The following is a 114,443-nucleotide window of genomic DNA, read 5'->3' as shown; positions in this document are numbered from 1 at the left end:
AGCCTGGAGCCGAGGGAGGTGGACCTGGGCCTCATGGTGGGGCAGCTCGCGGAGTCCTTCGGCGACGAGTTCCGGCGGCTGGGCGCCAGCATCACCGTGCAGGGCCCCGAGGAGCCGCTGGTGGGGGTGTGGGACCCGCTGCGGGTGGAGCAGGTGGTGGTGAACCTGCTGAGCAACGCCGTGCGCTACGGCGGCGGCAAGCCGGTGGAGGTGAGGCTCTGGCGGGAGGGGACGATGGCCGTGGTGTCGGTGAAGGACCAGGGCATCGGCATCTCCCAGGAGGACCTGTCGCGCATCTTCGGCAAGTTCGAGCGCGCCGTGTCGGAGCGGCACTACGGCGGGCTCGGGCTGGGGCTCTACATCAGCCGGCAGCTCCTCGACGCGATGGAGGGCTCCATCCAGGCTGAGTCCACGCCGGGCCAGGGCTCCACCTTCACGGTGCGCCTGCCCCTGACACGAACGTCCGGCGGAGCCGTCACGTCAGGCTGACACCCCGCGGCGTCCGGGCCACCCTCGCGCGGTGGCGCTCGCGACCGCGCCAGTCGATGTAGACGAGCTCGGCCGTGCCGTCGTGCAAGAGGCGCAGCTTGCACCAGCCGTTGTTGCCCATGTCCTCGCGCAGGGGGCCTCCACCCGCGGCCTTCCAGCCGGAGAAGCGGTGCTCGTACTCGGCCCAGCGCACCGGCGCGGCGCTCTTCGGCGCGTCCGCCGGATTGAGCGTGTAATACGGGTAGCCCGCGTGGCCGATGCAGCTCGCGACGAACGGGCCCCACCGCGAGGGCTCGTAGAGCGCGGCGTGGTGCACGTTCCCCCAGAACCAGAGGTCCACCAGGCCGCCGTCGGCGATGCCGCGCAGGTCCTCGCTCAACAGCTCCGTCGTCTTGCCGCCGCCGAAGTCCCAGCCGTGCTCGGAGGTGAGCAGGATGTTCATGCGCTCCCCGCGGCCCTCGCGCAGCCACCCGCGCACCAGCTCGAGCACCTCCGGGTCCACCCGCCCGTACTTCCACCAGGCGGTGTCCATGCCCACAATCTGGAAGCGCTCCGAGACGAGCCGGAAGCTCGCGCCCTCCTGCTTCTGCCGCTCCGGGTAGCGTGCGCGCTTCTGGTCCAGGTACGCGTGGAACGTCGTGCCCCGGCTGTACATCTCGTGGTTGCCGGCGAGCATGAACAACTCCGTGTCCGCGAGCAGGGGCTCCAGCGGCCCGGCGAAGTACTCCTCGAACTCCTTGCGCCTGCCGGCGTAGTACACGTCTCCCAGGTGGATGGCGTACGGGTGCCCGATGAGCTGCCGCGCGATGTAGCGCGCATGGGCCAGCCCGTTGCCGAAGTCGGAGAACAGCGCGACCTCCACCGGCGCCTGGGCCGTCGGCGAGGCCAGCGGATAGGTGAACCGCGAGTAGAACGCGCCGTTGCGCCGGACCGGGTCCAGCTCGAGCAGGCGGGTGTGGTACAGCCCTCCGGTGAAGACGACGTAGGAGAGCCAGTCCGCCTTCGTCTCGAACCGGGTGTCGGCCGGGTCGATGGGGATGGCCTCCGGGTCATACCCCTCGAACGTGAAGTCCTCCGGCAGCCGGACGGGGGGAGCGGCCTTCATCGCCGGTGCCGCGACAGCCTCCAGCACCAGGGCTCCCTCGGGTGTCACGGCGCGCGCCCGCAGCTCCGAGACTGTCTTTCGCGCCAGCTCGGCGGCCTCGTCGTCGGTGGGGGCCGCGCCGGCATCGATGCGCGCGTAGAGAATCCGGCCCACCCCGACGGGGTCGCGCTCCGCCTCGCGCACCAGCTCCTCCACCTCGGCGGGGCCCATGGGAGCGACACCCTCGTCCTCCATCTCCACGGGCGGCATCACCCGCGCCCGCGAGCGCGCCTCGCCCAGCGTGGGCGCGACGGCGGACGCGGCGGCGAAGGGCGACAGCTCCAGCACCACCCGCGGCTCCGCGGGGGCGGCCTCCAGCTCCGGCGCGCGCTCAATCACCACGTCCGGGGCCTGGAAGGGCGCCGGTGGGCGGGGAACGGCGACGATGGACAGCCCCTCCAGCGGTACGTCGAGCTCGAAGCGCGCCTGCCACACGCGGCGCTCCTCACCGAGGAGGGGCTCGTCCAGCAGCCGCACCTCCACCGGAGCCAGGCGGTAGACCTCCTCGGGCTGCCCGCTGGCGCGCAGCTCGAGCTGGACCTGGAGCGCGTCCTCCGGCGCATGCGCCGCGGGCCAGGCCCACCAGGCGAAGACACCGCGCCCGTCCCGGTGGCCTCCCGAAGCGAGGGCCGCGCCCGGGTCCACGGGGGCTGGCGCGCGCATCGCCCTCAGGGTGGCGGGCGCCTCCGGGCGCTCCGCCGCCTCCAGTGCAAAGGCGGCGGCCTCCCGGCCCCGCGCGGCGAAGGGCGCACCCCGCGCGAGCCGCGCCAGCCGGGCCGCGAGGTGGTTGACGCTCTCCGAGCCATAGAGGGTGGAGGCGCCCTCGTAGTGCTGGAGGAGGAACTCCGGCCGCGTGGTGAAGTAGCCCGCGTAGTCCCCCGCGTAGCCCAGCACCGACGCGGTCGCCACGCCGGGCAACCGGAGCATGGCGGACTCGAGCTGGAAGGCGGCGCAGGCGGTGGGCTCGCCCGGCACGGTGGCGAAGACATGGTCCGCCACCTGCACCACATGCAGCGCGTGGCCAGGCGAGGGGCTGAGGTCGGCCAGGTTCTTCAGGAGCGAGCCGACCACGCCGAGCGCGGGCACCTTGGGGAACTGCGGGCTGACGGGAGAGAACGTCCCGCCCCGCATCCCCTCGCGGACCAGCCCCGGGTAGAGAAGGGAGCGGCCGTCCTCGGCACCCGCGAGCGCGGGCGCGCCCAGCTCCCACTTCGCCAGCCGCGTCGCCGGCACGCCCGTGACGTTGGAGCCCGCCCGGGGCACCCAGTCCTCGTACCAGCTCTTGAGGGTGATGGGCACCAGCCGAGGAGGCCGGGCATGTGCCGCGAGAATGGTGCGCGCCACCCTCGCGCCGACGAAGCGCGCCAGGTCCACGCCCTGCTTCTTCGGGCCCTCGTGGTGGGACGCATCATCGCCGGGAGGCGTCGGCGAGGCGTCACCGGCGCCCGACAGTCCGACGAGGGTGATGGGAGCGCCATACCGCGCGTCCTGCTCCACGAGCGACGCGGCGATGCCCGTCCAGTCCGGCGCGTAGTACTTCTGGTCCATGCCCAGCGCCGTGTTGTGACAGCCGAAGGTGGCGAACGTGCCGATGCGGCGCCCTTCGTCGTCGTACGCGGACAGGATGACCACGCGAGGGTCCACCGCGAGCTGCTCGGCGGAGAGGGGGCCGCCGCCGGGCCGGTAGCCGGGGAACGCGGAGTCCGTGTTCCAGTGCATCACCTCGGGATTCTCCCGGAACGGCGCGAGGCTCCGGTTGCGGCTCACGCCCCAGAGGACTTCCGTCTGGAGGGAGATGCTCGCCGGGCGGGCCGTCCGCCACGCCTCCTCGATGGCGTCGGCGATGGCCCGCGCGAGGTCATCCGCGAGCCGGCGCTGGAAGCCCGGCGCGCTCTGGGCGATGGTGTCGTAGAGGCTGTTGCCGTAGAAGCCGCCGGGCGCGGTGTGCGTGTGCGTGCCCATCAGCACAATCTGGTGCACGTCCAGTCCGGAGGCGCCCTGCCGAGTCAGCGCCGCGGCGCGCTCGTGGAGGTAGCGCGAGGCCGACATCAGGTCCGCCGTCACGAACGCCACCACGTGCCCCGCGTCGTCCTCCAGCACCATGGCCCGCGCGCACAGCTCCCACGCCGCCCGCCTTCCGACCTTGCCCATCAGCGAGTAGCCCGCCATGGCAATGCCGTCCGGCAACAGGAAGGGCACCGCGGCGACGCCGCACCGCGCCCTCTGCCCGGGCCGGGGCTCCCGCTTGAATGGGGCTGACGCTCCGGTGACTTCCGACATGTGGACTCCCCCCCTGCTCGGCCCTGGAGTGGGTGCTCTAACAAGCCACGCCGACATGCCGCAATCGCCGGACTGGGATTGAGCCCGGCGTGGGCCCGCTACCGGACGGAAGAGGAGCAGGCGCGGAAACCTCGAAGGTGTTAGAGGAAGCGCCGCCATGTCCACCCCCGCCCTCGAGCTCCAGGGACTCACCAAGCGCTACGGCGACTTCACCGCGCTTCACTCGCTGGACCTCACCATCCGTCCGGGTGAAATCTTCGCCCTGCTGGGTCCCAACGGCGCCGGCAAGACGACGATGATTGGCAGCGTGTGCGGCCTGGTGAAGAAGACCGCCGGCACCATCCGCGTCTTCGGGCAGGACCTGGACAAGGACCCGGTGTCCCCCCGCTACGAAATCGGGCTGGTGCCGCAGGAAATCAACTTCGACCCGTTCTTCTCCGTGGCCGAGTCCCTGCGCATCCAGCTCGGCTTCTACGGCCGCCGCCGGGACGATGCGCGCATCGACGAGGTGCTCACCGCGCTCAACCTCCAGGCGAAGAAGGACGCCATGACGCGCGCCCTGTCCGGCGGCATGAAGCGCCGGCTCCTCATCGCCAAGGCGCTGGTGCACAAGCCCCGCCTCGTCTTCCTGGACGAGCCCACCGCCGGCGTGGACGTGGAGCTGCGCCGCGACTTGTGGACCTACGTGCGCAAGCTGGCCGCGGAGGGCACCACCATCGTCCTCACGACGCACTACCTGGAGGAGGCCGAGGAGCTGGCGGACCGCGTGGGCATCATCAACGAGGGCCGCCTCCTCATGGTGGAGGACAAGGCCACCCTGCTTCGCCGCTTCGGCGAGCGCCGCGTCGTCGTCACCTTCGAGCACCCGCAGGCCGCCATGCCCGAGGCCGGCCGCCGCTTCTCCGCACGCCTCTCCGAGGACGGCCGCACCCTCACCTACGTCGAGCGCGAGGGCTGCGCGCCCTCCGGCGAGCTGCTCCGCGCGCTGTACGCGGAAGGGCAGCCCATCGCCGACGTGGAGACGCGCCACTCGCGGCTGGAGGACGTGCTCATCGAAATCCTGCGGGGCCGCCCACAGGCCGCCTGACCCACCCGCTCCCGCCCTACCTGCCCATCATGAACATCCTCGGGATGCAGACGCTGTTCGCGAAGGAGGTCCGGCGCTTCATGCGGGTGCCGGGCCAGACGGTCCTCTCGCCCCTCATCAGCACCACGCTGTACTTCATCGTCTTCGGCTACTCCCTCTCCAGCCGCGTCCAGACGGTGGAGGGCACGCCCTACCTGCACTTCATCGTGCCCGGGCTCGTCTTCCTCGGCATCGCCAACAACGCCTTCCTCAACAGCTCCTCGTCCCTCTTCATCACCAAGATTCAGGGCACGGTGGTGGACCTGCTGGTGTCACCGCTGGGGCCCGGGGAGCTGATGGCCGGCTTCATTGGCGGCGCCATGGTGCGCGGCCTCATCGTGGGCGGCCTCACCTGGGCCGTGGCCGGCATGTTCACCGGCTTCAGCCTGGAGCACGCCTGGGTGGCCGCCTGGTTCCTGCTGCTCTCCTCCTACGTCTTCAGCGTGCTGGGCATGCTCGCGGCCATCTGGGCGGAGAAGTTCGAGCAGATCAACTTCTTCCCCACCTTCGTCATGCTGCCCCTCACCTTCCTGGGCGGCGTCTTCTATTCGGTGCGGGAGCTGCCCTCGCCCTGGAACGCCATCAGCCTCTTCAACCCCATGGTCTACATGGTGGAGGGGCTGCGCTACGGCATGCTCGGCCGCAGCAGCTTCCCCCCGCTCACGGGCGCGGCCATCCTGGCCGGCGTCGCCGTGGTGGCGACCGCCCTCACCTACGGAGTGTTGCGTTCCGGTTACAAGATGAAGGCCTGACTCCCACCTTCACGGAGCTTCTGCCCTCGGGGGAGGGGTTTTTGTGGGGTCGTGGAGGAGTCGGTATTTCCCATGCGGTGAGAAACAGGGATATTCTCACTGCACATCATGGCTGTGCCATTCGGTAAGTATGAGCTGTTGCGGAAGATTGCCTCCGGAGGGATGGGGCAGGTCTTCCTCGCCCGCGAGCACGGGACGGGTTTCGAGCGGCTGGTCGTCCTCAAGCTCATCCTCCCCCACCTCGCCGAGGACGATGAGTTCCTCACGATGTTCCTGGAGGAGGCGGGGCTGGTGGCGCGTCTGACGCACCCCAACCTCATCACCATCCTCGACCTGTCGGAGATTGAGGGCCGGCACTGCCTGGCCATGGAGTACGTCCAGGGTGACGACGTGCGTCGTCTGGACAAGTTCTCGCGGGCGCAGGGCAAGCCGCTGCCGGTGGGCTTGATTCTCCGCATCATCGCGGACGCGGCGGCGGGGCTGGACTACGCGCACCAGGCGCGTGACGCACAGGGCCGTCCGCTGCGGCTGGTGCACCGCGACGTGTCGCCGCAGAACATCCTCGTCGGCTTCGACGGCGGGGTGAAGGTCATCGACTTCGGCGTGGCCAAGGCGGCCACCAGCAGCCAGAACACGGCCACCGGCGTGCTCAAGGGGAAGTACCCCTACATGTCGCCGGAGCAGGCCAACGGGCAGGCCATCGACGCGCGCAGCGACTTGTTCGCGCTGGGCGTGGTGATGTGGGAGCTGCTCACGGGCAAGCGCCTCTTCAAGGGCGACTCGGACATGATGACGCTGCGGCTGGTGAAGGACTGCCAGGTGCCGCGGCCGTCGCAGCTCAACCCCAAGCTGCCGCCGGGGCTGGACGAGATTCTGCTCAAGGCGCTGGCCCCCACGCCGGACGCGCGCTTCCGGGACTGCGGCGCCTTCCGGCTGGCGCTGGAGGACTACGCGCTCAACCTGCGGCTGCCCTCCAGCAGCGCGCACCTGGCCGCGTACCTGAGAGACGTGTACGCCGAGCGCATCGCGACGGAGGCGGACCCGGCGAAGCTGGACCAGCTCGCGGAGGACGCGGACCTGGACTCGCGCTCCAACTCCTCGCTGAGCGGCGTGGCCGGCGCACCGCGCTCGGCGTCCCGCGCCGTCGGCCGCTCGCCGCTGGGCGCCGCTTCGTCCACGCGCTCGCGCCAGGCGCAGGCCGAGCCGGCCTCGCGGGAGAAGACGCGGGGCACCGCGCCGCTGGCCCGGCCCTCCGAGCCCCGGCGCATTCCCTGGGTGCCGGTGGCGGCGGCGGGCGCGGGCCTGCTCATCGCGGGCGCGGCGCTCGGCTTCCTGCGCCAGCCGGAGACGGAAAGCCCGGTGCAGCCGCTTCCTCCGCGGACCGCGACGGCCCAGCCGTCCTCCACGCAGGAGCCCGTGCAGCCCAGGGCCGAGCCGCCGGCCGTGCGCGTGGAGCTCCCGGTCATCACCGAGCCGCCCGGGGCCCGGGTGAGCGTCAACGGCGAGGAGCGCGGCGAGACGCCGCTGCGGCTGGAGCTGTCTCCGGACGCCGCGCCGGTGTCGGTGACGCTCGCGCTCAACGGGTACGAGCCGGTGACGCGGCAGGTGTCCGCCAAGGACGACGAGCTGCGGCTGGAGCTGCGGCGCGTGGCGGCAAAGCCGAGCGGCGGCACGAGCACGAAGAAGGTGAGCGGTACCCAGGGCGGAAACCTGGGCATCAAGACGGGGCGTTGAGCCCCGCTGCACCGCCCGTGCGGCGGTGCCGTCCGGGCGCGGGCGCGTGGCGACTGCCCCCCCGATTCGGAGCGTCACGAATCGCCAGCCCCGGACGCCGGGAGCCTCACGCTCCAGCGCCCGCGGCTCCTCCTCGCGCCGCGCGCACGTCGCGACACTCCCCCCCTCGCGGGCGTACTTCTCCACCAGGGCCCGGCCCACGCCATGCGTGCCGCCGGTAATCAGCACCACCTTCGCAGCCTCGAGCATCCCGGACATGCGTCCTCCTGATGCTCGAGGTTGTAGGCCCCGCCCTCCCGGGCTCATCAACCCGGGTTGACGCGCTCAGCCCAGCTTCAGGCCGTTGGGGCGCGCCAGCACGCGGTCCACGTAGGCGTCAATCGAGGGACGGCCAGTCCGCTTCCCCTGGATGCGCATCCAGATGAACATCGAGCCAACCATCACGTCCGCCGCCGTGAACCAGTCGCCGAAGAGGTAGGGCCCATTGCCCAGCTCGCGCTCGACGGCGTCCAGGGCGGTCTTGAAGTCCGTCCAGCCGCGCTGGGGCGCCGTCTCCAGGTTCATCAGGAAGTCGCCCATGGACGGCTCGAGCTGCGACGTCGAGTAGACCATCAGCGACAGGTAGCGCCCGCGCCGCGGGTCTCCCAGCTTCGGCGCGAGGTTCGCCTCGGGGAACTTGTCAGCGAGGTACAGGCAGATGGCCGCGTTCTCGAACATCCGCGTCTCGCCATCCACCAGCGCGGGCAGCTTTCCGGCGGGGTTGATGGCCAGGAACTCCGGCGACTTGTGCTCACGCTTCTGCAGGTCGATGTGCACCAGGTCGTACTTCGCGCCGCACTCATCGAGCATCCACTTCGCGATGACCGCGCGGCTCCTGGGATTGAAGTAGAGATTCATCATGGCTCCTCCGGGATGACAGACGCAGGGAACGGCGGACGTTCTGTAGCAGACCGGCAGGGAGCCCAGGAGCCGGTGAGCGCGGCGTCCCGAGGAGTCAACAAAGGCCGCCCCGCTCCCACCGAGGGGAGCGGGGACGGGGGCCGCCTATCGCCTGAAGTGGTCGGCGATGACGCTGGCCACGCAGCAGGTGAGCTTCTTGCCGGTGGGGACGTGCAGGAACTCGTTGGGCCCGTGCGCGTTGCTGCCCGGCCCGAGCAGGCCGGTGATGAGGAACTGCGCCTCCGGGAAGCGCTCGCCCAGCATGCCCATGAAGGGGATGGTGCCGCCCTCGCCCATGGCCATGGCCGGCCGGCCGAAGTACGTGTTGGACGCGGACTCCACCGCGCTCGACAGCCAGGGCGCCAGCGGGGGCGCGTCCCAGCCGACGCTGGTCTTCTCGGGCTCGAACGTCACCTTCGCGCCGTACGGCGGGTCCTTCTCCAGCGCCTCCTTCAGCGCCTTCATGCCCGCCTTCGGGTCCAGCCGCGGGGGGATGCGCATGGACAGCTTGAAGGTGGTGAAGGGCCGCAGCACGTTGCCCGCGTTGTTCAAGGGCGGCATGCCGTCCACGCCCGTCACCGCCAGCGCCGGCCGCCAGGTGCGGTTGAGCACCAGCTCCGCGCCGTCGCCGGACACCGGGCGGGAGCCGGGCACCCAGGGGAACTTGGTGAAGACCTCCTTCTCCAGCACCTTCGCCGCCTCGCGCGCCTGCTGGCGCCGGGCCTCGGGGATTTCGACGTGCAGCCCGTCCACCTTGATGTGGCCCGTGGACTCGTCCTCCACGCGCGACAGCACCTGACGGAGGATGCGGAAGGACGACGGCACGATGCCCGTCGCGTCACCCGAGTGCACACCCTCGGTGAGGATGTCCACGCGCAGGTTGCCGCCGACGATGCCGCGCAGCGACGTGGTCATCCAGAGCTGGTCATAGTTGGCGCAGCCCGAGTCCAGGCACACCACCAGCGACGGCTTGCCGATGCGCGGCGCCAGCGCCTCGATGTAGGCCGGCAAGTCGTAGCTGCCGCTCTCCTCGCACGCCTCGATGAGCACCACGCAGCGCGCGTGCGGCAGGCCCTGCTCCTTCAGCAGGCGGATGGCCGCCAGCGAGGCGAAGGCGGAGTAGCCGTCATCCGCGCCGCCGCGGCCGTAGAGCTTGTCGCCCTCGCGCACCGGCGCCCACGGCGTCAGGCCCTCGCGCCAGCCCGTCATCTCCGGCTGCTTGTCGAGGTGGCCGTACAGCAGCACCGTGTCGTCGCCCTTCGTCCCCGGCACCTCCATGTAGATGACCGGGGTGCGCGGGTGGCCCTTCTCGTCCTCGAGGCGGATGACCTCCAGCTCCAGGCCGGGCAGGTGCTGGGCCTGCGCGCGGCACCAGTCCGAGATGAGCTGCACCGCGGCTTCCATGTGGCCGGACTTCACCCAGTCCGGGTCGAAGGCGGGCGACTTGTTGGGGATGCGGATGTAGCGCTCGAGCGCCGGGAGGATTTCCTTCTCCCAGATGCGGTCGGACGAGGCGGTGGCGGTCTGGTTGTTCATGGCCATGGCGGGCGAATGCAGAGCATGGATGAGGGCGGGTGTCGACTGCGGGAATCCCCGTGTAGGTCCGGGAAGCCCTCGCCTCCCAGCCTACCCCGCCGCCCGGGCTGATGGGGGCCATTGGAAGCCCTGACGCGAAAAGGGCGCGAGGAGACAAAGCTCCCCGCGCCCCTCGCGAGTGAATCAGGTCAGCGAGCCGTGATTACGGCTGGATTTCGCGGACGGACAGCCACTTGAAGTCCACGTCGCTGGCGCTGTCCCAGCGGAACGTGGCGATGGGGCCGCCCCACGTAATCGGCATGGCCGGCACGGCGCCGCCGCAGTGCTGGGCGTCGCCGCCCCACGAGCCGGAGTCCACCATGTCGTAGACCTTCTTCCAGGTGACCTTGTCGGCGTTCTCGTTGAGGTACATCTCGAGGCGCACGGCCTCCTTGCCGTTGACGAGCGTGTTGCGCATCACCGACTTGAAGCCCACCCAGCGGCCCTTGAGCGCCGAGGTGCCGGGCTTGTAGGCCGCCTGCTCGTAGGAGACGTGCCACGTCTCCTTCTGCCAGCGGACGCGGCCGTCATAGTGGAGGGAGCCCTTGTAGCTACTGCCCTCACAGCCCGAGTTGTTGTCGTTGTGCTTGCCGCCGCGCGTGTACCAGGCGAAGTTGTCCGACGCGTCGGAGACGGCGTTGACCTTCACGAAGCCCGTCATCTCCACATTCTTCCAGTCGTTCGGCGCCTGCATGTAGCCGCGGCTGGCGAGCACGTCCCGGTCGTACGTGGGAATCTTCGAGGAGCTATAGCCCGTGGACGTGAAGACGTTCATGCGGACCTTGCTGCTCTTCATCTTCCAGGAGCCGTCCGCGTTGCGGGTGATGGTCTGCTGCGGGTCGAAGCGGCTGTCGGACGTCGCGCTGTCCGCCAGGGCCCACTGTTCACCGCCGACCTTCGTCGGGTAGAGCATGGTGACGCCGAACTTGTCCTTGCCCGTGGTCGGCTCGGGCGTGGGGGTCGGCTCGGGCTCCGGGGTCGGCGTGGTCGTGGTGCCGGAGATGGCCGCCATCTCCGAGATGCTCGCCCAGGTGTTGAGGGTGTTGCCGTTGACGGTGACGCGCACATAGCGGGCGTTCACCGTGGGGAACGAGTAGCGCTCGAAGGACGCGGTGCGCCCGGACGAGGTGCCGGAGAACACCTGCGTGTACGTGGTGCCGTCCGTCGAGGTGGCGATGACGAACCTGCTGGCGCGCTCGTTGCCACGGAACCAGGCGATGTCCAGCGCGTTCAGCGCCTTCACCGCGCCCAGGTCGCCGCGAATCCACTGCCCCACGCCGTTGCTGGACCAGCGCGTGGCCAGGTTGCCGTCAACGGCGTTGGCCGGCACGTTGCCGTCGTTCCCGCTGGCGGTGGCGGAGGTGAAACCACCGGCGGCCAGCGCGGGCGTCGCGAACGCGAAGGCGGCCAGCGAGAGCGCGCAAGCGGACGTGCGGAGGCGCTTCCATCCCCCGCGGGACGGAGTCATGTGCTGTCGATTCAAGTCACTACCTCAGGTGAGGCCGCGTGGTGCCACGACTCGCCGGAACGGACGGGGCCGGACCGGAGCGCCGCGTTCCCCCCACGGCGCGTTGGCTTCCATTCGCGGGCCCGCGACTCGAAGGCGCCCACGTCCGGTGCGTGAGGCTCTCTCCAGCCAGGGGCCAGCGGCGTTGTCTACTCAACGTTCAGACTGCGGGCGAAAATACCCTTTGGACCGATATGGAATTCCCACCGCGTTTGTGAATCGAGGCCTGCTCCCCTGGCAGCATTGCACCCGCGCGGGGGAGCGGCTTCCGCCGTGCTCAGTCCCACGAAGGGAAGCGCACGAGGGCGGCGGCGGGGCCCTGGAGCCGCAGGAGGCCGTCGCGCAGCGGAGGCGTCTCGACGGTGCCACCGAAGCGCGGCGACTCGCTCCACAGCACCAGCTCCGCGCCGGCGGGCACGCGGTGCTCCAGCGTGCCGCGGATGGAGACGAGCACCTGCATGCCCTGCCCTTCCGCGCGCCGCTCCAGCAGCAGCGCGTCCGGACCCAGCGCGCGGGCATCGTACGTGCCCCGGCGGAGGGCCTTCAGCGCGGGCGCCGACGCACGCAGGTGGAGCAGCTCGCGGTAGAGGGCGCGCACACCGGCGTGTGGCGGCTTCTCCGCCTCGCTCCAGTCCAGCCGCGAGCGCTTGAAGGTCTCGAGGGCCTGCGGGTCCGGAACCTCGGCGCCGGCGAAGCGCGCGAAGCCGGCGAACTCCTTGCGGCGCCCTTCCGTGACGAGCCGGCCCAGCTCCGCGTGGTGGTCGGTGAAGTAGAGGAAGGGCGTGCTCGCGTTCCACTCCTGCCCCATGAAGAGCAGCGGAATGCAGGGCGACAGCAGCAGCAGCGTGCTCATGGCCCGGAAGGCGGCGGCAGACACGTCATGCCCCAGCCGCTCCCCGAAGGGGCGGTTGCCCACCTGGTCATGGTTCTGGATGCAGAAGACGAAGCGCCACGGCTCCAGCCCCTCGGCCTTCGTACCGCGCGCGTGGCCCAGGTTCTTCGACACCTGTCCCTCGTAGAACCAGCCCTGGCGCAGCGTGCGCGCCAGGTCCTCCGTGCTGCCCGTGTAGTCCTGGTAGTAGCCCTCGCTGTCCCCCGCGAAGGCGCGCCGCATCTGGTGGTGGAAGTCGTCCGCCCAGACGCCGTCCAGCCCGTATCCCTCGGGCGGCGGGCGCAGCAGCTTGCGCTCGTTGCGCTCGTCCTCGGCGATGACCAGCACCCGCCGCCCCGGCGCGGCGGCCCGGGCGCGCTCGGTGATTTCGGTGAGCAGGTGGGGCGTGCCCTCGTCCACAATCGCGTGCGCGGCGTCCAGGCGCAGGCCGTCCGCGTGGTAGTCGCGAATCCACATCTCCACGTTGGAGAGCACCAGCGAGCGCACGTACGCGCTGCCCTCGCTGTCGTAGTTCACCGCGTCGCCCCACGGCGTGTGGTGGCGGCCGGTGAAGTAGTGCGGCGAGTAGACGCGCAGGTAGTTCCCGTCCGGCCCGAAGTGGTTGTAGACGGCGTCGATGAGCACCGCGAGGCCGCGCGCGTGCGCGGCGTCAATCAGCCGGCGCAGCCCCTCCGGGCCGCCGTACGCGTGCAGGGGCGCGAAGAGGTCCACGCCGTCGTAGCCCCAGTTGCGCGCGCCGGGAAAGGCGGCCACCGGCATGATTTCCAGCGCGGTGACGCCCAACTCCCTGAGCCCGGGCAGCCGGGGGATGAGCGCCTCGAAGGTCCCCTCGGGCGTGGCGGTGCCCACGTGCACCTCGTAGAGGACGAGCGACTCGGGCTCCACGCCCTTCCAGGCCGCGTCCGTCCACTCGAAGTCCGGCACCACCACTTCCGAGGGCCCGTGTACGCCCAGCGGCTGCGAGCGGGACCACGGGTCCGGAAAGGGGCCCTCGCCGTCCACGCGCAGCTTGTAGAGGGTACCGGCGCCGTGCCCTTCCAGCACCGCGCCGAAGCAGCCGCCCGGCTCCGGCGCCAGGAGGACGATGCGCCCGGGCTGCCCCCGCGCGTCGTGAATCACCACCTCCAGGCGCTGGTGACCGGGCGCCCAGACGCGCCAACGCACCCTCGGTCCCTCTTCCACCCACGCCCCCAGCCGGGGCACCGCCGTCCGTGTCATCCGAGAATCGTCCGAGGGAGCCATGTGGCTCTTCCTGTAATGCGCGAACCTGCCCGAGAGGAGCATTCCGCGCATCCCCGTGCCCCGGCCCCGGGCGAGATGTTCACGGTTGGGCAGGCCGCCCGGCAACCGTAGAACGGTTGCCCATCCCTCCAGCCAGCGCCCGGCGTGGCCGGCTCAGGGAGGAGCGCCCTGGGCCACCCAGTCGATGAGCGCCTGCTTCTCCGCCGCGGAGAGCGGCTGTCCCTTGGGCATGGGCGCGCCGGAGCACGCGGGGTTGCTGTTCGTGGCCAGCACCTTGTCGATGAGCACGCTCTGGGAGCGCAGGGGGCCGCATTCCTTGACCAGCAACGTGGAGGTGCAGGCGCCGCTGGGCTGCCCCACCAGCTCCGCGTAGGAGCGGCCCAAGGTGAGATTGACGGGCGTGGAGGGGCTGGAGTGGCAGCCGGAGTTGCAGTTCCGGTCGAAGATGGGTTGCACGTGCGTGGCCAGGGTGACGGCGCGGGTGGCCAGCCCGAACCAGGCGGGCGCGGAGGCACCGCCGCCGGGCGCCGGGTTGGTGACGACGACGGAGACGGCGCCGGTGGAGGGGGCCGTGGCAACGAGCCCGGCGGGCACCGTCACCGTGAGGCGCGTGGCGCTCTGGCTGGACACATTCACGGCCGTGCCGTTGAAGGTGACGCTCGCCCCGGAGACGAAGTCCTGCCCCTCCAGCGTGAGGGTGAAGCCGGCGCCTCCGGCCACCCTGCCGCAGGGCGAGAGCGTGTCGACCCGGGGCGGCGGGTTGGGGCGCACCACCGCGAAGTCGAGCGTGTTGCTGGTGCCGCCCCCGGGCGCGGGGCTCACCACGGTGACGGGGAAGCTGCCCGCCACGGCCAGGTCGGAGGACGCGAGCGTGGCGCTGAGCGCGCCCGCGCCCTGCACGCGCGTGGGCCGGGCGGCGCCGTTGAAGTGCAGCGTGGTGCCGGAGACGAAGCCCGTGCCCGTGACGCCGAGCGTGAGCGCCGTACCGCCCTGGGCCGCTTCGGAGGGAGTGAGGCTGGCGAGCGTGGGCACGGGGTTGGGGGCCACGAGCTGGAGCGTCGCCGTGGCGCTCAGCTCGCCGTCGGGGTTGCGCACCTGGACGGAGGAGCCACCGGCGGCGGTGGCGGGCACGTCCACCTCCAGCCGGGTGGCGGAGCAGGTGGCGGGCGTGAGCGCCGCGCCGTTGAACAGCACACTGGCGCGGGTGGGCGTGCAGTCATAGCCGGAGCCGGTGACGCTCAGGCGGAAGGCCTTGTCAGCCTCGCCGGGTGACGGGCTCAGGCCGGTGATGGTGGGGCCGGTGATGACGGCGACGGTGAGCGTGCGCGCCGCGCTGGTGCCACCGCCGGGCGCCGGAGTGCGCACGCTGACCTGGTGGGCGCCGGGCGTGGAGAAGGTCGGCATCCGCGCGCGCAGGGACGTGCCGCTCACCCACGACGTGTCCACCGCGGCGCCGTCCAGCAGCACGACGGAGCTGGCGGTGAAGCCGCCGCCCCCGAGCATCAGGTCGAAGGGCGCGCCGTCCGCGGCCACCGTGTCCGGAGTGATGACCTCCAGCACGGGCGCGGGGTTGAGCACCCGGTAGGCGCGCTCCTCGCTGACACCCCCGTCCGGAGGGTTGACCACGCGCACGCGGTGCTCCGCGGCCTGGGCGTTGACGGCCGCGCTCACGGTGGCCGTGAGGCGGCTGGTGCTGACGAAGCGAGAGGACAGCGGCGCGCCATTCAACTCCACGCGGCTGCCGGACTCGAAGCGCGCGCCATCCAGCTGGAGCGTCACCTCCGCGCTGCCCACCTGCACCGCGTCCGGAGAGACGCTGGCGAGCGCCGGGCCGCCCGGCACCGGCTCCACCACGCCCGCGTCGGAGGGCTCGGGAGCGCCGGCGCAAATCCACGCCGCCACGGCCGCGAGCGCCCCGTCATCGAGATAGGGCCCGCCCTCCGGCATCCGGTTGGGCGCGCCCGGCAGCAGCTTCGTGTAGAGCACGCTCTGCTCGGGCGCACCGGGCACCACCAGCGTGCGCGAGCCATCCGCGGCGGGGCGGTTGACCGTCGCCGCCCGGAGCTGCGAGGCGTTGGTGAAGGTCAGCCCACCCGCGCCCGTGCCATGGCAGCCCGCGCTCGCGCACCCGGTGGCGGCGCTGGCCGCGAAGTGCTGGGCATACACCTCGTCCAGCGAGGCGCTGGCCCCCTGCGCGCACAGGGGGGAGCCGGTCTCGACGACCCGCGCCTCGCGCTGCTCCGTGCAGCCCGCGAGCACACCCAGTGCGAGGGCCAGCGCCGTCCAGCGCCACGGCATGGTTGGGAGGGGACCGGGGGAGCAGGCGGAGTCGAAAGCGGGACGCGACATGTCGAGAAGAAAGACTCCTTGGGAAGGTCCAAGGCCACTCGCCACGCGCCGGGTGGAGGCGGACCTCTGGTGGCCGTTCCCGGTACGGGCAGGTCTTCCGCACGACACACACGGGGGGCCAGGCCGGTGCCCGCCCCGTTCCTCCCGGAGTTTTTCTCCATGAAGACTCGACGCAATCTGGTCTCCTCGATGCTGCTCGCCGTGAGCATGCTCGCCCTCGCCGCCTGTGGTGACGACACCTCCCGCGTCACGGTGAAGCTGACGGACGCGCCGGGCGACGACTTCGAGAAGGCCGTCGTCACCATCGAGAAGGTGTACCTCAAGGGCGGTGGCGCGGAGGCCTCCGGCGAGGTGGTGCTGCGCGACGAGCCCATCACCACGGACCTGCTCACCCTGGCCAACGACACCGCGGACCTGGTGAAGGACGCGGAAGTACCGCAGGGCACCTACCGCGAGCTGCGCTTCGTCATCTCCGGCGCGTACGTCCAGGTGAAGGAGGACGGCGTCAGCCGCGTCTACGCCACGGCCAACTATGACGGCGTGCCCGACGGCGTCGCGGTGGACGGCGAGCTGCAGATGCCCAGCTACTCCACGTCCGGCCTCAAGGTGAAGTTCGCCAACGACGCGGACGTGACGGTCTCCAGCGAGCAGACGCAGAAGGTCATCCTCGTGGACTTCGACGTGGCGCAGAGCTTCGGCCGCGCGGCCGGCGGCTCGGGCCGCTGGGTGATGAGCCCGGTCATCAAGGGCGCGGACCTGGAGTTCTCCTCCAACGTCCTGGTGACGCTGCAGACGGGCACCGGCGTGCAGCTCCCGGTGGTGGACGACGTGCAGGTGACCCTCTCCGCCTTCACCGCCGTGCTCGTCAACGCCGAGGGCAGCCGCGAGCCGCTGGCCTTCTCCGACGCCAACGGCGACGGCACCTTCGAGGCCAACTTCAAGTTCCTCATCCCCGGCACCTTCCAGGTGGAGATTGAGGGCCCCGCGGGCATCAGCTTCGCCACCACCCCCGGCATTCCGGCGAGCGTCACCGCGACCGGCGGCGCCCAGGCCGACGTGGCCTTCACCATCACCGCCGCCGCCGCGCTCTGACGCGCCGGTTGGACCGCCGGCCGCCAGCCAGGAAGGCGCGCCGGCGGTCGGGGTGAGGGGCGCGCGCTCCTCGCGCCTTGTGGATGCGCCGTCCCGCCAGGATGATGCGGCCCCCCGCCCGGCTGTACCGGGCTCGGGCCTTCCCTGGAGCCCCCCGAGATGAGCATCACCCGCCCTGGCCTGGAGCCGCGGCCCGTTCCCCATGGCGACGACGTGCGCGAGCGCGTCGCCGCCATCGAGGTCCTCTCCCCGCGCGAAATCGACGCGCGCCTGACGGACCTGGGCTACCGCGGACAGGAGGAGGCGCGGCGCGCGGCCTCGGTGCTGGCCTACCGCCACCTGCGCCGCATCCGCCGCCTCCACCTGGAGGGACTCGCCCCCGAGCCCGGCATGCGGGAGAACTGCCTGTTCCTGGGGCCCACCGGCTCCGGCAAGACGTTCCTCGTGGAGTTGCTGTTCCGCGAAATCCTCGCGGTGCCCACCGTGCTGGCGGATGCCACCCAGTTCTCCGAGACGGGCTACGTGGGCGATGACGTCAACACCCTGCTGTCTCGCCTGTACGAGGTGGCGGACAAGGACACGGAGTGGGCGGCCTGCGGCGTCATCTGCCTGGACGAGTTCGACAAGCTCGCCACCAGCCGCTCCGACAGCCGCTTCGCCGGGCAGCAGACCACCAAGGACGTCAGCGGCTTCGGCGTGCAGCGCAGCCTGCTGCACCTCTTGTCCGCCGCCCACGCGGACTTCCCGGCGGACTTCGGCTTCACCAGCCGCCTGCGGCCGGAGAACATGGACCTGGCCTGCATCACCTTCATCGCCTGCGGCGCGTTCAGCGGGCTGCGCTCCACCGCGGAGGGCTTGGCGCGCGAGGAGCGGCTGGGCTTCGGCCGGGAGCCGCGCGCCGTCCAGCAGGAGGCCATCGCCGCGGGCGTCACCCAGGAGCAGCTGGAGCAGACCACGGCCTTCGCCCGCTACGGCTTCATCCCGGAGCTCATCGGCCGCTTCAACCGGCTGGTGTCCTTCACGCCGCTGGACGCCGCGACGCTGGGCGACATCCTCCAGCACAACGTGCTGCGCGCGTACGAGCGCGAGTTCGAGCAGGAGGGCCTGCGCCTGGTGGTGGAGCCCGCCGTGCGCGAGCACGTGGTGGCCCGCGCCCTCAAGCGCGAGACGGGGGCCCGCGGCCTGCGCACCACCCTGTCCCCCCTGCTGGAGGGCGCCGCGTACGAACACTTCGGCCGGCAGGGCACCCCCTCCACCGTGCGCCTGACCATGGAGGGCGACGCGGTGCGGGTGCTCGCGGAATAATCCCGGCGGGGTGCCGGCCGGCGTGGCGAGGGCACGGTGGCGGCGCCCCTATCACACCGGGAGGGCAGGCCCGCCGCCCATCCTTCGCGTGCTTACGGTTTCCACGAGGGCCTGGAAGCCGGAGGGCAGCACACATGCACCACACGCGAGAGATTCCCCGAGAGGGCTGGGCGGACTACCTCGCCCTGCTGAGCAACCTGGAGAAGGACCACTGGGTCCGCATCGAGACGGAGAGCCCCGACCTGGGCGACCAGCCGCTCGCCGACCGCCTGCCGCTCATCGAGATTGCCCTCGAGGAGAAGGGCAGCAACCGGGGCGCCGTCGAAATCATCGTCGGCCGGCCGGGCGACGAAATCACCCACCGCATCAAGGCGCCGGACCGCATCTACGCGGACGAGAGCGAGAGCGGCGAGCTGGAGTGCCTCGACATCGAGGACTCGGAGCACGTCAAGACGCTCATCTTCTTCGAGCAACCGGGCGCCAGCGAAGAGCTCCCCTCCAGCGCGCCCATGTGAGCCAGGGCGCTGGAAACGACAAGGCCGGAAGGCGTGCCTCGGGGGAGACAGGCGCACCTTCCGGCCCGGGCCACGCGGGCCCGCCGCGGCTCAGGCCGTGGCGGGTGCGTCAGCCATGTGCCGCGAGATTACGGGTACAGCGCGCGGGCGCCGGACTTGTCCAGGCTGGTGAGGACCAGGTCGCCCGTCTGCGTGCCGTTGCACTGGGGGTAGTGCATGACGGACGAGCGGTCGTACGAGGTCAGCGCGCGCCAGTTGGCGTCCTCGTAGCAGCCGCTCGCCGTGGAGCGGGTGTGCTCGTGACGGAAGCCCAGCGTGTGGCCCAGCTCGTGGCGCAGGATGCCCGTCAGCGTCCAGGGCGAGATGTTGCCGAAGGCGCTGGTGGAGATGAGGATGTTGCGGCCCGAGCGGCTGGAGTTCGGGAAGAACGCGCGCGCCAGGTAGGACGTGACGCTGGTCTGACGCACGTCGAACAGCACGCCCGTCTGGGACGCGGTGCAGTTGCTGTCGTAGCTGGAGCTGTGGATGAAGTTGATGCCCGCGGTGGCCTCCCAGGCCGCCGTGGCGCTGTTCATCGCGCTGACCACGGTGGAGTAGCGGCTGCCGAAGCTGCTGCTGCTCACGCAGTAGGTCAGGTTCTGGCGCTGGGTGGTGCTCCACTTCACGTCGGCGCCGCTCAGATAGTACACGGCCAGGCCGCCCTGGGCGCTGCCCGTCTCGGCGGCGACGTTCTCGTCGAAGAACGCCTTCAGCTCCTCCTGGGAGTCAAAGGCCAGGTCGCCGTCGATGATGAACTTGCCCTCGGCGTCCTGATAGGCGTTCGCGCGGAACTCCTCCCACGACATCGCGGGGGCCTGCGTCTCGGAGGCCTCGGGGCCGCCGCACGCGGAACCGAGAAGGGCAACACCAGCCATCAGCGCAATGGAGCGAAACTTGAGCATCGGGGGTTTCCTCTGACACCTACTGCGGGGGACGCGCCGTCCGCCTGGCTCTCACCAGCCGCGACCAGCGCACCACGCCGTTGAGCAAGGGCCGGGCCAGAGGGCCTTCCAGAGGGAAGAAAACAGAATTAACAGCAATACCTGGACTATCCGCACTCCCTGTTTGAGCTCAAACGGTGTAAACCGGCGTGACACCCCTGACGCCAACCGCGCGACAACACAGGGCATTTTCTCCACACAGGAGGGCGTGCCAGAAACGAACAGGGGGTGTCTTCCAATCAGTCACCGGCCCTGGGGTCGCAGACACCCTGGAATTGACGGGAGTGCGACGCGCCCGGACGCGCGGTGCGGGCCAGCCAGGGTATGAGCCGAGGCAGACTGCGTCAATCCCGCGACGCGGTGCGAACAGGACTCTTCGAGTGTTGAACCGGCCACACGTGGCGCGAAGACGTCCCCGCTGGCGCTGAACGCTCCATGGCGGCGGAGGGAGGAGTGGGGCTCACCGCGCCCGCTTGCGTGATAGGCGGAAGGGGCCCTCTTCCCATGGACCTGTTCGACCTGCCCGCATGGCTGGAAGCAGCCTGGCCGCACGTGGCGGCCGTGCTGACGGTGCTCGTCAGCGTGCTGGCCAGCGCGCATGCGGTGCTGCACAAGCGGGACGTGCGGGCGGCGGTGGGCTGGGTCGGGCTGGCGTGGCTGGTGCCGGTGCTGGGCGCGGTGCTGTACCTGCTGCTGGGCATCAACCGCATCCGCCGCCGGGCGCGCTCGCTGACGCTGCGCCAGGAGCATGGCCGCTTCCCTCCGTCCCCGGGCGTGCCACCGGCGGGCGCGGACGCGCTGGGCGGCACCTGGCCGGTGGCCGCGCACCTGGCTCCGATGGTGCGGCTGGGGGACGCGGTGGTGCACCGTCCCCTGCTGCCCGGCAACCACGTGACGGTGCTGGAGTCCCGCACCAACGCGTACCCCAGCATGCTGGAGGCCATCGAGGGCGCACGCGTCTCGCTGTCGCTGTGCAGCTACATCTTCGACAACGACGCGGTGGGCCGGCGCTTCGTGGAGGCGCTGGGCGCGGCGGTGAAGCGCGGCGTGGAGGTGCGGGTGCTGGTGGACGCGGTGGGCGCGCGCTACACGTGGCCCCCCATCATCGGCCGGCTGCGGCGCGCGGGCGTGCGGGCCGCGCGCTTCCTCCCCTCGCTGATGCCGTACCGGCTGCCGTTCGCCAACCTGCGCAACCACCGCAAAATCATGGTGGTGGACGGGCGGGTGGGCTTCACGGGGGGCATGAACATCCGCGAGCACTTCGCGCCCGGCGAGCACGCCGCGAGGGATTTGCACTTCCGGCTGGAGGGCCCGGTGGTGGGACAGCTCCAGGAGACGTTCGCCGAGGACTGGGCCTTCGCCACGCGCGAGCGGCTGTCCGGCGAGGCGTGGTTCCCGGAGCTGGCCCCCGCCGGCCCGGCGCTGGCGCGGGGAATCGCGGAAGGGCCGGACGAGGACCTCGACCCGCTGCGCACGGTGCTGATGGGCGCGCTGGCCACGGCGCGCACGTCGGTGCGCATCATCACCCCGTACTTCCTGCCGGACGCGGCGCTCATCAACGCGCTCGCCGTGGCGGCGCTGCGCGGGGTGCGCGTGGAGGTGCTGCTGCCGGAGAAGGGCAACCTGCCGGTGGTGCAGTGGGCCAGCACCGCGCAGCTCTGGCAGGTGCTGCGGCCCGGCTGCCGCGTCTTCCTCACCGCGCCCCCGTTCGACCACACCAAGCTGCTGGTGGTGGACGGGGCATGGTCGTTCTTCGGCTCGTCCAACTGGGACCCGCGCTCGCTGCGGCTCAACTTCGAGTTCGACGTGGAGTGCTACGACGCGGAGCTGGCCCGGCGCCTGGAGGCCGTGGTGGACGAGCGCCTGACGCACGCACGCCCCCTCACCCTGGAGGAGGCGGACGCGCGCTCACTGCCCATCCGCCTGAGGGACGGGCTGGCCCGGCTGCTGTCTCCGTACCTCTGAGCCCTACAGCAGCGCGCGGCGCACCTTCCAGAAGGTCTCCTTCGCGGCGCGGAAGGCGGCCGAGTCCGCCGGCAGCAGCGTGCGCAGCAGCTCCGCGGACTGCGTCTGCAAGGGCCGCACGCAGTGCGCCTCCACCCTGGCGCGCAGGAAGCCCACCGGGTCCCGGTTGCGGTAGTCGGCGAAGTACGTCTTCAGCTCGTTGCGCGTGCGCGCCCGGCCGTTGTCCGCGTACTTGGCCACGTAGGGGCTGAAGTCCGGGTACAGCTTCCCCTCGCCGAAGTCGCCGTGCAGCGTGGTCTTCATGAAGTTGCCAATGAGCAGGTCGTCGAAGACCTGGTAGCGCACGGCCGTCATCAGCGAGTTGCGCGGCGCCTCGAAGGTGATGCCCCGGCGGAAGCGGCGCGGGTGGAACTCGATGACGTGGTCCTGCCCGCCCACGCGGAAGCGGAGGAAGTCCAGCACCGTGCCCAGGTGCTCGATGGCGGAGAAGTACTCGCGCAGGGCCTTCGCCTCGTCGGCCTCCAGCAGCTCGCTCCAGTCGTCGCCGAACTCCGTCGGGTCCACCGGCACGAGGGCGCGCTCCTTCGGGCGGATGGGCGTGGTGGCGTCCTTGATGAAGTCCTGCTGGATGAAGGCGGGCAGCAGCGCGCACGTCTGCGACTCGAAGCCTCGGGCGTAGTCCTCCAGGGTGGTGGTGTACTCGGAGGCCCAGACACTGTCGGCGCGCTGGTACTTGTGCATGGAGCTGAAGGGCACGAAGTAGCGGGCCCCGTAGAACTCCGCCTGGCGGGCGATGGTGCGGCCCACCGGGTTCTTCGCCGCGGCGTACGGGGGAATGCGCTGCCCGTCCTCGGTGAAGTAGTTGATCATGTCCGCGTCGCCGTACCCGGACAGGGCCAGCAGGTACGACTCCTCGTAGCCGCGGACGATGTTGCGCACGAAGCGGCCCCAGCCCCGGTCGCCCGCGTCATTGAGGTTGATGAGCAGGCGCCCGCCCACGTCCACCAGCAGCACCGCGTCCTGGTTCATGTCCGGCAGGCACATGACGCGGATGCGCGGCGACAGTTGCGTCCACACCCGGTCCACCAGCACGTGGACGTCGAAGCCCTGCCCGCGCAGGTCGTCGCGGATGCGGTTGCCGAAGTGGTTGGGCACCAGCAGCGTGCGCTCGCGCAGCTTCTCCAGCGACTCCATGCTGAGGTGGTCCGGATGGCCGTGGGACAGCCACACGTACTGGCACCGCTGGATGGCGTCGCGCTGCGCCTCGGGAACCTCGTGCGACAGCGTCCAGCTTCCGAAGTACGCCCCTCCGTCCGTCCACGGGTCCGTCACCAGGACTGGACCGTTGTCGTGGCAGATGAGTGTGGCGTTCCCAATGGTCTCGAAACCCAGTTCCATCTCGCGCTCCCCCTTGCCCGCGCCTGCTCCCCTTGCGCTGGATGGGCCGAAAGGTGGCGAGGACCCACACGGGGGAACAGTGCCTCGCCGGGCAGCGAAAAGGATTTCCCGCCCGGCTGGCCGCTCCTCGCGCTTGCGGCCGTGCCTATTCGACGACGGTGAGCCTGCCGACGCCGTGCTCGTAGTCGCGGTGGACGGTGCAGTAGAAGGGCACCATCGAGCCGGGAACGGCGTCCGCGGGGATGGTGAAGGAGCGCTCCTCGCCGAGGAACTCCCCCGTGTCGAAGGAGATGCCGTCCGACTCGCCCGGGACGAGGCGGCCGGGGTGCGGAGCGCTCGTCGCGGAGTGCGGCGCCGTGTCCAGGTTGAGCACCCATACCGTCTCGCCAGGCCTCACCCGGAGGTGCGTCGGCGTGTAGTGCCAGTCGAAGATGAGGACGCGCACCCCGTCCGTCTCGATGGGGCCGCAGCCCGCCAGCAGCAGGGCCCCCACCAGGCTCAGCCACGTCCCGTACCGGGCTCCGCGCATCCGACACCTCCCGCTTCATGGCCAGCAGCTCAGGTGGGCATGGCGATACTACACGGGGAGTGCGAGCCGCACAGGAAGGCCGGGACGTGTCCGGGAAGCGACGAGGGAGGACTGGGAGCCGGTATCAGGCCGTTGGCACGCGCCTCCGCCCGAGCACACGGCCAGACAACCCGCCCGCCTGGAGGGAGCAGGCTCCCTCATCGTGGAGAACCGGACGGGCCGCGCCCCTCCCGGACGAGTGTCCACCTCCTGAAACGAAATCACCTTCCCCCGGCAACAAGGCAAAGGAGGCGAGGGCATGGTTTTTCGTGGAGGGGCCTTGATACGGCTCCTGGGAATCAGCTGCCTGCTGCTGGCAGGCAGCGCACAGGCTTTTGACGACGCGACCGCGAATCGTGTGCTGCTCTTCGCGCGGCAGCAGGCGCTCAGGACGGATGCGGCGGTTCCGCAAGGTTCGTATCCCCAGAGCACCCAGAACGGCACGTGGCGCACCTTCGCCGCGGGCCACCTGACCGGCTGGACGCAGGGGTTCTTCCCCGGAGAGCTCTGGTACCTGGCCGAGGACTCGGGCGACGCCAACCTCCGCTCGAAGGCGGACACCCGGACGCGGCCGCTGGAGGTGCAGAAGACCAACTCGACGACACATGACACGGGCTTCAAGCTGATGACGAGCTTCGGCAACGCGTACCGCATGACGGGAAACGAAGCCCAGCGGCAGGTGCTGCTGACAGGGGCCGGCTCGCTGGCCAGGCGCTACAACTCCGAGCTGGGCTACGTCGTGTGTTGCGACTGGAACCGGCCCACGTGGCTGGCGCCGCTCGTGGTGGACACGATGATGGACATCGAGCTGCTCCTCTGGGGCGCCGCGCATGGGGGGCAGGCCGCCTGGAAGGACATGGCCATCAGCCACGCGCTCAAGACGCGGGATCTGCTCGTGCGCGCCGACGGGAGCTCCTACCACGTGGTGGACTTCGACCCGAACACGGGCGCCATGCGCCTGCGCGGCACGTACCAGGGCGCTGGGGACGAAACCACCTGGGCGCGCGGGCAGACGTGGCTCATGTACGGCTACACCATGGCGTACCGCTACACGCGCGACGCACGCATGCTGGCGGTAGCCGAGAAGACGTCCGACTGGTACGTGAACCACCTGCCCGCGGACTCCGTCCCGCTCTGGGACTTCAACGCCCCGCCCGACAAGCAGTACAAGGACACCTCCGCGGCCGCCATCGCCGCCTCGGCGCTGCTGGAGCTGAGCGGCTACACCGCGGACCCGGCCCGCAAGCAGCGCTACCAGGAGGTGGCGCTGCGCACGCTCGACGCACTGAGCTCTCCGGCCTACCTGGTGGCCAGCGGCACGCCCAAGACGAGCGTCCTCCAGCACGGCGTGGGCAACGCGCCCGCGAAGCAGGAAATCGACGTGGGCCTCATCTACGGCGACTACTACTTCGTCGAGGCGATGCTGCGCTTCAAGCGGCAGGCCCGCTTCGCGACGGGGTGGGGGGCGCGGCGCGACTTCACGGCGAGCGTCCACACGCTGGGGACGGGCAACACCGGCGTGGTCTCCGTCGAGTTCGACGTGACGCCACGGCGCTATCCCCTCGACGACGTCATCGGCTACGCGGGCTCGGCCACCCCCATCACGGGCTTCTCCAGCGCGGCCATGCAAATCCGCATGAACCCCAACGGCCGCTTCGACGTGCGCAACGGCGGGGCGTACGCCGCGCTCGCCGCGGTGCCCTACTCACCCGACACCACCTACCACTTGCGCATGGTGGCGGACCTCAACACCAAACGCTACAGCGTGTGGGTGCGGCCTCCGGGCGGAGCGGAAGTCCAGCTCGCCAGCAACTACGCCTTCCGCTCGGACGCACCCGTTCCGGCGGAGCTCGGCAAGGTATCGCTCGTCAGCACCGTCGCGGATGACGCGTACACGGTGAGCAACCACAGCGTGAAGGGCGGCCAGGAGGAGGTCTGGGCCTCGCGGGTCGACTTCGGGGCGAGCGTCCACTCACTGGGGACGGGCAACACCGGCGTGCGCACCGTCGAGTTCGACGTGACGCCGGCGCGCAACCTCTTTGATGGCGTCATCGGCTACGCCGACACGTCCACCAACGTCACGAGCTTCTCCAGCTCGGCCATGCTCATCCGCATGAACACCAACGGCCGCTTCGACGTGCGCAACGGTGGGGCGTACGCCGCGCTCACCGCGGTGCCCTACTCGGCTGGCAACACCTACCACGTGCGCATGGTGACGGACCTCAACACCAAACGCTACAGCGTGTGGGTCCGGCCTCCGGGGGGAGCGGAAATCCAGATTGCCAGCAACTACGCCTTCCGCTCGGACGCGCCTCCCACCGACGACCTCGGCAAGATATCGGTGTCGGGCACCACCGGGAATGACACGTACACGGTGGCCCACCACACCGTGAGGGCCGGGACGCTCGCCGTGCCGCCCCGGGCGCGCCGGGCGCCTTCGGACCGTTGACCCGCCGGAGGCCCAGGGGGCTGCGCCGCCACCGGCCCGCCTCCCTGCCCGAGAACCTCAGGGCAGGGAGGCGTGGGAGCTTCCCTCCCCTTCGCGCAGGAGTTCAGCTCCCCAGCCGACAAGCCGAGTGCGGACGGGAGCGCCGGGGGCCGATGACGAAGCGGCTGGCGGTGCTCTGCCCCCGTTCTTCGGCCCCCGACAGGGGAGCCGGGCACGACCAGCGCCTCAACCCCGGCGCGAGACGAGGGAGAGAATCTGCGCGCCGTAGCGCTCGGTGAGGGCGGGACCGACGCCGTGGATGGCCATCAACTCCCGGCCGTTCTCCGGCCGGGCCATGGCGATGGCGTCCAACACCTTGTCCGTGAGGATGCGGAACGCGGGCACCTTGCGCTTGCGCGCCTCCGCGAGCCGCCAGGCCTTGAGCGCCTCCACCAGCGCAGGCGACGCCTCCGCGCCGCCCGTCACCGCGCGCCGTCCCCGCCGCGAGCTGGGGGCCGGCTCGTCGTACTCCACGTCCGAGCGTCCACCGCGGGACGCGCTCCGCTCCCGGGACGCATTCCAGGAGGACCGGCCGCCCCCGGACTCCTCCGGGGCACTCGCGCGCCACTGCGCGGCGCCCGCGCCTCCGCCCGAGCGGGGAGCCCGCTTGCGAGCCGGGCGCTTCGACGCCTTCTTGCGCTTGGGGGCCTTCTCCAGCGGCAGCGGGAGCACCACCTGCTTCGGGTCCACCTCGCGCGTGCGCTGGCCCTCCGGCGTCAGGGAGATGCGCTGGAAGGTGATGACCTGGCCGTCCTTGTCGAACGAGTCCTCGTCCAGCCGCGCCAGCCCCGCGCGCACCAGGCCGCCCGCGAGCCGCTCGAAGTCCCGGCGCGGCAGGGACTCGCCGAACAGCTCGCGGTGGAGCCGGCCCATGGCCTGCCCGTCGCGCTCGCGCAGCGACTCCAGGATGCGCTCCAGCCAGTGCCGCTCCGCGGAGGTGGGCTCGGCGAAGCGCAGCGTGGCGCAGGACTCCGGCGCGCAGACGTCACACAGGCCACAGGGCTCGCCGGAGTCCTGCGTGTCACCGAAGTGCGACACCAGCTGCTTCATGCGGCAGCCGTGCGCCTCCGCGTAGCGCCCCATCTGCTCCAGGTGCAGCAGCTTGCGCTCGCGCTGCGAGGCGTACGAGGCCATCCACCCCGGCCGCCCGCGCGCCACCGTCTCCTCCGGCGTCATCACCACGCCGCCGTGAATCCACAACTGCTCCAGCGCCTTGTCGAACACCTCCGGGTCCCCGCGCACGCGGCCCTGGAGCACCACCTTCGGCTCCAACTGCGTCCCCGTGGACTGGAACAGCCGCTCCAGCACGTGGGGCTCGGGGTAGTCGCGGCGGTGGAAGAACTCGTGCGTGCGCCGGTCGATGTACGAGTGCAGCAGCACCGCGCGCGAGGGCTTCCCGTCGCGGCCCGCGCGGCCCAGCTCCTGGTAGTAGCCCTCCAGGCTCGCGGGCAGCGCGGCGTGGATGACGGTGCGCACGTCCGCCTTGTCGATGCCCATGCCGAACGCGGTGGTGGCGACGATGACCTCCAGCGCGCCCTTCAGGAACTCGGCCTGCACCCTGTCCCGCTCCGCGGGCTGGAGGCCCGCGTGGTACGCGGCGCAGGGGAAGTCGCCCGCGAGCATGTCCGCGAGCTGCTCGGCGTGCTTGCGCGTGGCCGCGTAGACGATGGCCGGCCGGTTCTCCTCGTCCTGGAGGAGGGAGTGGATGGCGTCGCCGCGCGCGCCGGGGTTCAGCTCGCGGACCTCGATGGCGATGTTGGTGCGACGGAAGCCGTGGATGAAGGTGCGCGCCCGGCCGCCGGGCCCTTGCAGCCCGAGCTGCTGGACGATGTCCCGCTGCACGTCCGGCGTGGCGGTGGCGGTGAGGGCCACCACGGGAGCGGGGCGCAGCAGCGGCAGCCGCGCGCCGAGCAGCCGGTAGTCCGGGCGGAAGTCATGGCCCCACTGGGAGATGCAGTGCGCCTCGTCGATGGCGATGAGCGCGGGGGTGCGGCGCGCGAGGAACTCCACGAAGCCGGGCACGCCGAGCCGCTCGGGGGCGATGAAGAGGAAGTCCAGCCGGCCCTCGAGGTAGTCCGCGCACACCTGCCGCGAGGTGGCCCTGTCGCGCCCGGAGTGGATGCGGTCCGCCGCGAAGCCGAGCGACTGGAGCCGCAGGACCTGGTCCTCCATGAGCGCGATGAGCGGGCTGACCACGAGCGTCGTGCCCGCGCGCGCCAGGCCCGGGAGCTGGTAGCAGAGCGACTTGCCCGCGCCTGTAGGCATCACCAGCAGCAGGTCCTCGCCCGCCGTGGCCGCGCGGCAGACGGCCTCCTGGTACGGCCGGAATTCGGAGAAGCCGAAGGCCTCCTTCAACAGCCCCCGGAGCTGGTCCGGCGGCGTGGGCGCGCGAGGCACCCGCTCCGGCCGCTGTCCGGCGGCTGGGGAGACGGCGCTCCGCCCCGCGCCTCGCGAGGAGGCACGGTCCGGTCCTCCCGCGTTCCATGAGGAGCTCCGCGGCGCTCCCGCGCCCGAGGGTTCCGGGTTGGCCCGGCCGTGGGACGGTGGGACGGAGCCGTAAGCAGGAGGAGCCTCGGAATTGGTGGCCCTGGGATTACCGGCGCGGCCCGGAGACATCACCACCGCGTCCGCGAAGGCGTTGGCGGAGGAGCGGCGCGGCCCTCCGTTGCCACCGTCATACGCGGGCGCGCGGAGCGAGGGCGCGTCGTAGGGGGAGCGCTGTGCTCCAGGCACGGGCGCGAAGGGCGGCTGCGCACCGTACGCGGACACGCGAGGTGATGAGCCTTCATGGGACGACGCCTGTGCGCCATGCGCGGGCGCCATCCCCTGAGCCCCCTCCCCCGCTCCCGCCTGGAAGGAGCGCGGCGGCGCAGTGACGGGCCCCGCCGGCCCCTGCCCCACCACCTCGATGACGTACTTCTCGATGCCCCGGAGGAACTCGTCGAGCTGGCCCTCGCCGCGCTCAATCCGCTGGAGCCACGCCTCCCACTGCCCCGTCATCGCCGGTGACTTCACATGCGGGTGCACCACCTGGATGAGGTGGATGCCCTTCTCCGTGGCCTCCATCACCTTGCCCCGGCGCCGCAGGTACTCACGGTCCAGGAGCACCTCGATGATGGCCGCGCGCGTGGCCGGTGTGCCCAGGCCCGTCTCGCGCATCGCGTCCGCCAGCTCCTTCTCGTCGAGCGCCTTGCCCGCGGTCTCCATGGCCGTCAGCAGCGACGCGTCCGTGAAGCGCGGCGGCGGGCGCGTACGCTTCTTCACCGCCTCCGCGTCCTCCACCGTCTGCGGCTGCCCGCGCTCCAGCCCCGTGGGCAGCGACTGCGGCTCGTCCTCCGGCTCGCGCTCCTCGTCCTCGCCCTTCTTCCCCTCCGCCTTCGGGCGCGGCGCCTTCTGTCCGCCGCCGATGTCCAGCACCTTCCAGCCCACCCGCTCCACCTGCGTGCCGGTGCTCTGGAAGCGGTCCACCACCGGCGCCGCCGCCGTGCCGGACGTCACCGCCGTCATCACCGTCGTGACGCGCCAGACGTGGTCCTCATGCCACGCCTGGAGCAGCCGCCGGCACACCAGGTCGTAGATGCGCTGCTCGTCCGGCGACAGGCGCACCCCTTGCGGCGACGTGGGCGTGGGGATGATGGCGTGGTGGTCCGTCACCTTCCCGTCATCCACGTAGCGCTTGCCGAGCGGCCGCGAGCCCGTGCCCGGCGCGAGGTCCTCCTCGAAGGGCGAGCGGATGGCGTTCACCACCTCCGGCAGCGTGTCCGCCACCGTGCGCGACAGGTGCCGGCTGGCGGTGCGCGGATAGCTCAAGAGCTTGTGCTTCTCGTAGAGCGCCTGCGCCACCTCCAGCGTGCGCTGCGCGCTGAAGCCGTAGAGGCGGTTGGCGTGCCGCTGCAGCTCCGTCAAATCGTAGAGGAGCGGAGGCGGCATCCGCTTCTCCTCCGCCTCCAGGGACTCGATGACCGCGCTCCCCCGCCGCACGCGGTCGATGATGGCCTGGGCCTCCACGCCGTCCGCGTCCAGCCGCCGGGCCTCGCGAGGGCTGTCCCCGGGCTTCACCACCGGCTTGCCGTCCGGCCCCGAGCGGAACCACGTGCCCTGGTAGCGCGCGCCCGCGGGCACGGCCTTCGAGCGGGGCGCGAAGGTGGCCACCACCTCCAGGTAGTCCCGGGGGACGAAGTCGCGGATGGCCAGCTCGCGCTCCACCAGCATGGCCAGCGTGGGCGTCTGTACCCGGCCCACGCTCAGCATCTCCCCGTGGCCCCCGTGCGCCAGCGTGTACAGGCGCGACAGGTTCATCCCCACCAGCCAGTCCGCCCGGCTGCGCCCCATGGCGGCGGCGGCCAGCGGCTCGTAGTCGCGCCCGTCCGCGAGCTTCTGGAAACCATCCCGGATGGCCCGCTCCGTCAGCGAGGACACCCACAGCCGCCGCACCGGCTTGCGGCACCCGGCCGCCTCGTAGATGTAACGGAAGATGAGCTCGCCCTCGCGGCCCGCGTCCGTGGCGCACACCACCGCGGACACCTCCGGCGCGTTGAGCACCCGCTTCACCACTTCGAACTGGGAGTGCGTCTCCTTCGAGACGACGAGCGGCCACGCCTCCGGCAGCATGGGCAGCAGCGCGCGGCTCCACTTCTTCCAGTCCGCGCGAATCTCGTGCGGCTGCGCCAGCCCCACCAGGTGGCCGATGGCCCACGTCACCACGTAGCCGTTGCCCCGGAGGAAGCCGTCGCCGCGCTCGGTGGCGCCCAACACCCGGGCGATGTCGCGCGCCACGGCCGGCTTCTCCGCGAGCACCGCCAGGACGGTCGCCCGCCCCGGGGCACGGCCCGCCGCGCCGTCCCTGCTCCCGAGCCTGTCCTCGCGGGGCGACTCGCCCATCTCATCCCACCTCATGAAGCCTGTCCCCTCCCGCCCGCTCCGCCCCCACGCCACGGGCAGAGCCCCTGGCGCGCGGCGGAACCACCTCACCTATCGCGTCAGGCTGACACGGCCGAGCCCCGCCTGTCCCTACCTGTCACGCCTGCCCGCTCCACGGCCGGCCGGGGGAAATCCGTTGACGGGCGCGTCACACCCGCCTCCGCGCGTCCCCAATGCCGTGGGTCGCGTTGATGGCGGGAGGAAGGCAGGAGCCTCCCGCGCCTGTCTGGCGGCCCCGCGCACGCTGGCGCCTTCGCGCAAGCATTTGGCGCGGCAGAAGAAAACTCATTCCGGCACCTGGGCCAGTATGCCCTCGTTGCCAGTCGCCAACAGCGGCTGACGACGGGGGGAAGCAACCGCACGCGAAGTGCGGAGGGGGACGTAGATGTCACACGTCGCGCATGAGTCGAGCCAGAGGGTTTCAGGGGGAAACACGAGGCACGGCGGTGTGTCGCGCGGAGACAAAGGGGCCACGACCTACAGACCAGGACGTCAGTCCTGGGTGGAGTGGCGAAAGGCGGTCGAGGGGGAATCAGGGGGAGTCGCTGTACCGGAGCTGGCCATCTTCGCGGGGGCGAAGCGGACGCAGCTGTCGGTCCTGGCGAAGTCGACCGTCACGGAGTCACTCCGTGAAGTGATGCAGGACGTAACGCGGGTGGCATCCATGCGCCCGCAGACCTTCGGACGGGCCCAGACGTTGGCACGGCTGCGGGCGCTCTCGCGCCCCGCGGTGCCCTGGGAGTCGTCCAGGGTCGACAAGGGGGAGCCGCGGCTCACCCGCGTGCCGGCGCTGGGGGTGCCGGACACGTACCGGGTGGGGCCGTAGCAGGCACCGGGGGGTGCCACGTTTTCGAGGATGTTTCTCTGGAGGGGTCCAAGGCCCTCCGGAAACCTCAGGGGCGGGTAGGAGGGCGGCGCCGCGGGGGCGGTGCCGTCTGCGGAAGGGGGACCCGGGGTCACGCTCGCCAGAGGGGGAGAGCGAGCCCGAGAAATGGGTCATTTCCGGGGGGTGCTCCGAGTCCATCGGGGCATCCCCCGTTGCTTTTGCGGGCTCGGCGGTGATCCACGGACCGGCGCCGGGCCCCGTGGGCCGTGGCGCCGGAGTACGCCGGTGCCCTACTCCACCCGCAGCGTCACGGTGCCGGTCAGCTCGCGGCCCACGGTCAGCCACAGTGCGTCACCGGCCTCGTCCACCGAGGCGAAGTAGTCCGCGTCCGCCGTGAGGGGCTGCCCGTCCAGTGAGACTTGAGAGGGGGGCGCCGAGGCGGTGTAGCCGCGGAGCACCACCACCGGGTGGGTGAGCGTGCGGGTGCCGGCCTCGAAGCGCAGCGTCGCGCGGTTGGACGCGGCCTGGGCCTCCCACGTCGCGTACACGGGGTTGTAGCCGGGCACGTCGTACGAGACGGCGTCGTCGCGCCCCACGCCGCCGGGGCCCCGGGTGCTCACGGTGCCCTCGGTGGCCGTCAGCCGCACACCCTCCCAGGCCGCCACCTCCGCCGCCTGCTTCAGCACCGGGTCCTCGCCGTGCGGGTCCAGCACCATGAACACGGAGTAGCTCTGGTACGGGTAGCCGGAGAGGTTGGCGTCGTCGCCGTAGCGGGGGTACTGCCGCTGTCCCACCGCGCCGTAGTTGCTGCCCCAGGCCAGCCGGTGCGAGCGGGTGGTGCCAGGCAGCTCGTACTGGTTGAGCTGGTACGTCCAGTTCCAGTCCTGGGGCATGGGGCCGTCCGCGTCGCGCTGGCCCCAGCTCGAATAGGACCAGTAGCCGCCCGCGGGCTTGCGTGCCCACGTCTGCGTCTGCACCACGCCCATCTCCGCGTCCGGCGACGCCGTCCACATGCGGGTGTAGGGGACGACGTTGGCCTCGCGGTAGTCCCAGCCGCTCGCCATCGTCACCGGGGAGGACAGCGTCACGAAGCGGTAGCGGTCTCCCCAGCCCAGGCCGGCGATTTCGGCGTTGGCGTTGCCGTCGAAGAGCAGGTCCCCGTAGGGCGAGCGCACGTCGGCGCTGAGCGCATCCGCCGGGATGCCCGAGGCGTCATGCGTAATCGCGTACAGCGGGTGGCTGCGGCCGGTGGCGAAGAGGTAGTGCACCGTCACGTTGACGGTATGGCCCTCGAGCACGAGCGGCCAGCGGAACTCGTGCAGCGCGTGGTGGCGGCCCGCGAAGACGGTGCGCCAGGTGCCTCGCACGTCCTTCGTCCAGTTGCCCCAGGAGGCGCCGTTGTGGACGTGGCACACCACCATGCCCCAGCCGGGGATGCCGGCCTCGGCGCCATCGCAGGTGCGCTGCGTGCCCTGCGCCTCGTAGGTGTAGCGGCGCAGGTAGCCGCCGTTCCAACCGGCGGGGTCCGCGGCATCGTTGCGCACCAGGGAGGCCGAGCGCGGGCGGCAGTGCGTGTCGCGCCACGTGAAGCGGTCCACGCGGAAGCCGTCGAGCTCCACGCCGCGCTCCAGCTGGAGCGGGGCACAGTCGCTGGTGCCTCCAGGACCGCCGGGCTTCACCTCCTTGCCACCACAGGCCGCCAGCGCCAGGGCCAGGGCCAGCAGCACGGCCGCGCGGCGCGCTCCGGGCAGAGGGGTGGGGCTCTTCATCTTGGACGTCATCGTCGCTCCCTCGCGGCGACGGGGGGCCACGGAGGAGGCGCCGTGCCGCTCCCTCCTCCTGCCAACCTGCCCGCTCGAGTGCAAGGGCAGGTGGGGTGAAGCGTGGGAGGGAGGAGCGTGCGGCCTCCTCCCGCCCGACAACGTCATCCGCGCCCGGGCAGACTCACTCCGCCTTCGCGGTGCCCTGCTGCTTCTCCTGGTGCCACGCGGCGAGCACTTCCTTCTCCCGCTCCGCGGCGATGCCGGCATCCAGCTTCGCCTGGCGCTCGGGCGGCAGCGTCTTGAACCACGCCAGCGTGTCGCGGAGGGTGTCCGCCGCCGGGCGGAAGGCAAGCCCCGCGGCCAGCGCCTTGTCGATGTTCACCTGCCCCAGCCCGCCCTCCTCACCGGTGCGCGGCATCCACGCCGGCATGTCCGTCCACGGCTCCACCTTCTGCTTCTTCAGGAACTCGACGTCCGCCCACGTGAAGCGCGCGTCGCTTCCGATGACCTGCTTGTTCAGCTCCAGGAAGTCCTTCATCAGCACGGGCTGGTTGGGGCCCGTGGCGTTGTAGACACCCGTGGTGCGGCGCTCGAGGTTGAGAATGATGAACCGCGCCAAATCCCTCGCGTCGATGAACTGGATGGGGTCCTGCCCGTCCCCCGGCGCGAGCACCTCGCCACCGCGCGCCACGCGCACCGGCCAGTAGGTGAAGCGGTCCGACGGGTCGTCCGGCCCGACGATGAGGCCGGGGCGCACGTTGAGGACGCGGCCGGGCATGGCCGTCTCCGCCGCCTTCTCACACAGCGCCTTCAGCGCGCCGTAGTGCTCCATCACCTTCTCCGTCGTCTCGTCCTCCACCGTGGCCACCGGCGACGACTCGGTGATGCCGGGCTTGGACAGGTCCTTGTAGACGGAGATGGAGGAGACGAAGACGTAGTGGTCCGTGTTGGGCGCCAGCAGCTCCGCGGAGGCCTTCACCATGCGGGGCACATAGCCGGAGGTGTCCACCACCGCGTCCCACTTGCGGCCCTCCAGCGCCTTCAGGCCGTTGTCCTTGTTCGGGTCGCGGTTGCCCTGCAGCTTCTCCACGTCGGGGAAGAGGCCGGGGTTCGTCTTCCCGCGGTTGAAGAGCGTCAGCGTGTGGCCGCGCGAGCGCGCGAACTCCACCAGCGCCGGGCCCAGGAAGCTGGTGCCTCCCAGGATGAGGATGTTCTGCGGCTTGCCCGGGGGCGGCAGCTTCGCGGCCTCGGCCTCGGAGCCGGTGGCGCTACCATTGCCGGACTTGCCGGACGTGGCACAGCCCATGGCCCAGAGCGAGCCAAGCGCGGCCGCTCCCTGAATCACTCCTCTGCGGGACAGCTTCATGCCGTGTTTCCTCCTGTTGCCTGGAAGGACTGCGTGCCGACCGCGGATGCTTCAGCGGACAGGGACATTATCGGGAACCGCGGGCGGCAGCGTGGCCGGAGTGCCCGGCGTCTGCCGCCGCTGGTGCCGCGCGAGGTACAGCGACACCGCGAGCCACAGCCCCGCCAGCGGCACCGCCGCCAGCGACAGGCCCGTCATCCCCAGGCCCAGCTTCGTGAGCCCGCCCTGCAGCCACGCGCTCACCGTGTCGCTGCCGCGGTACACCACCGTGTCGATGAAGCTCTTCGACTTGTAGCGGGCCTCGCGGTCCACCGTGGTGAAGAGGATTTCGCGAGAGGGCCGCTCCAGCGCGTAGTGGCTGGCCCCACGCACCGCCTTGAAGAGGATGAGCACCGCCAGCACCGGCGCCGCCGCCAGCCCCAGGAAGCCCAGCCCCGTGAGCACCGGCGCCACCGCCATGGCCGCGCCCAGGCCCAGCTTCGAGATGACGCGCCCGGTGACGAGCGCCTGCAAGGCCAGCGTCGCCAGCTGCACGTAGAAGTCGATGTCGCCGAAGATGGCCGTGCGGGAGGCGGCGTCCCTGCCCAGCTCGGCGACGAGCTTCACCTCCTGGAAGTAGAGGAACGTGGAGGTGGCCGCATAGAGGAGCACCTGGAGCCCCAGCGCGAGCAGGAAGGGCGACGTCACCAGCAGCTTCAACCCGTCCAGCATGCCACCGCCCACCGGCCCCTCCGCCGCGGGCGGCTGGTGCTGCACGTCATGGGCCCAGCCGCTCAGCCGGCGCACGCACTGCGCACTCACCTCCAGCAGCACCACGGAGAGGAGGATGAGGTTGACGGGCCCCAGGGGCTCGGCGAGGCGGCCCACCAGGAAGGGCCCCACCAGCATCCCCGTGGTGCCTCCCGCGGCGATGAAGCCGAAGAGGCGCTTGCCCTGCCCGCTGGCGAAGACGTCCGCCATGAAGCTCCAGAAGATGGAGACGACGAACAGGTTGTAGACGCTCAGCCAGACGTAGAAGACGCGCGCCACCGTCTCGCGGGCCACGCCCCACTTCAGCAGCGCGAAGAAGGCCACGAGGTTGAGGAGGAAGAAGCGGTAGACGCGGGGAATCACGATGCGCCGCGGCCAGCGCGCCACCAGCGCGGAGAAGGCCGGTACCGCCGCCAGCATCACCAGGAAGGTGGCGGTGAAGAGCCAGTCCAGCCCCTTCACGCTGCCCGCCGTCCCCATCTCGTTGCGGATGGGCCGGAGGATGGCGTAGCCGCACATGAGCGTGAAGAAGTAGAGGAACGACCAGAGGACCGCTCCCACCTCCTCGTCCCGGACATCCACGAATCGCTTGAGCATGGGTGAAGGCCGCGCGCGTTGAAGGAAGCCTGGATGCCTGGACCCCGGCCGGGCGCGTGCGCGGACCAACCGGGACCGGGGCAGTGTATTCCCGGCTTCCCCGTCCAGGGAGAGAACGTACGCCGCCGGCCCAGGTCGCACGCGCACGGGACGGAGGACGTGGCTCGCGGGCCACGTCCTCCCTCGTCCCCGGCTACTTCCCGGCGGCGAGCGCCTCGCGGAGGGTGGCCTCCACGCGGGGCAGCGCCTCCTCGATTTCCTTCACCGAGGTGGCGCCCACGGACAGGCGGAACCAGCCGGTGTCCTCGGGGAGGCCGAACGCCTGGAAGGGCACCACCGCGAAGCTCGCCTTCTCCAGCAGCAGCTTGCGGATGTCGTCGTTCGTCTTCAGGCCGCCCTTGCCAATCAGGTCGAACCGCACGGACAGGTAGATGGCGCCCTGCGGGGCGATGTGCTGCACCGGCAGCCCCGCCTCGCGCATCCGCGTGAAGCCGCGGTGGAGCGCCTCCAGCCGCTCGTCCACGCGCTGGCGCATCACCTCGAGGAAGGACTCCGTGGCCTTCGTGTCGTCGAGGTAGCGGGCCACCGCCACCTGCTCGGCCTTGGGAGCCCACGCGCCCACGTGGCCCAGCACGTCGCGCATGCGCGCGATGATGGTCGGCGGACCCACGCCCCAGCCCACGCGCACGCCCGTGGAGGCGAAGGCCTTGGAGATGCCGTCCACGAAGACGGTGTACGGCGCCACCTCGGGCACCAGCTCCACCGGCGTCACGTGCTTCACCGCGCCGAAGCTCAGCACCCAGTAGATCTGGTCGTACATGAGGATGAGCGGCTTCTGGCCGCGCTTCTCACGCTCGCGGTTCTCCGCGACGATGCGCTCGCAGATGGCGGCCAGCGCGTCCGGCGCAATCATGGTGCCGGTGGGGTTGAGCGGGCTGCACAGGCATAGCAACCGCGCGGAGGACAGGTGCGGAGCAAGTTGCTCCAGCGTGGGCATGAAGCCGTGCGCGGCGTCGGTGGGCACCACCACGCTCTTCGCGCCCAGCATGTACGCGTAGTGGTTGTTGTTCCACGAGGGCACCGGGTAGACGACCGTATCCCCCTCATCCAGCACGGCGCGGTAGGTGCCGTAGATGATGGGGCGGGCGCCGCCGGCGATGACGATGCCCTCCAGCGGGTACTTCAGGCCGAGCGCGCGCTCGTAGAAGCGCTGCACCGCCTGGCGCAGGTCCAGCACGCCGTCGGACGGCGGGTAGTTCGTCTCCCCGGCCTGGAGCGCGGTGGCGATGTTCGCCCGCAGCCCGTCCGGGATGGGGAACTCCTTCGGGGCGAAGTCGCCCACCGTCAGGTTGCACACCTTCTGGCCCTTGGCGACGAGCTCCCGGATTTGCGCGGCGATTCGCAGGATCTCGCTGCCGACGAGACCCCGCGCCATGGTGCCCACGGTGGTGTCATCCCGTGACGGGCGGGGAAGGGAGGTGAGGTCGATTGCCATGAGGTGTTGCTCTCCGGTTCGTTCGCGTTGAGGGGGGCCACGCGGACTGCGGCCGGGCGCGCACCATATCCGCGGCACGCCCCCCCGTGTCTCATGCATTTGCATGCGCTCGCGGGGGTGCCGCCGCTTCAATTTTCCGGGAGAGGGCTTCCGCCGGCCGGCCCGCCGAGCGCAGGGCACCCGGGCCCCCTGGGCTTCTCCGGACAGGTGGGATTTCCGCGTTCCCCGTCCCGCCTGTCCCACCCGTATTCCCGCGCGCTCCGGCCATCCGATATGCCTCCCGGCGGCGCGTCGTTGTTCATGGCGACAGCGCCGGGGACGGGCGGCACGGCTCCCGGCGCTTCAATCCCACACCCCTGAGGGCCACCCACGGCCACGCGGACCTCGCGCGCCGGACGGGAGCCCCTTGTCCCGAGGTAGACCATGAAGCTCCTCAAGCGCGGCCTGCTGGTCCTGTCGTCCCTCCTGGTGACGTCCTCCACCGCGGCCGCGGCGGACCGTCCCATCAACACGCGCATCTTCGGCACGCGCGCCGTCATCGCGTGCGACCCGGTGGAGCAGTCCTGCGGCATGGCCGTCATCTCGTTCCCCAGCGGTGTCAGCGGGCTGGTGCCCTATGGCCGCTCGGACCTCGCGGTGGCCACCATGGCGCTGCCCTCGGTGGATGACGCGAACGCCGTCATCGCGCGCATCGACTCGGGCGAGGCGCCGCAGGACGCCATCGACACCGTGCTCACGGCGGACCCGCTGGCCTCCATCCGCCAGCTCGCCGCAGTGAAGCTGAACCCGGACGGCACCGTGACGGTGGGCCAGCGCTCCGGCGCGGAGACGAGCCACTTCACCTGCTCCGTCAAGGGCAGCACCTTCGTGGTGCAGGCCAACAACATGAGCACCGGTGAGATGTGCGACGTCATGGCGGAGGCCTACCAGCAAGCCCGGGGCAGCCTGCCGCAGCGGCTGCTCGCCTCGCTCAAGGCCGGCGCGCGCGTGGGGGGTGACCGCAACGGCGAGCGCTCCGGCGTCATCCGCGTGTGGAACAGCACGAATCCCTCCGCCTTCTTCACGCACGTGCTCGCCGACGCCTCCGTGCACGCGAGCATGACGGCGCTGCGGGATTTGGAGGTGCAGCTCAACCGCCACCAGGGAGTCCTCGCTCCGACGTATGCGGCGGACCTCGTGACGCTGGACAAGGACACCGCCCGGTTCATGAAGCGCGCGCTGCGCAAGCTCGGGTACTACGACGGTCCGCTGGACGGCACCTGGCCCGCGGGCGCCGAGAAGGCCCTGGCTGACTTCACCTGGAACAACTGCTTCAACGACAAGCCCACCGTGGTGGAGGACGGCGTGCGGAAGATTGACGGCGTGCTCGTGCGCTTCCTGCGCAACACGGACCTCGACGCGCTCGCCCCGGCGACGCCTCCGGCGCAGTGAGGGTGTGAAGTTCCTGGAGGGCACTCCGTCCCCACGGCTTCCACATCGTGACGCTGGCACCCGGGCGCCGCTCGTGAGAGAGGGAGGCCGCCGGCCCTGACCGAGCGGGCCGCCAGGAGAGGACGATGAAGCGGTCTGGACGCGGGCTGACGTCGCTGTTGCTGGCTGGATGCATCGGAGTCGCCGGGTGCAAGAAGGAGGAGCCACCTCCGACGCACCCGGCCGCAGAGCTTCCCGCGCCGGATGACGCGCCCGCCCAACCCTCTCGTCCGCCCGAGGGCACCGTCCCCCGTGAAGGCGAGGCCGCCGCCAACCCGCCCGTGCATGTCGTCGTCCCCGCCGATGGTGGCACGGGGGCTCCCGTGCAGACGGGGGACGACGCTCCCGAGACGGCGCCCCAGGGATCCACGGGCGGCACGGCTCCGGCTCCGGCTCCCGTGCCGGCTCCGGCGAACGCGGCGAACCAGCCCCCAGAGGACCTGAAGAACCGCGAGTGGACCGCGGGCAACGTGGAGCTGAAGCGCCGTCCGGGGATGCCCGTGACGCTGCGCTCGGTGCGCGCGGGGCAGCACGCGGACTATGACCGCGTGGTGTTCGAGTTCGAGGGGACGCAGCTCCCCGGCTACGCGCTGGAGTACGTGGACACGCCCATCATCCAGTGCGGCTCGGGCGACCCGACGCCGGTGGCCGGCCAGGGTTGGCTGCAGGTGCGCTTCACGCCCGCGCGCGCTCACAATGACCAGGGTCAGGCAACCGTCGCCGAGCGGGAGATGAAGCCCAACCTCCCCATCCTCGTGGAGCTGGAGCGCACCTGTGACTTCGAGGGCGAGGTGACGTGGGTGCTCGGCAACAAGAAGCCCAACAAGTACCGGGTCATGGAGCTGCGCGAGCCGGCCCGGCTCGTGGTGGACGTGCAGCACTGAGGTGTCGCGGTTCTCGGCGCGGTCCGCGCGGGGCCGCGCTGGGGCTCGGCGTGCCGGCTGCGCCCGCGTGAGCCTACCTTCCGCCGCGGAGCTCCTCCGCCAGCCGGTCCAGCCCCGCGAGCAGTGTGGGGTACCGGTCGCGGGTCCCCGCGCCTCGTGCCCGCAGCGCCATGGCCAGCACCGCGGGCATGTTCAGCGCCGCGTCGCCCCGGAGCCGCTCGCGGTACACGCGCGCCCAGTCCTCCGGCACGCGCAGGGACCAGTTCCGCGGGTCCACCGTGCCGGGCGTGTTGTACGTCTCCGTCATCCCCAGCAGGTCCGTGAAGAACACCATGACGTTGCGCGCCCGGCTGGCGAACAGGTCCGCCAGCTTCGCCTGCGCGAGCTGTCCCGGGTCCTCCGCCAGTCTCCTCGCGAAGGCCTCGCGCCCTGCTTCTTCCGGACACAGGCGCCACGCGAGGTAGTCCGCCTGCGCCTTCAGCGTCCCGCGCCACTGCCACTCGCCCACCAGCCGCCACAGGGACTTGGTGTCGTGGTTGCCCACCATCACCCAGTCCTCGGGCGCCACGTTCTCACTGCGGTACACGTCCGCGGGGTTGTTGAGGTCGGCCTTCTGCGTCACCCGGAAGCGCCCCAGCCCGTACTGCGCCAGCACGCGCTCCAGCGGATACGGCAGCGTGCTCAGCACCTCGCTCAGCAGGTCGCCCAGGTCGCGCCCGTTGCGCCTTGCCGCACCCACCACCGTGTCGAAGAGGACGCTGTAGCGGCGCACCTGCTCCGGGGTGAGGGACTTCACCTCCCCATCCGCGTACCGGGGCACCGTGCGGTCCAGCTGCTCCGGGTGCACCAGCGCGTAGCGCGCCAGGTCCGGGTGGTCCGGCAGGTCCGGCGAGGAGAAGAGACGCGCCCCGTGCTGCACCGCCCACAGTGCGTCCGGCACGTCCGAGCGGTACACCCACGGACACACCAGCCCGTGCGGGTGGTCCAGCCGCAGCCCGTCGTACTCGCCGAGCATCTTGTCCATGCGCGCGTTCATGAAGCGCAGCACCGGCCCGGCCCGCTGCCCGGCGGCCACTCCGGCGTAGTCCGGCTCGAAGTACTGCTCCGGGTCCAGCACCGGGTAGTTCCACGGCTGGCCATCCGGGTTGGTGCGGCTGGGCGGCGCGCCCATGAGGTACTTGCGCAGGAACAGCCCCTGCCACGCCCATGTGTCTCGCGGTGAGAAGCCAATCTGCAGGTCGCCGTACAGCTTCAGCCCGCCGCCCACCACGCGCTCGCGCAGCGCCTGGTGCTGGACGTGCACGAGGAACTGGAAGAAGGCGTAGCGCTCCAGCGACTCCGCGTACCGGGCCTCCAGCTCGACGACGCGCGCGGCGGCCGAGGCTTCCTCCTCGCGGCGGGGGCTCCACAACCGCCCGTCCAGCGAGTCCGCCCAGCGACGCCAGTCCGGCTCATGCTTCTCCTCGCACAGCACGTCGAAGAGGGCGTCGCGGAGCAGCCACGCGTGGTGCTGCCGCCGGAAGGTGGCGAAGCGAGCGGCCAGCTCGCGGATGGCGGAGGAGGCATCCGGAGCCTCGCGCTGGCGGCGGAACGACTCCCACGCCTCGTGCAGCAACGCGAGCTGCGTGCGGAACGCGTGGCGGTAGCGCTCCCCCGGGCCGGAGCTCCTCGGGCGGCTGGCGGCGAGGCCGGCCACGCGCCCGCACGGCAGCAGGGCGCCCCAGGGCTCGGGCTCCTCCAGCACAGCGAGCGACACGTCGAGGACGTTGCGAGAGAAGAGCGTGGCGTCGTACGGCGAGGCGTTGAACTCGGTGGTCTGCCCCTGCGGGCCCAGCTGGATGCCGTTGAAGCCCAGCTCCCGCGCGAAGCCGAGGAAGCGCGCCGCTCCCTCCGAGTAGGGCGAGCCCCAGCCGAGGTCCTCCCCCGGGAGTTGCGGGAAGCTGGGGTCGTGGATGCTCAGCACCAGATTGCGGACGTCGAGCGCGGCCAGGGCCTCGGTGACGAGTCGGTGGTGGTCTTCGGGCAGCGGGGCAGGAGCCATGACGGGAGACAGCCGACCCTACGGGCCCCCGCGCGAGCCGCCAACCCTCCTGAAGGGCAGACGTTCAACATCCAGCGCCCTCGCTCACTCCTGACGAGCCTGAGGCATCGGCCGGGGCTCGCCACCGCCACCGTGGGGCTCGTGCTCCTGCGGGGGACGCATGTGGAAGAGCTTCCGCAGCTTGCGGGCCATCCACGTGCGGCCGTCCACCAGGATTTCGTACACCGTCGGAATCACCAGCAGCGTCAGCAGCGTGGACGTAATCACGCCGCCAATCACCGCGCGACCCAGCGGCGCGCGGAAGTCACCACCCTCGCCCGCGCCGATGGCCACCGGCACCATGCCGGCCACCAGCGCCAGCGTCGTCATGATGATGGGCCGCAGGCGGATACGTCCCGCCTCGATGAGCGCGTCTCGCAAGGGCAGGCCCTTCGCGTGAGACCACTTGGCGAAGTCGATGAGGAGGATGGCGTTCTTCGCGACGATGCCCATCAGCAGGATGACGCCGATGAGGCTCATGATGTTGAGCGTGTCACCCGTGACGAGCAGCGCCAGCACCACGCCGATGAGCGACAGCGGCAGTGACAGGAGGATGGCCAGCGGGTCCAGGAACGAGCCGAACTGGATGACCAGGATGAGATACATCAGCACCACCGCCACGCCGAGCGCGATGAATACCCGCATGAAGACCTCCGCCTGGTCCGCGGACTCGCCGCCCGTCGTCAGCGTGTAGCCCGCCGGGAGCTGCACCCGCGCCACCCGCTCCTGGATGTCCGTCATCACCTCCGTCAGCGAGCGCCCCTGCGTGTTCGCCTGGATGTTGATGACACGCTCGCGGTCCAGGTGCGTAATCTGCGCCGGCCCCAGCGTCTGCCGGATGTCCGCCACCTGTCCCAGCGGCACCAGCCGGGGCGTGCCACCCTGCCCCCCGGCCACGGCGATGGGGAGCTGTGCCAAATCACTCGGGCTGTCACGCGCCTCGGGCGCCAGGCGAAGCATCACGTCCCGCGTCTCGCCGATGGGGTCCACCCAGTCCCCCACGTCCAGGCCCGCGAAGGCCGGCCGCAGCACCTGGGCCACCTGCCCCACCGTCACGCCGAGCTGCCCCGCCAGCCCGCGGTTCAGCTCCACCTCCAGCTCCGGCTTCTGCCCGCGCGTGGACAGTCCCACGTCCACCGCGCCCGGCACCGCTTCCATCTCCTTCCGCACCTGCTCCGCGAGCTGCGTGAGCATCCGCTGGTCCGGGCCCCTCAACTCCAGCTGAATCTGCTTGAAGGCCCCGCCGAAGCCGGACGTGAAGACGGACACCTTCGCGCCGCCGATGACCCGCAGCTCATCGCGGAAGATGCGGCCCAGCGCGTCCTGACTCACGTCCCGGTCCCCCTTCGGCGTGAGCCGCACGTACACCAGCGCCTGGTCCACGCCCGGCGCGCTGAGCGGCAGCGGCACGCCGATGGTGCTGTACGTGTACGCCACCTCCGGGTGCGCCCGGGTGATGCGCACCACCTCCTCCACCTTGCGCCGCGTGTAGTCCAGGCTGGAGCCCGGCGGCGTCTCCACCAGCACCTCCACCTCCGCGCGGTCACTCACCGGCACGAAGCCCGCGCCTCCCACCGTGGCCTGCAAGCCCAGCGCGCCCACCAACGAGCCCACCGCCACCAGCACCATCGCCAGCCGGTGGTCCAGCGCCCAGGCGATGACGCGCTTGTAGCGCTGCGCCTGCCGGTCGAACCAGCGGTTGAAGCGCGTCAGCGCGCGGGAGATGAAGTCGCGCCGCGCTGCCTGCTCCACCTGCGGGTCCGGCCAGTACGCGCTCAGCATCGGGTCCAGCGAGAAGGAGACGAACAGCGACACCAGCACCGCGCACGCAATCGTCAGTGCGAAGGGCTTGAACCACTGCCCCGCCACCCCGTACATGAAGGCCACCGGCACGAACACCGCGACGATGGAGAAGGTGGTCGCCGACACCGCGAGCCCGATTTCGGACGTGCCCTCGCGCGACGCGGTGTAGTGGTCCTTCCCCATCTCGATGTGGCGGACGATGTTCTCGCGCACCACGATGGCGTCGTCGATGAGGATGCCGATGGCCAGCGTCAGGCCGAGCAGCGACATCGTGTTGAGCGTGAAGCCGAAGGCCCACACGCTGATGAACGCCGCGAGCACGCTCACCGGCAGCGCGAGGCCGGTGATGACGGTGGAGCGCCACGAGTTGAGGAAGACGAACACCACCAGCACCGTGAGCAGCGCGCCCTCCAGCAGCGCCGACTGCACGTTGTGCACCGCCTGCTCCACGCGGACGCCCGCGTCGCGGACGATGGCCAGCTTCACCCCGGCGGGCAGGCGCCTCTGCAATGCCTCCACGCGCTCGCGCACCGCGTCCGCCACCTCGGTGGTGCTGTAGCCCTTGGCCTTGAGCACGTCGATGCCCACCGCCTGCGCGCCGTCGAAGAGCGCCAGCGTGCGCGGCTCCTCGGCCCCCACGAAGACGTCCGCCACCTGCCCCAGGCGGATGACCTGCCCGCCTCGCGTGGCCACCACCATGTTCCGGAAGTCCTCCGCGCCCGCCAGCCGGCCCTTGAGCCGGATGGAGGACTCCGCCAGGGGCGCGTTGATGCGGCCCACGGGCGCCGCGAGGTTCTGCGCCTGCAGCGCCCCCACCACCTCCGCCACCGACAGGCCCGCCGCCTGGAGCGCCCCCGGCCGGACCTGCACCGTCATCTCCCGCTCCACCTCGCCCACCACGTCCGCCTGCGCCACGCCCGGCACCGAGCGCAATTCGCCCACCACCAGCGGGTCCGCCACGCGAGACAGCGCCGCCACGTCGAGCTGCTCCGAGGTGAGCGTCAGTGAGACGATGGGCTGGTCCGCCGGGTCGAACCGCGTGAGGATGGGCTCCTCCATCTCCTGCGGCAGGTCCGCCCGCTTGCTGGAGATGGCGTCGCGGATGTCCTGCGAGGCCTCCTGGATGTCCTTCTCGAAGTCGAAGAACACCGTGAAGGTGGCGAGGCCATCGGTGGCGCTGGACGTCGTCTCCTTCGGGTCCACCCCGCTGATGGCGAAGACGGCGTCCTCAATCGGCTCGACGATTTCACGCTCCACCGTGTCCGGTGACGCGCCCGGGTAGGCGATGGTGACGTTGATGACGGGCTGCTGGACGTCCGGGAACTCGTCCGTCTCGAGCTGCCAGAGGGCGACGAGGCCGAAGACGACCAGCGCCACCATCGCGGTGATGGTGACGATGGGGCGCTTGATGGCGAAGTCGGAAATGAACACGCGGTGACTCCCGGCGGAAAGCGATGGAACGCGAGCGGCCTCAGGGGGACTGCTGCCTCTGCGGCGCTTCCGAGCCGCCCACGCCCGGCCATTCGGACTCCACGGGCTTCGACTCGGGGCGCCGCGCCTCCACCTTCACGCGAGTGCCCTCGCCCACCGCGTCGCGCGCCGAGCCGAGCACCACCACGTCTCGCGCCCGCAGCCCGGAGCGGACCTCCACCTGCTGCGCGACGGCGTCCCGCAGCCCCAGCGTGACGGGCACGCGCTGCACGCGCCCGTCCTGGATGCGCAGCACCCCCGGCTCACCGTTGGACTCGACGACGGCGTCCAGCGGCACCGCGAGCGCCTGCTTCGCCTCCGAGGCCACGCGCCCCTCCGCGAAGAGGCCCGCCAGGAGGTGGAGGTCCGTGTTGGGAATGGCCACGTAGATGCGCACCTGGCCGGTGGCGGGGTCCACCACGGGGTTGATGCGCTCCACCTTGCCGCTGACGGTGTTGTCGGCATGACCGGTGACCTGGAACTCCACGGGCGTGCCCACCTTCACCTGCGCCAGCAGGGCCGCGGGCACGGAGGCCTCCAGCCGCAGGGTGCGCGGGTCCACGATGGTGAAGAGGGGCGCGCCGGGCTGCACGACGTCGCCCTCGCTCGCCTGGCGCTCGCTCACCACGCCGTCGAAGGGCGCGGTGATGCGCGCGCGGCCGAGCTGCTCTTGCGCCAGGGCCAGCCGCGAGCGGGCCTCCGCGAGCTGGGCCTCCGCCTGGGACACCGCGAGCTGGGCCCGCTCGAAGTCCCGCTGGGTGATGACGCCTTCCTTCGCCAGCTTCGCGCTGCGCTCCTCCTCGGCCCGGGCCACCTGCACCGCGCTGCTGGCCGTCCGAGTGGCCGTGCGGGCGGCGATGACCTGGTCCCGCAGGGTGGCATCCTCGATTCGCGCCAGCTCCTGGCCCTTCTTCACCACCTGCCCCTGCTCGGCCTTGATGCCGAGGATGGTGCCGCCCACCTCCGCGCGCACCGCGGCCGCCGTGCGCGCCTGCAGCGTGCCGGAGATGCCAGGGCCGGATTGCAGCTCACGCAGCTCCGCGCGGGCCACGTTCTCCTGCCCGAGCGTCACCACCGGCGCCTCGGGCCGCCGCGCCGCCGCGCCCTCCGGGCCCTTGTCGCAACCGGCCGCGGCACAGGCCACCGCCAGCAGCAGCCCGAGCCCCCGGCTTCGTGTCCTCCCGTTCACCTGCGCTCGTCTCACGGCGCGTCTCCCGTCGTCCGCCCGCCTGGCCCATACCCCCGGCGAGCCGGCTAACCATGATGTCGGCCCCCTGCCTCGGGTAGCCGCTCATTGGGTCCTCACACACCCGAATGTCACGCCCCGTCCGCTGCACGAAAGTGGAGCAGGCGTGCTGGCGAGCACTCATCGGGTGTGCCGGGCTCCCACGGAGCGCGGACGTCCGGGAGGCGACGGGCTACCGCGTGCGCGGCGGCACCTCGCTCATGAGGAGCGTGCCGGTGCGGAAGTGGACGCGCTGGCCGCAGCCCGGGAGCTGCGCCTTGCCGGGGCAGCTCACCGGCTCGGTGGCGCGCGTCGACGACGAGAAGCAGAGGGCCCCGTCGGCGTTCCACTCGGCCTCCAGCAGCCACGTCTCGGAGTCCGCCTGCAGGCCGAGCCCGTCATAGACGTTCACCCAGTTGCCGTCCTTCGTGTACGAGGTGCCGTCCCCGCAGAAGTCCGCCCGCACCATGCGCGTGCAGGCCTGGTGATGGTCCGCGAGGCTTCGGCCATCCGCCGTCGTCCCCCAGGGGCGGTAGCCGAAGCGCACGCACTTGGCGATGGCCGCGCCCTCGCACGCGAAGGTGAAGACGGTGACGTCGTCGACCCGCGCGCCGCCGCCGGTCACGCCCTGCTCGTGGTTCCAGCGTCCCAGGACGGGAATGGCGCCCAGCGCGGAGCCATCCGCGGCGGAGCACGCCGGCTTCCAGGTGCCGTCCGTCGTGTCGAGGTAGGAGACGCGATAGGACCACACGTCCTCGTCCCTGCCCCTACCGGGCCGGATGCCGTCCACCCGCAGGTCCACCTTGGTGCCGTCCGCGAGGTTGCCGACGAAGCGCGCGCCGAGGAAGTCCATGCCGGCCAGCGCGTGGGGCCCGTCGAAGCCGTGGAAGACGCTGCCTTGCAGCCACACCGCGCTCATCGGCTCATCCACCGAGCTCGCGCGCTGGACGCCCGCGAAGCTCACCGAGACGAGCGGCTGTCCCAGCTCCGTCCCGTTGAGATTGCGTCCGTTGAGATTACGCCCGTTGAGGTTCCGCCCGTTCGGCGAAGCCAGCTCCGCCACACGGGACTGGAGCGTGGACGCCTCGGGCTCCGCCACCCCACCCGCGCACCCCACCAGCCCCCAGGCGGCAACCACCGCCCCCACCACGCGTTTCGCACCCATGACCCGACCTCCCATCCCGACCCCGTCCTACGCCGTGCAAGATTTGCAGTGGCTCCAGGCCTCGCAAGCCGCACGCACGCCGGCGGACACTTGCATCGTCCACCGGCTGGCAACGCACTGGCATGGCAGGGCAGTCACGGGGTTCCACCGTCCGGTAGCATGCGGTGTCACGGTGTGTGCCCGGTGCATGCGAGCAGGCGGAGGGGCTCAGCGCCCTGGAGCCGGCGGGTCCGCGCACACGCGCAGGCCCACCGTCACGTCACGCAGCGAGGGCTCCGGCAGCTCCCGGTTGGTGGAGCGCGCCGAGGTGGCCGCGAAGGCGAAGCTGCCCCCGCGCGCCACCGCCTTGCCCGGCTCCAGCCACGAGCGCGTCCACTCCCAGACGTTGCCGGCGAGGTCGTCCACGCCGAAGGGGCTGCGCGACGCGGGGTGGCTGCCCACCTCGTCCGGGCCGAAGCCGCCGGGCTGCTTCCCATAGGTGGCGTCGATGTTGGCGTCGTCCGGGGCCAGCGTGTCGCCGTGCGGGTACTCGCGGCCATCCACGCCCCGGGCCGCGCGCTCCCACTCCAGCTCCGAGCACAGCCGCGCCCCGGGCACGCCGCCGGTGGAGGACAGCCAGGACGCATAGGCCTCCGCGTCCTCGAAGGTGATGCCGCTGACGGGGAAGCGCAGCCAGTCCTGCTCCTGGCGGCGCGCACGGCTGGCATAGCGCAGCTTCTCCCCGGCGCGCGCCACGTAGGGCTCGCCGCCGGGCTGGAAGCGAAGCCGCCAGGTGCCGTCGACCCGCTCCAGCGCGAGCAGCCCCGCGTACCCACCGGTGACCACGCGAGGCAGGCGCCGGGCGCGCTCCCCGGGAGGCAGCGCCTCCACGAAGCGCAGCCAGTCCGCGTACGTCACCTCGTGGCGGGCGATGAGGAAGCCCGGCACCTCCACGGCGTGCAGCGGCACCGCGTTGAAGAACTCGCGCACGCTGGCGTCGGCCGCGCTGCCGAAGCGAACCTCGCCCGGGGGCACGAAGACGAAGCCCTCCGGCACCGCGCCCGCGCGAGGCAGCGGCACGCCCAGCCGCCGCGACTCTCCCCGCCGGAGCAGCACGGGCTGCACCACCGGCTCGTGGCCCAGCGCGCGCAGGGAGAGCTGGTAGCGGCCCGGTGGCACCTGCAGGTCCACCCACGGCCCTCCGGCGAGCGTCAGCGGCTCTCCCGGCTCCTCACGGCCCTGGGTGTCGCGCTTCAGCGGCCGCAGCTCCACCTGGGCTCCGGAGGTGGGCGTCTCCAGCGTGAGGCGCGCGGGCGCATTCCACCGCTGCCAGCGCGCGCCCGCGGCGTCATACAGCCTCATGCGCTGCAGCAGCGTGGGCAGCGTCGCGGTGTCGCCGTCCTGCTCGGCCCACAGCGCCCGCTCGTAGAGGAAGTCCGCCAGCGCCTCGCGCACGTCGGGGCGGCCCGGCGCCAGGGCCAGCGCGCGCTCCAGCCTCCCGGCCACCGCGTCGTACTGGTGGCGCACCCGCGCCGCCTGCGCGCCCGCCCGGCCCCAGAGCTTGTCGGCGTCCGACTTGCGGCCGCTGGTGTAGAGGCGGAAGGCCTCGGCGCGCTCGGAGCCGAGCGACTCGCGCTCATGCCCCACCGCCCGCAGGGCGAGCGCGGCCTCCTGGAGCTCGGCGCGCACCTGCGTGTCCAGGCCCCAGCGCTCGCGCAACCGGAGGCCGCCGTAGACGAGCGCCAGCGACAGGACGAAGCCCGCCGCCAGCGCCTGCCGCATCCGCCGGCTGCGCACCACCGTGCGGCGGGAGGCCCGGAGGAAGTCCTGCTCGCGCCGCGTGAGCTCCGCCGGGTCCAACTGCTTCGTCTCCGCGAGCTGGCGGGGCCCCCACAGCGCCTCGCGGGCGTGGCCCAGCTTCTCCCAGTGCCCGGCGGCGGCCTCCAGCCGGGCCTGCACCTCGCGGCGCTCGGCCGCCTCCGCCAGCCAGCGCGCCAGCGTGCCCCAGCCGGAGAGCAGCGCCTCGTGGGCCAGCTCGTACGAGGTGCCCTCCTGGGCCTCGCGCGCCACCAGCAGGCGCGCGTGCACCAGGGCCTCCAGCGCGGCGCGGTGGCGCGTGTCGTCGCCCACCAGCTCCCGGTCCGTCTTGCGCGCGCGGGTGCCGTCCGCGGTGACGAGCCGCAGGAGCACGCCCCGCGCCGCCGCGCGCTGGTCCGGCAGGAGGCGTGCCACCGCGGCGTCCGCGTGCCGCGCCAGCGCTCCGGCCACGCCGCCCAGCGAGTCCAGCGCCGCCTGCGTAATCACCCGGGCCGTGGCGTCACGCGCCTCCCAGAGCTCCGCCAGCGCGAACTGGAGCAGCGGCAGCCCGCCGTCGGCGGCGGTGGTGGAGGCGACGAGCGCGTCCACCAGCGCCTCGGACTCGAAGCGCACGCCCTTCACCCGCGCGGGGCCCGTCACCGCCTCGCGCGTCTCCTCGGGCGACAGGGCGCGGAGGAGGTACAGCGCGCGCGGCACCTCCGCTCCGAGCCCCGGCACCGAGGTGAGGCGGGTGAGGAAGTCGCTCCGGCCGGTGGCCAGCAGGCGCACCCCGCTGGCCCCTTCCGCGAGGCTGCCCAGCGCCTGCCCCGCCAGCGCCGCCTCCACCGGGGAAGCCAGCGTCACCAGCTCCTCGAGCTGGTCCATATAAAGGAGGAGTCCCTCGTGGGCGCCCAGCCTCGCGCGCAGCCGGCGGACGAGGGACGTGGGCTCGTTGCGCAGCGCCTCGGCCAGGGGCTCCTCTTCCATCTGGAGCAGCGGGGCGAGCGCGGCGGCCAGCGCCGCCATGGGCCTGCGCCCCGGCACCAGCCCCGCGGTGTGCCAGCGGCGCCCGTCCTCCAGCGCGCCCTCCACCACCGAGGGGAGGAGGCCGGCGAGACACAGCGAGGACTTGCCCACGCCGGAGTCGCCGGTGATGAGCAGGAAGGACTCGGCGCGCAGCCGCTCCAGCACCGCGCGCTGCTCACGCCGGCGGCCGAAGAAGACGGCCCGGTGTTCCGCCTCGAAGGCCTGGAGGCCGCGGTAGGGGTTGCCCTCGGGCACGTCCGTGGGCGTCTCCTCGCGGGACAGGCCCTCCAGCGCGTCCAGGAGCTGCGCGGCGGAGGCGTAGCGCTCGGAGGGCTCGCGGCGCAGGCACCGGTCGATGATGCCCGCGAAGGCGGCGTCCACGCCGGGCGCGGCCTCTGCCAGCGGGCGCGCGTCGCGGGTGCGCACCACGCGGGGCAGCTCACGCCAGGGCACGTCCCGGAAGGGGCCCCGGCCCGCGCACAGCTCGTAGAGGACGATGCCCAGGGAGTACACGTCGCCGCGCGCCGTGAGCTCCTCGCCCGCCCAGGCCTCGGGGGACATGTAGTAGGGCGTGCCCACCAGCGCGCCGCTCGGCAGCGAGGGGAGGAAGACGCCGTCCAGCGAGCGGGCTCCGAGGTTGGGGCTGGCGTCCGGGTCCAGGTCGTCGGGCAGCTTCGGGGGCTCGGCGCCGGCGCGGGAGGCGGCCTCGGCCGGCTCGGCGGCCTCGTCCAGCAGCTTGGCGAGCCCGAAGTCGAGCAGCTTCACCTCGCCGCTCTCGGTGAGCACGGCGTTGCCGGGCTTGATGTCCCGGTGGAGCACCCCGCGCCGGTGCGCGGCGCTCAGGCCGCGGGCCAGGTCCCGACCCATGGCCAGCACCCGCTCCCACGGCTGGGGCTTGGAGAGCCGGTCCAGGCTGACGCCGCGGATGAACTCCGAGACGAGGTAGGGCTGCTCCTCCAGTTGTCCCACCCGGTAGAGGGTGACGACGTTGGGGTGCTGGATTCGGGCGGCGGCCCGGGCCTCCACGAGAAAGCGGGCCAGGGCGTTGGGCCCGAGCGCGGGGATGAACTTCACCGCCACCGGGCGCTCGAGCAGCGTGTCGTGGGCGAGGTACACCCGGCCCGTCCGCCCACGGCCGATGGGACGCACGAGGCGGTACTCGTCGAACTCCTCTGGAGGAGTCCACGTGTCCTTTGGCTGGGTGGAGGCGGCGGGGGTGCCCACAGGGGGTGCCTATGAATCCACCCGCGAGGGGTCAACCGGGCGGGGGCGGGGAACGATGCACAGCGGAACAGTGGCGCCCCGAGTGTCCGGTGGCGGGCAGTGGGAGTGTCTCCTGGCTCAGGTCCCCTGCCCGCCCTTCCCCCGGACCTTGCTGGGCTTGAGCATGTTGCGGATTTTGTTCTCCAGGTCCTGTGGCAGGCACGGCTTGGCGACGAACTCGTCTGCGCCGGCCTCCCTGGCATGCTCGGCGTTGCCGGCGAGCACGTGGCCGGTGAGCGCCATGACGGGGATGTCCCGCGTGCGCGCGTCCTGCTTGATGAGACGCGTGGCCTCCCAGCCGTCCATGACGGGCAGGGACAGGTCCATCAGGATGATGTCGGGCTCACCGCCCTGCGCCTTCTCCACCGCCTCCACGCCGTTGCGGGCGGTGTCCACCTCGAAGCCGACGAACTCCAGGTACTCCGCATACATCTCTCGCGCGTCATCGAAGTCGTCGACGACGAGGACGCGCTTCTTGTTGCCGGAGGGTGAGGGGAGCGCGTTGGCGGGGGCCTCGTCTTCCGGGGCTGGCATGGCCGTTCGCTTCATGGAACCGACGCCTCACGTGTAGGGAAAGGGCGGGTGGGAATCTATGCACGCCCTTTCCCCAGTGCCCACCCCACGCCCCGGATGGGACATGGGACGGAGGCGCCAGGGAGCGTTCGGTAGAAGACGCTCGGTGTCAGTTGTTGGGCCTGTAGACGTGGACCCGGCGTCTGCCGGGCTCGCTCTCGGACTGTTCAGAGCGTGCCACGATGGGCTGGTCAGAGGAGTCCAGCGCGAAGGAGACTTGAACCGGGATCAACCCAGGAGTCTTCCTCAACTGGCTTCCTACAGGCTCCCATGCTCCAGCGTTCCAACGTCGAACGTAGAGGACTTGGGGTCCATCCGCGACTTCCTCCTCCACAACCAGCGCCACCAATCTTCCCTGAGCGTCCAAGGTGAGTGCAGCCACTCCAGAATCGGTCGCCCCGGGGTAGAGGCTGATAGGGTCACCGAGGGTCTCCCAGTAAGCCCCATTCCACCTCTGGAGCTGAGCGCTGCGCGCGATTCCATCCCATGTGGGTACGTCCAGGACAGGGGCTCCTGACGCATCTGCACTTAGGACACCAGGATACGCCTGTGTTGGCAGGTTGATAATTTTCCAAGCAGTGCCAGTCCAATACTTCATGTAGGCCGCAACCCAACCTGAGGAGTCCCTCTCACCCCAAGCGACCACAGGATTTCCGTCAATTCCCATTGCCATTCGAAGGCCGGAAACAGCTGAGTCTGGATTGACATTGAGCGCCTCTCCCACCTTCCCCCAAGCACTGCCATCCCAACGCCAGACCGAAATGGGGCGGCCACCCTGAGTGAGTTCGCGAAACGCGAGTGCAAGTTGCCCCTTTCCATTCCCCTTGAAGACCACCAAATCGGCACTGACCTGGTTGCCGAGCGTGACCGCCTGAGTTCCCACCATCTCCCACGTCACGCCGTTCCAACGGCGAACGGGAAAACTCATCGTCCCCGACTGTGAATACTCATCCCAGACAACAACAGGTCGCTTATTTCCATCGATTTCGAGCGCGCAGAAGGTGCTGTAGTAACTACCGTAGATGCCACCAAGCACCCCTCCCAGTTGCTCCCATTTGCTGCCGGTCCACCTGTTGACGCGGACTCCGTAGGGAGCTGATGCGGTGCCATCCAACCATGCCACTACAGGCTGACCCGACCCATCGATTTGAAGAGAGGAACTCCGCACCTCAGAACTCTCGGTCGGACTGGCACTCAGCGGCTCTCCCAGAGGCAGGTATCCGGGAACGGTCCACGTCCAATCCTGCTGGAGGGGCTCCACGGGGTTGCCCGCCAGGTCCGTCACGGTGCCATCGAGACTCACCTGCAGGGTTGCGTCAATAGGTAGGAGAGAAGCGGGTAGTATCGTCAGCGAGGTCCCTTCGGGCGCCAATACGACGTTTGCAGCGACGCCCCCTGCATCCGACAGCAGCTTCACGGACTCCGTATTCACGGTGGTCGGTTCGAGAGGCTCGGAGAAGATCGCCAGGATGGTCTGGTGCACGGAGATGGCTTGAGAGCCCGCCAGCGGCGTCTGCGAAACCCACCGAGGCCGCGTTCTATCCACCACAAGGGTGCGCGACTCACTCGTGAACCTGCGCTCACCAAGGGTCGCTCTCACGGAGAGCATGTGCGGCCCCTCATCGAGCGACTGGGCGCTCCAGCGGAGCTCATAGGGTGGAGCCAGTGTGGCAACAACCACTCCATCCACGAGGAGCTCGACCTCGTCTGGAGCAGACCCGGTCACCGTGGCGCTAATCTGCACGTTGCTGTTGGTGATTGACCGTGAGGTCACGAGCGTGACGACCAGTGATGAGGTGCCAGAATCCGGAACAGATGCGTCGGGTGTCCCGGAGTCCTCGACGTGAACATCCGGCTCGCCCCCATCCGGGCTCTCTGGAACCTGTTCGATCTCCGGCAGGTTGATGCAGGCCGAGGACAGCACGACGGCAAGCACAGCGAAGCATTTCAAGTAGCGCATGGCACGAGCAGACGATGCATTCGTCGTTCCGGGACGCGGAGCCACCGGCAGCCTCACGAACTCTGGAATTTCAAGACGTTCCTCAGCTTGCTGAACTACGCCGCCAGCTCGCCCCGTCCGACAAGCTGGATCCAGGTCCGAATCCTGGACTCCGCCTTCCAATCCCGCTCCAGATGGGGTCGCGGAGAAACAACAGCGCCCTCGCGGAGTCTCTCCGCGAGGGCGCTGTATCAAACAGCCGTCAACACCTTGCCCCGCTAACTACGGAGTGGGCATCGGAATGCCAACAAGCGTGGCGCTGACATTCACGGTGGCGGTCTGAGGCACTCCCCACGCGGACTCATACACGTCCGTGGAGGGGCTGGGCAGCAGGCCGAACGCCAGCACGAGATTGGCGGACTGTCCGGACGTGAAGGTAAGCGGAGTTCCCCCTGCCGGAGGCGTAGCAGGCAGGTACTGGAAGTAGAAGCGAGAGCTGTAATTGTTCGCAGCGGCCGTGGGGAAGTCCGGCCTCGGATCGGCGAGGATCACACTGCTACCAGAGAGATAGGGCGGCTCAAACGTCGCGAGGGGGAATCCAGTGATGTTTCGATTCCCATCAACCCACTCGCCAATGCTCGTGGTGTTCGCATCCCGGTTCAGGTCCGCCCTGAAGAACACCTGGACACTGGAACTACGCTGGATCATGGCCTGGTTGAAGTTCACCACGACAACTTCGCCGCTGTTGAGCTGGCCATTGTTGTTCGCATCGTAGAAACGCACCGTGGAGTCCACCGAAATGGCCGGAGGACTCGCGGGATCCCCAACGACGAAGGACACCGTCTTGGTCTGCGTCTGGTTGCTCACGGCCGACACGGCGCGGACGTACAGGTTGTACTCACGTCCCGCCTGGAGATTCCCCGACGGCGTCAGGCTCAGGACCGTGTTGCCCTGGAGCAGCGTCTTCGAGAGGGACAGCCCCTCCGCCAGGCCATACTCATTCGACAGGCCCACGATGACCGACCCGGGCTGAACCGGCTGGTTGAAGGCAATGTAGATGGACTCGCCCGAACGCAGCATGTTGTCCAGGGGCTGGGTAGAGGCCCCCGAGCTGCGGAGCGCCGCGAGGTTGGCGTAGTCGATCTCAAGCGGCCTGCCCGTATCGTAGGCCTGGGGCAGGGCCAGCGTCCGGATGGTGCCGTTGGTGGCGAGGTCCGAGCCCGAATAGAAAACGACGGTGCCCCCCGCCTCGAGGATACCGTCGCCGTTGGTATCCAGCGCGTTGACGATGACCCGGTAGTTGACCCCCAGCCGGTCCATCTCGAGCGGCGAGGGCACACCCGTGAAGGTCACGACGCCATCCGCCCCCGCCTGGGCCTCCACCACCACCGAGGAGTTATTGAACTGGGACAGACCCATGACCTTGCCGGCAGTGCCGACCTCAAGGGTGGCCCTGGCCCCCGCGGCCGGACGGCCACTCGGAGTCAGCAGGTTGAGCTGCACCGTGCCGTCAAGGGCCGCGAGCACCACGGGACCAAAGCTCGCGTTACCGTCGTTGATGGGGACGTTGCCCGCGGACGAGGGAACCACCGAGCTGGCGCGCAGCGTGGCATAGCCCGACCGGGTGAAGGTCAGCAGCACCTGGGCACCCGCCGGAACATTCGCGAACTCGAAGTTGCCCTTGGCGTCCGTGGTCGCCGACAGCACCTCCGCGGAGCTGCCGACGGTCATCTCCACCGTCACGGCATCCAGGGGCGCGTACCTCGTGCTCAGCACCTGACCCGACACGGTGCCCTTCGGCGTGGCCGGCGTCACCACCGTCACACTGTCCGGCTCACGCACGCCGTCCGCGATGCCGTCGCCGTTCTCGTCCTTCAGGTCCTCGCCACAGCCCAGCGCCAGGAACGGCACCACGGCAAACACCAGATGCTTCTTCATCTTCCCCGCCTTGAAAGGAATGGTCCCCAATATCGACACCCGAACACTTGAAAGAGCGAAAGGGCGTGGGGCGGACACTCTCCGACCCGAGCCTCTCCCGTCAAGACGGGGTCTCCGTCCAGATGCACCCCGCTGCCGCGCTTCAGGACGCTCGCTCCGATTCGGATCATCCCGGAGCCCCTCAAGGCGAGGTCCGAGACGACCCACCTCCTCGCCCCCGCCATCCGCCCCGCCACGACTGCTAGGGTGCCCCCCATGTCGGACGTGAATGACCCATGCCTTGGCTGCGCCATCGTGCGTGGGGACACCCGGCCGGTGGGGGGCGTCCTCGCCCGGGCTCCAGGGCTGGTGCTGCATGGCGTGGCGTCTCCCAGTCCCGTCCCCGGCTGGGTGGTCATCTCCAGCGAGCGGCACGCACGCGCCTGGTACGACCTGGACACGGACGCCGCGCGTGAGCTGGGCCCCTTCACCGCCCGGGTGATGCGCGCCCAGCGCGAGGTGCTCGGCGCCGAGCACGCCTACGCCTTCGCCATTGGCGACGTGCTGCGCCACTTCCACCTGCACCTCGTCCCCCGCTTCCCGGACACGCCCCAGCGGCTGTGGGGCCGCGCCGCCTTCGACGCCACTCCCGCCGACCACCGTCCGGCGGAGGAGCTGGAGGCCGCCGCCCGCGCGCTCGCCGCCGCGCTGTCCCGCTGAGCCTCGCCGTCGTCGCACCACTCCCTCGCTCGCGGCCCCCATGGACCTGCCCTCCCGGAGAGGGAAGAATGACCGTCGCCCCATGCCCCCCTCCCGCTCCGGCCCGTTGCTCGTCCTGTGCCTCCTGCTCCTGTCCAGCCCCGTGCTCGCGGACAACAACGCGGACGAGGCGGAGATCGCCTTCGAGCTGGGCAACGACGCCTACTCCAGGGGTGAGTACGCCGAGGCGCTGCGCTCCTACTTCACCAGCTACCGCCTGGTGCCCAACCGCAACGTCCTCTTCAACATCGCCCGCTGCTTCGAGGCGCTGAACAAGTTCAACGAGGCGTATCGCTACTACAACGACCTGCTCACCGAGGACCTGCCGTCCGAGGACGCCTCCGAGGTGACTCGCTCCCTGGACCGGCTCCGCCCCAAGGTGGCCCTCGTGCGCGTCACCACCAACCCCAAGGGCGCCGACGTCTACGTGGACCGCATGGACCTGGGCAGCCGGGGGCGCTCGCCGCAGACGCTCGCGCTGACGCCCGGCCGCCACAAAATCATGGTGAAGAAGGACGGCTACCGTCCCGCCGAGGCCACCGTCGCCCTCGCCCGCGGCCGCGAGGCGGAGCAGACCTTCGAGCTGACCCTCATCACCGGCGGCGTGGACCTGTCCGGCACCCCCGAGGGCGCCGAGGTGCGCGACTCGCCCAACGGCCCCGTCATCGGCCGCCTGCCCGCGCGCGTGCGCCTGCCTCCCGGTCAGCGCGTGCTGTACGTGCGCGCCCCCGGCTACGCCCCCGCCCAGTACGTGGTGGACGTGCCCGCCGACGGAAGCGTCCCCCTCGCGGTGGCCCTGGGCGCGCAGGACCGTCCCACCGGCCGGCTCGTCGTCACCGCCAACCGCGACGGCGCCGCCGTGCGCGTGGACGGCAAGCCCGCCGGCTTCACCCCCACCGTCGTCACCCTCCCCGAGGGCGAGCACACCCTGGAGGTGGAGAGCCGCGAGGTGCGCCCCCTGCGCCAGAGCGTGACGGTGGTCGCGGACCAGGAGGTCAAGGTCCACGCCGAGCTGCGCTACGCCCCGCCCCCCGTGCGCGCCGCCTCCAAGAGCCTGGTCGCCGTGGACGAGGCCCCCGCCTCCACCACCGTCCTCACCCAGGAGGAGCTGCGCGCCTTCGGCTGGCGCACCCTCGCCGAGGCCCTCTCCGGCGTGCGCGGCATCTACCTCACCGACGACCGCACCTATACCTACCTGGGCGTGCGCGGCTTCTCGCCGCCGGGCGACCTCAACACCCGCGTCCTCATCCTCTGGGACGGGCACTCCATGAACGACGTCTGGGCCGGCCAGGGCTACGCCGCCCATGACCTCAGCGTGGACCTCCAGGAGGTGGAGCGCATCGAGGTGGTCCGCGGCCCGGGCAGCGCCCTGTACGGCACCGGCGCCTTCTTCGCCGTCATCAACGTGGTGCCTCGCGAGTCGCTGGGCGCGGACAAGCACCTGGAGCTGACGGGCGCGGTGGGTGGCCTGGGCACCAGCCGCGGGCACGCCACCGCGTCATGGGAGGACGGTGAGCGCTCGGTGCTGGTGAGCGCCGCGGCCATGAGCGCCAGGGGCGCGGACACCACCCGGCTGGGAGAGGACAACCTCATCATCACCGGGCTGGACGGGGAGAAGGCCGCCACCGGCACGGTGAGGGCCCGCCTGGGCCACCTCTCCTTCCAGGGACAGTTCAACATCCGCTCCAAGGAGCTGCCCACCGCCCCGTACGGCACCGTGCCGGGCGCCGAGGGCAACGTCGTGGAGGACCTGCGCGCCTTCGCCGAGGCCCGCTACGAGCGGGCCTTCTCCGAGCGCTTCAGCCTGACGGTGCGCGGCGCGCTCGACCTCAGCCGCTACGAGGGCACCTACGTGTACTCGGAAGCGAACGGCGGGCCCGTCACGGAGGAGGCCGCGGCGGACTGGGTCACCGCCGAGGCGCGCGCGAACCTGGGCCTCTTCGAGGGCAACCGCCTCACCGTGGGCGTGGAGGGCCAGGGCCAGCTTCGCGTGAGGCAGACCGCGGGCAACGATCCACTGCCGACGAAGAACCGCACGCTGGTGTCCGCCTACCTGCTCGACGAGTGGCGGCTGCATCCGCGGCTGAGCCTCTCCGTCGGCCTGCGCCTGGACAAGTACCTGGACCTGGACACCACGCCGCTCACGCCGCGCCTGGCCCTCATCGCGCGCCCGTACGACGCGGGCCTCACCAAGCTGGTGGCCGGCCGCGCCTTCCGCGCGCCCAACGTCTACGAGCTCTACTACCAGGACGGCATCTCCCAGGGCGCGGCCAAGGCGCTGGACCCGGAGACCATCACCACCTTCGAGCTGGAGCACTCGCACGACCTGACGGACGAGCTGCGCCTCACCGTGGCCGGCTACCACAACCGAATCTCCAACCTGGTGCAGCTGCGGCCGGAGGACGCCCCCTCGGGCGACTGCGGCACCGCCGCGTGCCTCCGCTTCGTCAACGCCGACGGCACCACCCTGGCCTGGGGCGCGGAGGCCGGCGTGCACTGGCAGCCGGGCCGCTGGCTGCTGGTGGACCTGAGCTACTCGTACGTGACGCTGCGCGACGCCTCGGAAGAGGTGGCCGCCGCGGCCCCCGCGCACCTCGTCTCCGGGCGGCTGCTGATGCCGCTGGGCGGCGGTGACATGCGCCTGGCCACGCAGGCCACCTACCAGAGCGCGCGCCCCACCGGCCCGGGCGGCGCGGACAGCGGCGAGGCGCTGATCGTCGGCTTCGGCCTCTCCGGCGACTACGGCCCCCTGCGCTACTTCGCCGGCGTGCACAACCTGCTGGACACCCGCTACACGCTGCCGGTGTCGGAGGAGAACTCCATCGCCCCCGTGCCGCAGTACGGCCGCACCTTCACCCTCCAGCTCACCGGTACCTTCTGACTCCCACCATGTCCGACGTCGAGCTGTCCTTCATCCACCCCGGCCACGCCCTGTACGAAGGCGAGCTGGAGCTGCGCTTCCGCGTGCTGCGCGAGCCGCTCGGCTACACCCGCGCCCAGGTGGCCTTCCCCTTCGAGGCGGACAGCCTCCACCTCGTGGCCCACCGGGGCGGCACCGTGCTGGGCTGTGTGCTCTTCAACCCCGAGGACTCCCACGGGGGCCGCCTCTTCCAGATGGCCGTGGCCCCCCAGCTCCAGGGCCAGGGGATGGGTGCCCGGCTGGTGCGCGCCCTGGAGGCGGAGCTGCGCCGCCGCGGCTTCACCCACGTCCACCTTCACGCACGCGCCCCCGTCGTCCCCTTCTACGAGCGCCTGGGCTACGCCGTTGACGGTGAGCCGTTCACCGAGGTGGGAATTCCACATCGGCACATGCGCAAGGCGCTCGACATCCCGGTGGGCTAGCTGTCACCCGGCAACCAGCCGGGAGGTGCCTTCTGGACCCGGGGGGTTGATCCACGGGAGATGCTGGTAACCTCTGGATTCCGAGCAGTCCGCTACCTCCAGGAGACACGATGAACGGAAAGAACGACGGACGTTCTCCGCCCCCTTCTCGCGGCACCGGTCCGACGGCGAGTCCCGCCGGTAGCGAGCTCGAGGACGAAGGCGCCGCGTCCGAGGTGGAGACCGCCGACACGCCCCGGCGTCCCATCTACGTGCTGGAAGGCAACACGCTGCACACGCGGCTGACGCGTGAGCTGGGCGTTCACTATCCGTTCGTCAGCGCGGGCATGGCCTTCGTGGCGCTGCCGCCGCTGGTCATCGCCGTGTCGGAGGCGGGAGGCCTCGGCATGCTCGGCGCCGCGCCGGAGCCGCCGCCCTTCCTGCACGCCCGCCTGCGGGCCATCCGCGCGGGCACGCAGCGCCCCTATGGAGTGAACTTCATCGTCGCCCATGCGGGAGGCCAGGACTTCACCACGCGCGAGCACATCGACGTGTGCATCTCCGAGAAGGTGCCCGTCGTCGCCTTCCACTGGGACACGCCGTCCGCGGACTGGGTGAAGGCGCTGAAGGCCGCGGGCACGCGGGTGTGGATGCAGGTGCCCTCGGTGGAGGCCGCCCGGAAGGCGCTGGAAGCGGGCGCGGACGGCCTCATCGCCCAGGGCCGCCAGGCCGGGGGCCACAACCGGAGCACGGTGCCCACGCTGAAGCTGGTGCGCGAGGTGCGCGCCCTGGCCCGCGACGTGACACTGCTGGCCGCCGGTGGCATCGCCGATGGCCCCAGCGCGGCGCGCGCCCTCTTCCGCGGGGCCGACGGTGTCTGGGTGGGCACGCGCATGGTGGCGTCCGTGGAGGCCCATGCGCACCCCGGCTACAAGCAGCAGCTCGTCGAGGGTGACGCGGGCGACTCGGACGTTACCACCGCCTTCGGCCCCGAGTGGCCCGGCGTGCCCATGCGCGTGTTGCGCAACCGCGTGGTGCGCGAGTGGGCCGGCCGCGAGCGCCTCATCCCCACGCCGCCTCCTCCGCCGGAGCGCATCGGCACCACGAAGCTGTTCCCCGGCCTGCCGGGCGGAGACGTGCCCTACACGATGCCGAAGTTCTGCGCCTTCATCCCCACGGCCGACACCGAGGGGGACCTGGAGGAGATGGCCATGCCCGCCAGCGGCGCCAGCATGGCGCGCATCGAGGGCGTGCTGCCCGCCGGGCAGATTGTGGTGGAGATGATGGAGCGGGCGCACCGGGTGCTCGCGAATCCCCACGGCCTGGAGGGTGACGCCGAGGAGGACGACCGGGGCTGAGTTGGAGTAGGAGCGCCTCCATGGGTACGCACTGGAGGCGCGCGTCCGTCGCCGGCTGGCTGGTCCTCGCGCTGTGTGGCGCCACGGCGGTGGTGCGGGCCGCCACCTCGCGGAGTCCTCCGCCCGAGCGGCGCCTGTCCCCCGCCGAGCGCGTCGAGGTGGGCCGCGCCGCCGCCGCCGAGGAGCCCGGCTGGAGGCTGCGCTCCCGCCACTCCTTCCCCGGGGACCCCTGGTCCCAGGATGACGACTTCGGCGCCTCCGAGCGGAGCTGGGCCGTGGACGAGGCCCGCAGGCGCCGCGTGCCGGTGACGGACGTGTTCGGCGCCATCGACGAGGAGCTGCACGCCGCGGGCCCCGTCGCGCCTCCCCGCAAGGCCACCGCCAGCCCCTGCAAGCCACGGCCCTTCTACGACTGACACGCGGCGCCCGCGCCACTCCCCGCTCATGACGTCCCCACTCCGCGTCGCCCACCGTGTCGCCACCCTCGCCGGCCCGCGCCTGGCCCTCTTCGGCGTGCTGGCCCTGGCCGCGTGCTGGCTCCCGCTGACGCGGGCGGGGGCGCTGAATGACTTCCGCGACTCGCACCTGCTGCACTCGTACGAGGACGCGGGCGCGCGCACCGTGACGCGCTACGGCCAGCTCCCGCTGTGGAACCCGTGGGCGTGTGGTGGCCAGTACGCGCTCGGCAGCCCGCAGACGCGCGTGGCGTCTCCCACGCTCCTCGTGTCCGCCGCCCTGGGCGCGCGGCGCGCGGAGCCGGTGGTGCTGTGGGCCTTCCTCGTGCTCGGCATGGAGGGCTTCTTCCGCTATGCGCGGCGGCGCGTGGGCTCCGCGGTGGGGGCGCTCGCGGCGGCACCGCTCTTCGGACTCATCGGCTTCACCGCGCTGTCCTGGTCCATCGGCTGGCTCAACTTCGCCGGCTTCCTGCTGCTGCCCTGGCTGCTGCTGGGCACGCGGCGGGCCGCGCGGGGACGGCTGTCCGGCGTGGCGCTGGTGGCGGGCACCTTCGCGCTGCTGCTGGGCTTCGGCGGCACCTACCCCGTGCCCATGGGGGCCCTCTTCGTCGCGCTGGAGACCGGACGCACGCTGTACACGCTGCGCGCGGCCGGGCGCCGCCGGGCACTGTGGGCCCTGGGCGCCACCGCCCTCTTCACCCTGGGCGCCTGTGCCTTCCGGCTGTGGCCCCTGGTGGAGACGATGCGGTCCTCGCCCCGCGTCATGGCGGGCACGCCGGGGAACTCGCTCGAAACGCTGGCGCGGATGATGCTCGAGTTGCCGGCGCGCTCCGGCTTCAGCAGCCCGGGCAACTTCTTCCTCGTGGCCGTCGCCCTCGCGCTCGTGCCCGTCGCCGTGGCGCTGGCCCGCCGCCGCGCGCTGTACCCGGCCGCCGGCGCGGCGCTGTGCGTGTGGATGGCGTCCGGGTATGCCGCGAGGCCGTCGCTCTTCGCCGGGCTGCGAGCGCTGCCCATCTTCAGCACGTTCCGCTACCCGGAGCGCTTCCTCCTCCCCGCCGGGCTCTTCATCACCGAGCTGGCCGCGCTCGCGCTCGCCGCGCTCCTGGTGCGCGCGTGGCGCAAGCGCACGCCCTGGGCGCCCCGGCTCGCCGCGCTGGCGTGCGGCGTGGTGGTGGCGGGCTGGGGCGTGCAGGTCCACGCCTTCGCCAACCTCACGCGCTGGGCGCCGATGGTGGAGGAGCCCCCGCCCACGCCTCCGGAAGCGGAGCGGCCCTTCGCGCAGGCGCGCGGCAACCGCTGGGCGCAGGGCCACTTCCTGGCCCTCAACCGCGGCTCCATCGCCTGCGGCGAGGCGTGGCCGGTGCCCATGTCCGCGCGCCTGCGCGGTGACCTTCCCCAGGAGGAGTACCTGGAGGAACCGGCCGCCGGCACCGCGCGCCGGGTGGAGTGGACGCCCAACCGGGTGGAGGTGGACGTGGTGGCGTCGCGGCCGGCGGTGCTGCTCGTCAACCAGAACTGGCACCCGGGCTGGAAGGCCTCGGTGGGAGAGGTGGTGTCGCGCGACGGGCTGCTCGCCGTGCGCCTGCCCGAGGGTGAGCACCGCGTGGTGCTGCGCTTCCTGCCGCGCTCGGGGCTGGGCGGGGCACTGGTGTCGGCGCTGGCCTGGGTGGGGCTCGGCTTCCTCGCGTGGCGGCAGCGCGCTCGCAAGGGAGGATGGGGAGCAAAAGCCCTGGCCGTGAGCGCCGTGCCGCTGCTCGTGTGGGGCGTGCTGCTGGTGGCCTGGAACGAGCCCGTGGCGCGAGCGGCCCCGCGCAACCCGGATGGCTCGCCGATGCTCGTCGCCTCACTGCCCCCGGAAGCGCGCCCATTGGACGTGCGCTTCGACGTGCCGGTGGAGCTGGTGGCGGCCGAGGTGCCGTCAGCACCGGACGCGGAGGGCTTCGTCCACATGGCGCTCTACTGGCGGGTGACAGGAGCGGTGCCCCGCACGGCCGGCATCTTCGTGCACCTGCCGGGACCCGAGGGTAGCAAGCGCAAGAACGCGGACCACGCGGTGCTGGGCGGCACCTTCTTCTTCTCCGACGCGCCGAGGGACACGCTCCTGCGCGACGCCTTCGCCGTGTCCACCAGGGACTGGGAGGCCGGCGAGTGGAAGGTGCTGGTGGGCCTGTGGCACGCCGGGGGAGATGGCTCGCGCATCGACGCCCGGGGCGCGGACGGGAAGCCCCTCCACGAGTCGCGCGTGGAGGCGGGAGCCTTCACCGTGCCGCCGAAGACGCAGTCCAGTGGACAGCCTTGAGCTGTCTCGCGCTTCAGGCCCGAGACGCGGTGCGCCCGGGGCGTTATGAAGCGCGCATGAGAATCCTGCACACCATGCTCCGCGTTGGCGACCTGGAGAAGTCGCTCGACTTCTACACCCGCGTCATCGGGATGAAGCTGCTGCGCCGCCATGACTACCCGGATGGGAAGTTCACCCTGGCCTTCGTGGGCTTCGGCCCGGAGGACACCCACCCGGCGCTGGAGCTGACCTACAACTGGGGCACCTCCAAGTACGAGCTGGGCACCGCGTATGGCCACGTGGCGCTCGGTGTGGACGACATCCACGCCACGTGCGAGGCCATCCGGAAGGCCGGCGGCAAGGTGGTCCGCGAGCCGGGGCCCATGAAGCACGGCACCACGGTGATTGCCTTCGTCGAGGACCCGGACGGCTACCGCGTGGAGCTCATCCAGCAGGGCTCGTGACGGCGCGGACTACGGCGCATCGCCACCGCCGGAGCCGTGCCGGCCGGTAGGACTGGCGGTGACGAACGCTTCGGGCGCGGGCAGAGCCTCGGCGCGGTAGCACTCGTCGTGCACCGCGCTCGCGAGCGGCCGACGCGTGCGCCAGCCTGTCTCCTCCAGGAGAGGCCGGTCACCAAACGCGACCGGGTAGCCCACGCAGAGGTAGGCGATGGGCTCGACTCCCGGAGGCAGGCCCAGCTCGGCGCGCAGCACGCGCGGCTCGACGATGCTCACCCAGCCCACGCCCACGCCCTCCACGCGTGCGGCCAGCCACAGGTTCTGCACCGCGCAGCAGGCACTCCACCGCAGGGCCTCGGGCTGCGCGGTGGTACCCAGCACCGCCTCCTCCGTGGGACGCAGGTCCACCGTCACGCAGAGGTTGAGCGCGGACTCCTCGATGCCCTCCAGCCGGAGGGAGAGATATTTCTCGCGCCGCGCGGGAGAGAAGCGCGCGGCCTCCACCTCGCGGCACCGCAGGAAGCTCTGGCGGATGCGGGCGCGGCGTGCCCTGTCGCGCACCCGGATGAAGTCCCAGGGCTGCGAATAACCGACGCTCGGCGCCAGGTGCGCCGCGCCGAGGATGCGCTCCAGGACGTCGTCGGGAACCGCTACGCCTGGGCGGAAGTGCCGCACGTCCCGCCGCCGGGAGATGGCGGTGTAGACGGCCTCACGCGCCTCGGCGCTGAAGTCGGGTGGGAGGACGGCGGCGCTCACAACCCCACCAGCCGGTCCAGGTGCGCCATGTCGAGCGCCGCCTGGAAGTGGTCCGCGAGCCGCTCGTACGGGTCCACCACCGTCCCCACCGCGGCTTCCGCGCCGAGCGCGCGCACGAGGGCCCGGCGCACGCCGTCATTCTCGAACAGGCCATGCACCAGCGTCCCCGCCACGCTCCCCTCGGTGCAGCCCTCCTCCACACGCAACAGCTCGGGCCCGCGCCGCAGCAGCGTCCCGAACGCGTGTGCTCCGGGGGCCACCGTCACCCGGCCGCAGTGGATTTCGTAGCCGCGCGCCTCCTGCCCGCCCACGGACTCCAGCAGGGGAAGCCCCTCCGCGAGCCGCAGCACCACGGGCGCGGTGGCCTTCTCGCGCTCGAAGCGGGTGACGACGGGCAGCAGGCCCAGCCCCGGCACCTCGAGCTCCGGCGACTCGATGCCGAGCGGGTCGAGGATGCGCTCACCGAGCATCTGATAGCCCCCGCAGATGCCCAGCACCGCGCCGCCACTGCGCGCCCGCCGCACCACCGCCGCGGCGAGCCCCGTCCTGCGCAGCCACGCCAGGTCATTCGCGGTGCATTTGGTGCCGGGCAGGACCACGAGGTCCGCGCCCTCCAGTTCCTCGGGCCGCTCGCACCAGTGCACTTCGAGCCCCGGCTCTCGCGCGAGCGGCTCGAACTCGTCGAAGTTGGACAGGCGCGGCAGCCGCACCAGCGCCACGCGCGCCGAGCCCCGGCCCGCGCCCCGGGGCTTGAGGTCCAGCGAGTCCTCGCTCGCGATGCCGGTGTCGCCCAGGTGCGGCACCACGCCCGCCACCCTCACCCGGAGCCGCTCCTCCAGGAAGCGCACCCCGTCGTCGAACAGGCGCGGGTCACCGCGGAACTTGTTCACCACCAGGGCGCGCACCCGCTCACGCTCATGCGGTTCGAGCAGCTCGAGCGTGCCCACCAGCGCGGCCATCGCCCCGCCGCGCTCGATGTCGGTGACGAGCACCACCGGCGCATCCGCGCGCTCGGCGACCCACATGTTGACCAGGTCTCTCGACTTGAGGTTCACCTCCGCGGGACTGCCCGCCCCCTCGATGACGACCAGGTCGCAGTCGCTCCGCAGCGTGTCCAGCGCCCGCCCCACCACCTCGCGCAATTCGAGCTTGCGCTGGTGGAAGTCACGGAAGTGCATGCTGCCCAGCACCCTGCCCATCACCACCACCTGCGAGCCGCTCGTCGTCTCGGGCTTGAGGAGGATGGGGTTCATCTCCGCGCGCGGGCTCGTCCGGGCCGCCTCGGCCTGGGCGTACTGGGCCCGGCCAATCTCCGCGCCGTCCGGGCAGACGGCCGAGTTGAGCGCCATGTTCTGGCTCTTGAACGGCGCCACCCGGAGTCCACGCCGGGCATAGATGCGGCACAGCGCGGTGGTGAGCAGGCTCTTGCCCACGCTGGAAGCGGTCCCCTGGACCATGAGGGTGCGTGCCGTCATACGTTCTCCAGCGCGTGGGCGAGCGCCGCGCGCAAGCGGGGGTGCTCGGCTTCGGGGCGGACTCCGAGCCGTACATGGTGGGGAAGCCCGAGGCTCGTCGCATCGCGCACGCGAACACCCGCCTCGGCCATCCGCCGGGTGAAGCCCGGTGCGTCCCCCACCCGCACGAGGAGGAACGTCCCCCCTTCGGCGTCCACCCGTGCCCCCACCGAAGCGAGCAGCGCGGCCTGCGAGGCACGCAGCCGCGTCACCTCGGCCTGGATTCCGGGCAGCAGCAGGGGAAGCACCTCGAGCGCCACCCGGCCCGCGGCGAGCGCCGGTGAGGACACGTTCCAGGGCGGGAGCGCGGCACGCACGGCGCGGGCCACCTCGGGTGAGGCCACGAGGTAGCCGAGCCGCACGCCCGGCAGGGCGAGCACCTTGGTGAGCGAGCGCACCAGGGCCACGTTGGGCCCGGGGGTGAGTCCCTCCTCGCCGGGATGGAGGGGCAGATAGGCCTCGTCCACCGCGAAGAGAGTCTCGGGGTGGGCGCGCGCGGCCTCCTCCAGCGTCTGGCGCGGCACCAGCGCGAGGCAGGGATTGGAGGGACGTCCCACGAAGACCAGCGAGGGGCGGTGCGCGCCGAGCGCGGCGAACAGGCGTTCCGCGTCCCACCGGAAGGGAGGCCCCTCGGCCACGAGCGTGGCGAGGCGTCCCCCCGAAGCGCGCACTGCCTGGGCGTACTCACCGAAGGCCGGAGTGAGGACGAGGGCCTTCCGCCCGGGGCCGACGAAGGCGCGTGCGAGCGCCCACAGCAACTCCGCCGAGCCGTTCCCCGCGACGACGGCGTCCGCCACGACACCGTGCGCGCGGGCCGCCGCCTCGCGCAGGGGGAGTGCACTCGGGTGCGGGTAGCGGGTGACGTCCGCCGAGCGCAGGGCGGCGAGCACGGCCTTGGGAGGCGGCAGGGGGCAGACACCGGTGCTGAAGTCCACGAGGCCGCTGCCCGCGTCCCCGCCGTGTGGCGCCGGTGGAAGGTCGAGCAGCTCGGGTCGAGGGAGTGGGCGCATGGCGTGCTTCAGCCTCCCCACAGCAGGAAGACGAGGAGGAGCGAGGCGAGCGCGCCCAGGAGGCTGGCTCCCACCATGAGCCGCACCGTGCGCGCGATGTCGCCCGTGCCCGGCAGCCGGCCCTCGGCGCCGAGCCGGTAGTGGCCCACCTTCTCCAACTGCACACCCAATGCACCGGCCACTGCCGCCATGGGCCTGCCCGCGTTGGGACTCTCGGTGCGCGCACCGTCGCGCCACCAGCAGCGCAGCGCGCCGATGACGGAAGCACGCCCCAGGGGGGCCACCAGCACCAGCAGCGCGGCGGTAAGACGCGCGGGAACGAGGTTGAGGACATCGTCGAGCCGGGCACCGGCCTTGCCCAGCCACTCGTACTCGCCGCGATAGCCGACGAGTGCGTCGAGCGTATTGGCGGCCCGGTAGGCGAGCGCCGCGGGCACGCCGCCCAGCGCGAAGAACAGGAGCGGCGCGACGGCGGAGTCCGAGGTGTTCTCCGCCACCGACTCCACCGCGGCGGCCGATAGCAGCGAGGGCGTCAGCTCCGAGGTGTCCCGCGAGACGAGGCTGCGCAGGCCCAGGCGCGCACCGGCGAGGTCACCCGCCTCCAGCGCACGCTCCACGGAGAGCCCCGCCTCGGCGAGTGCCCGCACCGCGAACGCGCTCTTGAGCAGGTACACCTCCGCGAGGAAGTGCAGCGCGGGCACCGGAGCGAGCCCGCGCAGGAGCAGCCACGCGCCCCCACCGAAGACGAGCGGCCCCAGGAGTGCCATGAGCAGCCCCCACAGGAACGCGGGCAGCGGGGCACGCGGGGCCCGGCGTCGCAGCGCGCGCTGAAGCCGGCCCATCCACACCACGGGGTGCATCCGGGTGGGCGGCTCACCGAGGAGCGCGTCCCAAAGGAGGGCGAGCGCGAGCACCACGCTCGCGTGCAGGGCGCCTCCCGTCATGGCGCCGCCTCCACCACCAGGGGCGAGGGCTTGAGGCGCAGGAGCAACCCGAGCGCGCCGAAATACACCTCATCCGCGCACGCGGCGAGCCGCTGGTGCGCGCCGCCCGACACGTCCCGGAACACCCGGCCGAGCGGCGTGTCCGGCACCACGCCCATGCCCACCTCGTTGGTGACGAGCACCGTGGCCCCCGGGCGTGCGCGCAGCACCGAGGTGAGCCGCTCTACCTCCGCGAGGATGGCCCCGGCCGTGTCCCCGCGCAGCAGCAGGTTGGAGAGCCACAGGGTGACGCAGTCCACCACCGCCACGTCGGAAGTGTCTGCTTCGAGCCGCTCGCACAGCGCCACGGGTTCCTCGACGGTGATGAAGCGTCCTTCCCGTTCGGCCTGATGGCGCCGCGCTCGCTCGCGCATCTCGTCGTCGAAGGCCTGGGCGGTGGCGAAGTAGGTGCGATGCGCGCCCAGCTTCTCGGCGAGCCTCAGCGCGAAGGCGCTCTTGCCCGAGCGCACGCCTCCGCCCACGAGGATGATGCGTGCGCTCATCGCTGCCTCCACCGGGTGGGCCACGCCGCGGCGCGGCTCCTGCCCGTGCTCACGCCGCTGCACCCGCGAGTGATGCACGTGCTCATCGCAGCCCCCGCTCGGCCAGCCACGCGTGAGCCCCCCGGGCCACCGCCTCGTGCACCGCCGCGCCCAGCGAGGCACCGAGCGCCGTGTGTTTGCCCACCCAGCGCTCCGGCGTGGGGCCGGCCTCCGGCGCCGCCACCACGATGCAGTCGGTGCCGGTGCCCGTCGCGGGGCGGAGCGAGCGACGCGACGGGAAGCGCGCCTCGACCAGCGCCGCGGTTCGGGCCTCGGCGGCGATGGAGACAGCCTCGACGAGCGCGCCCTCCCCGACTGGATGCGACAGCACGCACAGCAGGTTGATGGTGCCCACACTCCGCCGGAGCGGCCCGGGTGAATCGCCGATGGCGAGTGCATTGCCCAGCCCGACCGTGGCCACGCACCGCGCCGAGTACGCGCCGTGCGCGCGTGTGACGTCCTCGTAGCGAGACAGGTCACGCGAGGTGAGCAGTCCCACCGCTCCGGACAGGCCCCGCGCTTCGAGACTGCGGGAGAGCAGCAAGGCCGGGTCGACCTCGGGCCCCAGCTCCGCGTCCGTCACCTGGCGCCACGCCACCTCGCTCGCGCGCGTACGCCCGCCTCGATGCACGGCCCATGAAAGGACGGCATGAGGCGCGCCGAGCCGCACCACGAGGAGCCCTCCCTCGAGGTGAGGCACGGACGCGTCGTCCGGACCTGTGATTGCGAGCGCGCTCATCTCGCCCCCTCATGAAAGGCACACGCGCTCCGCACGAAGCCCTCGGCCGCGAGCGGATTGGATGCCCAGTGCGCATGCACGTAGGAGGCGAGCACGTTGTCCGGCCCATACCCCTCCTGATGCGTGGAGTCGCCGCGCCGCCGGCGCACCCGGAGCGCGCCACCGTCCGAGGGAGCACCCTCGAGCGTGGAGTACCGGAACTGGTGGCCACGAAAGCGCAGCCCCGCGCCGCCGAGCACCGTGCGCCGCGTCGTCTCCACCTCCACATAGCCGAGCGCCTGCAGCCTGGGCGCCATCACCGCCACCCCTGGCACCAGGCCCACCATCTCGTGCATCCGTCCATCGAGCGTGCGCAGCGCCTGGGCGAGGTACATCATCCCCCCGCACTCGGCGTACACAGGGCCACCCGCCCGGGCGAACGCGCGCACGGCCTCACGCATCGGCGCGTTCCGGGCGAGCGCCTCGGCATGAGCCTCCGGGTATCCACCCCCCAGATAGAGGGCATGAACCTCCGGAGGCAGCGCCCCGTCGCGTACCGGGCTGAACGGCACCAACTCCGCGCCCAACGCCTCCAGCCGCCGCAGGTTGTCCTCGTAATAGAAGTGGAAGGCCTCGTCCCGGGCCACGGCGATACGGCACACCGGTGCCACCGCCCTGTGCACCGAGGCTTCGGGCACGGTCCCATCGAGAGCGCCCGCGCTCGCGGCGAGCCGGAGCACACCGTCCACGTCGCACCACTCGGGCGCGAGCGCCCCCCACCCTTCGAGCCGTTCGGGAGGCAAGCCTCCCTCCTGCGCGGTGACGAGCCCCAGGTGCCGCTCGGGGAAGGCCAGCTCGGGCCGCTCCGGAAACCCGCCCACCACGGGCGTGCCGGTGCCCACACAGGCGCGCTGCAACAACTCCAGGTGCCCGCGGCTGCCCACGCGGTTGGCCCACAACCCAACCACGCGCACCTCGGGGTGGAAGCTCGCGAGCCCATGCCCGATAGCGGCGATGGTGCGCGCCATTCCGCTCGCATCCACGACAGCGAGCACCGGAGCCCCGAGCCACCGAGCCACCTGCGCGGCCGAGCCGTCATCCGTGTCCGCCGAGGCTCCGTCGAAGAGGCCCATCACCCCCTCGATGAGGGCCACGTCGGCGCCCCGGCTCGCACGCGTGAACGTGCCCACCACCGCCTCACGCCCCATCATCCAGCCGTCGAGGTTGTGGCACGGCGCGCCGCTCGCGCGCGCGTGGAACGTAGGGTCCAGGTAGTCCGGGCCACACTTGAACGTGGCCACCTCGAGCCCACGGGCCCGCAGTGCCCGGGTGAGGGCCACCACCGTGGTCGTCTTGCCCACGCCGCTGGCGGTGCCAGCGACGACGATGCGGGGAATGCCGGAGCCACTCATCGCCTAGAAGTCCAGTCCGGGCTGCGCGGGCAGACCCTTCGTGAAGGGGTGGCGCACCGCGCGCATCTCCGTGATGAGGTCAGCGCGTTCGAGCAGCGGCTCGGGCGCATTGCGGCCGGTGACGACAACGTGCACGTGGGCGGGACGCCGGTCGAGCGTTGCAAGCACCGCGTCCACGGACAGCCAGCCGTAGTTGAGGCAGTACGTCAGCTCGTCGAGCACGACGAGCCCGTGCTCACCCGAGCCGATGAGCCGCGCGGCCTCCTCCCACGCCGCCTCCGCCGCGCGCTTGTCGCGACTCAGGTCATCACTCTCCCAGGTGAAGCCGCGCCCCATGGTGAGGAAGACGAGCCCGGGAATCGTCTCCGCGTACAGCCGCTCGCCCGTCTTCCACTTGCCCTTGATGAACTGCACCACCGCGGGCTTGAGGCCGCGCCCGAGCGCGCGGAACACCGCGCCCAGCGCCGCCGTCGTCTTGCCCTTGCCATCGCCCGTGTAGACGACGAGCAGCCCCCGCGTCTTCGCGTCCGTCATGCCGCCACCTCCGCCGCAAGGCCACGCGCACGCGCCTCGAACCACCGCAGCCGCTCGCGCAACCGGACCACCTCGCCCACCACCACCAGCGCCGGGGGGCCAATGAGGCCGCGCGCCTCCACCTCGGCCGCGAGGCTCGCCAGCGTGCCCACCACTACCGTCTGCTCGGGCGTGGTCGCCGCCGCCACATAGGCCGCGGGCGTATCCGCCGCCCGCCCGCACGCGACCAACCGCGCGAGGTTCGCCTCCAGCTTCCGCGTCGCCATGTACAGCACCAGCGTGCCGGCGGCGGCGCCGAGCCGGGCCCAGTCCGTGTGACTCGAAGGCCCCTCGATGTCGTGCCCGGTGACGAACGTCACATCCGAGGCGTACTCACGATGGGTGAGCGGAATGCCCGCATACGCCGCGGCCCCGAGTGCTGCGGACACTCCCGGCACCACCTCGAAGGGAATGCCCGCGTCGAGAAGCTCCTCCGCCTCCTCGCCGCCCCTGCCGAAGATGAACGGGTCGCCCTGCTTGAGCCGCGCCACGTGCCGTCCCGCGCGCGCGTGCTCCAGCACCGCGGGATGGATGCGGTAGCCGGCCTGCTTCGCCCCCTGGTTCCGGTGGCCCACCGAGACGCGCTCGGCTCCCGGAGGCAGCGAGGCGAGCACCGCGGGCGCGACGAGCGCGTCGTAGGCAATCACATCCGCGCTCGCGAGCACCTCCCGCGCACGCAGCGTGAGCAACCCCGGGTCACCGGGCCCCGCGCCCACCAGTGAGACGAGCGGCCCACGGCGGCGCGACAGGCGAGCGAGCGCGTCCAGGCAGGATGCGAGCCGCTCCTCCACCGTACGCAGCCGGGAGGGAACCTCGATGAGGCGGGAGGGAGACACGTGCCGGCGCAGGAGGGCCTCCAGCACCAACTGGTAGCGCAGCTCCTGGCCGGGACTCGTGCTCCGCACCCCGTCCTGTTCGTACGGCAGCACGCCGTGGGGCAGCAGGAAGACGGCGTCATAGGCGCCGCCACACGTGGTGGCCGCCGCGAGCAGCTCGGGTGCCTCGGGTGCACACCCGTGGTGAAGCGCATAGGCGGCGAAGTCGAGCGCGCAGTTGTCCGCGACGAAGCCGCCGGGGTGGGCGTCTTCCGACACGAGGCGCTCGCGCCACATGCCCTCCAGGGCCCGGGCCGCCTCCTGGGGCGAGCGCTGCTCCAGCCGCACACCCGTGCTCGACAGGTAAGCGCGCATCTCCTCGGGGACGAGCGGCAGCGAGAGCGCACCGGACAGCGCCCGGGCGAGCGCCGTCTTGCCGGTGGACGCCGAGCCCGTCACCGCGAGCCGCGGGGCCGAGTCACGACGCACGGTCGGTCCCCCGGCGGAAACGATGGGTGAAGCCCGCGTCGTACAGGCGTGAGTTGGCGAAGTCCTTCGCCTCCAGCACCTCGCCCACCAGAATCATCGCGGTGGCGGTGATGCGCGCCTCGCGCACCTTGTCACCGATGTCCGCGAGCGTGCCGCGCACCACGCGCTGGTCCGGCCAGGTGGCGCGCTGCACCACCGCCACCGGGCACGTCTCCCCGTACGCGGGCGTCAACTGCGCCACCACGTCGCGGATGAGATTCACGGACAGGAACAGGCACATCGTCGCGCGGTGGCGTGCCAGGTCCTCCAGCTTCTCCAGCGGAGGCATGGGCGTGCGCCCCTCGGCACGCGTGAGGATGACCGTCTGGGAAAGCTCGGGCAATGTGAGCTCCCTGCCGAGCGCCGCCGCCGCGGCGGTGAAGCTGGAGACCCCCGGAACGATTTCGTACTCGATGCCGAGCGCCTCCAACTGGCGCATCTGCTCCGCGGTGGAACCGAAGATGCTCGGGTCCCCGGTGTGCACACGCGCCACGTCCTCGTCGCGCGCATGCGCCTCCTTGAAGACCTCGACAATCTGCTCCAGCGTCATCCCCGCCGAGTCGAGCACCCGCGCGTTGGGAGCGGCGCGAGCGATGACCGCCTCCGGCACGAGCGAGCCCGTGTAGAGGACGACGGGGCAACGCTCGACGAGCCGTGCGCCCTTCACGGTGATGAGGTCGGGGTCTCCGGGCCCCGCGCCGATGATGTAGACCTTCATTGCAGGACCTCTCCCTTCAGGAGCACTTGAGGACGCCGTCGCGCACCACGTTCCACACGGCGGCCGGCATCTGCCCGAGCCAGCGAGCGTCGGTGCGCGGCTCGGCCTCGCCCTGGGTGACGAGCCGCCACAGCCGCTCGGACACACTCGCGTTGCGGTGGATGACGAGCCGCTCGTGAAGGAGCATGGCGAGCGGCTCGCCTTCCACCTCCAGCACGAGCAGCGGTGTCGTCACTTCCACCGGGCGCACGGGAGAGAGGCGCACGAAAGGCGTCCCCACCCCGGGCAGCCGCGCCGGCGGCTCGAAGCCCGCCGCCGCCCAGTCACACGGCTCCTTGAGGTCGCCCACGAGGAAGAACTCGCCCTGCGTCTCGGCCAGGAGCGCCCCGGCCAGCCGGCCCACGCGCGCCATGCTCAACCCTCCTCCGCCACGACGAGCGAGCGGCCCGGGCGCTGGCCCGGCAGCACGTCACCATCGAACGTGTACTTCCGCGTGTAGCCGCGCGGCGTCACCATGTAGCCCTCGAACATGAACGTCTGGCTCGAGCCCACGATGACCGTGGTGAGCATTCCAATCTCGTAGTCGAGCAGGTGGTCCAGGTCGGTGAGGGCCACCTTCTCGCCCTCGCGGTAGGCGCCCTTCACCAGCGCCACCGGCGTGGTGCCCTCGCGGTAGCGGCGGATGATGGACTGCGCCTCGACAATCTGCCGGGTGCGCCGGCCGCTCGCCGGGTTGTAGAGCGAGATGACGAAGTCGGCCGCCGCGGCTGCCTCGATGCGCCGGGCGATGGTGGCCCACGGCGTGAGCAGGTCGGACAGCGAGATGGTGCAGGAGTCGTGCACCAGCGGCGCGCCCACACGTGAGGCACAGCTCGACGCGGCGGTGATGCCGGGAATGAGCCGCAGCTCGGGTGAGTCCCCGCGCTTCCAGCCGATGTCGCGCAGCACCTCGAAGACGAGGCCCGCCATGCCGTACACGCCCGCGTCTCCGGAGGAGACGAGCACCACCCGGGCGCCGGCGCGCGCGCGCTCCACCGCCGAGCGCGCCCGGCCAATCTCCTCGGTCATCCCGGTCTGCACCACCTCCTTGCCGTCGAGCAGGTGGCGCACGAGCTGGATATAGGTCCGGTAGCCCACCACCACCTCCGCCTCGCGGATGGCGGCGAGCGCGGCGGGAGTGGCATGGGCTCCATCGCCCGGGCCGATGCCCACGACGGACAGGGTTCCCTCAGACACGCGGGACCTCCTTGTGAGTGGCGAATGGAATGGGCGAGGCGGCGAACGTCATCGACCGGCCCTCGCCCCTCAGGGCGCCCTCAGACATGCTGGGACTCCCCGCGGGTGGCGAAGGGGATGCGCGCGGCGGCGAAGGTCATCGACCGGCCGGCGCCATCCTCGGTGTAGACCTGCTTGGTGACCAGCAGCTTGGAAGCGCCCGAGGCAAGCAGCGCCGCGGGCTCGCTCACTCCGCGCGTGCCCACGTGCCGCTTCACCGTGTCCGAAGGAGTGGGCACCTCCACCGCGTCGAGCCGGGCCGCCGGGAAGGTGACGAGCTCCCAGCCGCGCGCCGCGCACAACTCCAGGAGGGCTGGCTCGTCCGCCTTCACGTCGATGGTGGCCACCGCCTTGACGGACAGTGGGGAAAGCAGGTGCCGGGCGAGCAGCGCATCCACACCGCGCGAGACGAGCGCGGAGGGCGTGTTGCGGTCGCACCCCAGCCCCAGCACGAGTGACCGGGGCCGGTACACCACCGCGTTCTCCCAGTGCGCGCGGTGCGTCTCCTTCAAGTCCCGGTCGCTCGCCACGAGGAGCACTTCCCACGCGGAGGGGTCCACACCGTCCAGCGAGGTGGCGTACCCGACGCCCGGTGGCAGTGCCTTGTCGAGCGGCCAGAAGTCCGGCTCGCCCGTCTCCTGCACGAAGAGGACACGCGTCTCGTTGACCACGGCGGCGCAGCCGCGCGTCACGTTCCGGTCCGGGTCATCGAGCCGCCAGCCCTTCTCGCGTCCGAGGATGTCCACGGTGAGGGTGCCGCGCACGTCGGATGCCGTGGTGACCACGGACGTGGCACCGAGCGCCTGCGCCACCCGGTCCGTGAAGGCATTGCCGCGCCCCACGTGGCCCGACAGCACGCAGATGCTGAAGCGCGCCGCGTCGTCCACGCACACCACCGCCGGGTCCACCTTCTTGTCCTCGAGGAGTGGGGCCACCATGCGCACCACCGCGCCCACGGAGATGATGAAGACGTGGCAGTCGTACGCGGTGAAGGTCCGCCGCAGCGTGGGCCCCATCGGCAGAGCGAGCGGCAGCGCGCCGGGGGCCGCCTTCGCGAGCAACTTCTCCGATACGTACACGTCCGCGCCGGGCAGCGCCTCGGAGAGCCTGCGCGCGATGTCCAGCCCGTGCAGGGTGATGGCGTAGACAGCAAAGGGCTTGCGCATCGTCACGGGGTTTCCTCCTCGGAGCGCACGCCTGCGAGGCCCAGCCCGTCCATGACGATGGCATTCGCCGCGAATGGCTCGCGCGCCGTCACGGGGTGGCCTCCGCGAGCGCGGCGACCGCGCGGCCGGCAAGCACGCCGCTGCGCTCCTTCTTCGCCACCATCACCATGGAGAAGTAGTCGCACTTGTCATTGCGGATGCTGCGCAAATCCCGCACCACGCGCTCGGCGCCCGCGCTGGCCCGCGACACGTACACGGCCCGGTCCAGCAGCCCCTCCTGCTCCAGCGCCGCCACCACCTGGGGCATGACACTGCCCACCTTCATCAGGAGCACGGTGTCGAAGTCGCGCAGCACGCGCGCGAGGTCCTCCACGCCGTACGTCGCGGGGAGCACGGCGATGCGCTCCTGCCCGTCAGCGATGGGCTGCACCACGGCGGCCGGCACCGCGGTGACGGAGGACACGCCGGGCACCACCTCCACCCGCGCGCCAGGGAAGTGCTCGGGCGCGGCTTCCAGGAGGTAGATGAAGGTGCTGTAGACGAGCGGGTCTCCCTCGGAGATGAAGGCCACGCGCTTGCCCGCGGCGAGCCGGGGCGCGAGCTCCGCGAACGCCTTGGCCCAGGCGGGCTTCAACCGCTCGGGGTCCTTGGTCATCGGGAAGGTGAGGAACAGGCGCTCCTGGCCCGGCACCTCGCCCACGTTCCCCTTCGCGATGCGCCACGCGAGCGACTCATCGAACTCCGAGCGGCGGGGAATGGCGATGCAGTCCGCCTCCCGCAGCACGCGCACCGCCCGCAGCGTCATCAAGTCCGGGGCCCCGGGGCCCACCCCCACGCCCACCAGTACGCCACTCATCGGTTCTCCTCCGAAACCTGCGCCGGCTTGCTCGCCGAGAAGAGGTGGATGGGGTTGTGCGCGTCGTAGCGCTGGTAGCGCGCGAGCGGCTCGCCCCGGGCCACGTTGACCAGCAGCACCTCGGGCTCCACGCCCTGCTCCTTGAGGCCCGCGTACACCTCGGCCACGTTCTCCAGGGTGACGGCGTTGGCCACCAGCCGCCCGCCGGGCCGAAGACGGGCGAAGGCCACGTCGAGGATGTCGCGCATGCTGCCCTTGGAGCCGCCCACGAAGACGGCGTCCGGGTCGGGCAGGCCGGCGAGCGCCTCGGGAGCGCGCCCTTCGATGATGCTGAAGTTGTCCGCGCCGTGGGCCAGCGCGTTCTCCCGGCACAGCGCCACGCCCTCCGGGTCCACCTCCACGCCGTACACGTGGCCTCCCGGCGCGAGCAGCGCCGCCTCGATTCCCACCGAGCCACTGCCCGCCCCGACGTCCCACACCACGCTGTCCTCACGCAGCCCGAGCAGCCCGAGCGACAACAGCCGCACCTCGCGCTTGGTGATGAGTCCCCGCTTCGGCACGCGCTTCGCGTACGCCTCCTCCAGGAGGAAGGGCACGCGCGGAGGGGGCCGCCAGCTGGGGGCGGTGCGCAGGAGCACGAGGACGTTGAGCGGGTCCACGTCCTCACACCCGGCGAGCGCGTCCAGCGAGAAGGGGCGCACCCGTTCACCCGGGTTGCCCAGCCGCTCGCAGACCCACGCGGTGAAGCCCGCCTGTCCATGCGCGAGGAGGTGGCGCGCGATGACGGGAGGCGTGTTGATTCCATCGGTGAGGAGCGCGGCCTTGGCCAGTCCCCGCAGCCGGGAGCACAGTCCGGTGAGCGGCCGCCCGTGGAACGACAGCACCTGGGCGTCCTCCCAGGCGACCCCGATGCGGGCGAACGCCAGCTGCACGCTGGACGGATGGGGAACGAACTCCACCGCGTCCGCGCCCACCTTCTTAGCCACGAGCCCGCCGATGCCGAAGAAGAGCGGGTCGCCCGACGTGAGCACGCACACCTGGTGCTCGTTCGCGAGCTCCGCCACCCGCTCCAGCGCGGCGCCGAGGCCGCCCTTGAGCACGATGCGCTCTCCCGTGAACTGCGGGAAGAAGGCGAGGTGGCGCTCGCCCCCCACCAGCACCTGGGCCCGGGCCACCGCGTTGGCCGCGCGCGCGGACAGCCCCGCACACCCGTCATCCCCCACGCCCACCACCGTGACGGCCGCGCGCCTCATGACGTCCCCTCCCGGGTCAGCAGGAGCAGCGCGTGCACGATGGCGACCGCGATGGTGCTGCCGCCCTTGCGCCCGCGCGTCACCACGTGCGGCACCGGCAGCCCGAGCAGCACCTCCTTGGACTCGGCGGCGGACACGAAGCCCACCGGCACGCCGACGACGAGGCCCGGCCGCAGCCCCTCCTCGCGCACCAGCCGGGCCACCTCCAGGAGCGCGGTGGGCGCGTTGCCCACCAGGATGAGGGCGCCTTCGAGCAGCCCCAGCCGGTGCGCCTTGCGCATGGCCTCGATGGCCCGCGTGCTGTTGCGCGCCCGGGCCTCCTCGATGACGTCCTCGTCGGAGATGAAGCAGTGTGTGCGGCAGCCATGCGCCGCGAGCCGCTCCTCCGCGAGGCCCGCCAGAATCATCTTCACGTCCGCCACCACGGGTGCACCGCGCCGCAGGGCCGCCACGCCCGAGGCGATGGCGTCCGGCGAGTAGCGCACGAGCTGGCTGAACTCGAAGTCCGCGGTGGCGTGGATGACACGGCGGACCACCTGCCACTCGGCGGGCGGGTGAGCGTGCGCGCCCGCCTCCTGGTCGATGATGGAGAAGCTCTCGTCCTCGATGCGACGGCCCAGGGCCGTCAACTGGCGCATGTCGCTCACGCTGCCTCCTCCTGCCGCGGCGGCGCCGGGTGCTGCCCCAGCAACGTGCCGTTGAAGTCCACGAGATACGCGCGCACCTGGGGCCCAGCCCCCGCGTGCCGCGCGAGGTGCTCCACCACGCGCTGGCACACGCGGGTGGTGATGTCGGTGAGTCCCCGGGCCGCGCACAGCTCCAGCACGTGGCGCGCGGTGTTGGCCCCCTCCACCTCGCGCACGAGCTCGTCCGGAGCGCCCGACTCGCGGGCGAGCTGCGCGAGCAAGGCCATGTTCACGTCGGAGCCGGCCGCGTGCGTCTGCAGCTTCCCATCGGCCATCTTCGACAGCTTGCCCATCATCCCCACGACGTGGATGCGCTCGGCCTTCACCCGGGCCGAGTGCTTCACGCCCACGCCGATGAAGTCCCCCACCTGGATGAAGGCCTCCTCGGGGAGGTGGGGCAGGAGCTCCATCGCGTACTTCTCGCTCTTGCCCCCGGTGGTGAGGACCAGGTCGGCGTTGCCGCGGTGGCGCGCCACGTCGATGGCCTGCACCACGCTCGCCTTGTAGGCGGCGGTGGAATACGGGCGCACGATGCCGCTGGTCCCCAGGATGGAGATGCCACCGAGGATGCCCAGGCGCGCGTTGAGCGTCTCCTTCGCCATCTCCTCGCCGCGCGGCACGTGGATGACGACTCGCGCACCCGTGCCCTCGGGAAGCTCCTCGCGCACCATGTCGATGATGTTGCGCCGGGGCACCGGGTTGATGGCCGGGCCGCCCACCTCCAGCCCCAGCCCCTCCTTCGTCACCACGCCCACCCCCTGCCCGCCCGCGAGCGTCACCTGGCCATCACCGGTGAGGCGTGCCTCGGCGACCAGCTCGGCGCCGTGGGTGCAGTCCGGGTCGTCGCCGGCGTCCTTGATGACGCTGCACACCGCGCGCTCTCCGTCCGACTCGCACCGGTGCAGCGCGAAGGTGACGCGGTCGCGGTTGGGCAGCATCGTCTCCACCTCGGTGAGCGCGCCCCCTCGCACCAGCACCCGCACCGCGGCCTTGGCGGCGGCCGCCGCGCATGCGCCGGTGGTGAAGCCGGTCCGGGTGCCGCGCTTGTCGCGCGGCGGCACGAGGGGAGGCGCGCCCTGACTCATGCCGCCGCCTTGCGCACCGGAGGGTTGAAGAAGGACTCGAGCCGCACCGTGCCCTCCGCCATCCCGAGCGAGTGCAGCTCGGTGCGCAGCGGAGCGAGCACCGCGCCGTCGCCCGACAGGTACACGCGCTCGGGAGCCTGGACGGCGGCGTGCGGCAGCACCTCGGCGCGCAAGGCCTCCAGCCGCTCCGGATGGCCCACCGGCGGCAGGGTCCCCAGCTCGGGCGCGAGCCCCGCCATCTGCTCGACCGATTCGGAGGGAAAGAAGCCGAAGCCCTCCGGCCGCAGCCACAGCAGCTTCGTCATGGAGCGGTGGGGCGCGAAGGCGCGCGCCCGCAGCAGCCCCACCGCCGCGGTGATGCCGCTGTCGGTGGCGACGAGCAGCGTGCTCCGGGGCTGCGCGTCCTCGGGGAGGAAGCTGCCCCACGGGCCACTGAAGGAGAACACGGCGCCCGGCGCCGCCGAATGCAGCACGAAGGAGCCGGGCCCGTGCTGGTACACGGCGAGCTGGAAGCGGCGCTGCCCTGAATCCGCGCTCACCAGCGAGTAGGCGCGCTTGTGGCGCCGGCCGTCCTCACGCTCGATGCCGGTGTCCACGATGACGTACTGGCCGCCCACGAAGCCCAGGGGCTCCCCGGCCTCGAAGGTGAGCAGTCGCCCGCTCGTGCCCAGGGGCACGGAGGCGAGAAGGCGTGCGGTGCGTGCGGTGGCCATGAGTCGCTAGTCGCGCGGGTACAGCTCGTGGGTGAAGTCGTGCAGCTCCTCGAGGCCGCGCCACAGCGACGTGAGGGAGTCCACGTGGCGCTGCAGCTCCAGCTCCACGCCGCGGGTAAGGACCAGCAGCGTGCGCAGGTAGGGCAGCTTCGGGTCGTCCGCCCGGGTCCCGGCCACCTTCTCCTGGAGCCCCACGAGCGCGGACGCGAAGAAGCGCTGCAGCTCGGCGAGGTCCTTCGCCCGCGCGAGCGAGCGCAGGACGCCGGGCGCCTCGGCCGCGGAGCCCAGCTCGGCCAGCTCGTGCTGGCGCTCGGCGGCATCGTCGATGCCGAGCACGTTCATCAGGGACAGCCGCAGCGCGGCCAGTTCGTGGCAAGCCATGTTCAGCCTCCTCGTTCAGCTCATGATGTTGTCGACGAGCCGGCCCACCAGCCGGTCGCCCACCAGGTGCTCGTCCACGAGCTCCCCGGCGTCCGCCTCCGTCACGCCGCGGTACCAGACGCCATCCGGATAGACGGCGACGGTGGGCCCCTCTCCGCAGCGGCCCATGCAGCTCGTGCGTGTCACGCGCACGGTGCGCGCCTTGCCGAACACCTTGAGGCGCCTGCGCACCGCGTCCAGCAGTCCGAGGCTCCCCCGGTCCGCGCAGTCCGCGTTGCCGCAGATGAGGACGTGCTTCTCCAGTGCGCGGTGCGCGTGCGGGTGGGGTGCCGCCTGGGTGTGCGTCTCCCGGTGGCGGATGCTCCACAGGAGCGCGCGCAGCCCGCCCACCTCGCGTTGCAGGCCCGCGAGCGGCACCCGGTACTGGCACGTGTCACAGGGGAGGGGCGCTCCGCCCGCGAGCGCGTCCTCGATTCGACGCTCCACGTGCGCGAGGAGCGGCTCCGTGGGTCCGTCCCAGAGGTGGGGAGCGAGCTCCGCGCGAACCCACGGGTAGCGCTCGCCAAACCGCGCCACCTGCTCGCGCACCTTCTGGAGCAGCAGGCCGGTGAAGAGCAGGTAGGGCACCACCACCACGCGCTCGGCCCGGGCGCGCGCGAGCAGGTCGAGCGCCTCCTCCAGCTTGGGCGTGGTGACACCGACGAACGCGGGCACCACCTGGGCAAGGCCGCGGCCCTCGGCGAAGAGGCGCGTGAGCTTGACGAAGTCACCATTGGCATCCGGGTCGGACGAGCCGCGCCCGAGCATCACCACCGCCGTCTTCGCGGCCACGTCCACCGGGAGCGGCCCGCCCACCGCCGCCTCGAAACGAGCGTGGGCGAGCTGCGCGAGCGAGGGGTGCACCCCGAAGGCCTGGACCGCGACGAAGCGCACGGCGGGATGCCGCTGGCGGACGAGGGTCAGCGCGAGCGGGATGTCGTTCTTCACGTGGCGCGCGGTGAAGAGGAACAGCGGCACCACCAGCACCTCGTCCACCTCGGCGGCGAGCGTGTCGAGCGCCTCCACGAGCGGGGGCGGAGTGAGCTCCACGAAGGCGAGCTCCACGCGCCAGTCGGGCCGGCGGGCGCGGAAGGCCTCGGCGAAGGCGCGCACCTCGGCCAGCGCGAGCGGGTCGCGGCTGCCATGGCCCACGAGGAGCACACCGCGGCGGGCAGCGGGAGTCGTCACGAGCGCACCTCGAGGAGCGGACGCAGGCGCTCGGCGGCCGCGTCCAGCGTGAGAGGAGCGGGAAGGACGGGGCTCCCGAGCCGGCCCCACAGCTCCAGCGCGGCGGGGGGCCGCAACCGCGCACGCGCGAGCAGGTCCGCATCCGCGAAGGCCCGCTCCGGCGCACCGAAGGCGAGCAGCGTGCCCTCGCCGAGCACCGCCACGCGGTCCGCGAAGAGGGGCACCTCGTCCACCGCGTGGGTGGCCACCAGCACCGCCGCCTCTGTCTCGCAAGCCACGCGGCGCAGGAGTCCGGCCGCCTCGCGCTCCCCCACCGGGTCCAGTCCCGCGGTGGGCTCATCGAGCAACAGCACCCGTGGCTTCAGCGCGAGCACACCCGCGAGGCAGGCGCGCTTCTTCTCACCGAAGCTCAACTGCTCCACCTCTCGCGCGCCGAGCCCATCCAGGCCCACCGCGGAGAGCGCCGCCCCGACACGAGCCTCCACCTCCGCAGTGCCCAGGCCCCGCGCCCGGGGACCCGACGCGACGTCTTCCTCGAGCGTCGCGCCGAAGAGCTGGTCGTCGGGATTCTGGAACGCGAGCGCCACCCCGGCCGCCGCGCGCGCCGCGGCCCCTCTCCCAAGCGGCACTCCGTCGAGCAGCGTCCGCCCTCCCCGCTCGGCAAGGAGCCCCATCAGCGTGCGCAGCAGCGTCGTCTTCCCACAGCCATTCGCCCCGAGGAGCGCCACGACCTCACCGGCCTGAACCTCGAGCGATACGCGGGTGAGGACCGCGCGCGTCCCCCCAGGCCCGGCACTGACCGCCTCCACGCCCAGACGCACCGTCATGGCCGGCCCCCGGCCCTCGTGCCGGCTGCCACCTTGCCCGGACGCGCCGTCACGGCCGGCCCCCCAGGCCGCGCGCGGCACGGGCCTCGGCGGTGGCACACGCCTGGTCGAAGGCGCGTACCAGCGTGAGCCCCGCCAGCGCCCCCATCGAGCCGAGCGCCCGGCGCATGCCGCCGTAACCGCCGCGCACCAACTGCGCCTCGCGCGCGGTGCGCGCCGCCCCCTCGAACACGCGGGCATAACGCGCCGAGAGCGCGAGCAACTCCGTGAACACCTCCGGTACGCCCAGTCCCCGGAGCGCACGCGCGAACACCCACGGAGGCGTCAGGTGCGAGAAGAGACCAAAGACGGCGACCCCCGCCGCCATCCGCGCCCCGAGCACGAATCCCGCCTCTGCTCCAGCCCGGGTGCCGAGCGCCACGTGCAGCGCCGCCGCGAGCCCTCCCGCCACCAGCGCGGCCCCGAACCCGCGCACCACCCGCGCGGGAGCCCTGCCCCACGCGAGCCCGAGCGCCCCCGCGCTCAACGCCACCGCGAGCGGCGTCCACGGCAGCGGCCCGCCCAGTCCCACGGCGAGGAGCGCGAGCGCGAAGCCAAGCGTGAGGCGCGCATCGAGCACGCGCACCCACAAGGGAGGCTCACGCACCACGGCGGCCTCCCTCCACGAAGAGCGCGCGGTAGCCGTAGCCCAGCACCCAGCCGCCAACCAGCCCCGCCATGAGGAAGGCGAAGAGGAGCACGTCGCCCTCGGGCTGCGGGAAGAGCGGCGCGGGCGTGCGCCCCGCCGCCTCGGCGTACGGGCGCACCACGTGCTCGTCCACACCGGGCCAACCTTCAGGGGTGGCGCCCGTCACGAGGACACCGGGGTGCGCGCGGCGCCGAAGGCGAGCAGCGCGGGACGGCGGCGCGCGATGAAGGCGACCGCCCCCGCCGTCAGCGCCCCTTCCAGCAACCCGAGCGGCAACTGGGTGGGAACGAACGCGAGCGCGACGGCGCTGAACGCGCGGCCGAGCCCTTCGTCTCCGTGCAGCGCGGAGGCAAGCTCGAAGGCGGTGGTGGCATACGTCGCCCAGTCCGCGGCCAACCCCGCGGCGAAGGCCGCCACGGGCAGGGACGCGCCGAGCCCGCGCAGGCCCCGGAAGGCGAGCCAGCCCGCGAACCCACCGACGACGCCCATGCTCCACACGTCCGCGCCCAGCGTGGTGAGTCCCCCGTGCGCGAGGAAGAGCGCCTGCAGCAGCAGCGCCACCAGCGTGACGAGCACCGTGAGCAGGGGGCCCACCAGCACGGCGGCGAGCCCGGTACCCACCGGATGGCTGCACGTGCCCGCGGTGGGCACCGGCACCGGCATGCAGGAGATGACGAACACCGCCGCCGCCAGCATCGCGAGGAAGGGGCCGAAGACGGGGTCCCCGGCCGAGCGCAGGCGCAGCGTGCGAATCCCGAGCGCGAGCAGCGGCAGCAACGCCAGCGTCCACCCCGCGGCCCAGGGCAGCGGCAGCACGCCCTCGGCCAGGTGCATGGCATGGGCGCACGCGGGCGCCAGCAGCAGCGCGGCAAGCGCGAGCGGCGCTCCGCGCACACGGGACAGCAGACGGTCATCAACGGGAGCGGGCCGGCACGTGCCGTCCCAACGCCCATGCACCCAAGGCATGGCAACCTCCTCTCAGTCCACGGAGAGGGTCAGTCATTCAGCCTGGGGTAGGTCTCCTGGCTCATGGGTGCGAGAGACTCCTCGTTCGAGGAGGACTCCCGCGCCGCTTCCGCCTTCCCGGATGCATCGCTGCACCCAGTGGCACTTCGTGGAAGCGGCCTCACCCACTCACAGTGGCGGGACCGCGCCGGATTCACACCGGCTTCCCTGTTATGCCCGTCATGGGCACCCAAGGCGGCGATTCAGTTGTGGGCGCGCAGATAGCGGAGCCGCGAGGCACTTGTCAACGCACACCCCGTCCGACAGCATGAATGCACCTGCAACACAGATGCATTCAGACCCGGCCGTCGTGTCAGTGCGCGACCTTCAATATGGATGCGGGCTCAGCTTCCCGACACCGCTCGCAGCACCGGTTGCTGGGCGGCGGCCTTCGCCGCATGGCTCGCGCTCAGGTGCCCGCTCGTCCCTTGGCTGGAATGGCCCGCCGAGCGGTAGCGGCCGGGGGCCACCCGGAGGTAGCGCTGGAACGCCTTGCCGAACCCCGTCGGAGAGTCGTACCCGACGCGGGTGGCGACCTCGTCCACGGACTCGCTGGTGGTCTTCAGAATCTTGGCGGCCAGGCTCATCCGCCAGCGCGTCAGGTACTTGAGCGGAGGCTCCCCCACCAGTTCCACGAAGCGCCGGGCAAAGGCCGCTCGGGACAGGGCGACCTTCGCGGCCAGGCTCTCGACCGTCCAGGGAAGCTCCGGGTTCTCATGGATGAGCGAGAGGGCCCGGCCAATCTGTGGGTCCCTCAGCGCGCCGAACCACCCACCGGCGCCCACCGGCTGGCTCTCCATCCAGGCCCGCATGATGAAGACGAACAGGCTGTCCACCAGCCGGGGAATGACGATTTCCGACCCCGGCAGCTTGCGGCCCGACTCGTGCGCGAGCAGCCAGACCAACGCCTGGAACTGGCCGCTCTCCTCGGAGTAGTCGACGTGCAGGCGGATGAGCTTCGGCAGCAGCGCCAGGAGCGGATGCTGTCCGTCCTGCTCGAACTCGTACGCCGCGCACAGGAGGACCGTGGTGTCGGAGGAAGCGGGCTGCGGCATCGAGGCGAGCCGCTCCTTCATCCGCGCCAGCTCCTGCTCCCAGGGCTGCGCCACCGTGGTGGGGTCGTCCGTCAGATAGTGGCGGACCCCACTGCCCACCAGCACCACGTCGCCCGGCATGAGCCGCATCGGCTCCGGCTCACCTTCCAGCCGCAGCCAGCACACCCCGCGCTGCACGAGATGAACGGCCGTCTTCGTATGGGCGTCGATGTCGAGCCCCCAGGGCGCCATGAGCTCCGACTGACAGAGCATCGTGTTGCCAAGCTGGGTCACCCCCAGCACGTTCGCGAGTACGTCCATGGATTCCACCTCGACGGATTCCGCCTCAACAGCCACGGCGGAGAATAGCCCGTTGATTCACGAATCTACGGCGCCAAGACGATTGGACCGAAAAGCGAGCGTTTCGGTCATTGTTCGTCGCATTTGTCGCCCATAGTATAGACCCCATCAACCCACTCGCACAGTCCCTGCGTTCTCGCCGGGGAGTGCGTGGGATGAGTGATCTCGCGTCCATACGCGAACCGACCAGGACAGCGCACACCCATAGGCCATGAGTGCCCGGGCATGCGTCTGCCTCACACCTCAGGAGCACCACATGAAAGCACATCTCTGCCTGTCCGCAATCGTTCTGGCTCTCTCCCTCACCACCACGGCCGCGGCTGAGGGCAAGGCCCAGCCCGCCTCCACCCCCGCAAAGAACAAGACCATGACCAACACCACCACCGCCAAGAGCGCCGCTGACGTCGTGAAGGGCTTCTTCGAGGCCTTCGGCAAGGGCGACTCCGAGGGCGTCATCAACTCCTTCCACCCCGAGACCAGCATCACCGCGGTCCGCAAGGGCGAGCGCAAGGGTGACCAGCTCTACGGCTCCTACTCCGGCACCGAGGGCGCGAAGGCCTTCCTGACCAACATGGGGAAGAACTTCGACACGAAGGCGTTCTCCGTGGACCACGTCATCGGCGAGGGCAACGTCGCGTTCGCGAGCGGCGCCTTCGTTCACAACATCCGCACCACCGGCAAGCCCTACGCCAGCGACTGGGCGCTGAAGGTCATCGTCAAGGACGGCAAGATCCTCGAGTACCACTTCTACGAGGACACCGCGGGCTTCGTCGAGGCCAGCAAGAAGTAATTCGAAGTTCTCGCGCCGCGTCCCGCGCTCATGCGCGGGGCGTGGCGTTTTGTCGTGTTTGAAGACACACGCTCGTGTGGCAGCGGTCCTGGGGAGGCCCGCCTCACAAACGTCCGTGTGTTGACCGGTGTATGCCGTTTTGAAACACAAGCGTCATGTGAAGCCAGGGGAATGATTGTGTAGGACCACGCTCCAGCAGGACCGGAGCCGTGTCACCAGCCAGCGGTAAGGGGGCGGCTGCCAGGGGCTTCTGCAAGGAGTTGCGAGAAGCCCACCAGGAAGAGTCTCTGCTCGCGCGGCGGATGCCCGCGTGTCAGTGCTTTCTCCAGCAGCCCGTGCAACTCGGGGAGTTCCATCCGTGGGAACGACGACGGTGAGCGAAGGCGCGCGGGCAAGCAATGCTTGCACGTCGAGAGCCGCGCACCGATTGACACGGATGTCGAGCGCCCCGGGGCACAGCCAGGTGCTCCACGCGAGCGCCATCCACGCCCGGCCGCCACCACCCATACAACCTCACGCATGCCCCCGCCCGCTCGAAGGACCGAGGCGGCGGCAGCGCCATGCTTTGCGGGCCCGCGACGGTACATCCGAATCGCGGGCGGAGTCGTACATCCCCGCCAAACAATTAATTCGGTAAAAGAATGGGAAAATAGCTCGGGCGTTTAATACGTGATATTATGCAGTGCGCAACAACTCACCATGATGGGAAGAAAAGGAGGGCTCATGGCGCGTGTCGTTTCTCAAGTCCCGGTGTTCAAAGACATGGTTCCTCAGCAGCTCACACAGCCGGTTCTGGTGGGCCTGGTGGGTTCTTCTGAGAGTGTGCATCCCGGCCTCGAACTCGCTTCGAGCTGGAGTCGCCGGGTGAGCGGGTAAACACGGTGGGGGGGAAAGGGGGAAGCTTGAAAAAGCATGAATGGAGTAGACGCGTTTCACGGTCCGAGTCTTCGGCCCCAGGCGCGTATCCAAGCGCACTTCTGGGGAGGTCGCTGTGATTGCTCAAGACACGTTGATGATGGCGCAGGAGGCCGCCCGAGCGGCCGAGCAGCGGCCCGTGGCCAATCCGCTCCTCGCGGGGGGAGCCGCTGATTCTCGGGACCGGCTGTTGGACATCGCGATGGCCTACGCGCGGCGGAAGCGCTTGAGCTCGCGAGAGTGCGAGGTCTTCACGCGCTTCGTCTCGCAAGGGAAGACCAGCAAGGAAATCGCCGCGGAGCTGGGCATCGCCTACCCGACGGTGAAGCTCTACTGGACCCGCATCTACCGGAAGCTCGGTTGCGAGGACGCGGTGGGAGCGCTGGTCGCCTTCGTGCGGGAGGTGACGCTGAACATCCCAGGCGAGCTCTACGAGCTCTACATGTTCCAGCCGCCGCCGACCTGAGCCGGGGCTCGGGACGTCCGCGAGGACGGGCCGCGAGCTGCCACCGCTGTTTCGGGGCAGCTCGCCGCCAACACGAAGCAAAGGGGCGGGGCGGAGCGCCCCTCCCCTGTCCACTCAGAGCCGCGACCAGTTGGACGTCGCCACCGCGCCGAGCACATAGCGGCCGGCGTGGGTGGTGAGCTCCTGGTACGCGGGCGCCTTCAGGCCCTCCAGGTACTTCTCGAAGGGGCACGAGAACTGCGCCAGGAACAGGGCGCCGGGCTCGGTGCTGAGCACGGAGTGGTAGGCCGCGAAGCCCTCCACGTGCTCCTGCGCGCGCACGTGCGGGAAGAAGGCGTCGCGGCGCCAGGCCTGGTACTCGTCCAGCTTCGGCGGCGCAATCTCCATGCGGTTGAGCTGCAGGTTGGCGCCGCTCGGCACCGGCGACGCGGACGGCTTCACCACGTCGCGCAGCGCGTGAATCTGCCGGCGGTAGTCCACGGCCAGCCGGGGCCGGACGAGTGACTCAGTCTCCCGCCACGAGGCGTCGCCCAGCAGCTCCCCGAGTCCGGAGAGCTCCGGGAGGGCCACGAACTCCATCAGCCGGTCGCCCCCCTCGTGCTTGTAGACGCTGCGGGGGAAGCGCGCATCGGTGGGCCGTGGCTGGCGCACGATGTCGGCGACACCCTGCAGGTCCTGCGCGGCCATCTTCATGTAGTTCAGCAACAGGAAACGCGCGGGTCCCTGTGAGGTCATCGGTTCAGTCTCCTTCATCGAATCGTCCAGGGCTCAGGCGGCCTTGCTGGCCACCGCGCGCAGCGCCGGGAACAGGTCATCCACCAGGCTCTCGACGCTGGCCCCCTGCAGCAGCTTGGCCAGCGGCACGGACACGCCCAGGGCGGGCTCCAGGCGGTTGACCAGGTTCACGGACACGAGCGAGTCCAGACCGAAGCTCACCAGCGGGGCCTGGGCGTCGATGAGCTCGTCCGAGCCCAGCACGTCCGTCACCTGCTTGCGCACGACCTCCACAATCACGCCGCGGCGCTCGCCCTCGGGAGCCATCTGGATGCGCTGCAGGAGGATGCGCGGGTCCTCGCCGGCCCGCTGCGTGCGCCGCTTGCGGGCGCCGCCCTTGCTCAGCGCGGAGTAGAGCGCGGGCGCGCCCATCTTGAACTGCTGCATCCACGCCGACCAGTCCGTGAGCGACACGCCGGCGTGCTCGAGGCCGTGGCGCAGGACGTAGTCCATCGCCTCCGTGGCGTGCGCGCGCTGTATGGCCTGCACCCCGTTCGAGGTCTCGCTCCTGGCCAGCTGCTTGCCGGGAATCTCCCACGGCCCCCAGTGGATGACGGTGGCCGGCAGCCCCATGGCCCTGCGGGCCTCGGCGAGCGCCTCCACGAACGCGCTGCCCGCGGCCTCGTTCGTCCGCGTCTCGGAGCCCAGCCAGCTCAGCACCGTGCCGAAGAGCACGAAGTGCTCCAGCGCGATGTCCTTCGAGTGCTGGTGGAGCAGCCAGGCGCTCTTCGTCATGGGCGCCATGCCACCGGAGAACTTCTTCCAGACAATCATGTCCAGGAGGTCCTCCTGCCGCGTGGCGACGCAGTTGAAGATGCCCTTGAGCGCCGGCAGGGCCTTCAGCTCGCCGAACACCCGCTGCACGTCGCCGCCGGCCGTGAGGTCCGCCTGCGTCACGGTGACCTTCGCGCCGCGCTTCGTCAGCGCCTCGACGGCCTTGCTCTTCGCCTCGTCCAGGGGACGGTTGTCGGCCAGCAGCAGATGCCGGGCGCCGCCCTGGCTCACCATCCACTCCGCGAGCTGGAGGCCCGTGGTGCCGAGCCCGCCGGCGATGAGGTACGTCGCATCACCGCGGAACAGCGCGCCATTCTGCTCCGGCCGGGGCTTCTGGGAGCGGGTGAGGCGGGGGGCGAAGCGCTTCCCGCCGCGGATGACGACCTGGTCCTCGCCGTCGGAGCTCCACACCTCGGACAGCAGCGCCGCGGCGTCCACCGTTGGCCCGCCCTCCGCGTGCCGCTCCAGGTCCACCATGCCGCCCCAGAAGTTGGCGTGCTTCAGCGCCATGGTGGAGCCCAGCGCCCACAGCGGCGACTGCGCCACCTCCACCGGGCCGAAGCCCGGCCTGGGCCCCTGCGCGTTGCGCGTGACGAACCACAGGCGGGGCGCGGCGCCCGTCACCGAATTCACCACGGAGACGGCCTGGATGAGCAGCAGCGCGCTGCCCACCGTGCTGCCCTCGCTGCCGGCGAGCTGCTCCAGCGTCAGCCCATCCAGGGTCGGAGCGTCGAGCCCCCACAGGTAGACGACGTGCCGGTAGGAGATGCCGGGGACACCGAAGTAGTCGCGGACCAGCCGGTGGAAGAGCCCCGGCTCGTCGGCGGCGATGGGCTTGCGGCGGTCTCCCACCACGAGCGTCAGGTCCGGGTAGACGAGGTGGCACTTCTCACCGAGCGCGCGGAGCTGCTCCGCCAGGGCGCTGCCCACGCCGCCGCGGTCCGCGAAGATGAGCCAGCGGTTCGGCAGGGCGTCCTTCTCCTGGGCCACGGGGGCCAGGGCGGGACGCTCCTCCCACGTCCGCTGGAGGATGGAGTCCAGCAGCGGGTCGGTCACCGTCGCGGTGGGCTGCATGGCCTCTCGCGTGAGGCGCCGGACCTGCAGCCCCTGCATCACCGCCAGCGGGCGGCCGTCCTCGGAGTACAGGCGGATGTCGACGACCATCAGGTCCGGGGTGGCACCCGGACGGCGCACCGCGTGCACCCAGGCGTCCCGCACGCCCGACTCGAGCGTGTGGAAGCGCTCCATGCTGATGGGCAGGAACGTGCGCGTCAGGTCGTCCGGCGGGACACTGAAGTCCCCGTAGGCCTCGCCCAGCGCGGCGTAGATGTGGAGGCACGCGTCCAGGAAGGCGGGCTGGAGCGTGTACGGCTGGGCCGACACATGCTCCGGCAGCCGGACGTGGCTCAGGGCCTCGCCCTCCCCCTGCCACAGCTCCTGGATGCCACGGAACGCCGGGCCGTACTCCAGGCCCATGGCGCGGATGGCCGGGTAGTAGCGGTCGATGGGAATCTGCCGCGCGCAGCGCTCGCGCAGGGCCGCCAGGGACACCGCCTCCGGGGGCGCCGAGTCACGCCGCGGCTTGAGCTCGCCATCGATGTGGTGAATCCACGGCGCGCCCGGCCGCTCCTCGGTGCTGTAGACCTTGAACGTGGCCCGCTCCTCGGACTCGGGCGTGACGACGAAGTGCACGACGCGGCTGCCCTCCTCGGGGAGGACCATGGCCTCGCGGTAGAGGAAGGTCTCCATCACCACGTCGTCGACGCCGAAGTGCGCGCGGGCGCCCGTCGTCACCAGCTCAAGGGCGGCCGTGGTGGGCAGCACCGGCAGGCCGAAGATGCGGTGGTCATCCAGGTAGGTCAGCTCGTCCAGGCTGTAGTGGGCCTCGTACTGGGCGTCCTTCAGGGTGGAGCGCAGGCGCTCACCGAGCAGCGGGTGGCCGCTCTTGTTGCGCTGGGCCGTGCTCGCGGCGTGGGCCTCGCTCACCCAGTAGCGCTTGCGCTGGAAGGGGTACGTGGGGAGCGACACACGCTTGCGCGTGTAGGGCTGGTCGAAGCCGCGCCAGTCCACCGCGTGTCCGCCCACGTAGAGGGCCCGCAGGCTCTCCGAGAGCACGTCCCAGTCGTTCTTCTGCCGGCTGAGCGACGGCAGCCACTGCGCCGCCTCGTCGGTGACGGACTGCCGCCCCAGGCCCAGGAGGCTGGAGCCCGGCCCCACCTCGAGGAACAGGCTGTAGCCGGCCTCGTGCAGGGTCTGCATGCCACGCGCGAAGCGCACCGCCCCACGCGCGTGCTCACGCCAGTAGCGCGCCGTGGGGGCCTCCTCCATGAAGGTGCCGGTGAGGTTCGACACCACCTTGATGGACGGCTTGCGGAAGCGAATCTCGGAGGCCACCGCCTCGAGCTTGTCCAGGATGGGGTCCATCAGCGCCGAGTGGAAGGCGTGCGAGACGACCAGCTCCTTGAACTCGATGCCCTGGCTCGTCAGCGTCTGGAACAGCGAGGCCAGCGCCTCCTTGGCGCCGGACACCACGGTGCTCTTCGGCGCGTTGCTCGCGCCGATGGACAGGCGCTCTCCGTAGGGAGCGATGAGCTCCAGCACCTTCTCCTCGGAGGCGAACACCGCCGCCATGCCGCCGTCGCGCGGCAGGCCCTGCATCAGCCGGCCGCGGTGGGAGATGAGCTTGAGCGCGTCCGCCAGGCTCATGCAGCCCGCCACGCAGGCCGCGGTCACCTCGCCCACGCTGTGGCCCATCACCACGTCGGGCTTGACGCCCCACGAGCGCCAGAGCATCGCGAGCGAGTACTCGACGGCGAACAGCGAAATCTGCGTGTAGCCCGTCTCGTTCACGAGCTGGGCGTCCTCACCCTCGGCGAACAGCACGCTCAGCAGCGGCCGGTCCATGTGCGGCCGGGACAGCGTGTCGCACTCGTCCAGGGCCGCGCGGAAGACGGGCTGCGTCCGGTACAGCTCGGCGGCCATGCCCGCGTACTGCGCGCCCTGTCCCGTGAACAGGAACGCCACGGGACGCGCCTTGCCGTTCCCCTTCGCCACGCCCGGCGCGAGCGCTTCCTCGCTCACGCTCTCCAGGCGCTTCGCGAGCTCCTCCGTCGTGCGCGCGGAGACGGCCAGCCGGTGCGGGAAGAACGAGCGGCTGGTGCTGGCGGTGAAGCAGACATCCGCGAGCTCCGCGCCGGGGTGGGACGCGAGGTACCGGGCGAAGCGCTCCGCGCTCTGGGCCAGGGCGGCCTCGCTGCGCGCGGACAGCGCGAGCGTGTGGAGCGGACGGTCCACCGGCTCGCGCGCCTTCGACGCGGACTCCGGCGCCTCCTCCAGCACCACGAAGGCGTTCGTCCCGCCCAGGCCCAGGCCGTTGAGGCCCGCGCGCCGCGGGTGCTCGGCGCTGGCCTTCCACTCGGTCAGCTCGGTCTGGATGTAGAAGGGGCTGGTGGGCAGCGCCAGCTTCGGGTTCGGCTTCTCGAAGTTGATGGTGGGCGGCAGCTTGTGGTGCTTGAGCGCCAGCGCCGTCTTGATGAGCGCCGCCATGCCGGCGGTCTGCTCGAGGTGGCCGAGGTTGGTCTTCACCGAGCCGATGCCGCAGAAGCCCTTGCGCGAGGTGCCGGTGCGGAACGCGCGCGTCAGCGCCTGGACCTCGAGCGGGTCTCCCACCGTCGTGCCGGTGGCATGGCACTCCACGTAGCCGATGGTGTCCGGCGAGATGTCGGCCACCGTCATGGCCTCCAGCATCGCCGAGGCCTGGCCGGGCACGCTCGAGGCGCCGTAGCTGACCTTCTGCCCGCCGTCGTTGTTGATGGCGCTGCCCTTGATGACCGCGTACACGTGGTCACCGGCCTCAATCGCCGCGCGCAGCGGCTTGAGCAGGACGGCGGCGACGCCGCTGCCGAAGATGGTGCCCTGGGCCTTCTCGTCGAAGGCGCGGCAGTGCCCGTCCGGAGAGAGGATGTCCTCGCTCTGGTAGATGTAGCCGTTCTTGTGCGGGAAGCGGATGGTGGAGGCACCCGCCAGCGCCATGTCGCACTCACCGTCGAGCAGGCTCCTGCACGCCAGGTGCAGCGCGACGAGCGAGGTGGAGCAGGCCGTCTGGATGTTGATGCTGGGGCCCTTCAGGTCCAGCTTGTACGAGACGCGCGTGGCGACGAAGTCCTTGTCGTTGCCGATGTGCTGCAGGCTGCCCGTGGGCCCGAGCAGGTCAGGAGCGCGCTGCTGGTACGCGGCCAGGTAGCTGGTGACCACGCCGCCGGAGCCCGCGAACACGCCCACCGGCACGCCGACCTTCTCGGGGTGATAACCCGCGTCCTCGAAGGCCTCCCAGGCCACCTCCAGGAAGAGGCGCTGCTGGGGGTCCATGAAGTTCGCTTCCCGCCCGGTGATGCTGAAGAACCCGGCGTCGAACTGGTCCACGCCGTCGAGGTACGGCGCGGCGGGAACGAAGCCGGGGGCGTCCAGGACGTGGGCGGGCACGCCCGCCTCGGCCAGCTCTTCCCGGCTGAAGAAGGTGACGGACTCCCTGCCCTCGCACAGGTTCTTCCAGAACGTGTCGAGGTCCTTGGCACCCGGGAAACGGCACGCCATGCCGACAATTGCGACGCCCTTGAGGTTGTCAAACGTGCTCATAACGGGTTCTTCCGTGCGAAGACAGGGAGGTACAGACAGGGGTGTGTGGAATCAGGAACGGCTGTTGTTGCGGCGGGCCTCGGCGCGGCGCTTGCTCTCGAGCAGCGCGTCCGCCTGGCCTCCGTCGCTCGTGTCACCGGAGAAGAACTTCTCGTAGGCGCCGACCAGGTCGGACACGGTGCGGACGCTGGTGATGGGCACCAGCTCCTGGAAGGGGTCTGCCTTCAGGCGCATCTCGAGCGTGGCCACGAGCTGCGCCAGGTCCAGGGACGACAGCCCCAGCTCGGCACCCAGCCGGTTCTCCTCGCCGATGTCGCCGAGCTTGCCGTCGTGGGCGGCCTTCTCCTCGAGAATCTGGCGGATGTGCTCCACGATGAGCTTCAGAATCTCCTGCTTGCTCGGAACCTCGTTCAGCATGTGATGCCCCCGTCGACGACGATGGTCTGACCCGTGATGAAAGAAGCCTGCGGTGACAAGAGGAACAGGACCACGTTGGCCATGTCCTCGGCCGTGCCCAGACGGCCCAGGGGCGTGCGGCGGATGATGCGCTGCTTGGCCTCGGGCGTGAGGTCGGCCACCATCTCGCTCTCGAAGTAGCCCGGCGCCACGGAGTTCACTCGGATGTGCTTCGGCCCCAGCTCGCGGGCCAGGCTGCGCGTCAGGCCGTCGAGCGCGGCCTTCGTCGCGCTGTAGACGGCGACGCCCGAGTGGCCGCGAATCGCGTTCACCGAGGAGATGTTGATGATGGAGCCCGACGCGTGCTGCAGCATCTGCTTCGAGCACGCCTGGATGAGGTAGATGCTCGCCTTCAGGTTGAGGTCGATGCCCTGCTCAATCTGCGAGGCGCGCATCGTGGGCAGGATGCCGTCGATGCCCACGCCGGCGTTGTTCACCAGCGCATCCACCCGGCCGTACGTGGACGCCACCTTGTTCACGAACGTCTTGAGCGCGGCGGGGTCCGTGGCGTCCACGGACTCCCACAGGAAGCGCTTGTGCTCCGGGTCCTGCTGGGTGAGCGTCTTGACGAACGGGCTCTCCGAGCGGCTGAACGTGGCCACGGTGTAGCCCCGCTCCAGACACCCGGTGACGAGCGCCTGGCCCAGTCCGCGGCTTCCTCCGCTGACGATGACGACCTTGGAACGATTCTCTGAGTTTGTAGACACGGTTCACCTTCTCTCGATGCTCGTCAGCCGGCTCGAGCCTTCTTGAAGCGGTCCCCGTGGAGCTGGCCCTCGACCACCTCGACGGCCACGGGAATCTTGTAGGAGGCCAGGCGCTCCCTGCAGAACTGGCGCAGGCGCTTCGTGAGCGCCATGGGGTCCTCGGCCTCGCGCAGCACCACCCGCGCCGTCACGACATGGCCGGTAATCGGGCTCGGCTTGCCCACCACCGTCACGTCCGCCACGTTGGGGAGCTGGAGGAGGACGCTCTCCACCTCGGCGGGGTAGACCTTCTCACCGCCCACGTTGATGATCTCCGACTTGCGGCCGAGGATGCGCATGTACTCGCCATCCACCTCCACCGCGTCGCCGGTGATGAACCAGCCGTCCTCCGTGAAGGGAGCCTGCGCGTTCAGGTAGCCGAGCATCGCGGACTCGGAGCGAATCCACAGGATGCCGTCGACGACCTTCACCTCGTAGCCGTCACCGCCCACCTTCACCCAGAGCGACGAGTTGTCCTTCGACTTCGTCTGGAGGATGCCCAGCTCCGACAGGCCGTAGGTCTGCTTGAGCTTGACGTTGGGGAACACCTCGTGGAGGTGCTTCAGGGTGGCCGCCGGCATGGGCTCCGTGCCGTAGGTGATCATGTCCAGCGACGACAGGTCGTACTGCTTGTACGCCTCGGACATGAGCAGCAGGTTCAGGAAGGTGGGCGTGGTGGGCAGGAGCTGGACCCGGTGCTTCTGGATGGCGGTGCAGACCGCCTGCGGCGAGCGCTCCTTCAGCGGGACGACGGTTCCGCCCGACGTCAGCGCATGCAGCAGGGTGTTGATTCCGCCGATGTGGTCCAGCAGCAGGAAGCTCAGGGTGCGCGACCCGGCGCGGGCCTTCTGGAACTTCTTGAGCATCCGGTCGAAGTCGAGCAGCGACGCCTTGCTCTTCCCCGTCGAGCCGGAGCTGAACAGGATGAGCCCCGGAGAGCCCTGGCTCCGCAGCCTGGCGACCAGCGGGTGCTCCGCGGGGGGCGTGAGCTTCGTCACCCCGAGCAGCTCCGTGCCGTCGAACTCGAACAGCGCGTCGCACTCGGCGATCTCCAGGAACTCCTTCAGCGTCTTGACCGTCGGAGCGAGCGGCACCGCGATGTTGCGGTTCAGCACCAGGGCGATGAGCAGGGCGCACGTCTCGGGGTTGTAGTCGCCCTTCAGCGCCACCGTCCGGCCCGGCTCCAGCGAGCGGGCCTTCAGCTCGTTGAGCCAGCCCTTCACCCGCTGCACGAGCGCGGCGTACGTCACTTCGCGTTCGTCCCAGACCATCGCAGGCTGTGTGCCGTGAGACTCCAGGCGCTCCAATACCCACTGAACATCAGCCATTTCACTCACCCCTCTAGAGACGAATCAGACAGGAGCCGCCACGCCGCTGAAACACAGACATGGGGGCTTTCCTGAATCCCGGAGAATCAACTAGCAGCCGTGTCATGACGCGTCATGAGCACCGGTTCGTGTCGTCCGTTCGATGACGTCTCCCCATGGCGCGCTGATCCGCCCCGGGGCCCACCTGGACCTACCCGGCGATGTCATCCCGTGGAGGACATAAACAGGTGTGCGTGCGTCCGGACGCACTGCGTAGCAAGAAGCCGTCGCAGGGTCCGATCAGTCTCTCAACCGAGGGGAGTCCGCATGCTCACAATCGATCCACACCGTGCCCCGGCCGCCAAGACGGGTCGTCCGGAGCTGGGCGACGTCACCATCGAAGGCGCCGCTCCTCTCGCGCGCCAGTCGGAGTCACTCGGCCGGGACACGCCGCAGATTCTTCACGTGGTGGGTGACAAGTTCGTCACCTTCGCCGGTGAGAACCCGGGCGTGATGACGGTCTCCAACTTCGAGAAGCTGCTGGAGAAGAACGAGCTCGAGCGGCCGCACGCCCTCATCGTGGGCCAGGGCGTGTCCCTGGAGCGCCTGGGCCAGCTCGAGGAGCGCATCCAGCGCAGCGCGGCGCGCTCGCGGGTCTCCATCCAGGAGGCTCGCATCCGCGACCGGTGCCCGGGCAAGTACACCCACAAGCACTTCGACCACAACACCATCATCACCACGCCGTACAGGGACGAGCAGGCGGACCTGTACCGCTGCCACCTGGTGCTGGATGATGACTGCGCCGAGATGAGCGACCACGTCACCGGTCACCACCTCCAGGGCGTGGTGTTCTTCGAGGCGTCGCGGCAGATGCTGCTGGCCGCCACCGAGCGCTTCTGGCTGGAGCAGCTCGGCCGCCCGTACTACTTCGTGCTCAACGAGTACAACATCACGTACCACACGTTCGGCTTCCCCCTGCCGACCGACATCACGATGAAGGTGCTGGCGGAGCGCGGCGACACGCGCCAGTCGGGGTCGGTGTTCCTCGACATCAAGGTCGAGTTCTTCCAGGTCGGCGTGCCCATCACCGAGTGCGTCATCAAGTACGCCGCCTTCGACAAGGCCCTGCTGAGCGCGCGCGAGGGACTCCTGTCCCGCATGGCGCTCGTGAAGCACACCCCCAGCCTTTCGCCCATCAACGAAGCCGACGCCTGAGCCGGAGCCCGCCTCAATGAGCAACAAGTACATCGTGTTCTCGGATGTCGATGAAACGCTGATCCGCTTCAAGAGCATGATCACGTTCATGGACTACTTCCTCTACAAGACGCCCTACGCGAAGCGTCCCGAAGCGGAGGAGAAGCGCAAGGAGTTCCAGGCCATCAACGAGGCCAACACGCCCACCGCGGACCGGGCGGCGCTGAACCGTCGCTTCTACGCGATGTTCGCGGGCATCCCCCAGAAGGAGCTGCAGGAGGCCGCCAAGACCTGGATGAACGAGGTCATGGCGCGGGGTGATTTGTTCGTCCCGTCCGCGTACTCCGAGCAGCAGGAGCACAAGAAGCGCGGCGCGGAGCTGGTGCTGGTCTCCGGCTCGTTCCACGACATCCTCGGCCCCATCTGCGACTACGTGGGCGCGGACCGGCTCATCTGCTCCGAGCTGGAGGTCAAGGACGGCGTCTACACCGGCGTGCTGCTGCAGCAGGTGATTGGCGACGGCAAGTGGGACGCCATCTCCCGCTACATCGACGGGCGCGGCATCAAGCTGGATTCCTGCTTCGCGTACGGCGACCACGTGTCCGACCTCTGCTTCATGGAGAAGGTGGGCAACCCCGTCGTCGTGGGTGACTCTTCGGCCATGCTCAAGGTCGCCAAGGAGCGCAACTGGCGCGTCCTGGCGGCGCACTGACGAAAGCTGAGCCATGACCACGAAACACACGTCCAATCTCAAGCTGACCACCCAGGGCCCCCCTTATCCGCCCAGCGAAATCATGGATAAGGACGGGAACTTCATCGTCATCGGGAACATCGTCCAGGAAGACCTGTCGATGAAGTGGGGCGCGGCCGTCGTCTCGGCGGAGAGCCCCGTGCCGGAGTTCGGCAAGCTGCTCCCGTACAAGGTGGTCCGGTACCTGTCCTCGGACGAGCTGGCGACCAGCGATGCCGTGCTCTACACGGTGTCCCTGCCGCTCGCCTGCAACAACTACCCGATGGTGTTCGCGCCGGAGCAACTGCCGCACGCGCACTCCATCAAGCGGCCGTCGCTGCCGCTCCACGAGGCCTACATCCCGGACTACCGTCCCATCGACGGCCGGAAGATTACGTCCCCCATCACCCTCGGCCAGTGGTGCAAGGCGAAGGGCACCATGACGGTGGACGTCGGCCCCGACTACGCGGACTTCTCCTTCGAGTTCGAGGGCATGATTCCGCACAGCCTCTACACGGTGATGGCGCTGCGCCGGCATGAAATCCGGCCCAAGGACACCCAGCGCCCCGGCCCGCTGGGCATCCCGAACGTGTTCATCCCGGACGCGAACGGGCGCGCGACGTACCAGGCGCGCATGCCCAACCCGTTCCCCGTGGGCCCGGACGCCAACCGCATCATCGACGTCATCGTGCTGTGGATCAGCTCCCAGATGAGCTTCGGTGGCGCCATCGGCCACCACGGCCTGGGCGGCGACGTGCACGCCCAGCTCAAGACCGGGCCCGCTCCCTTCGAGGGACTCGAGACCCGAGGGTAGCCGTCCGATGACGACCGACAAGAGCACGAAGTGGGCCATCCTGACGCCCTGCGCGGCCATCATGTTCGCGCTGGGCTCCATCGTGATGGTTCAGCCCATCTTCCAGCACATCGGGGCCGCCTTCGGCATCGAGACCACCGCGGTTCGCGTCTCGTTCAGCTACTGCAGCCTGGCGTACGCCATCGCGTTCTTCCTGCTCGGGCCGCTGACGGACCGGGTGAACCTCACCCGCATGGCCATGCTCGCCGCGCTCGGAATGGCGGGGAGCGTCGTCCTGTGCGGGCTGGCGCCGAACTTCACGCTCTTCAATGTCGGTATGTGCCTCATGGGGGCGTTCGCCGCGGGACTGGTCAGCCCCATGTTCCCGTACATGGCGCGCATCGCCCCCCCGGGGAAGGCCGGGGCCTACCTGGGCCTGTGCCTGAGCGCCACGGTGACGGGCCTCATCGTGGGCCGCACGGTGCTCGGCATCCTCACGGGCCACTTCGGCTGGCGGCACGCCATGGTGGGCTACGCCGTGCCCGTCATCCTGCTGGCGGTGGCGCTGTTCCGCGCGCGCGCCCTGCCCCCCATCCCCGGTGAGAAGCCGTCGCTGGCGCAGCAGTACGTGCGGACGCTGAAGCTGCTGACCATGCCGCACATCATCCGCCGGTACTCGGCGGGGTTCCTGCTGTTCTTCGCCTACCTGGGCACGCTGACCATCCTCACCTTCTACCTCGTCGCCCCGCCCTTCAACATGACGGTGGCGCAGATTGGCTGGCTCAGCCTGGCGGGCGTCGGCGGCGCGGTGATTGCCCCCAAGGCCGGCGCGCTGGCGCAGGCCTACGGTGTCGGCCGGGTGGTGCGCGCGGGCGTGGTGATGGTGCTGGCCTCGTTCGGCATCATGCTGGTGTTCCAGAATGTCTTCGCGGTGATGTTCGGCGTGCTGGTGCTCTACACCGGCGTGTACGCCTGCCAGCCCGCGGTGTTCTACGACGTCACCACCGCCATCCTGCCGCAGCAGATGGGAGCGGCCTCGTCGCTCTACCTGCTGAGCTGCCTGTCCGGTGGCAGCTTCGGCAGCTACGCGCTCGGGCCGGTCTGGCAGCGGTGGGGCTGGACGGGCGTCATGGCCGCGGCGGGAGCCGCGACACTCGGTACACTCGTTCTCGGCGCCCTGGGCGCCCCTCGCAAGAATGGAGCGAGCCCCGTCACTCACGGCGCCGGGCTCGCGGGAGAGAAATCATGACGGAAGTTCGCAACACCGTGTCGCAGGCAAAGCTGGGCCAGCGGACCGTGCCGAGGGTGGGTCTCGGCTGCATGGGCATGAGTGAGTTCTACGGGCCGTCCGACGACGCCGAGAACCTCCGCATCCTGGCCAAGGCCCTCGAGCTGGGCTACGTGCACTTCGACACCTCGGACATGTACGGCAACGGCGCCAACGAGCTGCTGCTCGGGCGCTTCGTGAAGACCGTGCCCCGGGAGAAGGTGTTCCTGGCCACCAAGTTCGGCATCGTGCGCGACGCGGTCGGCGGCCTGGCTCGCAGCGTGAACGGGCGCGCCGAGTACGTGCGCGAGGCCTGTGACAAGAGCCTCAAGCGGCTGGGCGTGGATTACATCGACCTCTACTACGTGCACCGGCGGGACCCGAACACGCCCATCGAGGAGACGGTGGGGGCCATGGCCGACCTGGTGAAGGCCGGCAAGGTGCGGGCGCTCGGCCTGTCCGAGGTCAGCGTGGAGACGCTGAAGGCGGCGCACAAGGTCCACCCGATTGCGGCCATCCAGATGGAGTACTCGCTCCTGTCGAGGGACGCGGAGGCCGAGATGCTGCCCACGTGCAAGGAGCTGGGCGTGGCCTACGTGGCGTACAGCCCGCTGAGCCGGGGCCTGCTCACCGCGGAGCTCAAGCCCGAGGACCTGAAGAAGGGCGGAGATGTCCGCCAGAACCTGCCGCGCTTCGCCGGGGACAACTTCAACCGCAACCTCGCCCTGGTGGAGAAGCTCAAGGAGTTCGCGGCCGAGAAGAAGTGCACTCCGTCGCAGGTGGCCCTCGCCTGGGTGCTGGCGCGCGGTGAGCACATCCACATCATCCCCGGCACCCGCCGGGAGAAGTACCTCATCGACAACTTCGGCGCGGGCTCCATCCACCTCAGCGCCGACGAGGTCGCTCGCATCACCAGCGCCATCGACGTGGGCCAGGTCGTGGGTGCACGCTACCCGGCGGCGGCGATGCAGGGCATCGGCCGCTGACACCCTGGAGACACACGACAATGGCGGAAGAACGAGTGGAGATGACGGCCTTCATCAGCGCGAAGCCCGGCAAGGAGGCCGAGCTGAAGGTCGCGCTGCGTGAGGTGGTGGCGGAGACCGTCAAGGAGCCTGGCTGCATCCAGTTCCAGGTGCTCGAGGACCTGGAGAACCCCGGCCGGTTCGTGCTCTGGGAGATTTTCGAGAGCCGGGAGGCGCTGCGTGTCCACATGGAGAAGGACTACACGCGCGCGTACTTCGCCAAGGGGTTCATGGAGCGAACCCAGGTCATGAAGCTCAAGACCATCTGAGAGCCGTCGTCCCAAGCGGAAGTCCGTGTCCATGAATCGTTCTCGCTCAGTGTCGTTCCTGGCAGTTCCCACGACGATTGCGCTTCTGGTGGCTCCGCTTGGGGCAGCAGTGGCCGCCGAGCCGGAGGCGAAGCCCGCCTCCGCGCCGGAGGTGCAGCCCGCCGCCGCGCAGCAGACTCCGGCCCCCGCGCAGCCGGCCCCCGCGCCGGCGGCGCAGGCTTCCGGGCCGTCTCCGCTGAACTTCCGGCTCCAGGTCCGCGTGAACACGCTGGCCCGGGGCCGGGGTGACGCGTTCCTGAACGACTACCGCTTCGACTCCATCCTGGCGGTTCCGGGCGTGGGCGGGCAGCTCACCCCGTGGTTCTCGTATGCCTTCAACGCGGTCGGCTACGCGGAGAACTTCGAGTCCGCGCAGGCGCGGCTGCTGGACGCCGTGGGCATGTTCAAGGTGGCCGACCCGCTGCAGGTCTGGGTGGGCCGGTTCGTCGTGCCCTTCGACCGCTTCAACATGAGCGGCCCGTTCAAGAACCTCATCTGGGACTACCCGGGCATCTACGGCGGCGTGCGCCGCATCGGCGGAGAGAACGGACCCTTCGGGCGTGACACGGGGCTCTCCGTCTGGGGCGACGTGAACCGGGGGCTGTTCAAGTACCACCTGATGGCGCACCAGCTGGAGAACCCCGACGCGGGCCCGCGCCTGTCGGGACGCCTGAGCGTCAGCCTCCTGGGCCGCGAGCCCGGCTACTTCGTGTCGAGCTCCTACCTCGGCGAGAAGGACGTGGTCGCGCTCGGCGTGGCGATGCAGTACCAGCACGACGGGCGCACGTGGACTCCCGGGACTCCGCCGGGCACGCCTCCTCCGCCGGCGGGCACGCCCGCTCCTCGGCCGGAGGTGGACAACCTCGTGGCGGTGACGGCGGACCTGTTCGCGGAGAAGACGTTCGGGAGCGCGGGCACGGCCACGCTCGACCTGGCCTACTACCAGTACGACGAGTACCGGGCCTACCGGCGGGCCTATGCCATCACGGCCGCGTACATCCCCCCACTGAAGCTCGGCACGGGTCGCACGCAGTTCGGGGTCCGCTGGGAAGAGGCCTATGCGAGCTCCCACCAGCCGCAGCTCCCGGACGTCCGGGGCGTGGACCTGTCCGTGTCCCACTTCGTCTCCGGCTACAACCTGCGCCTGGGAATCGACTACGCCCGCCAGTGGCTGGGCTCGGGCGGCGTGGCGAACACGCTGACCGCCGGCTTCCAGTACTCGCCTCCCTGAGCGTACGCTACACCTGCACACCCGCCCCGGGCCCGTTAAGGTGCTCCCCGTGAGCACCGCCCCCCACTTCGTCGCCAGCCACGAGCCCCCCGCGCGTCCCCGGGACAACGCCCTCCTCTTCCTCGCCCGGGGCATGGACCTGCTCATCCACGAGCAGGACGGCGCCCCCGCCATCCCCACCGGCGCCGCCTTCCCGGAGCTCGCCGCCGACGCCCACTACCTGGGCGCCCTGGACGGCCAGGACTGCTACGCCGCCGCCCTCCCGGACGACTTCACCCCGCCCGAGGGCTACAAGAAGGTGCTGGCGCGCTCGCTCTTCAACAAGGTGGACGAGGCCCGCTTCGCCGTGGTGGGCCGCACGCTCTCCATCGTCGAGTGGGACGTCACCCACCGCTTCTGCGGCCGCTGCGGCACCCCCACCCAGCTCGTCCCCGGCGAGCGCGCCCGCCGCTGCCCGGTGGACCACACGCCCTTCTACCCGCGCATCGCCCCCGCCATCATCGTCCTCGTCACCCGCGGCGACACGATGCTGCTCGGCCGCAACGCCACCTTCCCCGAGCCCATGTTCAGCACCCTCGCCGGCTTCGTGGACCCCGGCGAGTCGCTGGAGGAGTGCGTCGCCCGCGAGGTGAAGGAGGAGGTCGGCATCGACATCCAGAACATCCGCTACTTCGGCTCGCAGCCGTGGCCCTTCGGCCGCTCGCTCATGGTGGGCTTCACCGCCGAGTACGCCGGGGGTGACATCGTCGTGGACCCGAAGGAAATCGCCGAGGCCCACTGGTTCTCCCCCGACAACCTCCCACGCATCCCCCCGCGCCTGAGCATCGCGCGGCAGCTCATCGACTCCTTCGTCGCGCGGGTGAAGGGCTCCCGGTCCACGCCCACGCCCTAGCCGGACATCCGGCCCCGCCCCCGCCCGCTCCCCCGCCCGGGGAATGCCGGGCGTCATGCCGGCGCCGGCGTTAGCGTCCGGTTCTGGGAGTCACGCTTGATTTCTACCGTCCGGTGGGATTGAAGCGCCCCTCCCCGAAGTCGCCGAACGAAGACGCCATGCCCGCCGCGCGCCCGCACATCGAGCCCCGCCTCGTCCCCACCGCCGACTCCGTGGTGGTGAAGGAGATATACCTCTCCGTCCAGGGCGAGTCCTCGCACGCCGGCCTGCTCTGCGCCTTCGTCCGCCTCACCGGCTGCCACCTGCGCTGCACGTACTGCGACAGCGAGTTCGCCTTCCACGGCGGCAAGCGCATGAAGAACGCCGACATCATCTCCGAGGTGAAGGCGCTCAACACCCCCAACGTGGAAGTCACCGGCGGCGAGCCCCTCCTCCAGCCGGGTGTCTACCCGCTCATGGAGGGCCTGCTGTCCGCCGGCCTCGAGGTGCTGCTGGAGACCAGCGGCGCCATCGACGTGCGGCTCGTGCCCCCGGCCGTCCACAAAATCGTGGACATGAAGACGCCCTCCTCGGGCGAGCACACGCGCAACGACTACCGCAACTTCACGTCGATGAACGCCAGCGACGAGCTGAAGTTCGTCATCGGCTCACGCGAGGACTACGACTGGTCGAAGGCGCTCATCACCGAGCACCGCCTGCTGGACAAGCCCTACGGCATCCTCTTCTCCACCGTGTTCGACAAGCTCCACCCGCGCCAGCTCGCCGAGTGGGTCATCGAGGACAGGCTCCCCGTCCGCTTCCAGCTCCAGATGCACAAGTACCTCTGGGAGCCGAACGCGCGCGGCGTGTGAGCCTCCGGCGCTCACGTCAGCCACAGCAGCGCCACCAGCCACGCGGCGGACAGCACCAGGTTGCCCCACCCCAGCGCGCGCACCACCTGCGCCTGCATCAGCCCGCGCACGGGGCCCTCGCCCCGGCGGATGCGCCGCAGCTCGCGCGTGGACAGCACCACCCCGGCCAGTCCCGCCACCAGCGTGGGCAGGGGGAGGGCCAGCGAGCACGGCAGGCACACCAGCCCCAGCACGTTGAGCCCCAGCGCCACCTGCACCACCCACGACGGCCGGGCCTCCCGCCGCAGCACCGCCACGCAGGGCGCGCAATAGGGTGACTCGCCCACCACCTCCGTGCAGTCGCCGCACAGGAAGCTCCCGCAGCGCGCGCACGTGGCCACCGCGGAGACGTCCGGGTGGAGGGCACAGCGGGCCCCGGTGGCCATGGACGTCACCGGCGCCTCAGAAGGCCGGCGGCATGCGGGACGACATCGCCGTCAGGCCATGCGCTCCCAGCCCCAGGAACACCGCGGCCAGCACCGTGCTGGCCACGAAGCCGGCGACGATGAGGCCCTTGCGCGGGTGCTCGAACTGGCTGAAGGCGTAGAAGAGCACGTAGCACGGGATGAGCAGCACCATCACCCCCGTGCCCACGCTCCGCCGGAAGGCGTGAATCAGCAGGAAGGCGGCGCACACCAGCGCGATGAGACCGAACAGGATGGCGAGAGGAAGCAGCGGCACGCCCCTCCCTTAACACGTTCCATCCTTTGCGGCGGCACCGTGCGCATATTAAGCACGGCCCGTCGTCAACCCGCCGAGGTGCCTGCCCATGAATACCGCCAAGACGCTGCTCAACTTCGTCCTCGCGGGAGCCCTGCTGGGCATCGCCGCCGCGTCGTGGATAGGCCCGTCCTTCCTGGGCTGGTACAACGAGACGCCCTATGCCACGCAGACGATGTGCAACCTGCCCGAGGTGATTCGCAAGACGGCCTCGGACGTGCTCACCTACCAGGCCGTGGGCGCGGGCATCGGCGCCTTCGTCATGCTGGTGCTGGGCGTACTGTTCGTCCGCCGCGCCAGCCGCCGGGCCCGGATGCAGGCGGGCCAGACGCCGCCCACCGCGCCTCCGCCCGCGGCGCCCCGCGCCACCGCCTGACACCACCCGCGGGGCTACTGGACCCGCACCACCACCGAGGGCGTCGACCCAATCACCCCGCCGCCCTCCTTGTCCGTCACGGTGACGGTGAGGGTGTACACCGTCGTCTCCGTCACCTGCGGCGCCGTCCAGGTGGGGTTGCGCGCGTGCACGTCGCTGAAGTGGCCCGCCGGCTCGACCGGAATCTGGGCCCAGTCGAAGGTCATCTCGTCGCCGTCCGGGTCGGTCACCTCGAGCTGCATCGTCAGCTCGCCCCCCGGCTCCACGACCAGCGAGTTGGGGCGCGGGCCCACCGTGACCTGCGGTGGATTGTTGACCAGACACCCGAGGCCCGGTGCCCCCAGCGCCAGTGCCACGACGACTCCCACGAACAGCCGAGACATGGACTTCCCCTTGCGAAGACTGCCCCTAGCCTAACGCCTCGGCACGCGGGCGGTATCGGCGCCCCTTCCACAAAAGTCGTGGAATCCATGGTGGAAGTCACATCGCGGGTGGAAGGGTCCATCACGGACTGTCACCCCGCTCGCCAGTCCGAGACAGGACGTCCCGCCGCCTCATGTCCGCTTGCGCGCGGGCGTCCGGCGCTGCGCCCGCACCAGCAGCAGCTTGTCTCCGCGAGACAGGCGCTTGATGGCGGCCTCGCGGCGGAGGGCCGCGCCCCGGTCTCCCACGGGCTCGCTCCACACCAGGGTGACGGGCAGCCGGGCCCGCGTATAGGCCGCGCCCCTGCCCCGCCCATGGGTGGCGAGCCGGCGCTCCAGGTTGTTGGTGGCGCCGGTGTACAGCGTGCCGTCGCGGCACCGCAGCATGTAGACAGTCCAGGGAGGTGAGTCGTCCGACACGGCGCGGGCACTGTACCGCTCCCGCCGGCCCCATGCCTCACCTCTTCCCCGCCGGCAGGCCCCGCGGCTTCCTCCGCAGCCTCGGCAGCAACAGCCGCAGGCGCGGGCGCTCCCGGGGCGGGGCCGTCACCCTCGCCATCACCTCGGACACGGGCGCCAGGGGGTCCCCCCCCCACGCCGCGAGAATGTGAGACTCGCTGACCAGCCCCAGCAGCCCGCCCCCTTCGCCCACCACCCCCAGCATCCGCACCTGGTGCCGCTCCATCTCCCGAAGGGCACGCAGGAGGGTATCTGTGGGAAAAACGGTGGCGATGAAGGATGACAATGCTTCCTTGAAAGCCCGGTCTTGCCTCATCCAGCGTCCTCCCGCCATCACACGCACATCCCCCTGCAACAGCCCTGCCGGGAGTGGGTGGGGGCAACCAATGAACACGGCGCGGCCCCGCGGACGGGCTTAGACTGGGTGGGTGACACGCAGACAGGTGGCTCGGCTGGGACGGATGGCGGACCTCTTTTCGCGGACGGTGGCCCGTGGGAAGGAGGGCTTGCTGACGCTGAGCTTCCGGCCGGACGAGCTGTACCGGGTGCCCACGGACGACGGGGCCTCCATTGCCCTGGGCCGCTACCACGCCAGAGGGGAGCGCCGCTTCGCGGAGCCCGTCATCCTGTGCCACGGGCTGGGCGCCAACCGCTTCCACCTGGACTTCGACGAGCAGTACAGCCTGGCGCGCTACCTGGCCCGCGCGGGCTTCGAGGCGTGGGTGCTGGAGCTGCGCGGCCGGGGGCTTGCGGGCGACAGCGGCGACTTCACGTTCGACGACCAGGCGGAACATGACGTCCGCACCGCGGTGCGCACCGTCTTGTCCACCGGGGCGAAGGAAGTGCTCTGGGTCGGGCACTCCAAGGGAGGGCTGACGCTCTACGCGCACCTGGCGCGAAACCCCACCGCCCCGGTGCGCGCCGCCGCCGTGCTGGGCAGCCCCTTCACCTTCGCGGTGCAGCCGGGCCTGCGCACCTTCATCCAGCGGGTGGAGCCGCTGCTCAGGCTGAAGACGATTCCCACCGGGCGGGTGACGAGCATCGCCCTCTTCGGCGCGCCGCCCGGCCCGCTCAGCCGGTACATGATGCTGGCGGAGAACATGGAGGCGGACGTGGTGCGGCGCGCGCTGGCCAACGTGCCCGCCAACGTGGCCGGCGGCGTGGGGCGCCAGTTCGCCCGTTGGATTTCCACCAATCGCTTCACCACGTACGACGGGAGCTTCGACTACCGCGAGTCCCTGTCCCAGGTGCGCATCCCCTTCCTGCTGCTGGCGGGGAGCAAGGACCTGCTGGCCCCGCCCATGGCGGTGGCGCGCGCGAAGGAGCACCTGGGCGGGCCGGTGAAGTTCCTCGTCGCCGGGCGGGCCCACGGCTTCGGGGCGGACTACGGCCACGCGGACCTGGTGCTCGGCCGGAGGGCCCCGGACGAAATCTTCCCCCTGGTGGAGGCGTTCCTCTCCGCGCACGCGACCCGGCCGTGAGCAGGCGCACAGCCCCGGGGGGCTCCGGGTTGTCCGGCCCTCCCCGGCGTGCTACCGGGAAGCCCCTTGCGCATGTCCGTCTCCCCCCGTCTTCTCGCCCTCGCCCTGCTGGCGCCCGCCGCGTGCGGCCGGGGCCCGGCGCCCACCGAGGGCCGCGTGGAGCTGGACCTGCGGCACACCCGGCAGGCGGGCGGACAGGCGGTGGCCCGCTGGAGCGGCGACGCGGTGACGGCCGAGGAGCTCACCCGGCGCTTCGAGGAGATGAGCCCCGCGCTGCGCGAGCGCTACCTCGCCCCCCAGGCACGGCGAGAGTACGTGGAGTCCATGGCCCGCTTCGACCTGCTGGTGCGCGACGCCGTCGCCCGCGGGCTGCACGAGGACCCGGAGGTGCTGGAGGCCACGAAGCGCGCCCTGGTGAACCGGCTGATGCGCGCGCAACTGGAGGAGGCCCCCGCCACCGTCACCGACGCGGAGGTGGCCGAGGCCTACGCCGCGCGCCGGGATGACTTCGTCCGGCCCGAGGCCGTGCGCGTGTCGCACGTCTTCCTGGCCGCGCCCCGCTCCGACGCCGCGCGCGTGGCCGCCGCCCGCCAGCGCGCGGAAGGCCTGCTGGCGCGCGCGAAGGCACTGCCGGCGGGAGACTTCGCCGCCTTCGGCCAGCTCGCGCGAGAGCACAGCGAGGAGCCCCGCACGGCGCCGCTGGATGGGGACCTGCGCTTCCTGTCCGAGGACGCCCTGGCCACCACGTACGGGCCGGAGGTGGCGGCGGCGGTCCGGGCGCTCACCCCCGAGGGCGCGCTCAGCGGCGTGGTGCAGACGGAGGCCGGCCTGCACCTGCTGAAGCTGCGCGCGCGGAGGCCCGCGCTGAACCTCTCCCTGGACGACGTGCGTGAGGAGCTGCGCGTGCGGCTGGAGGGGGAGAAGCGCTCGCGCGCCTGGGCCGGGTACCTGGCCCGCCTGGAGAAGCAGCTCTCGCTGTCGGTGGACCCGGACGCGCTCGCGCGGGTGCCGCTGGACGTGGGGGCCCCCATGCGCAAGCCCTCCGGCCCCCTGCCCGGCACGGTGCCCGCGCCATGAGTCCCCGCTTGCCGGCCCGCCGGGTCATCCCCACCCATGGGAGTCGCCCCCTCCCCTTCATGAGGCACTCGAGCATGCGCTTCCCTCCTACCCGTGCCCTCCTGTTCCCACTCACCCTGGCGCTCTGCCTGGGCGCAGGCGCCGCCTGCCGCAAGCCGGTGAAGGAGGACCCCGACGCGTCGGTGGTCGCCACCGTCAATGGCGAGGTGCTCGGCCGCGAGGAGTTCGAGCGCGAGCTGTGGCGCGAGCTGGCCTCCACGGAGGCCCCGCAGCGCACGCCGGAAGAGGTGGAGCCCTTCAAGCGGGCGCTCCTCGACACGTACGTCCACCGGATGCTGCTGCTGCAGGCCGCGAGGCAGCACAACATCACCGTGACTCCGGAGGAGGTGGACCGCGGCGTGCTGAGGCTGTCCGGCGACTACCCGGCGGGCAACTTCAACGAGGTGCTGGCCCAGGGGCAGCTCTCCATGGCGGAGCTGCGCACGCAAGAGGCCAGCCGGCTGACGATTGAGAAGCTGTTCGCCAGCCACGTCTACTCGCGCGTGGCGGTGACGGAGGAGGAGCTGCGCGCCTGGTACACCGCGCACGAGGCGGACTTCCACGAGGCCGAGGAGGTCCACGCGGCGCAGATTGTCGTGAAGGGGCTGGACGAGGCGCGGCGGGTCCAGGCGCAGCTCAAGGCGGGCAAGAAGTTCTCGGACCTGGCGCGCCGCTATTCCCTCAGCGCGGACGGCAAGGTGGGAGGAGACCTCGGCTTCTTTCCGCGCGGGCAGATGCCGCCGGCCTTCGACGAGGTGGTATTCAAGCTCGGGGTGGGGCAGGTTTCGGACGTGGTGTCCACCGAGTACGGGTACCACCTGTTCCGCGTGCTGGAGCGCAAGCCGGCACGCAAGCGGGAGTTCGCCGAGGTGCGGCAGTTGGTGGAAGCGAAGCTGCTGGAGAAGAAGCGCGCGGAGGCGCAGGAGGCGTTCGAGAAGGAGCTGCGGGAGAAGGCGCAGGTCCAGGTGAACGAGGCCACCGTGCAGGCCATTCGCGGAAAGCCGGCAGCGCCGCAGCAGGCGGCGAAGTGACGGAATCGAAAGCCGGGACGGCGGCTGGACGGGCCCGGTGGGGTGCGCAAAGGATGCTCGGTATGAAGAAGCACATGGCAGTCATCGCGGCGGCGGCGCTCCTCGGGAGCGGCACGGCGGCGCGCGCGGAGCTGGTGGACCGGGTGGCCGCGGTGGTGAACCGCGACATCATCACCCTGTCCGAGGTGCAGCAGCGGGCGGCGCCGGAGATGGCACGCGTCAACAACCCCGACCCCAGGAAGCGCGCCGAGCAGCGGGCGCTGCTGATGAAGACGGCCCTGGACACGCTCATCGGCGAGAAGCTGCTCGAGTCGGAGATTGCCGAGCTCGGCATCACCGCCACCGAGGCCGAGGTGGATGAGCTGGTGCGCGACGTGCGCGAGCGCAACAACATCACCGACCCGGCGCAGTTCGAGCAGCTCCTGGCCAGCGAGGGCTACACCCTGGCCAGCTACCGGGACATGCTGCGCAAGCAGATCCTCCGCGACCGGCTGCTGCGCATGAAGGTGGGCGCCAAGGTGAAGATTACGGAGGAGGACCTGAAGGCCGCCTACGCGCAGTACGCGCGCGGGGAGAGCGAGGACTCGGAGGTCCACGCGCGCCACATCCTGGTGCAGGTGGACCCCAAGGCCACGCCGGAGCAGGTGGAGGCCGCGCGCAAGAAGGCGGAGGCCATCGCCGCCGAGGCCCGGCGGCCGGGCATGGACTTCGCCGCCCTGGCCCGCGCGCGCAGCGAGGGCCCGAGCGCGGCCGACGGCGGCGACCTGGGCTGGTTCAAGCGCGGCGTCATGGTGCCGGCCTTCGAGAAGGCGGCCTTCGCGCTCGAGGAGGGCGGGGTGAGCGCCCCGGTGCGCACCAACTTCGGCTGGCACGTGCTGAAGGTGGAGGAGAAGCGCGCGGTGGCGGCCGCCTCGTACGACGAGATGCGCCCGAAGCTGGAGGCGAAGCTGGGCCAGGAGAAGACGGAGAAGGCCCTGGAGCAGTACGTGGCCGAGCTGCGGCAGAAGGCCAACGTCGAGGTGAAGGTGAATATGTAACCAGCGCCCCTTCCCCCACGAGGGGGTTGGGGAGATGCTGCGCCGCCGTGAGTCCTCCTCTCGTCGGCATTTCATTGGGTGACGTGTCGGGCATCGGGCCGGAGGTGACGGCCGCGGCCCTGGCGCTCCCCACGCTGCGCAAGGCGCTCGTCCCCGTCGTCTTCGGGGACGGGCCCACCCTGGAGCGCTTCCCCGTCTTCCGCCGGTACGCACGCGTGGAGCCCGGTGCCCTGGGCCGCGTGGACGGCCCCACCGTGGTGGAGGTGACGCGGCTGGACCAGAAGGACCGCGTGCCGGGCCGCCCCTCCCGCGCGGGAGGCCGGGCGCAGCACGCGTACGTGATGACCGCGATTGAGGCGATGCGCGCGGGGCACGTGGACGCGCTGTGCACGGCGCCGGTGTCGAAGGAGCAGATTTCGCGCGCGGGCATCCCCTTCATGGGCCACACGGAGGTGCTCGCGGAGGCCTTCGGCGTGGAGGTGATGATGCTGATGGACGGGCCCCGGGTGCGCGTGGCGCTGGCCACCAACCACGTGCCCGTCGCGGAGCTGCCGAGGCTGCTCACCGTGGAGGGGCTGACGGCGCGGCTCAAGCTGCTGTCACGGAGCCTGGAGCCGGTGGTGGGCCGGCGCCCGCGCATCGCCGTGCTGGGGCTCAACCCACACGCGGGCGAGGGAGGGCTGCTGGGCCGCGAGGAGGTGGAGGTGATTGGCCCCGCCATCCGCAAGGCACGCGCGGCGCGGGTGGACGCGGACGGGCCCATCCCGGCGGACGGGCTCTTCGCGCAGCCGGAGCGCATCCGCGAGCGGTACGACGCGGTGCTGGCCATGTACCACGACCAGGGCCTCATCCCGGCCAAGGCGCTGGACTTCGAGCGCACGGTGAATGTGACGCTGGGGCTGCCGGTGCCGCGTACGTCGCCGGACCACGGCACGGCCTATGCGATTGCCGGGAAGGGCGAGGCGAGCTGCGTGCCCATGGTGGAGGCGCTGCTCAAGGCGGCGCAGCTCGCGAGGGCCCACGCGCGAGGTGGTCGGCGAGGTCCGCGCCGTCCTTCTCGGGGTCGATGAGCTGGACGTGGGCGCCCTTGCCGCTCGATGGAGAGTCTCGCTTTCCAGGGGGCGAGCAGGGCGATCGCATCTTCCTGGCAGTTTGGGGTAGGAGTTACGCGGAGTTACCGGGTGGGTTGGACAGGAGTGGGGG

Annotated in this window: 93 protein-coding genes, 1 pseudogene and 1 riboswitch (1 of these 95 running past the window's edge); of the genes and pseudogenes, 36 read left to right on the top strand and 58 right to left on the bottom strand. The window is 71.1% G+C overall.

Annotation, left to right across the window (positions count from 1 at the left end):
* Nucleotides 1-489, top strand: partial view of a PAS domain S-box protein gene (locus tag K8638_RS28350; RefSeq protein ID WP_223757774.1) — the end only. It extends 1,521 nt beyond the left edge of the window; only the last 489 of its 2,010 coding nucleotides appear in the window; its start codon lies off the left edge, out of view; its stop codon occupies nt 487-489.
* Here K8638_RS28350 and K8638_RS28345 read toward each other — a convergent pair.
* Nucleotides 476-3,913 (bottom strand): neutral/alkaline non-lysosomal ceramidase N-terminal domain-containing protein, encoded by a 3,438-nt coding sequence (locus K8638_RS28345; RefSeq protein WP_223757773.1) that lies wholly within the window; start codon nt 3,911-3,913, stop codon nt 476-478. The genes K8638_RS28350 and K8638_RS28345 overlap by 14 nt on opposite strands.
* Before the next feature lie 157 nt (nt 3,914-4,070).
* Between K8638_RS28345 and K8638_RS28340 the strand changes: the two genes are divergently transcribed.
* The 3 genes from K8638_RS28340 (at nt 4,071) to K8638_RS28330 (ending at nt 7,525) form a co-directional block, all read left to right on the top strand.
* Nucleotides 4,071-5,000 carry an ABC transporter ATP-binding protein gene (locus K8638_RS28340; protein WP_223757772.1) on the top strand — a complete coding sequence of 310 codons (930 nt, stop codon included), beginning with the start codon at nt 4,071-4,073 and terminating at the stop codon, nt 4,998-5,000.
* Nucleotides 5,001-5,029: 29 nt separating this feature from the next.
* Nucleotides 5,030-5,791, top strand: coding sequence for an ABC transporter permease (locus tag K8638_RS28335; protein WP_223757771.1), 762 nt, complete (start codon nt 5,030-5,032; stop codon nt 5,789-5,791).
* Between the two features lie 108 nt (nt 5,792-5,899).
* The gene (locus K8638_RS28330) at nt 5,900-7,525 is read left to right on the top strand and encodes a serine/threonine-protein kinase (RefSeq protein WP_223757770.1); all 1,626 of its coding nucleotides are present in this window, start codon (nt 5,900-5,902) and stop codon (nt 7,523-7,525) included.
* Nucleotides 7,526-7,636: 111 nt separating this feature from the next.
* Here K8638_RS28330 and K8638_RS45330 read toward each other — a convergent pair.
* The 6 genes and pseudogenes from K8638_RS45330 to K8638_RS28300 form a co-directional block, all read right to left on the bottom strand.
* A pseudogene (locus tag K8638_RS45330) lies at nt 7,637-7,774 on the bottom strand (SDR family NAD(P)-dependent oxidoreductase); the annotation flags it as partial.
* A 75-nt stretch (nt 7,775-7,849) separates the two neighbouring features.
* On the bottom strand, nt 7,850-8,425 hold the full coding sequence (locus tag K8638_RS28320) for a glutathione S-transferase family protein (RefSeq protein WP_223757769.1): 576 nt from the start codon (nt 8,423-8,425) through the stop codon (nt 7,850-7,852).
* A gap of 144 nt (nt 8,426-8,569) precedes the next feature.
* Complete coding sequence (locus K8638_RS28315) at nt 8,570-10,006, bottom strand: M20 family metallopeptidase (protein WP_223757768.1); 1,437 nt, start codon at nt 10,004-10,006, stop codon at nt 8,570-8,572.
* A gap of 196 nt (nt 10,007-10,202) precedes the next feature.
* Nucleotides 10,203-11,522, bottom strand: a complete 1,320-nt coding sequence (locus K8638_RS28310; protein WP_370644130.1) for a discoidin domain-containing protein — start codon at nt 11,520-11,522, stop codon at nt 10,203-10,205.
* A gap of 301 nt (nt 11,523-11,823) precedes the next feature.
* The gene (gene treZ, locus K8638_RS28305; protein ID WP_223757766.1) at nt 11,824-13,680 is read right to left on the bottom strand and encodes a malto-oligosyltrehalose trehalohydrolase; all 1,857 of its coding nucleotides are present in this window, start codon (nt 13,678-13,680) and stop codon (nt 11,824-11,826) included.
* A 153-nt stretch (nt 13,681-13,833) separates the two neighbouring features.
* Nucleotides 13,834-16,029: an IPT/TIG domain-containing protein gene (locus K8638_RS28300; RefSeq protein ID WP_223757765.1), complete on the bottom strand. Its 2,196-nt coding sequence runs from the start codon at nt 16,027-16,029 to the stop codon at nt 13,834-13,836.
* A 159-nt stretch (nt 16,030-16,188) separates the two neighbouring features.
* Between K8638_RS28300 and K8638_RS28295 the strand changes: the two genes are divergently transcribed.
* The 3 genes from K8638_RS28295 (at nt 16,189) to K8638_RS28285 (ending at nt 18,941) form a co-directional block, all read left to right on the top strand.
* Nucleotides 16,189-17,121, top strand: coding sequence for a DUF4382 domain-containing protein (locus K8638_RS28295; protein WP_223757764.1), 933 nt, complete (start codon nt 16,189-16,191; stop codon nt 17,119-17,121).
* Nucleotides 17,122-17,280: 159 nt separating this feature from the next.
* Nucleotides 17,281-18,426, top strand: coding sequence for an AAA family ATPase (locus K8638_RS28290; RefSeq protein WP_223757763.1), 1,146 nt, complete (start codon nt 17,281-17,283; stop codon nt 18,424-18,426).
* Nucleotides 18,427-18,560: 134 nt separating this feature from the next.
* Nucleotides 18,561-18,941, top strand: a complete 381-nt coding sequence (locus K8638_RS28285) for a DUF5335 family protein (RefSeq protein ID WP_223757762.1) — start codon at nt 18,561-18,563, stop codon at nt 18,939-18,941.
* A gap of 128 nt (nt 18,942-19,069) precedes the next feature.
* On the opposite strand, the gene K8638_RS28280 is transcribed toward K8638_RS28285, so the two are convergent.
* Entirely contained in the window at nt 19,070-19,882 is an 813-nt protein-coding gene (locus tag K8638_RS28280) for a M57 family metalloprotease (RefSeq protein WP_223757761.1), read from the bottom strand.
* A 543-nt stretch (nt 19,883-20,425) separates the two neighbouring features.
* Between K8638_RS28280 and K8638_RS28275 the strand changes: the two genes are divergently transcribed.
* Nucleotides 20,426-21,886 (top strand): phospholipase D-like domain-containing protein, encoded by a 1,461-nt coding sequence (locus K8638_RS28275; protein ID WP_223757760.1) that lies wholly within the window; start codon nt 20,426-20,428, stop codon nt 21,884-21,886.
* Between the two features lie 3 nt (nt 21,887-21,889).
* Here the strand turns inward: K8638_RS28275 and K8638_RS28270 are convergent, their stop codons facing one another.
* On the bottom strand, nt 21,890-23,284 hold the full coding sequence (locus K8638_RS28270; RefSeq protein ID WP_223757759.1) for an MBL fold metallo-hydrolase: 1,395 nt from the start codon (nt 23,282-23,284) through the stop codon (nt 21,890-21,892).
* Between the two features lie 145 nt (nt 23,285-23,429).
* Complete coding sequence (locus tag K8638_RS28265) at nt 23,430-23,813, bottom strand: hypothetical protein (protein ID WP_223757758.1); 384 nt, start codon at nt 23,811-23,813, stop codon at nt 23,430-23,432.
* A gap of 319 nt (nt 23,814-24,132) precedes the next feature.
* Here K8638_RS28265 and K8638_RS28260 point away from each other — a divergent pair, with 319 nt between their 5' ends.
* Nucleotides 24,133-26,301, top strand: coding sequence for a glycoside hydrolase family 88 protein (locus K8638_RS28260; protein WP_223757757.1), 2,169 nt, complete (start codon nt 24,133-24,135; stop codon nt 26,299-26,301).
* A gap of 225 nt (nt 26,302-26,526) precedes the next feature.
* Here the strand turns inward: K8638_RS28260 and K8638_RS28255 are convergent, their stop codons facing one another.
* Entirely contained in the window at nt 26,527-31,236 is a 4,710-nt protein-coding gene (locus tag K8638_RS28255; RefSeq protein ID WP_223757756.1) for a DNA topoisomerase 3, read from the bottom strand.
* Nucleotides 31,237-31,924: 688 nt separating this feature from the next.
* Here K8638_RS28255 and K8638_RS28250 point away from each other — a divergent pair.
* Entirely contained in the window at nt 31,925-32,086 is a 162-nt protein-coding gene (locus K8638_RS28250) for a hypothetical protein (protein ID WP_223757755.1), read from the top strand.
* A 290-nt stretch (nt 32,087-32,376) separates the two neighbouring features.
* On the opposite strand, the gene K8638_RS28245 is transcribed toward K8638_RS28250, so the two are convergent.
* From K8638_RS28245 to K8638_RS28230, 4 genes are all read right to left on the bottom strand, one after another.
* Complete coding sequence (locus tag K8638_RS28245) at nt 32,377-33,867, bottom strand: hypothetical protein (RefSeq protein ID WP_223757754.1); 1,491 nt, start codon at nt 33,865-33,867, stop codon at nt 32,377-32,379.
* A 163-nt stretch (nt 33,868-34,030) separates the two neighbouring features.
* Entirely contained in the window at nt 34,031-35,215 is a 1,185-nt protein-coding gene (locus tag K8638_RS28240) for an NAD-dependent epimerase/dehydratase family protein (RefSeq protein WP_223757753.1), read from the bottom strand.
* 51 nt (nt 35,216-35,266) lie between these two features.
* Entirely contained in the window at nt 35,267-36,562 is a 1,296-nt protein-coding gene (locus tag K8638_RS28235) for an NTP/NDP exchange transporter (protein WP_223757752.1), read from the bottom strand.
* 193 nt (nt 36,563-36,755) lie between these two features.
* Nucleotides 36,756-38,057 (bottom strand): pyridoxal phosphate-dependent aminotransferase, encoded by a 1,302-nt coding sequence (locus tag K8638_RS28230; protein WP_223757751.1) that lies wholly within the window; start codon nt 38,055-38,057, stop codon nt 36,756-36,758.
* A gap of 423 nt (nt 38,058-38,480) precedes the next feature.
* Between K8638_RS28230 and K8638_RS28225 the strand changes: the two genes are divergently transcribed.
* Entirely contained in the window at nt 38,481-39,488 is a 1,008-nt protein-coding gene (locus K8638_RS28225) for a DUF1028 domain-containing protein (protein ID WP_223757750.1), read from the top strand.
* A gap of 125 nt (nt 39,489-39,613) precedes the next feature.
* On the top strand, nt 39,614-40,411 hold the full coding sequence (locus K8638_RS28220) for a hypothetical protein (protein WP_223757749.1): 798 nt from the start codon (nt 39,614-39,616) through the stop codon (nt 40,409-40,411).
* A 73-nt stretch (nt 40,412-40,484) separates the two neighbouring features.
* Here the strand turns inward: K8638_RS28220 and K8638_RS28215 are convergent, their stop codons facing one another.
* The 8 genes from K8638_RS28215 to K8638_RS28180 form a co-directional block, all read right to left on the bottom strand.
* Nucleotides 40,485-42,452 carry a 4-alpha-glucanotransferase gene (locus K8638_RS28215; RefSeq protein WP_223757748.1) on the bottom strand — a complete coding sequence of 656 codons (1,968 nt, stop codon included), beginning with the start codon at nt 42,450-42,452 and terminating at the stop codon, nt 40,485-40,487.
* Between the two features lie 84 nt (nt 42,453-42,536).
* Nucleotides 42,537-45,725: an efflux RND transporter permease subunit gene (locus K8638_RS28210; RefSeq protein ID WP_223757747.1), complete on the bottom strand. Its 3,189-nt coding sequence runs from the start codon at nt 45,723-45,725 to the stop codon at nt 42,537-42,539.
* 40 nt (nt 45,726-45,765) lie between these two features.
* A complete protein-coding gene (locus K8638_RS28205; RefSeq protein ID WP_223757746.1) occupies nt 45,766-46,968 on the bottom strand; it encodes an efflux RND transporter periplasmic adaptor subunit in 1,203 nt (400 codons plus the stop codon).
* 214 nt (nt 46,969-47,182) lie between these two features.
* Nucleotides 47,183-48,154, bottom strand: a complete 972-nt coding sequence (locus tag K8638_RS28200; RefSeq protein ID WP_223757745.1) for an ADYC domain-containing protein — start codon at nt 48,152-48,154, stop codon at nt 47,183-47,185.
* Nucleotides 48,155-48,361: 207 nt separating this feature from the next.
* Complete coding sequence (locus K8638_RS28195; RefSeq protein ID WP_223757744.1) at nt 48,362-52,180, bottom strand: SUMF1/EgtB/PvdO family nonheme iron enzyme; 3,819 nt, start codon at nt 52,178-52,180, stop codon at nt 48,362-48,364.
* 117 nt (nt 52,181-52,297) lie between these two features.
* Complete coding sequence (locus K8638_RS28190) at nt 52,298-52,768, bottom strand: response regulator (RefSeq protein WP_370644129.1); 471 nt, start codon at nt 52,766-52,768, stop codon at nt 52,298-52,300.
* Nucleotides 52,769-52,901: 133 nt separating this feature from the next.
* Nucleotides 52,902-54,752 (bottom strand): Ig-like domain-containing protein, encoded by a 1,851-nt coding sequence (locus K8638_RS28185; RefSeq protein WP_223757742.1) that lies wholly within the window; start codon nt 54,750-54,752, stop codon nt 52,902-52,904.
* Between the two features lie 261 nt (nt 54,753-55,013).
* Nucleotides 55,014-56,669 carry a carboxypeptidase-like regulatory domain-containing protein gene (locus K8638_RS28180; RefSeq protein WP_223757741.1) on the bottom strand — a complete coding sequence of 552 codons (1,656 nt, stop codon included), beginning with the start codon at nt 56,667-56,669 and terminating at the stop codon, nt 55,014-55,016.
* A 255-nt stretch (nt 56,670-56,924) separates the two neighbouring features.
* Here K8638_RS28180 and K8638_RS28175 point away from each other — a divergent pair, with 255 nt between their 5' ends.
* The 7 genes from K8638_RS28175 to gloA all read left to right on the top strand — a co-directional run bounded on the left by K8638_RS28175 (nt 56,925) and on the right by gloA (nt 65,283).
* Complete coding sequence (locus K8638_RS28175) at nt 56,925-57,368, top strand: HIT family protein (RefSeq protein WP_223757740.1); 444 nt, start codon at nt 56,925-56,927, stop codon at nt 57,366-57,368.
* 82 nt (nt 57,369-57,450) lie between these two features.
* On the top strand, nt 57,451-60,288 hold the full coding sequence (locus K8638_RS28170) for a TonB-dependent receptor domain-containing protein (protein ID WP_223757739.1): 2,838 nt from the start codon (nt 57,451-57,453) through the stop codon (nt 60,286-60,288).
* An 8-nt stretch (nt 60,289-60,296) separates the two neighbouring features.
* On the top strand, nt 60,297-60,749 hold the full coding sequence (locus tag K8638_RS28165) for a GNAT family N-acetyltransferase (protein WP_223757738.1): 453 nt from the start codon (nt 60,297-60,299) through the stop codon (nt 60,747-60,749).
* Between the two features lie 110 nt (nt 60,750-60,859).
* On the top strand, nt 60,860-62,086 hold the full coding sequence (locus K8638_RS28160; protein WP_223757737.1) for a nitronate monooxygenase family protein: 1,227 nt from the start codon (nt 60,860-60,862) through the stop codon (nt 62,084-62,086).
* Between the two features lie 20 nt (nt 62,087-62,106).
* Entirely contained in the window at nt 62,107-62,502 is a 396-nt protein-coding gene (locus K8638_RS28155) for a hypothetical protein (RefSeq protein WP_223757736.1), read from the top strand.
* A gap of 28 nt (nt 62,503-62,530) precedes the next feature.
* Nucleotides 62,531-64,840 (top strand): hypothetical protein, encoded by a 2,310-nt coding sequence (locus tag K8638_RS28150; protein WP_223757735.1) that lies wholly within the window; start codon nt 62,531-62,533, stop codon nt 64,838-64,840.
* 56 nt (nt 64,841-64,896) lie between these two features.
* Nucleotides 64,897-65,283, top strand: a complete 387-nt coding sequence (gene gloA / locus K8638_RS28145; protein WP_223757734.1) for a lactoylglutathione lyase — start codon at nt 64,897-64,899, stop codon at nt 65,281-65,283.
* Between the two features lie 9 nt (nt 65,284-65,292).
* On the opposite strand, the gene bluB is transcribed toward gloA, so the two are convergent.
* From bluB to K8638_RS28020, 25 genes are all read right to left on the bottom strand, one after another.
* Nucleotides 65,293-66,036 (bottom strand): 5,6-dimethylbenzimidazole synthase, encoded by a 744-nt coding sequence (gene bluB / locus K8638_RS28140; RefSeq protein ID WP_223757733.1) that lies wholly within the window; start codon nt 66,034-66,036, stop codon nt 65,293-65,295.
* Entirely contained in the window at nt 66,033-67,511 is a 1,479-nt protein-coding gene (locus K8638_RS28135; RefSeq protein ID WP_223757732.1) for a cobyric acid synthase, read from the bottom strand. The genes bluB and K8638_RS28135 overlap by 4 nt, the downstream gene beginning before the upstream one ends.
* Nucleotides 67,508-68,560 carry a histidinol-phosphate transaminase gene (locus K8638_RS28130; protein WP_223757731.1) on the bottom strand — a complete coding sequence of 351 codons (1,053 nt, stop codon included), beginning with the start codon at nt 68,558-68,560 and terminating at the stop codon, nt 67,508-67,510. Before K8638_RS28130 ends, K8638_RS28135 begins: the two co-directional genes overlap by 4 nt.
* Before the next feature lie 8 nt (nt 68,561-68,568).
* Nucleotides 68,569-69,504: an adenosylcobinamide-phosphate synthase CbiB gene (gene cbiB, locus K8638_RS28125; protein ID WP_223757730.1), complete on the bottom strand. Its 936-nt coding sequence runs from the start codon at nt 69,502-69,504 to the stop codon at nt 68,569-68,571.
* Nucleotides 69,501-70,046 carry a bifunctional adenosylcobinamide kinase/adenosylcobinamide-phosphate guanylyltransferase gene (gene cobU, locus K8638_RS28120; protein WP_223757729.1) on the bottom strand — a complete coding sequence of 182 codons (546 nt, stop codon included), beginning with the start codon at nt 70,044-70,046 and terminating at the stop codon, nt 69,501-69,503. The genes cbiB and cobU overlap by 4 nt, the downstream gene beginning before the upstream one ends.
* An 82-nt stretch (nt 70,047-70,128) precedes the next feature.
* Nucleotides 70,129-70,824, bottom strand: coding sequence for an adenosylcobinamide amidohydrolase (locus K8638_RS28115; RefSeq protein WP_223757728.1), 696 nt, complete (start codon nt 70,822-70,824; stop codon nt 70,129-70,131).
* Nucleotides 70,821-72,215: a cobyrinate a,c-diamide synthase gene (locus K8638_RS28110; RefSeq protein ID WP_223757727.1), complete on the bottom strand. Its 1,395-nt coding sequence runs from the start codon at nt 72,213-72,215 to the stop codon at nt 70,821-70,823. Before K8638_RS28110 ends, K8638_RS28115 begins: the two co-directional genes overlap by 4 nt.
* A gap of 3 nt (nt 72,216-72,218) precedes the next feature.
* Entirely contained in the window at nt 72,219-72,749 is a 531-nt protein-coding gene (gene cobO, locus K8638_RS28105) for a cob(I)yrinic acid a,c-diamide adenosyltransferase (RefSeq protein ID WP_223757726.1), read from the bottom strand.
* Nucleotides 72,746-74,092, bottom strand: a complete 1,347-nt coding sequence (gene cobA, locus K8638_RS45325; RefSeq protein WP_223757725.1) for a uroporphyrinogen-III C-methyltransferase — start codon at nt 74,090-74,092, stop codon at nt 72,746-72,748. Before cobA ends, cobO begins: the two co-directional genes overlap by 4 nt.
* Nucleotides 74,082-74,849 carry a precorrin-4 C(11)-methyltransferase gene (gene cobM / locus K8638_RS28095; RefSeq protein WP_223757724.1) on the bottom strand — a complete coding sequence of 256 codons (768 nt, stop codon included), beginning with the start codon at nt 74,847-74,849 and terminating at the stop codon, nt 74,082-74,084. The genes cobA and cobM overlap by 11 nt, the downstream gene beginning before the upstream one ends.
* Nucleotides 74,850-74,865: 16 nt before the next feature.
* The gene (locus K8638_RS28090; protein WP_223757723.1) at nt 74,866-75,261 is read right to left on the bottom strand and encodes a precorrin-3B C(17)-methyltransferase; all 396 of its coding nucleotides are present in this window, start codon (nt 75,259-75,261) and stop codon (nt 74,866-74,868) included.
* 2 nt (nt 75,262-75,263) lie between these two features.
* Entirely contained in the window at nt 75,264-76,085 is an 822-nt protein-coding gene (gene cobJ, locus K8638_RS28085; RefSeq protein WP_223757722.1) for a precorrin-3B C(17)-methyltransferase, read from the bottom strand.
* A gap of 80 nt (nt 76,086-76,165) precedes the next feature.
* Nucleotides 76,166-77,290 carry a cobalt-precorrin 5A hydrolase gene (locus tag K8638_RS28080; protein WP_223757829.1) on the bottom strand — a complete coding sequence of 375 codons (1,125 nt, stop codon included), beginning with the start codon at nt 77,288-77,290 and terminating at the stop codon, nt 76,166-76,168.
* Nucleotides 77,291-77,378: 88 nt separating this feature from the next.
* Nucleotides 77,379-78,146, bottom strand: a complete 768-nt coding sequence (gene cobI / locus K8638_RS28075; RefSeq protein ID WP_223757721.1) for a precorrin-2 C(20)-methyltransferase — start codon at nt 78,144-78,146, stop codon at nt 77,379-77,381.
* Entirely contained in the window at nt 78,143-79,399 is a 1,257-nt protein-coding gene (gene cbiE / locus K8638_RS28070) for a precorrin-6y C5,15-methyltransferase (decarboxylating) subunit CbiE (RefSeq protein ID WP_223757720.1), read from the bottom strand. Before cbiE ends, cobI begins: the two co-directional genes overlap by 4 nt.
* The gene (locus K8638_RS28065; RefSeq protein ID WP_223757828.1) at nt 79,396-80,037 is read right to left on the bottom strand and encodes a precorrin-8X methylmutase; all 642 of its coding nucleotides are present in this window, start codon (nt 80,035-80,037) and stop codon (nt 79,396-79,398) included. The genes cbiE and K8638_RS28065 overlap by 4 nt, the downstream gene beginning before the upstream one ends.
* Nucleotides 80,038-80,042: 5 nt before the next feature.
* Nucleotides 80,043-81,170, bottom strand: coding sequence for a cobalt-precorrin-5B (C(1))-methyltransferase (locus K8638_RS28060; protein WP_223757719.1), 1,128 nt, complete (start codon nt 81,168-81,170; stop codon nt 80,043-80,045).
* Nucleotides 81,167-81,883 (bottom strand): FAD-dependent oxidoreductase, encoded by a 717-nt coding sequence (locus K8638_RS28055; RefSeq protein ID WP_223757718.1) that lies wholly within the window; start codon nt 81,881-81,883, stop codon nt 81,167-81,169. Before K8638_RS28055 ends, K8638_RS28060 begins: the two co-directional genes overlap by 4 nt.
* A gap of 6 nt (nt 81,884-81,889) precedes the next feature.
* A complete protein-coding gene (locus K8638_RS28050) occupies nt 81,890-82,264 on the bottom strand; it encodes a DUF3209 family protein (protein ID WP_223757717.1) in 375 nt (124 codons plus the stop codon).
* A gap of 15 nt (nt 82,265-82,279) precedes the next feature.
* Nucleotides 82,280-83,491 carry a CbiX/SirB N-terminal domain-containing protein gene (locus K8638_RS28045; protein WP_223757716.1) on the bottom strand — a complete coding sequence of 404 codons (1,212 nt, stop codon included), beginning with the start codon at nt 83,489-83,491 and terminating at the stop codon, nt 82,280-82,282.
* Complete coding sequence (locus tag K8638_RS28040; protein WP_223757715.1) at nt 83,488-84,318, bottom strand: energy-coupling factor ABC transporter ATP-binding protein; 831 nt, start codon at nt 84,316-84,318, stop codon at nt 83,488-83,490. Before K8638_RS28040 ends, K8638_RS28045 begins: the two co-directional genes overlap by 4 nt.
* A 49-nt stretch (nt 84,319-84,367) precedes the next feature.
* A complete protein-coding gene (locus tag K8638_RS28035) occupies nt 84,368-84,964 on the bottom strand; it encodes an energy-coupling factor transporter transmembrane component T (RefSeq protein WP_223757714.1) in 597 nt (198 codons plus the stop codon).
* A complete protein-coding gene (locus tag K8638_RS28030; protein ID WP_223757713.1) occupies nt 84,957-85,139 on the bottom strand; it encodes a hypothetical protein in 183 nt (60 codons plus the stop codon). The genes K8638_RS28035 and K8638_RS28030 overlap by 8 nt, the downstream gene beginning before the upstream one ends.
* A gap of 29 nt (nt 85,140-85,168) precedes the next feature.
* A complete protein-coding gene (locus K8638_RS28025; protein WP_223757712.1) occupies nt 85,169-85,972 on the bottom strand; it encodes an energy-coupling factor ABC transporter permease in 804 nt (267 codons plus the stop codon).
* Nucleotides 85,973-86,000: 28 nt separating this feature from the next.
* A riboswitch (cobalamin riboswitch) is annotated at nt 86,001-86,220 on the bottom strand.
* 135 nt (nt 86,221-86,355) lie between these two features.
* On the bottom strand, nt 86,356-87,366 hold the full coding sequence (locus K8638_RS28020; protein ID WP_223757711.1) for an AraC family transcriptional regulator: 1,011 nt from the start codon (nt 87,364-87,366) through the stop codon (nt 86,356-86,358).
* 295 nt (nt 87,367-87,661) lie between these two features.
* Between K8638_RS28020 and K8638_RS28015 the strand changes: the two genes are divergently transcribed.
* Both K8638_RS28015 and K8638_RS28010 read left to right on the top strand, forming a co-directional pair.
* Nucleotides 87,662-88,195, top strand: a complete 534-nt coding sequence (locus tag K8638_RS28015; RefSeq protein ID WP_223757710.1) for a nuclear transport factor 2 family protein — start codon at nt 87,662-87,664, stop codon at nt 88,193-88,195.
* Between the two features lie 991 nt (nt 88,196-89,186).
* Nucleotides 89,187-89,576, top strand: coding sequence for a helix-turn-helix transcriptional regulator (locus K8638_RS28010; RefSeq protein ID WP_223757709.1), 390 nt, complete (start codon nt 89,187-89,189; stop codon nt 89,574-89,576).
* Between the two features lie 114 nt (nt 89,577-89,690).
* On the opposite strand, the gene K8638_RS28005 is transcribed toward K8638_RS28010, so the two are convergent.
* The 5 genes from K8638_RS28005 to K8638_RS27985 are packed head-to-tail and all read right to left on the bottom strand — an operon-like array spanning nt 89,691 to nt 98,289.
* The gene (locus K8638_RS28005) at nt 89,691-90,311 is read right to left on the bottom strand and encodes a hypothetical protein (RefSeq protein ID WP_223757708.1); all 621 of its coding nucleotides are present in this window, start codon (nt 90,309-90,311) and stop codon (nt 89,691-89,693) included.
* A 33-nt stretch (nt 90,312-90,344) separates the two neighbouring features.
* Nucleotides 90,345-95,759, bottom strand: a complete 5,415-nt coding sequence (locus tag K8638_RS28000; protein WP_223757707.1) for a type I polyketide synthase — start codon at nt 95,757-95,759, stop codon at nt 90,345-90,347.
* A gap of 51 nt (nt 95,760-95,810) precedes the next feature.
* Entirely contained in the window at nt 95,811-96,176 is a 366-nt protein-coding gene (locus tag K8638_RS27995; protein ID WP_223757706.1) for an acyl carrier protein, read from the bottom strand.
* Entirely contained in the window at nt 96,170-96,922 is a 753-nt protein-coding gene (locus K8638_RS27990) for an SDR family oxidoreductase (protein WP_223757705.1), read from the bottom strand. Before K8638_RS27990 ends, K8638_RS27995 begins: the two co-directional genes overlap by 7 nt.
* 23 nt (nt 96,923-96,945) lie before the next feature.
* Nucleotides 96,946-98,289, bottom strand: coding sequence for a class I adenylate-forming enzyme family protein (locus tag K8638_RS27985; protein WP_223757704.1), 1,344 nt, complete (start codon nt 98,287-98,289; stop codon nt 96,946-96,948).
* 306 nt (nt 98,290-98,595) lie between these two features.
* Here K8638_RS27985 and K8638_RS27980 point away from each other — a divergent pair, with 306 nt between their 5' ends.
* The 9 genes from K8638_RS27980 (at nt 98,596) to K8638_RS27940 (ending at nt 106,559) form a co-directional block, all read left to right on the top strand.
* Entirely contained in the window at nt 98,596-99,483 is an 888-nt protein-coding gene (locus tag K8638_RS27980; protein ID WP_223757703.1) for an AfsA-related hotdog domain-containing protein, read from the top strand.
* A gap of 16 nt (nt 99,484-99,499) precedes the next feature.
* Entirely contained in the window at nt 99,500-100,174 is a 675-nt protein-coding gene (locus K8638_RS27975; RefSeq protein WP_223757702.1) for an HAD family phosphatase, read from the top strand.
* A gap of 13 nt (nt 100,175-100,187) precedes the next feature.
* Entirely contained in the window at nt 100,188-101,006 is an 819-nt protein-coding gene (locus K8638_RS27970; protein ID WP_223757701.1) for a hypothetical protein, read from the top strand.
* 7 nt (nt 101,007-101,013) lie between these two features.
* On the top strand, nt 101,014-102,234 hold the full coding sequence (locus K8638_RS27965) for an MFS transporter (protein ID WP_223757700.1): 1,221 nt from the start codon (nt 101,014-101,016) through the stop codon (nt 102,232-102,234).
* Nucleotides 102,231-103,238 (top strand): aldo/keto reductase, encoded by a 1,008-nt coding sequence (locus tag K8638_RS27960; RefSeq protein WP_223757699.1) that lies wholly within the window; start codon nt 102,231-102,233, stop codon nt 103,236-103,238. The genes K8638_RS27965 and K8638_RS27960 overlap by 4 nt, the downstream gene beginning before the upstream one ends.
* A gap of 20 nt (nt 103,239-103,258) precedes the next feature.
* Nucleotides 103,259-103,546 (top strand): putative quinol monooxygenase, encoded by a 288-nt coding sequence (locus K8638_RS27955; protein WP_223757698.1) that lies wholly within the window; start codon nt 103,259-103,261, stop codon nt 103,544-103,546.
* Nucleotides 103,547-103,655: 109 nt separating this feature from the next.
* Nucleotides 103,656-104,816 (top strand): hypothetical protein, encoded by a 1,161-nt coding sequence (locus K8638_RS27950; RefSeq protein WP_223757697.1) that lies wholly within the window; start codon nt 103,656-103,658, stop codon nt 104,814-104,816.
* Between the two features lie 49 nt (nt 104,817-104,865).
* Nucleotides 104,866-105,708, top strand: coding sequence for an NAD(+) diphosphatase (nudC, locus tag K8638_RS27945; protein WP_223757696.1), 843 nt, complete (start codon nt 104,866-104,868; stop codon nt 105,706-105,708).
* 158 nt (nt 105,709-105,866) lie between these two features.
* Nucleotides 105,867-106,559, top strand: a complete 693-nt coding sequence (locus tag K8638_RS27940) for a radical SAM protein (protein WP_223757695.1) — start codon at nt 105,867-105,869, stop codon at nt 106,557-106,559.
* An 11-nt stretch (nt 106,560-106,570) separates the two neighbouring features.
* Here the strand turns inward: K8638_RS27940 and K8638_RS27935 are convergent, their stop codons facing one another.
* Nucleotides 106,571-106,984, bottom strand: coding sequence for a hypothetical protein (locus tag K8638_RS27935; RefSeq protein WP_223757694.1), 414 nt, complete (start codon nt 106,982-106,984; stop codon nt 106,571-106,573).
* 16 nt (nt 106,985-107,000) lie between these two features.
* Nucleotides 107,001-107,279, bottom strand: a complete 279-nt coding sequence (locus K8638_RS27930) for a hypothetical protein (RefSeq protein WP_223757693.1) — start codon at nt 107,277-107,279, stop codon at nt 107,001-107,003.
* An 88-nt stretch (nt 107,280-107,367) separates the two neighbouring features.
* Between K8638_RS27930 and K8638_RS27925 the strand changes: the two genes are divergently transcribed.
* Nucleotides 107,368-107,694, top strand: coding sequence for a hypothetical protein (locus K8638_RS27925; RefSeq protein ID WP_223757692.1), 327 nt, complete (start codon nt 107,368-107,370; stop codon nt 107,692-107,694).
* A gap of 14 nt (nt 107,695-107,708) precedes the next feature.
* Here K8638_RS27925 and K8638_RS27920 read toward each other — a convergent pair whose 3' ends face one another.
* The 3 genes from K8638_RS27920 to K8638_RS27910 all read right to left on the bottom strand — a co-directional run bounded on the left by K8638_RS27920 (nt 107,709) and on the right by K8638_RS27910 (nt 108,891).
* Nucleotides 107,709-108,077 (bottom strand): hypothetical protein, encoded by a 369-nt coding sequence (locus K8638_RS27920; protein WP_223757691.1) that lies wholly within the window; start codon nt 108,075-108,077, stop codon nt 107,709-107,711.
* Nucleotides 108,078-108,248: 171 nt separating this feature from the next.
* Complete coding sequence (locus K8638_RS27915) at nt 108,249-108,503, bottom strand: GIY-YIG nuclease family protein (RefSeq protein ID WP_223757690.1); 255 nt, start codon at nt 108,501-108,503, stop codon at nt 108,249-108,251.
* 70 nt (nt 108,504-108,573) lie between these two features.
* Nucleotides 108,574-108,891 carry a CBS domain-containing protein gene (locus K8638_RS27910; protein ID WP_223757689.1) on the bottom strand — a complete coding sequence of 106 codons (318 nt, stop codon included), beginning with the start codon at nt 108,889-108,891 and terminating at the stop codon, nt 108,574-108,576.
* A 145-nt stretch (nt 108,892-109,036) separates the two neighbouring features.
* Here K8638_RS27910 and K8638_RS27905 point away from each other — a divergent pair, with 145 nt between their 5' ends.
* The 5 genes from K8638_RS27905 (at nt 109,037) to pdxA (ending at nt 114,310) form a co-directional block, all read left to right on the top strand.
* Nucleotides 109,037-110,056 (top strand): alpha/beta fold hydrolase, encoded by a 1,020-nt coding sequence (locus tag K8638_RS27905; protein WP_223757688.1) that lies wholly within the window; start codon nt 109,037-109,039, stop codon nt 110,054-110,056.
* A 72-nt stretch (nt 110,057-110,128) separates the two neighbouring features.
* Nucleotides 110,129-111,133, top strand: a complete 1,005-nt coding sequence (locus K8638_RS27900) for a peptidylprolyl isomerase (RefSeq protein WP_223757687.1) — start codon at nt 110,129-110,131, stop codon at nt 111,131-111,133.
* A 74-nt stretch (nt 111,134-111,207) separates the two neighbouring features.
* A complete protein-coding gene (locus tag K8638_RS27895) occupies nt 111,208-112,203 on the top strand; it encodes a peptidyl-prolyl cis-trans isomerase (RefSeq protein ID WP_223757686.1) in 996 nt (331 codons plus the stop codon).
* Between the two features lie 62 nt (nt 112,204-112,265).
* Nucleotides 112,266-113,240 carry a peptidylprolyl isomerase gene (locus tag K8638_RS27890; protein WP_223757685.1) on the top strand — a complete coding sequence of 325 codons (975 nt, stop codon included), beginning with the start codon at nt 112,266-112,268 and terminating at the stop codon, nt 113,238-113,240.
* A 47-nt stretch (nt 113,241-113,287) separates the two neighbouring features.
* On the top strand, nt 113,288-114,310 hold the full coding sequence (gene pdxA / locus K8638_RS27885) for a 4-hydroxythreonine-4-phosphate dehydrogenase PdxA (RefSeq protein ID WP_223757684.1): 1,023 nt from the start codon (nt 113,288-113,290) through the stop codon (nt 114,308-114,310).
* Nucleotides 114,311-114,443 lie beyond the last annotated feature (133 nt).

The organism is Myxococcus sp. RHSTA-1-4, from assembly GCF_020037125.1.
GTDB lineage: Bacteria > Myxococcota > Myxococcia > Myxococcales > Myxococcaceae > Myxococcus.
This window is presented reverse-complemented; position numbering and strand designations above follow the sequence as displayed.

What these genes read in the sequence shown, in the direction of transcription:
- K8638_RS28345 (WP_223757773.1), bottom strand. Translation starts at nt 3,913, where the DNA reads ATGTCGGAAGTCACCGGAGCGTCAGCCCCATTCAAGCGGGAGCCCCGG.
- K8638_RS28340 (WP_223757772.1), top strand. Translation starts at nt 4,071, where the DNA reads ATGTCCACCCCCGCCCTCGAGCTCCAGGGACTCACCAAGCGCTACGGC.
- K8638_RS28335 (WP_223757771.1), top strand. Translation starts at nt 5,030, where the DNA reads ATGAACATCCTCGGGATGCAGACGCTGTTCGCGAAGGAGGTCCGGCGC.
- K8638_RS28330 (WP_223757770.1), top strand. Translation starts at nt 5,900, where the DNA reads ATGGCTGTGCCATTCGGTAAGTATGAGCTGTTGCGGAAGATTGCCTCC.
- K8638_RS28320 (WP_223757769.1), bottom strand. Translation starts at nt 8,425, where the DNA reads ATGATGAATCTCTACTTCAATCCCAGGAGCCGCGCGGTCATCGCGAAG.
- K8638_RS28315 (WP_223757768.1), bottom strand. Translation starts at nt 10,006, where the DNA reads ATGGCCATGAACAACCAGACCGCCACCGCCTCGTCCGACCGCATCTGG.
- treZ (WP_223757766.1), bottom strand. Translation starts at nt 13,680, where the DNA reads ATGGCTCCCTCGGACGATTCTCGGATGACACGGACGGCGGTGCCCCGG.
- K8638_RS28300 (WP_223757765.1), bottom strand. Translation starts at nt 16,029, where the DNA reads ATGTCGCGTCCCGCTTTCGACTCCGCCTGCTCCCCCGGTCCCCTCCCA.
- K8638_RS28295 (WP_223757764.1), top strand. Translation starts at nt 16,189, where the DNA reads ATGAAGACTCGACGCAATCTGGTCTCCTCGATGCTGCTCGCCGTGAGC.
- K8638_RS28290 (WP_223757763.1), top strand. Translation starts at nt 17,281, where the DNA reads ATGAGCATCACCCGCCCTGGCCTGGAGCCGCGGCCCGTTCCCCATGGC.
- K8638_RS28285 (WP_223757762.1), top strand. Translation starts at nt 18,561, where the DNA reads ATGCACCACACGCGAGAGATTCCCCGAGAGGGCTGGGCGGACTACCTC.
- K8638_RS28280 (WP_223757761.1), bottom strand. Translation starts at nt 19,882, where the DNA reads ATGCTCAAGTTTCGCTCCATTGCGCTGATGGCTGGTGTTGCCCTTCTC.
- K8638_RS28275 (WP_223757760.1), top strand. Translation starts at nt 20,426, where the DNA reads ATGGACCTGTTCGACCTGCCCGCATGGCTGGAAGCAGCCTGGCCGCAC.
- K8638_RS28270 (WP_223757759.1), bottom strand. Translation starts at nt 23,284, where the DNA reads ATGGAACTGGGTTTCGAGACCATTGGGAACGCCACACTCATCTGCCAC.
- K8638_RS28265 (WP_223757758.1), bottom strand. Translation starts at nt 23,813, where the DNA reads ATGCGCGGAGCCCGGTACGGGACGTGGCTGAGCCTGGTGGGGGCCCTG.
- K8638_RS28255 (WP_223757756.1), bottom strand. Translation starts at nt 31,236, where the DNA reads ATGAGGTGGGATGAGATGGGCGAGTCGCCCCGCGAGGACAGGCTCGGG.
- K8638_RS28250 (WP_223757755.1), top strand. Translation starts at nt 31,925, where the DNA reads ATGCGCCCGCAGACCTTCGGACGGGCCCAGACGTTGGCACGGCTGCGG.
- K8638_RS28245 (WP_223757754.1), bottom strand. Translation starts at nt 33,867, where the DNA reads ATGACGTCCAAGATGAAGAGCCCCACCCCTCTGCCCGGAGCGCGCCGC.
- K8638_RS28240 (WP_223757753.1), bottom strand. Translation starts at nt 35,215, where the DNA reads ATGAAGCTGTCCCGCAGAGGAGTGATTCAGGGAGCGGCCGCGCTTGGC.
- K8638_RS28235 (WP_223757752.1), bottom strand. Translation starts at nt 36,562, where the DNA reads ATGCTCAAGCGATTCGTGGATGTCCGGGACGAGGAGGTGGGAGCGGTC.
- K8638_RS28230 (WP_223757751.1), bottom strand. Translation starts at nt 38,057, where the DNA reads ATGGCAATCGACCTCACCTCCCTTCCCCGCCCGTCACGGGATGACACC.
- K8638_RS28225 (WP_223757750.1), top strand. Translation starts at nt 38,481, where the DNA reads ATGAAGCTCCTCAAGCGCGGCCTGCTGGTCCTGTCGTCCCTCCTGGTG.
- K8638_RS28220 (WP_223757749.1), top strand. Translation starts at nt 39,614, where the DNA reads ATGAAGCGGTCTGGACGCGGGCTGACGTCGCTGTTGCTGGCTGGATGC.
- K8638_RS28215 (WP_223757748.1), bottom strand. Translation starts at nt 42,452, where the DNA reads ATGGCTCCTGCCCCGCTGCCCGAAGACCACCACCGACTCGTCACCGAG.
- K8638_RS28200 (WP_223757745.1), bottom strand. Translation starts at nt 48,154, where the DNA reads ATGGGTGCGAAACGCGTGGTGGGGGCGGTGGTTGCCGCCTGGGGGCTG.
- K8638_RS28190 (WP_370644129.1), bottom strand. Translation starts at nt 52,768, where the DNA reads ATGAAGCGAACGGCCATGCCAGCCCCGGAAGACGAGGCCCCCGCCAAC.
- K8638_RS28185 (WP_223757742.1), bottom strand. Translation starts at nt 54,752, where the DNA reads ATGCGCTACTTGAAATGCTTCGCTGTGCTTGCCGTCGTGCTGTCCTCG.
- K8638_RS28180 (WP_223757741.1), bottom strand. Translation starts at nt 56,669, where the DNA reads ATGAAGAAGCATCTGGTGTTTGCCGTGGTGCCGTTCCTGGCGCTGGGC.
- K8638_RS28175 (WP_223757740.1), top strand. Translation starts at nt 56,925, where the DNA reads ATGTCGGACGTGAATGACCCATGCCTTGGCTGCGCCATCGTGCGTGGG.
- K8638_RS28170 (WP_223757739.1), top strand. Translation starts at nt 57,451, where the DNA reads ATGCCCCCCTCCCGCTCCGGCCCGTTGCTCGTCCTGTGCCTCCTGCTC.
- K8638_RS28165 (WP_223757738.1), top strand. Translation starts at nt 60,297, where the DNA reads ATGTCCGACGTCGAGCTGTCCTTCATCCACCCCGGCCACGCCCTGTAC.
- K8638_RS28160 (WP_223757737.1), top strand. Translation starts at nt 60,860, where the DNA reads ATGAACGGAAAGAACGACGGACGTTCTCCGCCCCCTTCTCGCGGCACC.
- K8638_RS28155 (WP_223757736.1), top strand. Translation starts at nt 62,107, where the DNA reads ATGGGTACGCACTGGAGGCGCGCGTCCGTCGCCGGCTGGCTGGTCCTC.
- K8638_RS28150 (WP_223757735.1), top strand. Translation starts at nt 62,531, where the DNA reads ATGACGTCCCCACTCCGCGTCGCCCACCGTGTCGCCACCCTCGCCGGC.
- gloA (WP_223757734.1), top strand. Translation starts at nt 64,897, where the DNA reads ATGAGAATCCTGCACACCATGCTCCGCGTTGGCGACCTGGAGAAGTCG.
- K8638_RS28135 (WP_223757732.1), bottom strand. Translation starts at nt 67,511, where the DNA reads ATGACGGCACGCACCCTCATGGTCCAGGGGACCGCTTCCAGCGTGGGC.
- K8638_RS28130 (WP_223757731.1), bottom strand. Translation starts at nt 68,560, where the DNA reads ATGCGCCCACTCCCTCGACCCGAGCTGCTCGACCTTCCACCGGCGCCA.
- cbiB (WP_223757730.1), bottom strand. Translation starts at nt 69,504, where the DNA reads ATGACGGGAGGCGCCCTGCACGCGAGCGTGGTGCTCGCGCTCGCCCTC.
- cobU (WP_223757729.1), bottom strand. Translation starts at nt 70,046, where the DNA reads ATGAGCGCACGCATCATCCTCGTGGGCGGAGGCGTGCGCTCGGGCAAG.
- K8638_RS28115 (WP_223757728.1), bottom strand. Translation starts at nt 70,824, where the DNA reads ATGAGCGCGCTCGCAATCACAGGTCCGGACGACGCGTCCGTGCCTCAC.
- K8638_RS28110 (WP_223757727.1), bottom strand. Translation starts at nt 72,215, where the DNA reads ATGAGTGGCTCCGGCATTCCCCGCATCGTCGTCGCTGGCACCGCCAGC.
- cobO (WP_223757726.1), bottom strand. Translation starts at nt 72,749, where the DNA reads ATGACGGACGCGAAGACGCGGGGGCTGCTCGTCGTCTACACGGGCGAT.
- cobM (WP_223757724.1), bottom strand. Translation starts at nt 74,849, where the DNA reads ATGAAGGTCTACATCATCGGCGCGGGGCCCGGAGACCCCGACCTCATC.
- K8638_RS28090 (WP_223757723.1), bottom strand. Translation starts at nt 75,261, where the DNA reads ATGGCGCGCGTGGGCCGGCTGGCCGGGGCGCTCCTGGCCGAGACGCAG.
- K8638_RS28080 (WP_223757829.1), bottom strand. Translation starts at nt 77,290, where the DNA reads ATGCGCAAGCCCTTTGCTGTCTACGCCATCACCCTGCACGGGCTGGAC.
- cobI (WP_223757721.1), bottom strand. Translation starts at nt 78,146, where the DNA reads ATGAGTGGCGTACTGGTGGGCGTGGGGGTGGGCCCCGGGGCCCCGGAC.
- cbiE (WP_223757720.1), bottom strand. Translation starts at nt 79,399, where the DNA reads ATGAGGCGCGCGGCCGTCACGGTGGTGGGCGTGGGGGATGACGGGTGT.
- K8638_RS28065 (WP_223757828.1), bottom strand. Translation starts at nt 80,037, where the DNA reads ATGCGCCAGTTGACGGCCCTGGGCCGTCGCATCGAGGACGAGAGCTTC.
- K8638_RS28060 (WP_223757719.1), bottom strand. Translation starts at nt 81,170, where the DNA reads ATGAGTCAGGGCGCGCCTCCCCTCGTGCCGCCGCGCGACAAGCGCGGC.
- K8638_RS28055 (WP_223757718.1), bottom strand. Translation starts at nt 81,883, where the DNA reads ATGGCCACCGCACGCACCGCACGCCTTCTCGCCTCCGTGCCCCTGGGC.
- K8638_RS28050 (WP_223757717.1), bottom strand. Translation starts at nt 82,264, where the DNA reads ATGGCTTGCCACGAACTGGCCGCGCTGCGGCTGTCCCTGATGAACGTG.
- K8638_RS28040 (WP_223757715.1), bottom strand. Translation starts at nt 84,318, where the DNA reads ATGACGGTGCGTCTGGGCGTGGAGGCGGTCAGTGCCGGGCCTGGGGGG.
- K8638_RS28025 (WP_223757712.1), bottom strand. Translation starts at nt 85,972, where the DNA reads ATGCCTTGGGTGCATGGGCGTTGGGACGGCACGTGCCGGCCCGCTCCC.
- K8638_RS28020 (WP_223757711.1), bottom strand. Translation starts at nt 87,366, where the DNA reads ATGGACGTACTCGCGAACGTGCTGGGGGTGACCCAGCTTGGCAACACG.
- K8638_RS28015 (WP_223757710.1), top strand. Translation starts at nt 87,662, where the DNA reads ATGAAAGCACATCTCTGCCTGTCCGCAATCGTTCTGGCTCTCTCCCTC.
- K8638_RS28005 (WP_223757708.1), bottom strand. Translation starts at nt 90,311, where the DNA reads ATGACCTCACAGGGACCCGCGCGTTTCCTGTTGCTGAACTACATGAAG.
- K8638_RS28000 (WP_223757707.1), bottom strand. Translation starts at nt 95,759, where the DNA reads ATGAGCACGTTTGACAACCTCAAGGGCGTCGCAATTGTCGGCATGGCG.
- K8638_RS27995 (WP_223757706.1), bottom strand. Translation starts at nt 96,176, where the DNA reads ATGCTGAACGAGGTTCCGAGCAAGCAGGAGATTCTGAAGCTCATCGTG.
- K8638_RS27985 (WP_223757704.1), bottom strand. Translation starts at nt 98,289, where the DNA reads ATGGCTGATGTTCAGTGGGTATTGGAGCGCCTGGAGTCTCACGGCACA.
- K8638_RS27980 (WP_223757703.1), top strand. Translation starts at nt 98,596, where the DNA reads ATGCTCACAATCGATCCACACCGTGCCCCGGCCGCCAAGACGGGTCGT.
- K8638_RS27975 (WP_223757702.1), top strand. Translation starts at nt 99,500, where the DNA reads ATGAGCAACAAGTACATCGTGTTCTCGGATGTCGATGAAACGCTGATC.
- K8638_RS27970 (WP_223757701.1), top strand. Translation starts at nt 100,188, where the DNA reads ATGACCACGAAACACACGTCCAATCTCAAGCTGACCACCCAGGGCCCC.
- K8638_RS27965 (WP_223757700.1), top strand. Translation starts at nt 101,014, where the DNA reads ATGACGACCGACAAGAGCACGAAGTGGGCCATCCTGACGCCCTGCGCG.
- K8638_RS27960 (WP_223757699.1), top strand. Translation starts at nt 102,231, where the DNA reads ATGACGGAAGTTCGCAACACCGTGTCGCAGGCAAAGCTGGGCCAGCGG.
- K8638_RS27955 (WP_223757698.1), top strand. Translation starts at nt 103,259, where the DNA reads ATGGCGGAAGAACGAGTGGAGATGACGGCCTTCATCAGCGCGAAGCCC.
- K8638_RS27940 (WP_223757695.1), top strand. Translation starts at nt 105,867, where the DNA reads ATGCCCGCCGCGCGCCCGCACATCGAGCCCCGCCTCGTCCCCACCGCC.
- K8638_RS27935 (WP_223757694.1), bottom strand. Translation starts at nt 106,984, where the DNA reads ATGGCCACCGGGGCCCGCTGTGCCCTCCACCCGGACGTCTCCGCGGTG.
- K8638_RS27925 (WP_223757692.1), top strand. Translation starts at nt 107,368, where the DNA reads ATGAATACCGCCAAGACGCTGCTCAACTTCGTCCTCGCGGGAGCCCTG.
- K8638_RS27920 (WP_223757691.1), bottom strand. Translation starts at nt 108,077, where the DNA reads ATGTCTCGGCTGTTCGTGGGAGTCGTCGTGGCACTGGCGCTGGGGGCA.
- K8638_RS27915 (WP_223757690.1), bottom strand. Translation starts at nt 108,503, where the DNA reads ATGCTGCGGTGCCGCGACGGCACGCTGTACACCGGCGCCACCAACAAC.
- K8638_RS27910 (WP_223757689.1), bottom strand. Translation starts at nt 108,891, where the DNA reads ATGAGGCAAGACCGGGCTTTCAAGGAAGCATTGTCATCCTTCATCGCC.
- K8638_RS27905 (WP_223757688.1), top strand. Translation starts at nt 109,037, where the DNA reads ATGGCGGACCTCTTTTCGCGGACGGTGGCCCGTGGGAAGGAGGGCTTG.
- K8638_RS27900 (WP_223757687.1), top strand. Translation starts at nt 110,129, where the DNA reads ATGTCCGTCTCCCCCCGTCTTCTCGCCCTCGCCCTGCTGGCGCCCGCC.
- K8638_RS27895 (WP_223757686.1), top strand. Translation starts at nt 111,208, where the DNA reads ATGCGCTTCCCTCCTACCCGTGCCCTCCTGTTCCCACTCACCCTGGCG.
- K8638_RS27890 (WP_223757685.1), top strand. Translation starts at nt 112,266, where the DNA reads ATGAAGAAGCACATGGCAGTCATCGCGGCGGCGGCGCTCCTCGGGAGC.